Genomic DNA, 113,009 nt, shown 5'->3' with positions numbered 1-113,009 from the left:
GACCAGCTTGTCTTCTGGCGCCAGTTCGTCCATGCCCAGAATCGCGATGATGTCACGCAGTTCCTTGTAGCGCTGCAGGGTGTTCTGCACGGCGCGCGCGGTGGCGTAGTGCTCTTCGCCGACGACCAGCGGATCCAGCTGGCGCGAGGTCGAATCGAGTGGGTCGACCGCAGGGTAGATACCCAGCGATGCGATGTCACGCGACAGAACGACGGTCGAGTCCAGGTGGGCGAAGGTGGTAGCAGGCGACGGGTCGGTCAAGTCATCCGCAGGGACGTAGACGGCCTGGATCGAGGTGATCGAACCGGTCTTGGTCGAGGTGATGCGCTCTTGCAGGCGGCCCATCTCTTCGGCCAGGGTAGGCTGGTAGCCCACTGCCGACGGCATACGGCCCAGCAGTGCCGAGACTTCGGTACCGGCCAGGGTGTAGCGGTAGATGTTGTCGACGAAGAACAGAACGTCCTTGCCTTCGTCACGGAACGCTTCAGCCATGGTCAGGCCGGTCAGCGCGACGCGCAGACGGTTGCCTGGTGGTTCGTTCATCTGACCGTAGACCATTGCCACTTTCGAGTTGGCAGGGTTTTCCAGGTCGACGACTTTCGCATCGGCCATCTCGTGGTAGAAGTCGTTACCTTCACGGGTACGCTCACCCACGCCGGCGAACACGGACAGACCCGAGTGTGCCTTGGCGATGTTGTTGATCAGTTCCATCATGTTGACGGTCTTGCCGACGCCGGCGCCGCCGAACAGGCCGACCTTACCGCCTTTGGCGAACGGGCAGACCAGGTCGATGACCTTGATGCCGGTTTCCAGCAGGTCGGTCGATGGCGACAGTTCGTCGTAGGCCGGCGCGTCACGGTGGATCGACGCCATGCGCTCGTGGCTGACCGGACCGCATTCGTCGATCGGGTTGCCCAGCACGTCCATGATGCGGCCCAGGGTCGGGGTGCCGACCGGGACCATGATTGGATTGCCGGTGTTCTGGATGATCATGCCGCGACGCATGCCGTCCGAGCTGCCCAGCGCAATGGTACGGACAATGCCGTCGCCCAGTTGCTGTTGCACTTCCAGGGTCAGGTCGGAGCCTTCCATTTTCAGTGCGTCGTACACTTTCGGCATGGCGTTACGTGGGAATTCCACGTCAACCACTGCGCCGATACACTGAACGATTTTGCCATCAGCCATGTTCGTTCCTTCAGATATATAGTTAAATTCTTTTAGCTTGATCGAGGGGTGCAGCCGTCAGACGGCAGCGGCCCCAGAGACGATCTCGGAGAGTTCTTTGGTAATCGCAGCCTGGCGGGTCTTGTTGTAGACCAGTTTCAGGTCGCTGATGACACTGCCGGCGTTATCGCTCGCGGCCTTCATCGCGACCATGCGCGCCGATTGCTCGGACGCCAGGTTTTCTGCCACCGCCTGGTACACCAGCGCTTCCACGTAACGCACCAGCAGCTCGTCGATGACGACCTGTGCTTCCGGTTCGTAGATGTAGTCCCAGCCGTGGGCGCCTGCATCGGCTTCCAGCGCTTTCGCTGGGAGCGGGAGCAACTGCTCGACCATTGCTTCCTGCTTCATCGTGTTGATGAACTTGGTGTAGCACAGGTAGACAGCATCGAGCTTGCCTTCCTGGTACGCGTCCAGCATCACTTTGACCGGTCCGATCAGCTTGTCCAGTTGCGGGGCATCGCCCAGCTGGGTCGCTTGCGACACCAGCTTCATGCCGACGCGGTTCAGGAAGCCCAGGCCCTTGTTGCCGATGGCGACTGCCTCGACACGGTTGCCCGCTTGTTCCTGCTCACGCGCCTTCTGCGTTACCTGGCGCAGGATGTTGGTGTTCATGCCGCCGCACAGACCCTTGTCGGTCGTGATGACGATGAAACCCACTGCCTTTGCCGACACACCCTTGGCTTGCGCCATGAATGCGTGCGTGTACTCCGGGTTTGCGCCCGCCAGGTTGGCGGTGATATTACGAACCTTGTCACTGTAGGGACGGGCGGCGCGCATGCGATCCTGCGCCTTGCGCATTTTCGATGCGGCGACCATTTCCATCGCCTTGGTGATCTTCTTCGTATTCTCTACGCTCTTGATCTTGCCACGAATCTCTTTGCCTGCTGCCATGAGTCCTTACTCCTTCCGGGCACCGGCGCCGCCCGCGGGCGGCGCCGGTCCATCAATTAATATGCGCCGGATTTCTTGAAATCAGCAACAGCGGCGGCCAGCAGTGCTTCGCTGTCCTTGTCCAGTTGCTTGGTTTCGTCGATCTTCGACAGCAGGGCAGCGTGACCCGACTTCAGGAAGGCGTGCAGGCCGTGTTCGAATGGCAGCACTTTCTTGACTTCGATATCGTCCAGGTAGCCCTTGTTGACGGCGAACAGCGATGCGGCCATCAGCGAGGTCGACAGTGGCGAGAACTGCGGCTGCTTCAGCAGTTCGGTCACGCGCGCGCCGCGGTCCAGCTGCTTGCGGGTCGATTCGTCCAGGTCCGATGCGAACTGCGCGAACGCAGCCAGTTCACGGTACTGCGCCAGGTCGGTACGGATACCGCCCGACAGGCCTTTGATGACCTTGGTCTGGGCAGCGCCACCGACGCGCGACACCGAGATACCGGCGTTGATCGCAGGACGGATACCGGCGTTGAACAGCGAGGTCTCCAGGAAGATCTGGCCGTCGGTAATCGAAATCACGTTGGTCGGCACGAAGGCCGAGACGTCGCCAGCTTGGGTTTCGATGATCGGCAGTGCGGTCAGCGAACCGGTCTTGCCGGTGACGGCGCCGTTGGTGAACTTCTCGACGTAGTCGGCGTTCACGCGGGCTGCGCGCTCGAGCAGACGGCTGTGCAGGTAGAACACGTCGCCTGGGTATGCTTCGCGGCCTGGTGGGCGGCGCAGCAGCAGGGAAATCTGGCGGTAGGCAACTGCTTGCTTCGACAGGTCATCGTACACGATCAGTGCGTCTTCGCCGCGGTCGCGGAAGTATTCGCCCATCGCGCAGCCCGAGTAGGCCGAGATGTACTGCATGGCGGCCGATTCCGACGCCGACGCTGCCACGACGATGGTGTATTCCATCGCGCCGTGGGTTTCCAGCGAGCGCACGATGTTCTTGATGGTCGATGCTTTTTGACCGATCGCGACGTACACGCAGGTGACGCCTTGACCTTTCTGGTTGATGATCGCGTCGACAGCGACAGCCGATTTACCGGTCTGGCGGTCGCCAATGATCAGCTCACGCTGGCCACGGCCGATCGGCACCATCGCGTCGATCGACTTGATGCCGGTCTGCATAGGCTGCGACACCGATTCGCGGGCGATGACGCCTGGCGCGATCTTTTCGATCGGGGCGGTCAGCTTGGCGTCGATCGGACCTTTGCCGTCGATCGGCTGGCCCAGGGCGTTGACCACGCGGCCACGCAGTTCAGGACCGATCGGCACTTCCAGGATGCGGCCGGTGGTCTTGACGATGTCGCCTTCCGAGATGTGCTCGTAAGCACCCAGGATGACCGAACCGACCGAGTCGCGCTCGAGGTTCATCGCCAGGCCAAAGGTGTTGCCTGGGAATTCCAGCATCTCGCCCTGCATCACGTCCGACAGACCGTGGATGCGGCAGATACCGTCGGCGACCGAGATGACGGTGCCCTGGTTGCGGACGTCGGCAGTGGCTTCGAGGCCCTGGATCCGGCTCTTGATCAGCTCGCTGATTTCAGATGGGTTAAGTTGCATGCTAGCTAACTCCAATTATAGTTTCTTGATGCGTAGGGCAAGGGTGAGTCGTCGGAGGTGCGATTGACTCAGGACGCGAGCGCAACGTGCATCCGTTGCAGCTTGGCGCGTACCGAGGTATCGAGCACTTCGTCACCGACGACCACGCGCACACCACCGATCAGCGAGGGATCCACTGTTACCGTTGGGTTCAGCTTGCGGCCAAATTTCTTTTCCAGCGTGGCGGCCAGCTGCGACAGCTGGTCGGCCGAAAGCTCGAACGCGCTGAAGATCGTCGCGTCGGCTGCGCCTTCGCTGGCGTTCTTCAGGAGCGCGAACTGGGCGCTGATTTCCGGCAGCAGGTTGATGCGGCCGTTTTCTGCCAGCATTGCGATGAAATTCTTCGCTTCTGCAGTCAGCGGAGCCTTGACCAGCGACGCAATCGTGTCCGCCAGTTGTGCATGCGTGACGTGCGGGTTGCTGGCGAAGGCCTGCACATCGGAATTGGCGCCGATCTGGCCCAGTTCCGACGCGATGGCCGACCACGCGTTCAGGTCGCCGGTTTGGGCGACACGGAACAACGCTTCGGCGTAAGGGCGGGCGACGGTTGCGAGTTCTGCCATGATCAGAGCTCGGTCGACAGTTGCGACAGCAGGTCGGCGTGGGCCGCTGCGTTCACTTCACGCTTGAGGATCTGCTCGGCACCGGCAACCGCAAGGGCTGCAACCTGGCCACGCAGTTCTTCGCGCGCGCGCGTCACTTGCTGCTCGGCGTCGGCCTTGGCGGCAGCGACGATGCGTGCGCCTTCTTCGACGGCGGTTTTCTTCGCTTCTTCGATGATCGCAGCAGCGCGCTTTTCAGCGTCGTTGATGCGCTTCTGGACTTCGTCACGGGCGCCGGCCAGTTCGGTCTGGACGCGCTTTTCGGCGGCAGCCAGGTCAGCCTTGCCGCGGTCGGCAGCGGCCAGGCCACTCGCGATCTTCGCAGCGCGCTCGTCGAGCGCTTTCATCAGCGGCGGCCACACGAATTTCATCGTGAACAGCGCCAGGATGAAGAACACCACGAGCTGTGCAAGCAGGGTTGCATTAAGGTTCACGGTTTTATCCTTCTTACAGAAACACGGATGCCGAACCAGAAACTGGTTCGGCCCTTCAAGACCTCGAGACGCGAGTCTTAGACTGGAACGAACGGGTTAGCGAACGCGAACAGCATTGCGATACCAACGCCGATCAGGAACGCCGCGTCGATCAGACCAGCCAGCAGGAACATCTTGGTCTGCAGGGTGTTCATCAGTTCTGGCTGACGTGCAGAAGCTTCCAGGTATTTACCGCCCATCAGAGCGATACCGATACAAGCGCCGATTGCGCCCAGACCGATGATCAAACCGCAAGCCAGTGCAACAAAAGAAAGGTCAGTCATGTAAAACTCCAAAAGTTAAATTAAAAACTAAATTAAAAACTACAACTTCTTTACAACCACATTCACTCGATGCTTGCGGCTTCGATCAGTGGCCTTCGTGAGCCTGACCGAGGTAAACCAGCGTCAGCATCATGAAGATGAATGCCTGCAGGAGAACGATCAGGATGTGGAAGATCGCCCAGATGGAACCGGCAATCACGTGGCCGATGAAACCGAACATCGTCGCGGTTCCGCCCAGCAGTGCGATCAAGAGGAACAGCAGTTCGCCGGCAAACATGTTACCGAACAGTCGCATACCGAGCGACACCATTTTTGCTGCGTATTCGATGACGTTCAGGAGCAGGTTGAACGGCGCCATCCAGATGCCGAACGGTGCCGAGAACAGCTCGTGGAGCCAGCCGCCGAAGCCCTTGATCTTGATGCCGTAGTAGATCATCAGCAGCAGTACGCCCAGCGACATGCCGATCGGACCGTTCAGGTCGGCGGTCGGAACCACACGGTGATACGGGAAGATGTGCTCGACGCCGAAGGCGGCGAACAGCCATGCCCACATGTCGACCGGCAGCAAATCCAGCGCGTTCATCAGGACGATCCAGACGAACACGGTCAGTGCCAGCGGAGCGATGAAGCTGCGGTCGCCGTGCACGATGGTCTTGGCCTGGTCGTCGACCATTTCAAACATCATTTCGACGAATGCCTGGAAACGGCCAGGAACGCCGGCAGTCGCGTTGCGCGCGGCGGCCCACATCAACAGGCAGGCGGTCAGGCCCATCGCGATCGACCAGAACATGGTGTCGTAGTGGATGACCGAGAAATCGACCGGTCCCACCTGGTACTGGTTCTTCAGGTGGCCCAGGTGGTGAATGATATATTCTGATGCGGTGGGCGCGTGCGCTGCGCCGTCTACTGGAGTCGCCATGTCGTCATTGCCTAAATAATAAGATGATGTAACTTTTCAGTGCCACGATGATTCCGGCGACCAGTGCCAGCCAGTTTAGATCGTGATACAGCCACGCAGTTGCGCCTAAAAGCGCCAGCGTTAATGCAATCTTTACAAATTCCCAGATGAAAAATGTCGCGGGACTCGCCGTACCCGAAGCGGACGCGGCGAACAAGCGCACTGCCATGATCCCGTTGGGCACGACACAACACAAACCGCCCAGTACCGCCGAAAACATCGCAGCCCGTCCCCCCAGTAGTGCGGCGATGAGACCGACGACTACCGTTGCTATCAGCTGCAGGGAAACGATGCGTAGCATATTCTTTTAGCTCTTGCGCTAGCGCATTTTGGACGTACTACGAGGTGATAATTACAAGAATCGCCGGAATTATAAGTGGTTATACGGACGTGAGTCAAACGATTCCACACTTATAACTGGGACGAATATATGGCGAAAATGTGACACGATGCCGGCGGATAGCGCAATATTTTCAGCTACTTAGCTTCAGATCGTGTATATGGCGTGATGTGACAATTGCGCTGCGGTAGGTGACTACAGGCCAGGGCCGGCCGGCGCGAAAGTTGGTAGCGCTAACGCGTCGGAGGTGGCTGGCAAGATAGCCAGCCCCCCCCTGCGACGCCACCCCATGCGACCGGGTAGCGTCCCTGTTTTTTACGCGCGCAGACGCGCAAGCACGCCTTCGAGGATGTCCAGGTCGGCGAAGTCGATGATCATCTGGCCCTTGCCCTTCGCGCCCATCTTGAACAGCACCGGGGTCGCCAGCTTGTCGGACAGTTCTTCTTCAAGCCGCACGATGTCGCCCGGCTTGTCCTTGGCGCGCGCCGACTGGGCCGGGGCGCTTTGCTCTTCGAGCGCGCGCGCGACCAGCTTCTCGGTCTCGCGCACCGACAGGCGACGGGCGACGACGTGATTGGCCAGCGCGATCTGGTTCGCACTGTCGACCGCCAGCAAGGCGCGGGCATGGCCCATGTCGATATCTCCTGCCATCAGCATGGTCTGCACCGGCTGCGCCAGGTTGATCAGGCGCAGCAGGTTCGACACCGCGCTGCGCGAGCGGCCGACCGCGCCGGCCGCCTGCTCGTGCGTGAAATTGAAGTCCGAGATCAGGCGCTGGATGCCCTGCGCCTCCTCCAGCGGATTCAGGTCTTCGCGCTGCATGTTCTCGATCAGGGCCATGGCGGCCGCGGCCTGGTCGTCGACGTCGCGCACCAGCACCGGGATCTCGTCCAGGCCCGCCATCTGCGCTGCGCGAAAGCGCCGCTCGCCGGCGATGATTTCGTACGGCGTGCCCGATCCCGCCGGCAGCGGACGCACCAGCACCGGCTGCATGATGCCCTGGGTCTTGATCGAGGCGGCCAGCTCGGACAGGCTCACTTCGTCCATGCGGGTACGCGGTTGATACTTGCCGGCCTGGATCTGGGTGACGGCCAGGACCGAAGGGAGATTGCTTGCAGCGGGCGCGGCGTCCATGTCGCCGCCGAGCAGGGCGTCGAGCCCGCGGCCCAGTCCCTTGAGTTTTTTGGTTGCCATTCTTTGTCAGCTCTCTTGGTGATTACATGGTCTTGATGCGCTGGACCATTTCCGCGCCAAAGGCGATGTACGCCTGCGCGCCTTTCGACGAGGGATCGAAGGTCACGCCCGGGATGCCGTAGGACGGCGCTTCGGCCAGGCGGACATTGCGCGGGATGATGGTCTTGAACACCTTGTCGCCGAAGTGCTGCTCGAGCTGGTTCGAGACCTGCTGCGACAAGGTCATGCGCGGGTCGAACATCACGCGCAACAGGCCGATGATCTTGAGGTCGGTGTTCAGGTTGGCGTGCACCTTCTTGATCGTGTTGACCAGGTCGGACAAACCTTCCAGCGCGTAGTACTCGCACTGCATCGGGATGATCACGCCATGCGCGGCGCACAGGCCGTTGAGCGTGAGCAGCGACAGCGACGGTGGGCAGTCGACCAGGATGAAGTCGTAGTCGGCGTCGACCGCAGCCAATGCATCCTTCAGGCGGCGCTCGCGGTTCTCGAGCGACACCATCTCGACTTCGGCGCCGGCCAGCTCGCGGTTGGCGGGCAGCACGTCGAAGCGCCCTGCCTCGGAGCGCACACGCGCGCCAAGCACATCCGACTCGCCCAGCAGCACCTGGTAGATCGACGACTCGAGCTCGGCCTTGTTGATGCCGGCGCCCATGGTCGCATTGCCCTGCGGGTCGAGGTCGACCAGCAGCACGCGCTGGTCCAGTTTAGCCAGGCCCGCCGCCAGATTGACGGAGGTGGTGGTCTTGCCTACCCCACCCTTCTGGTTCGCTACGCAAAATATCTTCGCCATCTATTCTCTTTCTCGAAAGCGGCTACAAGACGCCATACCGTTCATATCGTACAAACCATTTGAATGATTCATACTGTATAAACGATATAAACGGTTTATACGGTTTATACTATTAATATTGTTTAGGTGGTTCTCTGGATGAAGACCAGGTGACGCTCTGCGCCCAGTCTTGGCACCTGCAATGGCTGCAAACCGCTCACTTTCCACTCTTGCGGCAGGCGTTCGCGTTCCTCGCTTGGCGCCACTCCTTTCAGGGCGATGAATTTACCGCCCTCTTGCAGCAGGTGTCCCGACCAGTTGACGAAATCGGACAGGTCCGCAAAAGCGCGTGAGGTGATGACGTCGAATTTGTCGCTCACCGCCAGGTCTTGCACCTTCATCGTGTACACGGTGACGTTCGTGAGTGCCAATTCCGCCTTCACTTGCGTGAGGAAGGCGGTTTTCTTGTGCACGGTGTCGATCATCGCCACTTTCATGTCAGGCCGGGTAATCGCCAGCACCGTGCCTGGCAATCCGCCCCCTGCCCCCACGTCCAGCACATTGCGGGCATCCTTGAATGCCGGCACCGCGGCCAGCGAGTCGAGCAGGTGGTGGGTCACCATCTGCATCGGGTCGCGCAGCGAAGTCAGGTTGTACACCGCATTCCACTTGTGCATCAGCTGCAGGAAGGCCATCAGCTTGCCCTGCTGTTCTGGCGTGACATCCAAGCCCATTTCGGCAATACCGTCGGCCAGCACCTTGGCCAGCGCATCGCGGTCGAACGCATATTTCATTGCGCCGCCTCCGAAGTAGTCGGGGCAAAGCCCGGGACGCCACGCTTTTTCAGGTGCACCAGCAGCAGCGAGATCGCCGCCGGGGTCACGCCCGAAATGCGCGAAGCCTGGCCCAGGGTTTCGGGACGCTGTTTATCCAGCTTCTGGCGCACCTCGAACGACAAGGCCGCGATCTCCAGGTAGTTCAGGTTCTCTGGCAGCTTCAGGTTTTCATAGTGGTCGTGACGCTCGACTTCGCGCGCCTGGCGATCGATATAGCCGGAATACTTGAGCTGGATTTCCACCTGCTCCTTCACGGCCGGATCTTCGACGCCGGGGCCGGCCAGCGGCTGGCCTTCATTACCTTGCATCGTCATCAGGGTGTCGTACTCGACGCCTGGTCTTCTCAGGAGGTCGGCCAGGTTGTACTCGCGCTCGAGCGCCTGCCCCACCACCCGCTCCGATTCGGCGGCAGCCAGGATGCGTGGGTTGACCCAGGTCGCTTTTAGTCGTTCCAGTTCGCGGGCGACGGATTCGCGCTTGGTCTCGAAGGCCTGCCAGCGCGCGTCGTCGACGATGCCCAGCTGGCGGCCGATCTCGGTCAGGCGCATGTCGGCGTTATCTTCGCGCAGCGACAGGCGGTATTCGGCGCGGCTGGTGAACATGCGGTAAGGCTCGGCCACACCTTGCGTAGTGAGGTCGTCGACCAGCACGCCGAGGTAGGCTTCGGAACGGCCCGGCGTCCAGGTGTCCTTGTCTTGGGTTTGCAGTGCGGCGTTCAGGCCGGCCAGCAGGCCCTGGGCCGCGGCTTCTTCGTAGCCGGTGGTGCCGTTGATCTGGCCGGCGAAGAACAGGCCCTTGATCGCCTTCGTTTCGAGCGAAGCCTTCAGGCCGCGCGGGTCGAAGTAATCGTATTCGATCGCATAGCCGGGACGCAGGATGAAGGCGTTCTCCATGCCACGCATCGAGCGCACCAGCTCCAGCTGGACGTCGAAAGGCAGGCTGGTCGAGATCCCGTTGGGGTAGAACTCGTTGGTGGTCAGGCCTTCCGGTTCCAGGAAGATCTGGTGCGATTCCTTCGAGGCGAAGCGGTGGATCTTGTCTTCGATCGATGGGCAGTAGCGCGGGCCGACGCCTTCGATCACGCCGGTGTACATCGGGCTGCGATCCAGGCCGGCGCGGATGATGTCGTGGGTACGCTCATTGGTATGCGTCACCCAGCACGGCACCTGACGCGGATGCATCGCCACATTACCCATGTACGAGAAGACCGGCACCGGATCGAGGTCGCCCGGCTGTTCGGCCAGCACCGAAAAGTCGATGCTGCGGCCATCGATGCGCGGCGGCGTGCCGGTCTTGAGGCGGCCCTGCGGCAGCTTGAGTTCCTTCAGGCGCGCGGACAGCGAGGTCGCCGGCGGATCGCCCGCGCGTCCACCCGAATAGTTCTGCAGACCGACGTGGATTTTACCGTCCAGGAAAGTACCGGCGGTGAGCACCACGGCGCGGGCACGGAACTTCAGGCCGACCTGGGTGACGGCGCCAACCACGCGGTCGCCCTCCACCATCAGGTCGTCGACCGCCTGCTGGAACAGCCACAGGTTCGGCTGGTTTTCCAGGCGCGCGCGGATCGCCGCCTTGTACAGGACGCGGTCGGCCTGGGCGCGGGTGGCGCGCACGGCCGGGCCCTTGGACGAATTCAGGATGCGGAACTGGATGCCCGCCTCGTCGGTGGCAATGGCCATGGCGCCACCGAGGGCGTCGACTTCCTTGACCAGGTGACCCTTGCCGATGCCGCCAATCGACGGATTGCAAGACATGGCGCCGAGGGTTTCGATATTGTGGGTTAGCAGCAGGGTCTTTTGACCGGTGCGTGCAGACGCGAGTGCGGCTTCGGTTCCGGCATGGCCGCCGCCGACGACGATGACGTCGAATTCAGTAGGAAATAGCATGATGGGGTGTGGAGCGAGGGGACTAATGCGCGATTATAGATTCTTTTTTCCTGCTGGACTCTCCATCGGTCCGAAAACGACAGATTTTGTTTCACGTGAAACCTTACTCTTCTGTTCTTACCTAGGTGTTTCACGTGGAACAGTGGACAAGAAAAAAGCCGGGTGAGAACCCGGCTTTGATGTTTCACGTGGAACAGCCTTACCAGCCCAGCTTTGTGAATGAATCGTAGGCTGTCTTTACAATCAGCGCCGAAACGACAAACAGGAATAATTTGCGCACGAAACCACTACCATGCTTCAACGCCAGCCTGGTGCCGATCACCGCACCGACGATCTGGCATCCCGCCATCAGCAAGCCCAGCTGCCACAGCAAATGACCGCTATAGCCGAACCACATCAGCGCCGACAGATTGCAGGCGACGTTGACGATCTTCGCCGCAGCCGAGGCGCTCAGGAAGTCGAAACCGAAGAAGCGCACGAACAGGAACAGCAGGAAACTGCCGGTGCCCGGTCCGAAGAAACCATCATAAAAACCGATCGCGGCGCCGATGCCGATTGCCCAGTAGCGCTCGGCCATCCCGCTGTGCAGTGGCGCGTGCACCGCGCCGAGATCTTTCTTCATGAAGGTATAGACGGCGACCGCGACCAGGACGAACGGCAGCAGCGCGCGCACGAAATCGGCCGGCACCTGGGTCACGGTCCAGGCGCCGACGAAAGACAGGGTAAACGCGGCGATGGCTGCGGGCGCCGCGGTGCTCCAAGCGACCCGCACGCGGCGCGCGTAACTTGCGGCGGCCGAACCGGTGCCGAAGATCGCTGCGAGTTTATTGGTGCCGAGGATGGTTGCCGGCGCTTCTTTCGGCAACAGGGAGAACATCGCGGGAAGCTGGATCAGGCCGCCGCCGCCGACAACGGCGTCGACCAGGCCGGCGGCAAAAGCGGCGCCGCCGAGCCACACTACATCGATCATGGGAGACTTTCAGGGGAAGTGCAGAGCCGATATTTTACGGCAAGCAAGCCGTACTGACACGGCGCCGCCCTTCCCGTGGCACTTATTCCGGCGTGACGGCCGCCGGCGATCGTGCGAAATCGATGAGCAAGCCATTCAGCCGCTCGGCGCCCGATAACTGCAGCCAATGGCCTACGCCGTCGATGCGCGCATACTCGAAGCCGGCGCGGCATTGTTCGCGCGAGTCCAGCATTTGCTGTTCGCGCAGCGCGGGATCGCGCTCGCTCCAGACACCCAGCACCGGCACATCGACCGGCTTCCAGCGCTTGCCGCGTGAACCCTTGAGATTGGCGCGGTAGTAATTCAGGGCGGCGGTCAGTCGGCCCTGCGGCGCCAGCGCATCGATCCAGAGTTGCTGCTGTTCGCGGCTGCGATTCATCGCACGCAGAGCCGCCCAATTACCTGCCTTCAACAGCGTTTCGGCCAGGACCGGCGTCATGAATACGGCCATGTACCAGAAGCGCAATTTTTGCGTGAGACCTGACTTGGCCAGCGCCTTTGGGTGGCCCACCGACAGCGCCGCGTAACGGCTGACGCGTTGAGGCGCATGCATGGCCAGATTCCAACCGACCTGCGCACCCCAATCGTGGCCGACCACCGTCGCCTCGGCGATGCCCAGTGCATCCATGAGCTGCAGCACGTCATCGGCCACGAAGTCGATTGCGTATGCGCTGACCTCGGACGGCATATCGGTCTTGCCGTAGCCGCGCAGATCGGGAGCGATAACCTGGAAACCAGCCGCAGCCAGGGCCGGGATTTGCCGCCGCCAGATCGCATGGGTATCCGGAAAGCCATGCAAGAGCACGACTGGCGGGCCCTCACCGGCAGTCACGTAGTGCATGTTCAAACCATTGACCCTGGCGTACTGCGACACGACGTCCATGCGTTTCCCTGTACCTCAGTTCGATGGGAAACAGCTTACCAGAACGTAAACGCCTGTCCAGACCCCCTCTGTGGATAAGCTACTTGATATCCACAGGTATCGTTTGTGCAGAACTCGGCTTTTTTGCACAGGCAAAAATCTTGTCCAGATTTGCCACCAAGCAGTCTGCTTAGCAGTGCACGGACTTATCCGTCACATAAATGCCTGATTTCGCGCTCTTTAATCGGGTTGTCCACAGAAACCAGCTACCGTTAACCACTATTATCAATGTTGTATACAGATCTTGGTTGTAAACCTGACGACCTCGCGAAAAAAAAAATTTCTTCCACGTGTGGCAAATCGGGGAAGGCAAATCGCGCAAGCCGATGCTGTCGGCCATCTCGACTGCTTGCTCGCACATCGTGTTCACCAAGGCCAGCCAAGCTGGGAAAGGAACGGCGTCTGTGGATAAGCGAATGAATATTCACAGGACGGAATGTGCAGAAACCACCGACTTGTCCAGTTAAGAAATTTCTATTCAACTTTCCTACAGCGCAGGAACAGGCGTTTTCCAGCGGGTTAACGCGGCCGTAAACCATTGATGTTGTGGAGAAAACCGTCTTTATCCACAAAGAAGCTCGCGTTTACTATTACTATCATTTTGTATACAAGCCTTTAACTAAAACAAATACGAGAAACGCCGCTGCCGCTGACTCCGGACCAGCCCGAGGTTGCAAACGAGGAAAGGCGTGCAGAAAAGATCAGTCACACGCACGAGTTCCTGGTCATGGCGATCGCGCTAGACCTCTCGAACTGCACGCCTGGTAGCAATAACACGCGAGCGCCTGTGGAAAAGCCGCTGCATATCCACAGCGCCGGATGTGCAGAACAGGCCATTTTTCTGTGAGCCGATTTGTTGTCCAAGAACGGTGCAAGCCGAACGCAAGCTTTTTCCCGCGCGTAAACGACGTCGTAAACCGTTGATACTGTGGAGTAAACTCGCCTTATCCACAGAGAACATCGCGTTTACCTACTACTATCAACCTTGTATACATATCTCTTAATTAAATAAGCAAACACAGCGCAAGCAAAAAAAGCGTCTTCCAGAACAGGTCATTCACTTCCTCCAACCAGAACCAGGATCATTGCAATTCAAGGACTGAATGCGATGGAAGCTGTGTACAATCCGTCCCTTATGCACAGTTGCCGATCTGAATCGCCAATAAGGTGCAAAACGTCTCTACACACTCACCCAGCAAGAAAACATGCGTCTAGGGATCATCAGCGCTTTGCACGAAGAACAGGCAGGGCTCGTGGAAGCCATGGGAGGGGCCGCCAAGCTCATCCACGGCAAACGGGAGTACTGGGTCGGACAGCTATGGGAAATCGACGCTGTGTGCGTTTTATCGCGTATTGGCAAGGTTGCCGCTGCGATGACTGCGACAACGCTTGTGGAAAAGTTCGGAGTTACGCACATCCTCTTCACGGGCGTTGCCGGCGCCGGGGATAAAACGATTCGTGTGGGCGACATCGTGGTGGCCGAATCGCTGGTCCAGCACGATATGGATGCCAGCCCTTTGTTCCCGCGTTTCGAAGTGCCGCTCACGGGCCAGACGCATTTCCAGCCAGACCAGCAGCTGTCGCTAAGACTGTCCAGCGCCGCCCACGCCTTCCTGGAATGCGACTTCCTGGAGACGATCTCCGAGACCGAGAGACAGGCATTCGGCCTCGCACAGCCGCGCGTACATCGTGGCCTGATCGCCAGCGGCGACCAGTTCGTCAATGACCGCCAGCGCATCGATGCGCTCAATGGCGCCCTGCCCGGGCTGGTGGCGGTGGAGATGGAAGGCGCCGCAGTGGCGCAGGTGTGTCAGGAACTGGACGTGCCGTTCGCCGTCATCCGCGCGGTATCGGACAATGCCAATGAAGACGCGGCCCACGACTTCATGCGCTTCGTGAAGTCGGTGGCCGCGCAATATGCTTTCCACATCACCCGGCGCCTGTGCCGGCATCTGGTGGAAGCGCCGCTTCAGCCCAGGAGCGAATCCGCTGGGATGTAGTCGTAGCCCAAGGCCTGGGCTACGGCTTCGAAGGTCACCTTGCCCTGGCAGACGTTCAGCCCATGACGCAAGTGGACGTCGTCCGCCAGCGCGCGCCGCCAGCCTTTATTCGCCAGCGCCAAAGCATGGCCGATGGTGGCGTTATTCAGGGCGAAGGTCGAGGTGCGCGCCACCGCGCCCGGCATGTTCGCAACGCAGTAGTGGACCACGCCATCGACCAGGAAGGTCGGATCGGCGTGCGTCGTTGGGTGTGAAGTCTCGAAACAGCCGCCCTGGTCGATCGCCACGTCGACGACCACAGCGCCCTTCTTCATGCGCGAGACCATGTCGCGCGTGACGAGTTTCGGCGCCGCCGCGCCAGGCACCAGCACGCCGCCAATTACCAGGTCGGCGCTCACGACCGCTTCCTCGAGCGCGTGAGCATTGGAATACAGGGTCGAGATGCGGTTGCCGAACACCAGGTCGAGCTGGCGTAGCCGGTCGACGTTCTTGTCGAGCACCGTGACGCGGGCGCCGGTGCCCACCGCCATCTGCAGCGCATTGGCGCCGACCACGCCGGCGCCGATGATGACGACGTGGCCGGCCGCCACGCCAGGCACGCCGCCCAGCAGCAGCCCCATGCCGCCCCGGGATTTCTCCAGATGGGCGGCGCCGGCCTGGATAGCCATGCGGCCCGCGACTTCGCTCATCGGCGCAAGCAGGGGCAAGCCGCCGCCCGGACCGGTGATCGTTTCATAGGCAATGCAGATGGCGCCCGATTTGACCAGCGCCGCGGTTTGCTCCGGATCGGGAGCCAGGTGGAGGTAGGTGTAGAGGATTTGGCCTTCGCGCAGCATCGCGCATTCGGCCGGTAACGGCTCCTTGACCTTGACGATCATGTCGGCGCGCGAGAAGACTTCGTGGGCGCTGTCGACGATGGTGGCGCCGGCCGCGGTGTAGTGGGCGTCGTCGAGGCCGATTTCATGGCCTGCGCCCTGCTGGATGATGACCTGGTGGCCGCGCGCCACCAGTTCGCGTACCGATGGCGGCGTGAGGCCGACGCGGTATTCGTGGTTCTTGATTTCCTTTGGAACGCCTACAAGCATGTCGGTCTCCTGTTGTGTTGTGTGCTGCTGCTTCTCCTACTGATTCTCTTCTGGTTGGACGCGTGGACGGCAAAGCCGTCCACCCTACGTCGGCGTCGACGAAATAGTCGACGCCGTGTTTCGACGATTCTTACAGGCCCAAGGTCATCAGGCTTGCGTTGCCGCCAGCGGCGGTCGTGTTGACGCAGACCGCGCGCTCGGCGACCAGGCGCCACAGGTCCACCGGCTCCAGGGCGTCGGTGTCGACGATGCCGACGATCGCACCCGGGCGCGCCGCCAGCTGCGTGCGCAGCAGGCCGGCCAGGCCGGTTTCGACCAGCGCGATCGCGACGTCGGCCGCATCGATTTCTTCCTTGCCCACGAAGCGCACGCGTTCCTTCACCGCCGCCGGCAGGTTGGCCGGAATCGATTCAGGCGTCGGCGCCAGCACCAGCGCGCGGTTGCCGGTGGCGAGGGCCGCTGCCAGCTGATTAAGCAGGCCGGCCGAGGTGGCGGGCGCGCACAGCACGGCGCCGCGCGGCGTGAACGACAGGCGGTTGCTTTCGCCGGTCGGGCCGGGAAGGTCCATCGACACGCCATTGAGCGAAGTGCGCGCGTAACCCTCGGCCAGCGCGGCCACCGGCTGCTGGCCGGCCGTGCGCAGCCAGCCGATCAGGGCTTCCAGCGCCGCTTCTGGCTGGCGCACGTGTTCCATCAGGGGCGCCGCGCCACGCTGCAGGCGTTTCAGGTACAGCGGGCCGCCGGCCTTGGGACCGGTGCCCGACTTGCCTTCGCCGCCGAACGGCTGCACGCCGACCACTGCGCCGACGATGTTGCGGTTGACGTAGATGTTGCCGACATGGGCGCGGTTGACGATGTGGTCGATGGTTTCATCGATGCGCGAATGCACGCCCAGGGTCAGGCCATAGCCGGTGGCGTTGATCGCATCGATCACCGAGGGCAGCTCGGCGCGGCGGTAGCGCACGATGTGCAGCACCGGGCCGAAGACTTCCTGCTTGAGTTCCGCCAGCGAGGCGATTTCGAGCACGGTCGGCGGCACGAAGGTGCCGGCAGCGAGGACCGACGCCGGCAGCTCGAGCGCGAAGTGGCTGCGCGCGGTGGCCTTGGTGCGCTCGATGTGGGCCAGCAGGTTGCGCTGGGCTTCGGCATCGATCACCGGGCCGATGTCGGTCGCCAGGCGGTCCGGGCAGCCCACGCGCAGTTCCTGCATCGCGCCCTTGAGCATCTTGATGGTCTTGTCGGCGATGTCCTCTTGCAGGAACAGCACGCGCAGCGCCGAGCAGCGCTGGCCGGCCGAGTCGAAGGCCGAACTCAGAACGTCCTGCACCACCTGCTCCGGCAGCGCCGAGGAGTCGACGATCAGCGCGTTCTGGCCGCCGGTTTCGGCCACCAGCGGGATGTCGATGCCTTCCTGTTGCGCGCGCTTGGCCAAGGTGCGGTTGATCAGCTGGGCGACTTCGGTCGAACCGGTGAAGATCACGCCTTTGATGCGGCTGTCCGCCGTCAGGGCGGCGCCCACCACTTCACCACGGCCCGGCAGCAGCTGCAGCGCGGCGCGCGGGGTGCCCGCCTCGAGGAACAGTTCCACCGCGCGATAGGCGATCAATGGGGTCTGCTCGGCCGGCTTGGCCAGCACCACGTTGCCGGCCGCGAGGGCGGCCGCTACCTGGCCGGTGAAGATCGCCAGCGGGAAGTTCCAGGGGCTGATGCAGCTGACAGGGCCCAGTGCGTCGGCCTTGCTCGAGCCGCGGATCTGCACCGCGTAGTAGCGCAGGAAGTCGACCGCTTCGCGCAGTTCGGCGATCGCGTTCGGCAGCGATTTGCCGGCTTCACGCACGGCCAGGGCCATCAGCTCGACGCCGTTCTGTTCGAACAGGTCGGCGGTGCGCTCCAGGATCGCGGCGCGTTCATGGGTGGCGGTGGCGGCCCATTCGCCGGCGAAGGCGCTGGCAGCGGCCAGGGCGGTTTCGACGTCGGTGCGCGAGGCCTCGCTCACCTGGCCGACGATATCGCTCGACATCGCGGGATTGACCACGTTGGCGGGCACGCCGGCGTCGACCGAGCCAGCGATCAGCGGGCCGGCGACGTGCTGGCGCTGCTGCGCCAGACCGTCCGCGACCTTGGCCAGGACGTCTTCGTTGACCAGGTCCATGCCCGCCGAATTCTTGCGCTCATCGCCGAACATGTCGACCGGCAGCGCGATCGCCGGATGCGGCTTGCCGCCGCTGGCGCGCGCGACGTCGAAGGGATCGGTGAGCAGTGTGTCGATCGCGACGTTCTCATCGACGATCTGGTTCACGAACGAGGAGTTGGCGCCGTTTTCCAGCAGGCGGCGCACCAGGTAGGCCAGCAGGGTTTCGTGCGAACCGACCGGCGCGTAGATGCGGCAAGCCTTGTCCAGGTTCTTGCTGCCCACGACCTGGTCGTACAGGGTCTCGCCCATGCCGTGCAGGCACTGGAATTCGTAGTTGCTGACCTTGTCCTCTTTGGCCCAGGTGTAGATCACCGACAGCGTGTGGGCATTGTGGGTGGCGAACTGAGGATACAGCACGTCGGCCGCCGCCAGCAGCTTGCGCGCGCAAGTCAGGTAGGAGACGTCGGTGTACACCTTGCGCGTATAGACCGGATAGCCTGGCATGCCGTCGACCTGGGCGCGCTTGATCTCGGCGTCCCAGTAGGCGCCCTTCACCAGGCGCACCATGAATTTGCGGCCGCTGCGCTTGGCCAGGTCGACCAGGTAGTCGATCACGAACGGGCAGCGTTTCTGATAGGCCTGCACCACCAGGCCGATGCCTTCGAAGCCGGCCAGGTCTGGGTCGAACGCCAGCGCTTCGAGCATGTCGAGCGAGATCTCGAGGCGGTCGGCTTCTTCGGCGTCGATATTGATGCCGATGTTATAGGTCTTGGCCAGCAGGACCAGGCTGCGCACGCGCGGCAGCAGTTCTCCCATCACGCGCGCATATTGCGCACGGCTGTAGCGCGGATGCAGCGCCGACAGCTTGATCGAGATGCCCGGACCGTCCTTGATGCCGCGGCCATTGGAGGCCTTGCCGATCGCGTGGATGGCGGCTTCGTACGAGGCGTAGTAGTTCTTCGCATCGCTTTCGGTCAGCGCCGCCTCGCCCAGCATGTCGTAGGAGTAGCGATAGCCGCGCGTTTCGTTGTCGCGGCTGTTCTTCAGCGCTTCGTCGATGGTCTGGCCGGTGACGAACTGGTTGCCCAGCATGCGCATCGCCATGTCGACGCCCTTGCGGATCAGCGGTTCGCCGCCCTTCGCGATCAGGCGCGTGAGCGCCGAACCGAGACCCTGCTCGCTATTGGTCGAGACCAGCTTGCCGGTGATGAGCAGGCCCCAGGTCGCGGCATTGACGAACAGCGATGGCGATTCGCCCAGGTGCTTGCGCCAGTCGCCGCGGCTGATCTTGTCGGCGATGAGGCGGTCGGCGGTTTCGCTGTCCGGGATGCGCAGCAGCGCTTCGGCCAGGCACATCAGCGCGACGCCTTCTTCCGACGACAGCGAGAATTCGTGCATCAGCGCGTCCACGCCGGAAGCGCGGGTACGCTTTTCGCGCACTGCGGAGACCAGGCGATGCGCCAGCGGCTGGGCGTCGGCGCTCGGTGTGGCGCCCTGGGCCAGCAGCCATTGCACTGCCTCGGATTCATCGCGGCGGTAGGCGGCGGTGATGGCGGCGCGCAGGAGAGTCTGCTCGCGCCTGGTTTCAGCGTGGAGGGCGTCGAAGGGAACGAAGGTGGAGGCCGGGGAAGCAGCGATCTGCATGGCTATCTAGTCAAAAGAAAAATACACAACGAGGGCCACCGCACAGCAAAAGCGCCGTACCACATCACGTGGCCGGCGCAGTCTGGAACTCGGTGGAAATGATTCGATTGTAGAAGGATTTCTTCTGGATTAATTCTGCTTTTAATCGTTACTAGCAATAGATAGTTTTTGATGCGACAATCTGACCGAATAAAATTAACGGGAGACACCCGATGTTGGACAAGATCAGCAAGAAGATCCTCGCCGAGCTGCAGAATGACGGCCGCATCAGCAATGTGGAACTGGCGGCGCGCGTCAACCTGTCGCCGGCGGCCTGCCTCGAGCGCGTGCGCAAACTGCATGAATCGGGCTATATCATGGGCTATACGGCCCAGCTCAATCCGCAGCTGCTCGACGTGTCGCTGCTGGTCTTTATCGAAGTCGTGCTCGATCGCACCACGCCCGAGGTGTTCGATGCGTTCAAGCAGAGCGTGCAAATGATTCCCGAGGTGCTGGAATGCCATATGGTGGCCGGCGGCTTCGACTACCTCGTCAAGGCGCGCGTGAAGGATATGGCGGCCTACCGCGAGTTCCTGGGCAAGACCTTGCTGCAAAAGGGCGTGCGCGAAACCCACACCTATGCGGTGATGGAAGAAGTCAAGAATACGACCAAGCTGCCGATCCGCTGATCGTCAGACCGTGCTTTAAAAGTGAAACGGCCAGGCATTTGCCTGGCCGTTTTGTTTCACGTGAAACATTTTGCTGGTCGACACCAGCGCTGGCGCTGTCAGACGATCTTGCGCACGCCGCTTTTTGAGGCGCTTTCGGCCATCGATTCCAGGTTCTTGCGCAGCCAGCGGTGAGCCGGACTGCGGCCATCGCGTTCGTGCCACAGCATGTCCAGGTGGACCGCCGGCAGCTGCAAGGGCAGCTCCTTCCAGATCAGCACGTCGGTCATGCCGGTCGAGACCATCAAGTGCTTCGGCAACACGGTGATCAGATCGGAGTTCGCCACCACCCTGCCCGCCGTGAAGAACTGGTTCACCGTTAAGAGGATGCGGCGTTCGCGGCCGAGCTGGGCCAGCGCCTCGTCGACCAGGCCGTGGGCACGGCCCGAGAAGCTCACCAGCAAGTGGTTGGCCTTGCAATAGGTGTCGAGATCGAGCTTTTCCTTGGCCAGCGGGTGATCCTTGCGCATCACGCACACATAGACGCCGGAGTACAGGCGCTCGTGGCGGATCGGCGAACCGGTCTCGTACGAGAGCTGGGCGGCGACGCCGGGGAAGAAGCCGACCGCCAGGTCGATATCGCCGCGCAACAGCATCGGACGCGGCTCGCGCGTCGTCAGCGGCACCATGCGGATGTTCACGCCCGGCGCCTCGCTTTCGATCGAGCGCATCAGGGAAGGCAGCCACAGCGCGGCGGTGGCGTCGGCCATCGCCATGCGGAAGGTCGCTTGCGCCTTGGAGACGTCGAAGGTCTCCGGCATCACCGCCGCTTCCAGCGCCGCCAGGGCCTGGCGCACGGCCGGCCACAGGGCTTCGGCGCGCGGGGTCGGCTTGACGCCGTAGGCGGTGCGGATCAGGAGTTCGTCGCCCAGGCTCTCCCGTAGTCGCTTGATTGCATTCGACACTGCGGGCTGGGTCATGGCCAGGTGGCCGGCGGCACGGGTCAGGTTTTGCTCGGTCATCACCGCGTCGAATACGCGCAGCAGATTCAGGTCAAGCGTCAGAAAGCTCATGGGATCAGGAGAAAACTGTTGTGAATACAGGAGTACGGGTAGTGTACTCCAAATCATTCACAAACTGTATAAGGGCCATCAGGGAACAAAATTAGATTTATATGTTGCGACGCACTATAGTTCTCAACAATAACAGAACGAGCCTATCATGTCTTCCACCGCCTCCCTAGTCCAAGCTGCCGCTGCCGTGCCCTACGGCCAGGTGTTCAGCACCACCGTGTATCTTGCCTTGCTGGCTGGCTTTGTCTTGTTCTTCCGCCCACTGCTGGTCGGCATCGGCCGGGCCCTGTACCTGACCGTGCGTCCACGCCGCAGCAAGGCCGAGCTGGCCGCGCGCCGCGCCCTGGACGAAGCGCTGGCGCTCAAGCGCAAGCTGGCCAGCCTGGATCCGGTGGACGCCGCTGAAGTGCGTGCGATGGGCATCCGCCACTGATTATTACCGAATTCTCCCCTAACGCGGTCTCCGGCAACGGACACCGCGTTTTTTTTCGTCCCTGCCTTCTGTAGCACGCCGCCACGGCTGCAATCTCTTTTCCCCCTGAAAAACGCCGGGATGTCGCTTTACGCCTGGTGACTTCACGTTACCGGGATTTTCTCGCCTTTTTTATTTAACAAAGTTCACAAAGAGTCAAAAATATGATTTATCGGAAAAGTGTTCACGCGTTACTTGTCATATAGATGAGTATATTTAGCGAGTAGTTGCAGCAATTTTAGGCGAATATGGATGAGCTATGTCGTTGCCTTGATTTAGCCTGAAATTATCGACGATGGTGACAACTTGATGGCACGTTCTGAGGCGTTTGTTAGTAAATGAAAGAGGTTCAACAAAGTTCACATTCTAGATTGCGTAAAAATATACTTACGGTAACCGAGCGAACAAGCGAAAACAGCAGACCAATAAGCGCCAAAAAGCGCCCATTAACGTTAACCGGGAGTAGCAGGCCAGGAATGGATGAATCGAGCAGGCTGAAAGATGGCGTTCAGGGACGTGCGGACGCCGCATGCCGGGCAAGCCGGTACGCGGTCAGGAAAGCTGGGAGCGGAAACAAAAAAGCCGGCAGAGTTGCCGGCTTGGGGAGCAGATCAGGCTGGGGCCTTGTCGGCCGTTAGCCGCTCGTACTTGATGAGGAGTTCCTCGCGCGATTCGCGCCATTCCGGATTGAGCGGAATGCAGGCAACCGGGCACAGTTGCACGCATTGCGGCTCATCGAAATGGCCGACACACTCGGTGCACTTGTGCGGATCGATCTGGTAATACTCTTCGCCCATCGAAATGGCATCGTTGGGGCATTCGGGTTCGCAGACGTCGCAGTTGATGCAGTCGTCAGTAATCAATAAGGCCATGATACGTCCTGGAGAATCAGGCCTTCGGCGCTTGCGCCATGCTGGCGATTTTCTGCTGCAGCCAGCGGTCGACCGAAGGGAATACGAATTTGGAGACGTCGCCGCCCAGCATGGCGATCTCGCGCACGATGGTGCCCGAAATGAACTGGTACTGGTCGGACGGGGTCAGGAACATGGTTTCGACGTCGGGCAGCAGGTAGCGGTTCATGCCCGCCATCTGGAACTCGTATTCGAAATCGGACACCGCGCGCAGGCCGCGCACGATCACACGGGCGTCGTGCTTGCGCACGAAGTCCTTGAGCAGGCCCGAGAAGCTCTCGACCTGCACATTGGGGTAATGGCCAAGCACTTCGTTGGCGATATCCAGGCGTTCTTCGAGCGTGAAGAATGGACGTTTGTTGCGGCTGTCGGCGACGCCGACCACCAGTCGGTCGAACAGCCCGGATGCGCGGCGTACCAAATCCTCGTGGCCGCGGGTCAGCGGATCGAACGTACCTGGATAAACGGCTACAACCATTGCGGCTCCCTGAAAATTAACACCCTATTGGAACGCGCATTATGCCTGAAAACACGGCATCCGCCCCAGGCCGGGGCATGGTTTGCCCAATGGTTGTGCAGTTTCCCGGCCCTTGGCGGACTCAGGCCGCCTTTTCTTGCAGCTTCAGCAAATGGTAGTAGACCATGCCCGCCTTGTCGGCGCGCACCACTTCCCATCCATTCAACCAGTCGGGGACGTCGTCGCCCTCGGTGGGCAACGGCGCCTCGGCTTCGGCATACACCATGCCGCCATCAAGCAGCAGCGCCGCGCACAGCGGCAGCGTCTTGGCCAGCAGATCCTGTTGATAAGGCGGGTCGAGGAAGATCACGTCGAAGCGCTGGCCGCGGGTGGCCAGGTCTTGCGCCAGGGTCAGGGCGTCGGCGCGCAGCACGGTGATGTTGTCGGCCTTGAGCTTGTCGCGGTTGGCTTCGAGCTGGCGCACGGCCGGGGCGTGGTTGTCGACCATCGTCACCTTCGCCGCGCCGCGGCTGGCAGCCTCGAAGCCGAGCACGCCGGAACCGGCGTACAGGTCGAGAAAAGTGGCTTGCTCCCAGTCGCTGCCGAGCTGGTGGTTGATCCAGTTGAAGACGGTTTCGCGCACGCGGTCTGGCGTGGGACGCAGGCCGAGGGCATCGACCACCGGCAGCAGGGTGCGTTTCCAGGCGCCGCCGATGATGCGGACCTGGTGCTGGGCCATGCGCGGCGCGCCATGGGGTTTGGCGGCCTGGGGCCGTGATTTCATGGACTTTCTTTGCATGGGCGGCACTATAGCATGCAGGTTTACACGCCTGTCGGGGCCGCGATATCGCCGTTGAACGCGTGGGCGGGAGACCCGCCCACCCTACTTACCTGCTGCCAGTGCCCCGAAATCATTGATCCAGCCCTGCATGCGCTGCTGCGCATGGGCCTTCTGCTCCGGCGTCGCCAGTTTGATCGCGGTCAGGATGTATTTCGTCGTGTGGTCGATGCTGGCGTCATAGAAGGCCTTGCGCTCGGGCGACTCCATGCGTGTGAACAACTCGCGCATCAGGCCTTGCACCTTGGCGGCGGTCTGCTCGCGGTTGAGCTTTTTCTGTTGCACTTCTTGCAGCAGCGCCAGGATGCGGCGCTGGCGGTACTGGCGCTCCTCTAACCACTGCTGGTTGTCGAGCGGACGCAGGTCGGAGGCGCGGCGCAGGGCGGCTTCCTGCTCGCTGCTGAAGCGGCCGAACCACAGTTCCATCTGCTCCATCGATTTCTTGAAGCGCGCGCGCTGGCGTTTTTCGACGCTGCCGCTCATGAACTTGCGGCGGTATTCTTCGTTCTTGTCCTTGAACTTCTTGTCGATATTGGCGATTTGCGCAGGGGTGATCGACATGGCCAGCGTCGTCAGTTCCGGCACCGCGCGCTGAGACAGGCGTTCGCCGCGCACGCGGATCTCGCGGTAGGCCTGCAACAGGTCGGCCTGGCTCGGGTTGCCAGCCATTTTTTGCTGGAAAGTGCCTAATAAGGCGGCATAGTCGCGCAACTGGGTCTGGCGATGCCATTGGAACAGTCCATTGATGTCGCGCTTGGCGATGTCGGCCTGTTGTCCTTCGAAATCGACATAGGAATTCATCCACCAGTACAGTAAGGTGTCGCCCTGGTTGTACGAGAAGCGAATCGTGCTGCAACCGGCCGCCAATGCCATCAGGGCAATCGCCAATAGCGCTAGGGTGCGCCGGAAAAAAGTATCTCGCATGCTAGAATTTTTCATATTTTCAACTTTTTGAGAACGGCTTATGAACGTTGTGATCCTCGCCGCCGGCATGGGAAAGCGCATGCAATCCGCCCTGCCGAAAGTCCTGCATCCATTGGCTGGTAAGCCGCTGTTGCGCCACGTTATCGATACGGCACGTAGCCTGAGTCCGCAGAAATTATGTGTGATTTACGGGCACGGCGGCGCAGCGGTGCCCGAGATGGTGTCCGCGCTGGCGCAAGAGACCGGCATTACGATCGATACCGCCCTGCAGCAGCCGCAGCTGGGCACCGGCCATGCGGTGATGCAGGCCGTGCCGCAACTGGACGATGGCAGCGCCACCCTGGTGCTGTACGGCGACGTGCCGCTGACCACGGTGGACTCGCTGCGCCGCCTCGTAGAAGCCGCCGGCGACGACAAGCTGGGCATCCTGACGGTCGAACAGGCCAACCCCTTCGGCCTGGGCCGCATCGTGCGCGAGAACGGCAAGATCGTGCGCATCGTCGAAGAAAAGGATGCCAGCGAGGCCGAGCGCGCCATCCGCGAAATCAATAGCGGCATCATGGCCATCCCCACCCGCCACCTGAAGAAGTGGCTGGCGGCGCTGTCCAACAACAATGCCCAGGGCGAGTACTACCTCACCGATATCGTGGCCCAGGCCGTGGCGGACGGCGTGCCGGTCGTGTCGGCGCACCCGTCGGGCGAATGGGAAGTGGCTGGCGTGAACAGCAAGGTGCAGTTGGCTGAGCTCGAGCGTCGTCATCAATTGAACATCGCCCATGCCCTGCTGGAAAAAGGCGTGACCTTGATGGATCCGGCGCGCATCGATGTGCGCGGCGAACTGATTTGCGGCCGCGATGTCACTATCGACGTCGGCTGCGTGTTCGAAGGCCGTGTCGAGCTGGCTGACGGCGTAAAGGTCGGCGCCAACTGCGTGCTGGTCGGCGCCACGGTCGGCGCTGGCGCCAACATCAAGCCGTTCTGCCATATCGAAGGCGCCAGCATTGGCGCCGCTTCGCAGATCGGACCGTATGCGCGCCTGCGTCCGGGTACCGAGCTGGGCGAGGACGTCCATGTGGGTAACTTTGTCGAGATCAAGAACAGCACCGTCGCGGCGCACAGCAAGGCCAACCACCTGGCCTATATCGGCGATGCCACGGTGGGCTCGCGCGTGAACATCGGCGCCGGCGTCATCACCTGCAACTACGACGGCGCCAACAAGTTCCGCACCGTGATCGAGGACGAGGTGTTCGTGGGCAGCGACAGCCAGCTGGTGGCGCCGGTGACGATCGGCAAGGGCGCGACCCTGGGCGCCGGCACCACGCTCACCAAGGATGCGCCGGCCGGCAAGCTGACCATCTCGCGGCCCAAGCAAATCACGATCGAAGGATGGAAGCGCCCGGTGAAAGTGAAGAAGTAATCCACCGGCTGTCGACAGGGTAATCACAGGAAATAAACAAGATAAACACAGGGTTTTACCGTGCTTACCCCCTGTCCATCCACCTAGTCTTCCACAATATTATCCACAGGCTGCGGCCTGTAATCTAGACGGCGATCCGGGTGTCGAATTTGCTGCGGTGGGTCGAAAAATAGGCTTTGACGTTGCGCACGTTCGCGTGCGACGTGAACAGCCGGTGCGCCAGCGCATGATAGGCCGGCATGTCGGCGACCTGCACGACCAGCACGAAATCGGGTCCTGGCGACACCCGGTAGCACTGCAGCACGGCCGCCTCCCTGGCGGCCAGCTTCTCGAATTCTTCCATGCGCTCGGCGGCCTGCACGTCGAGCGTGATCTCGACGATGGCGGACAGGCGGCTACCGACCTTGTCGGGCGCCACGATCGCCACCTGGCGCTCGATGACGCCACTTTCCGTCAGCTGCTTTACGCGGCGCAGACAAGTCGGTGGCGACACGTGCACAAGGGCCGCCAGTTCGGCGTTCGTATGCGATGCGTCAGTTTGCAAAATATTCAGAATGCGACGATCGAGGTCGTCGAAGGCAGGTGGTTCTATCATTGTGATGAAATATTCGATAAATTTTCTGATTTATATGAAACAAGATTTCTTATTCATACTATCATGAAATAATCTAACAAAATCTGGCGCGCACTGTAAGCTTATTTCATTCGGATTGCTCTACGATAAGACTCAACAGTTTATTCATTCGAGAGGTTAGCCATGTGCGGTATCGTCGGAGCAGTCGCCAAACGTAATATCACCCCCGTCCTGATCGAGGGCCTGAAACGCCTCGAATACCGGGGTTACGACTCCTGTGGCGTGGCCATCCACCTCGATGGCCGCCTGACCCGCTCGCGCTCCACCTCGCGCGTGGCCGACCTCGAATCGCAAGTCAAGGAAGCACGCCTCGACGGCTTCACCGGCATCGCCCACACGCGCTGGGCCACCCACGGCGCCCCGGCATCGCACAATGCCCACCCGCACTTTTCGCCGACCGAAGACAATGCGCGCATCGCACTTGTCCACAACGGCATCATCGAAAACCACGACGAGCTGCGCGACGAACTCACCAAGCTGGGCTACAAGTTCACGAGCCAGACCGACACCGAGGTCATCGCCCACCTGGTCGACCACCTGTACACCGGCGACCTGTTCGAGACCGTGCAGCAGGCCGTCAAGCGCCTGCAGGGCGCCTATGCCATCGCCGTGTTCTGCCGCGAAGAACCGCACCGCGTGATCGCCGCGCGCCAGGGCTCGCCGCTGATCGTGGGCGTGGGCAAGGACGAGAACTTCGTCGCTTCCGACGCGATGGCGCTGGCCGGCACCACCGACCAGATTATCTATCTGGAAGAAGGCGACGTGGTCGACCTGCAACTGGCGCGCTACTGGATCGTCGATGTCGATGGCCGTCCGGTCGAGCGCGAAGTGAAAACCGTGCACGCCCACACCGGCGCGGCCGAGCTCGGCCCGTACCGCCACTATATGCAGAAAGAGATCTTCGAGCAGCCGCGCGTCATCGGCGACACCCTCGAAGGCGTGACCGGCGTGATGCCGGAACTGTTCGGCGACGGCGCCTATGCCGTCTTCAAGAAGATCGACCGCGTGCTGATCCTGGCCTGCGGCACCAGCTACTACGCCGGTCTCACCGCCAAATACTGGATCGAATCGGTGGCCAAGGTGCCGGTGAACGTCGAGATCGCCAGCGAATACCGCTACCGCGACAGCGTGCCGCACCCCGACACCCTGGTGGTGACCATCTCGCAGAGCGGCGAGACGGCCGACACCCTGGCCGCGCTCAAGCACGCGCGCAGCCTCGGCATGACCCACACGCTGACCATCTGCAACGTCTCGACCAGCGCCATGGTGCGCGAGTGCCAGCTGGCCTACATCACCCGCGCCGGCGTCGAAGTCGGCGTGGCCTCGACCAAGGCCTTCACCACGCAGCTGGCGGCGCTGTTCCTGTTGACCCTGACCCTGGCGCAAGTCAACGGCCGCCTGACCGATGCGGAGGAAGCCGAACACCTCAAGATGATGCGCCACCTGCCGGTCGCGCTGTCGTCGGTGCTGGCGCTCGAGCCGCAGATCATCGCCTGGGCCGAGGAATTCGCGCGCAAGGAGAACGCCCTGTTCCTGGGCCGCGGCATCCACTACCCGATCGCCCTGGAAGGCGCGCTGAAGCTCAAGGAAATCTCGTACATCCACGCCGAGGCCTACCCGGCCGGCGAACTGAAGCACGGCCCGCTGGCGCTGGTGACCGAAGAAATGCCAGTGGTAACGATCGCGCCGAACGATGCGCTGCTGGAAAAGCTGAAGTCGAATATGCAGGAAGTGCGCGCGCGCGGCGGCCAGCTATACGTGTTCGCCGACGTCGATTCGCGCATCACCTCGGGCGATGGGCTGCACGTGATCCGCTTGCCGGAACACTACGGCCTGCTGTCGCCGATCCTGCACGTGGCGGCGCTGCAGTTGCTGGCGTATCACACGGCGCTGGCGCGTGGTACCGACGTCGACAAGCCGCGTAACCTGGCGAAGTCGGTGACGGTCGAGTAAAGACCAACGGCGCAAGTCCTGCCAAACCAAAAGCCCATGACCTTCCGGTCCATGGGCTTTTTGCTGTCGAGTTCATGCGTTGCCTGGTCAGCTGTCGTCAACTTGTGCGCCGCGCTTGCCCCAGAAGCTGCTCGTCGCGTGCATCGACCGCCCAGTCTCCCAAGCCCGTCCCGTTCGCCGCCAGCATGGAGGCGCCAAGCGTGTCGCCGTTCAGCTTCAGGATACCGATCCCCCACGGACTGGTCACCAGGATTTCATCGCGGCCGTCCCCATCATAATCCGCCGCCAGACCAAACCGGTTGCAGGAACTGTCGAGCAGCCAAGCCCCGAACTGGGTGCCGTTGGGCGCCAGCATGGACGACGTCATCGTATTGCCCGCCTGTTTCAGGATGCCGATACCCCAGGCACTGGTGACGAGCAGTTCGACCTTGCCATCCCCGTCGTAATCCGCCGCCGGCCCGAAACGATTGGCGCCACCATCAACGAGCCAGCCACCGAAGCGCGTGCCGGAAGGCTGCATCATCGGCGCATCCAGCGTTCCTCCCGTCAGCTTCAACAGAGCGAGGCCCCAGGCGCTGGTGACCAGGGTTTCGGCACGGCCGTCCCCATCGTAGTCGCCCGCTGGCCCGAACCGGTTGAGCGAGGTATCGAGCACCCAGCCACCGAAGCGCGTTCCGTTGGGCGCCATCATGCACGTTTGGAGCGTTCCACCTGCCAGCTTCAGAATGCCGACGCCCCAGGCACTGGAAACCAGGATCTCGTCGCTGCCGTCCCCGTCATAATCCGCGATCGGGCCAAACTGGTCGTTCACGGTGTCGAGGCTCCAGTCGCCGACTCGGGCGACATTGTCCGCGACCATCAGCGGTGTCAGCGTGGCGCCCGTCAGTTTCAGGATGGCGATGCCGGAAGGACTGGTTGCCACGATCTCCTGCTGGCCATCGCCATCGAGGTCGCCCACTGCCAGGAGCCTGGTGACCGCGGTATCGAGCGCCCAGTCTCCGAACCTGGTCGTGTTGGGCGCCATCACGCGCGATGCGAGCGTGCCGCCAGCGAGCTTGAGGATCCCGATTCCCCAGGGACTGGTCATGAGAATCTCGGCGTTCCCGTCGCCGTCATAGTCGGCGACAGGCCCCACCGTATTGTCGCCGGTGTTGAGTAGCCAATCGCCAAACCGGGTACCGTTGGGCGCCATGATGGGCGACGCCATGGTGGCGCCGGTCTGCTTCAGCATGCCCAAGCCCCAGGCGCTCGTCACGAAGAGTTCGGCTTTGCCGTCTCCATCCACGTCGCCCGAGCGCTGGCTGGCGCCAGGCCTGGCGCGCGGTACGACGTCCGGCTGCCCCTCGCCCACCTTGCGGACCGACCAGTTCACGTAATAGTGAGAATTGCTGCCGCAACCCGTTGGCGAATCTGTTCCCGGCGTGTCGTCCCGGGCGGAGTGTGGCTTGTCGCTGTCCGTCGACTGGCGTAGCTGCGCGCTCGTGAATGGGTGAGCTGCCCCTGCAACCGGGCCGTCGCAGTTCGCGAAGATCAGATCGATACCGAACGCCGCGCCCTTGCTGACGAGCCAACCCGTCAGCGCTCCGATCGCCGTTCCCACGATCGGAAATATGCCGGTCCCGAGCGCTGCCCCGATGGCGGCGCCGGCGGCGCCTACCGCGGCAGTGCTCGCTGCCTGTGCGGCCTTGCTGCCAAGCTCCCGGGCGGCCTTTTCCAGATCCTGCTCGATTTTGCTGCGGTGTTCGGCGGTGTGGCCCTTGTTCACGATCAGGTACGACACCACGACGGTTTCCCCGTCGCCGACGACGACGCCTCTGAAAACAAGGCCGGGTTTGTAGGTCCCGTTATTCAGGTCTCCCATGTACTTCACTGCCGTGAGCGGCACCTTGCTGCCGACCGTCACGCTGAAGGTGACGAAGTCGGTATCCGTGTGTCTTGACCGCGTGTTCGTAATCTGGAAGGAGTCGAAAGAGAAGTCGTATATGGCTGAACTCATGATTTTGCCCCATAGCGTTGATAGACGAACCAGCCGGATAAACAGCGTCGTGGTAATTGTTCGACCAGCGTTGGCGAGGGAGGTTTTCAGGCTGGACCGGCACAGAATCGTTTTTGTCGCCAGCGCCAGCGCCATCGCCATCGCCATCCCAGACCGACGATGCCGATTTCCATCAGCGCATGCCCCCCGAACCCAGGATGATCTCGCCCGTCACCCAGCCGGCATCGCTTGATGCGAGAAAGGCAACGATCGGCGCGATGTCCTGCACCTGGCCGACGCGGCCGAGCGGTGTGCGTTCCTCGTTCCAGGCCTGGAAGTCGGATCCGATTGCCCCTGCGGTGTGGGTGCCCTCGGTGTCGACCAGGCCGGGATTGACGGCATTGACGCGGATGCCGCGCGGGCCGAGTTCGCGCGCCAGCACACCGGTGATGGTGTCGATCGCGCCCTTCGTGCCGCTATAGATGGCGCTCTCGGCCGGAAGAACGCTCGTGACGTTGGAACTGATGTTGATGATGCTGGCGCCCTCGCCCAGATGCGGCGCTGCGGCGGCGGTGACCAGCAGCGGGCCGAGGACGTTGATGTCGAACTGCTTGCGATAGAGTTCTTCGGTGGTCTCTTCGATCCTGGCGAACTGGTAGATGCCGGAGTTGTTCACCACGATGTCCAGGCGCCCGAAATGCTCGATCGCCGCACTGACCAGCGCCTCGACCTCCGCCTTCCTGGTGACGTCCGCGCCCACCGCGATGGCTATCCCGCCGGCCGCTTCGATGTCGGCGACCACCTTGTCCGCTCCACTCCTGCTCGAGGCGTAATTGACGACGACCTTCGCGCCATCGGCCGCGAGCCGGCGGGCGATGCCCGCGCCAATTCCTTTTGAAGCGCCCGTCACGATGGCGACCTTGTCTTTCAACTTGTTCATGTCTTGATATCCCAATAAGGCCGGCCTGGGCCAGCAAGGTTGAGACGCCATGGTGGCCCCTACAATATTGTTTGAGAACTGCCATCCATGTATATTCCAAGTACATTTTTGAACGGGTAGCGACGAGATGGAATGGAACGACGTCCGCATCTTCCTGGCAGTAGTACGCAACGGCTCGTTCGGTGAAGCCGCCCGCACGCTGGGCGTGAGCCATCCGACCGTCGGTCGTCGGATCAAGGCGCTCGAGGACGAGGCCGAGCAGGCGCTGTTTCGCCGCACCAGGGATGGACTGGTGCTCACGGATGCCGGGGACGGCGTGCTGGCGCTGGCGGAATCCATGGAAAATTCCGCGCTGGCTATGGAAAGACGTTTGGCGGGCAATCACGAACGCCTCGAAGGCATGTTGCGGATATCTTCGGCAGAGTGGTTTGCAGGCCATGTTCTGGCGCCCGTCCTGGCCGAACTGACGCACCGCCATCCGGCCGTCGTGCCCGAAGTCATCGCCAGCTACCGCTTGCTCGATCTGTCGCGGCGCGAGGCCGATGTGGCGTTTCGCCTCGTTCCTTTCAGCGAACCGGACATCGTCCAGCGCCGCCTGATGAGCATCCCATACGGTCTGTATGGCTCGGCCGACACCGCATCTGCACTGCAGGCCGATCCGGCGTCGGTGGGGCTGATCCTGATGAATACGGCGCAGTCGCACTTTCCGGATGTCGCCTGGCTGCTCGACAGGTTTCCTTCGTCGCGGCGCGTCTTCACCAGTACGAGCCGGGCCTTGCAGGCACAGATGTGCCTGCAAGGCATGGGGATTGCAGTGCTGCCAAGGCCACTTGGCGATGCGCTATCTGGATTGCAGCGCATCGACATGCCGGATCACCCGCCGAGCCGGGATATCTGGGTGGGCTACCACCATGACCTGCGGCATATGGACCGCCTGCGCGCGATGCTCGATATTGCCGATACGATGCTGTCGAATGCCGCGACCGCGACGCCATGATCGGATCGTGCTGCAAACAGCAAGAATGATCAGTGACCATGCTGGACCGTATAGGTAACCTTCTTTCATTCAATGTACTTTCAATCCATCGAACGGGGAGCAGCAGTGACATGATCGAATTTCCCGAAGACCTGGATCTGCGGCGGCTCATCCGCTTCTCACCAGACGACGGCTCGATCTGGCTGTCTGAAAGCCGCATGCTGTTGCTCCATGCGGCTTCGTTAGGCGGCTTGCGCGAAGAAATGATGAATTCGCTCGGTAAGGAGTTCACACGGCGCATGTTCACCCGCATGGGATTTGCGTCGGGCACGCGCGATGCTGAATTGGCGCGCAAGATTCGTGGAAACCTGACGATCGAGGAAGCGTTTGCAACAGGGCCGCAGATGCACATGCTCGAGGGCGGCGTACAGGTCATTCCCGTACTCGGCCATATGGACGTCGACAAAGGCGAGTTCCATGGAGAGTTTATCTGGCGTAACTCCTGGGAAGCAGCCGCCCACGTCAATTCCTTCGGTCCACAGCAGGACGCCGTATGCTGGAGCCTGATCGGTTACGCCTCCGGCTATACGTCTGCCTTCATGGGACGCTTTATCCTGTTCAAGGAAACGAAGTGCATCGGCTGTTCGGACGAAGAATGCAGGATCGTCGGCAAGCCTGTCGAGGAATGGCCTGACGCGCAAGACTTTACGCCTTACTTCGAGCCGGAGTCCATCGTGTCTCAGCTGCTGGAGCTTTCATCCCAGGTCGACATGCTGCGCACTAGCTTGAAGACATATCGCAGCCTCGAGGACATGGTCGGCGAATCGCCAAGCTTCAGGCAGGCCTATCGTCTGGTCGAGAAAGCTGCTGAAACCAACGTCACGGTACTGTTGTCAGGTGAAACCGGCGTCGGCAAGGAACGCTTCGCGCGTGCCATCCACCACCGGAGCCGGCGTGCAGACAAGGCTTTCGTGACGATCAATTGCGCCGCGCTTCCGCACGACCTGATCGAGGCGGAGCTGTTCGGCGTAGAGAGAGGCGCTTTTACAGGCGCCACCAGTTCACGCGCGGGCAAGTTCGAACGTGCCGACGGCGGGACGCTCTTCCTCGACGAGCTCGGCGAGCTGCCACTCGCCTCGCAGGCGAAACTGCTGCGCGCGCTGCAGGAAGGTGAAATCGAGCGGCTCGGCGACGAGCGTCCGCGCAAGGTCGATGTGCGTATTGTCGCGGCAACCAACGTTGACCTGCCGGAGGCCGTCAAGGCTGGACGCTTCCGCGCCGACTTGTACTATCGCTTGAGCGTCTACCCCATCCTCATCCCTCCATTGCGAGAGCGCCGCAGCGATATCCCGTCGATGGTTTCGATGATGGTGGACAAGTTCTGCGCGCTGCACGAAAAGCGCGTTGCAGGCGTGACCGACCAGGCAATGCAGGCGCTGGTGGCATACAGCTGGCCTGGCAATGTTCGGGAACTTGGGAACATGATCGAACGCGGGGTCATTCTGGCGGCACAGGGCGATTGGATCGAGAGCCGGGACTTGTTTCCGAACTTCGTGCTCCCGGAGATGGAGCGCGTTGCAGTCGATAAAGCCGGGGCACTTGAAAACCCTGAGCAAGAACGTAAAAGCACTTTGTGTGACCAGATCCTCCAGAGTCAAATGTCGCTTGAAGACATAGAGAATATGGTGTTGCGCGAAGCGGTCGTACGCTGCAAGGGCAACCTGTCCGGCGCCGCGCGGATGCTGGGCATCACCAGGCCGCAACTCAGTTACCGGCTGAAACGTTCCAGCATCGACAGCGCTGAAGATTCCGTAAAATTCTGAGTTCACCGGAAAGGCATGCATCTCAAACGGATGGCGTTTTGTCGAAGTATTCGGTGAGGAGGTCGGTCAGGACGCGGACCTTCCGGGTCGTGCGCTGGCCAGGCGGGCGCACTACATAGGCGCCGGCTGGCGACAATGGGTGCTTACGCAGGACTGGTACCAGCGCACCTGCATCCAGGTGAGAGCGCACCAGGCCTGTGGGAAGGCAGGCGATGCCCAGTCCGGCCAGTGTGGCAGCAAGCAGGGCGGAGCAATTGTCGGCTTTGAAGCGTCCTTGCGGACGCACTGTGACATTGGTGTCTCCATCCGTGAGGTGCCAGGCTTCCGTTCCCTGCATGAGGGCCTGGTGGTGGTGAAGCTCTTCCAGTGTCTCGGGGGAGCCAAGCTTCTCGACGTAGGCTGGGCTGGCCACCAGCATCCTGTAGATCGGGCCGATGCGTCGCGCGACCAGGTTCGAGTCTTGCAGGTAGCCGAGCCGGATCGCGCAATCGTAGCCCTCCCCGATGAGATTGACGACCTGGTCGCTGTAACAGGTGTGGACGTTGAGCAGTGGGTGGCGCCGCGCCATCTCGGCGATCACGGGCGCGAAGTGCGTCGAGCCCAGGGACAGCGGCGCGGCAATACGCAAGCGTCCGCACAGCTCGCCCGCCGGATGGATCGCTTCCCGCGCCAGGTCGATTTCGGCACAGGCCCGGGACGCATAGTGCATGAAGGTCGCGCCGGCTTCCGTCAGCGCCGCGCCGCGGGTCGTGCGCGACAGCAGTTGTAGTCCCAGCTCGTCTTCAAGACGGGCGAGGCGGCGGCTCACAACCGACTTTGACAGGCTGAGCCGCGATGCCGCCGGCGAAATACCGCCTGCGCCGGCAACTTCGACGAAGGTCTGCAGTACGTCGATGTCCACTTTCATGCTCCCGTCTCGTGCACGCCGCCTTGCCCACCACTGAGGATCAGCATGCTGCTTACTTTCCCTTGCCAACTTCAAATGCCGGCGCGTCCGGATCGGTCTTGACGATCCAGCTGCCGCTTTGCCGGAACGACGCTGCGGATGCATAGGTGTCTTCCATGAACTGGAAATAATGGATTTGTCCGTTCCTGACTTTCGCGAGGATTGAGAACGGGGAACGGAACGATGTGCCGACCGCCACCGAACGGTAGGTGAACGTCCCGAACACGGCGACGCTCTCGCCGCTACCAAACATATCGGTGACCTTGAAGTCCTCGATTTTCCAGTATTTGGCCACGCGGCTGAAGGTGTCGCTGAATCCTTCCGGCCCCTTCGACGTTCCCGCCCAGGGCTCGATCTTCTTCAGCTCCGGGTTGTCGAAGTTCAGCGACACATAGGTTGCGTCGGGGGCAACCAGGCGCTTGGCTGCGGCGCCGACCTTGTCCGGCGCCGTATTTTCAAGGAACTCCTTGACGACATCGAGTGGCGCGCGCTGTTGCTGGGCAAACGCAGCGAATGGGACGAGCAGGACACCGGCGGTCATCAGGCTGGCGCCGATCGAACCCACAGTGGCCGGGAATGCACTCCGCGCAGGGCCTGTGCTGGCAGTCACGAGTAATGTGTTCATGTTGGTTCTTTCGTTGCGGATTAAAGTTGGGTGTCGGCTGATCCCGATACCGTTTCTATTGCAAGCGTCATGCCAGCATTGTTTTTGTGCGATGCAATATGCGACGTTTGCGAATGAAAAATTTTCTCGGAAGGTAGGGGTATGCTGCGACGCAGCGCTGCATTTTCCTAAACTGCGATTTACCATTTGATGAATTTCCCTGACTGGCGCAGGCGAGAATTTTCGAGATCATCAAATGGGCAAAGCTGGCGAGGATCAGTTGTCCTGGGCGGCCGTGAACGTGAGAGGGTTGCGCGTCAGGCTACGGACCTTCGCGTAGGCAGGTGCTACCGCAACCTGCCGAGCAACAGCACAATGGCCATTCACGCAATGCCGTGTTCGTGCGGCCTGCCCCGGAGATCCAACCCCGCTACCACAAGGAGCGCAGAAGACCATGACCACCGAAAAAATCCGCAACCCACATACCGATCACCTCCTGACGCCCCAGAATGCGGCGCTGATCATCATCGACTACCAGCCGGTTCAGGTGTCGTCGATCCGCTCGATGCCGCGCGACGAGCTGGTGTTCAATATCGTGAGCACCGCCAAGGCGGCGTTGAACTACGAGCTGCCCATCATCCACTCGACCGTCAATGTCGCAACCGGCCGCAACAAGCCGCCGATCGCCGAGCTGCAGGAAGTGCTTGGCCACCTGCCGACCTATGACCGTACCTCCATCAACAGCTGGGAAGATATCGAGTTCAAGGAGGCGGTCAAGGCGCTCGGCCGCAAGAAGCTGATCATGACCGCGCTGTGGACCGAGGCCTGCCTGACCTTCCCGGCGCTCGACGCGATCCAGGAAGGGTACGAAGTCTACGTGCCAGTCGATGCGGTGGGCGGCACCTCGCTCGGTGCGCACGAGGCAGCCCTGCGCCGCATGGAACAGGCCGGCGTAAAGCTCATTAGCCGGGTCCAGATGTACTGCGAGCTCCAGCGCGACTGGTCGCGCGCTGCGACGGTGCCGGGCTTCATGGGCGTGTTCGAGAACCACGACGGCTTCAACGCCGAAAAGGCGATGCACGACGCGGCCAAAAAGTAAGCGCCAAGTCCGGTGGCGGCCGTACGCGAGGCCGCCCCATGATCGAACATCAAGGAATGAAGCGAATGAGCGAATTATTCATCGTCGTCGGACTCAAGGCGAAAGAAGGCAAGGAAGACGAGCTGCGCCGCGACCTGGCCAGCCTGGTCGAACCCTCGCGCAAGGAGGATGGCAACATCCGTTACGACCTGTTCGAAGACAAGGACACGCCGGGGCACTTCGTGTTCGTGGAAGAATGGGCATCCACCGAGGCGCGCGACCGGCATCATGAGCATGGCCCGCACATCGTGCGTTTCCACGAGAACGGCGTGGACAACGTCGAGAAGACGGAATTCGCACGCTTGCTCAGGCGCGTCGCCTGAGCTCCCGCACGCAAGAGCAGAATCGTGCTATCTCCAGCAGGAACGATCAGTGACTGTGCTGGACCGTATAGGTAACCTCTTCCCCATCAATACACCCCGCTGCCGAGTCCGGTTCGTCGACCGTGACCCGTGTGGCGCGGTGGTTTTATAAATCCATAACCGGGGAATGACAGTGAAACGAATAGTCCTGATCGGAGTCATGCTGGTGAGCGGCCTGACGAACGCCTACGCGCAAGCGAGTCAAGAAACGCCAGGCGCCGACCTGATCGTCCATAATGCCAAGATCCACACCGGCAATCCGGCCCAACCCTCGGCCTCCGCCGTCGCAGTCAAGAACGGCCGCATCTACTCGGTCGGCACCGATGCCGAAGTGCTGGGCCTCAAAAACGCCAACACGAAGATCATCGATTCCCGCGGCCGCCGCCTCATCCCGGGCATCATCGACGCCCACACCCACGTGCTCAACGAACTCGGCTACAACTACACCCTGCGCTGGGATGGCGTGCCGACGCTGCGCCGGGCCCTGCAAATGCTGAGCGAGCAAGCCAAGCGCACGCCGAAGGGCCAGTGGGTCAAGGTGGTCGGCGGCTGGTCGCCGTACCAGTTCGAAGAGAACCGCTTCCCCACCATCGACGAACTGCGCAAGGCCGTCCCCAACCACCCCTTGATCGTGCAGTACGCCTACAACCGTGGCTTCATGAACCAGCTGGCGATGGACGCCTTCGGCGTGGGCACCGACAAGTTCCCCAACCTGCCCGGCACCGAGCTGGAAAAGGATGCGCAAGGCCGCTACACCGGTGTGGTCCACGGCTACACCTTCACCTTCATCGCCATGGAAACCATGGTCCCCCAGCTCACCCCGGACGAGGAAGTGAGTTCGCTGGTCCAGATTGTCCATAGTCTCAACCGCGTCGGGGTCACGTCCATCGTCGATGCGGGCACGGGCTTCCGCGGCTATCCGAAGGCCGTGCGCACCGTGGATGCCCTGGCGCGCGACAACCGCCTCAATATCCGCATGCCCTTCATGGACATCCAGTTCGGCGACGGCGCCGACTTCAACGTGGTCGATGCGCAGATCACGGCGATCACCAAGACGGCGCCGATCGCTCCCGGCCACAACCTGCACCCGCACCTGGCCCATGGTCACTCCTACCAGGGCGCCGGCGAGCTGCTGTCGGTGGAGGTGCACGACCACGAGAACTTCGACCGTCCGACGCTCGTCATCGAGCCGGCCCTGATGCATCAACTGGTCGAGCGCGACATCTCCAAGCTGGTCCAGCGGCGCATTCCCTTCCGCGAGCACATCACCTACGACGAGAACATCACGCCCTTCCTCGATGCGCTCGAGAAGCTCAACCAGAAGATGCCGCTCGACGGCCTGCGCTGGAGCCTCGAACACGCCGAGACCATCAGCCCGGCCAATATCGCACGGGTGAAGGCGCTGGGCGGCGGCATCGCCCTGGACACCAAGATGGCGCTGCACGGCGACAGCTTCGTCAAGACCCACGGCCGCGACAAGGCATTGCAGACCCCGCGCCTGCGCCATCTCGTCGACAGCGGGATCCCGCTGGCCATGACCACTGACGCCTTCCGGGCCGCCTCGTTCAATCCGTGGATCGGCATCAGCTGGATGGTGTCCGGCAAGTCGATCTCCGGCGCCGAGATCCTGGCCAAGGACAACCGCCTCACACGTGAAGAAGCCTTGCGGCTGTTCACGCGCAATGCGGCGTGGTTCATCAGCACAGAATCCGAAATGGGCATGATCGCCCCCGGCCACCTCGCCGACTTCGCGCTGCTGGACCGCGATTACTTTGCGGTGCCGGAAGCCCAGATCAAATCCATTTCCTCGGTCCTGACCGTGATGGATGGCCGGGTGGTCTACGGCGCACAGGATTACGGCTCGCTGACGCCGGTATTGCCCGATATCCTGCCCGCCTGGTCGCCGATCAAGCATTTTGGCGGCTATTACCAGGCAAGGTAAGGTGAATGTGCGCGCGGCCAGGCTCGCCATTCCCTTGCTGCTGGCGGCCGACGCCGCGCTGGCGCAGTTCCAGCCCTTGCGCTTCGACGACGACGTCAAGGCCCAGCGCCAGGGATGCGCCGATGGCGGCAGCCGCGCCGCATGCTGGAAGGACCGTCCACTTGCGGAGCACGTGCGCCTGACCATTGGCGGCAACCTGCGCCTGCGCTACGAGCACACCGGCAATCCGCGCTATGGGCTGGAGCCCCAGGACCGATGGGGCGTGCTGCAGCATCGCAGTTCCATCTTCGCCGACCTGCGCCTGGGCGAACACTGGCGCGGCTTCGCCCAGCTGTCCAGCTCGACCACCAACGGCCGCGCCGCCGGCCCGTCTCCGGTGGACGAGAACCGCCTTGACCCGACCAATCTGTTCGCCGAATGGCAATCGGGAGGCGATGGCGCAGGCCGCGTCGGCATCCGGGCCGGTATCCAGGAGCTGCAGTTCGGGAGGGGGCGCGTCATCGATGCGCGCGAGGGGCCCAATGTGCGGCGCAGCTTCGAGGCCGTCCGCGCCTATGCGGTGGGCGGCGCCTGGCGCATGGATGCCTTCGCCGCGGCGCCGCGCCAGAACCTTCCGGGCAGCTTCGACGACACGCGTTTGCCGACGCAGAAGCTGCGCGGCGTCTATGCGACCCGTACCGGCGGTTTCACTTCCTGGGACCTCTACGCCCTGCATTACGAAGACACCGTTGCCCGCTACGTCCAGGGCGAGGCGCACGAACGCCGCTGGACGGTCGGCGCCCGCCTGTTCGGCGAACGCGAAGCCTGGGACTGGAACTGGGAGCTCGCCGTGCAGGGCGGACGCTTCGGCGACGCCGGTATCCGCGCCTGGTCGCTCGCGACGGAAACCGGCCATACCTTCGATGGCGTGGCCGGCAGGCCGCGGGCGGCGCTGCTCCTCGCCGTTGCCAGCGGCGACAAGGATCCCGGCGACGACCGCCTCGGCACCCTCAATCCCATCTACCCGCGCGGGAATTATTTTGGCGACGAAGCGACGCTCGGCCCACGCAACTTCTTCAACATCCATCCGGCGCTGACGATGCAACTGGCGCCACGGGTCCAGATGAACGCCAGCCTCGACTTCTTCTGGCGCCACAGCACCCGCGACGGCGTGTATGCGCCCAACGGCAGGCTGATGGGGCCCATCGGCGATAGTCGTGCGCGTTACGTGGCGACCATCGCATCGCTCGGCGCCACCTGGACGCCGGCCCCGGGCTGGTCCTCGACGGCGGTGCTCGCCTACGGAAAGCCAGGCAGCTTCCTGCGCGAGACCGGCGCCGACGATGCGCTGAGCTTCGTCAGCATCGGCGTGCAATACCGGTTTTGACTTAATGACCCTGAACTACAAGGAGGATTGACCAATGTTCGAACGAACGATCGACCGTGTCACCCGCATTCCCCCACTCGGCCCCGGCTTCGACGGCGAGCGGCACAAGGCCGCCCTGGTGGTGGCGCCCGGCGACCTGCCCGCCACCGATCCATTCTTCCTGATGGCCGATGACAACATCACGCAGGGCGGAGCGTTCGGCGAGGCGCACCCGCATGCCGGCCTCGAGACCGTCACCTTCATGTTGAACGGCACGATGGAAGATGCCGGCGGGCGGCTGGAGGAAGGCGACGTCGAATGGATGACGTCCGGCAGCGGCATTGTCCATGCGGAGAACACGGTGGTGTCCACCGGCATGCGCCTGTTCCAGCTGTGGCTGATCCTGCCCGAGGCCCAGCGCAATATGGCGCCGCGGGTGCAGGTCCTGCGGCGCGCCGCGATGCCGGTGCACACCGAGCCTGGCGTCGTGGCGACGGTCTACAGCGGCAAGTCGGGCGACGCGGCGGCGCCGACATTGAATGCGGTTCCCGTGACCCTGATCGACATCCGGCTGGCGCCGGGGGCGGTCTTCGCGGCGCATGTTCCCGCCTCGTATAACGCCTTCGTGGTGGCGCTCGAGGGAGAGTTCACAGCCGGCGCGACGTCCGAAAAACTCGCCGCGGGCACGGTCGGCTGGACGGGCCCGATGGGCGACGGCGACAGTGCGCTCCACTTGCGCGCCGGGGACGATGGCGCGCGCCTGCTGCTGTATGCGGGCCAGCCGCAGAACATCGCGGTGGTGGCGAAAGGCCCGTTCATCGCCGGCTCCAGCGAAGAACTGGCCGGCTATTATGCCGCTTACCGCCATGGCAAGTTCCCTCATGCGGGGTCGATGCGGCCGACTGCCCCTCAGGCATAGTTGCGCTTGATGCACAAAACCTGGGCTTTTGCATTGCCCGTGCACCATGCATAGTTCTAGAAAGAACTAAATCCTGTATAGTCGGGTTCCTGACCGACCGCTTTCGTGCGTCCACGTCACCAGGGGCGCCACGCCGCGCCTGCCGGTGTCTGGATTGCCATTGTCACGCCATGAACATCCAGAACCCCGACCTGATGTACCGCCTGCTTGTCCAGGGGGTGGTCGACTACGCCATCTACATGCTCACGCCCGCCGGCATCGTCTCCAGCTGGAACGCCGGCGCCCAGCGCGCCAAGGGCTATACCGCGGGCGAGATCGTCGGCCGCCACTACGCCTGCTTCTACGGCGCCGAGGACCGGGATGCCGGCCTGCCCGACACCAACCTCGAGATCGCCACCCGCACCGGCCGCTTCGAAGATCAAGGCTGGCGCGTGCGCAAGGATGGCAGCGCGTTCTGGGCCCACGTCGTGATCGACGCCATCCGCGGCGACGACGGCGTCCTGGTCGGCTTTGCCAAGATCACGCGCGACATTACCGAACGCTACCAGCAGCAGCGCAAGCTGGTCGAGGCCAAGGAGCTGGCCGAGGCCTATAGCCGCCAGATGGCCTCGCTGTCGGACTTCCTCGATTCGGTGATCGCCAACATCCCGGCCAGCGTGCTGGTGCTGGACGTAGCATCGCGCACCATCCTGCTGGCCAACCAGCAGGCGCAGCGCCTGTTCGCCCAGGCCTATGTCGACATCAAGGGCCTGGCCGTCGGCGATTGCCTGAGCCCGAGCGTGGCCGAATATATCGAGCGCCAGACGGCGCACGCGGCGCCCACCAGGGCCGGGCTGGACGACGCCGTGCTGGTGGAGACCTCGGTCGGCCCGCGCAGCCTGCGCAGCCGCACGGTGCCGGGCAAGCAGCCCAATGGCGAGGGCGAGTACGTGCTGATCATCACCGAAGACGTGACCGACGAGCTGGCCGCCTATGCGCAGATCCACCACATGGCGCAGCACGACGGCCTGACCAATCTGCCCAACCGCAACCTGTTCAACGAACGCCTCAACAACGCGCTCGCGTCCAGCGCGGAAGATGGCTCGGGCGTGGGCATCCTCTGTCTCGACCTGGACAATTTCAAGAACATCAACGACGCCTACGGCCATGGCTTCGGCGACAAGATCCTGCTGATGCTGGCCAGCCGCCTGCGTAAATGCCTGCGCGACCAGGACACGCTGGCGCGCCTGGGCGGCGACGAGTTCGCCGTGGTCCTGCCGCGCGTCAAGCGCCTGGAAGAAGCGCAGCAGGCCGCGCAGCGCCTGATCGAGGCGGTGGCGCCGGCATTCTCGATCGACGGCCACAGCTTCGCGGTCGGCATCAGCGTCGGCATCGCCTTGTCCACACCCGCCGGCAGCACGGCCGAGCAGTTGCTGCAGCACTCGGACATGGCCTTGTATGAAGCCAAGCGCAACGGCCGCAACCGCCATGAGGTGTTCCGGCCCGAGATGGAGGCGGCGGCGCGGGTGCGGCGCCAGATCGAGATCGACCTGCGCCGCGCGCTGCACCGCGGCGAGCTGCAGATGCACTATCAACCGATCGTCGAGAAGGCCGGCAACCGCATCTCGGGCTACGAGGCCCTGATCCGCTGGAGGCATCCGGAACGCGGTTCGATACCGCCGATCGACTTCATTCCGATTGCCGAAGAAACCGGCCTGATCCACGAACTGGGCTCCCGCGCGCTCAACCTCGCTTGCCAGGAAGCGGCGACCTGGACCAATGGCGAAACGATCGCCGTCAACCTGTCGCCGATCCAGTTCAAGAGCAGCGAACTGGTCAGCATGGTGGCGCTGGCGCTGGCCGATTCCGGCCTCGCGGCCGAGCGGCTGGAACTGGAGATCACCGAGTCGGTGTTGCTCGACAATAGCGACGGCAATATCCGCACCCTGAAAGCCCTCAAGAAGCTGGGCGTGCGCATTTCGCTGGACGACTTCGGCACCGGTTATTCCTCGCTGAGCTATCTGCGCTCCTTCCCCTTCGACAAGATCAAGATCGACAAGTCCTTCGTGCAAGAGATCGGGCAGAGCCGGGAAGCGATGGCGATCATCCGCGCCATCACCGGCCTGTCCAGCAGCCTGCTGATCGAGACGACGGCCGAGGGCGTGGAAACCGAGGAGCAGCTGCGACGCCTGATGGAAGAAGGCTGCTCGCACTTCCAGGGCTATCTGTTCGGGCGGCCGGAAGCGGCCGAGAACCGGATGCAGCAGCTCGACTGGCCGGTGGTCTGACTGCGATGGATCAGAACGCTATCGATGTCGCCGAGCGCGCCATTCTTTCTTACCTGGAGCAACACCCGGCAGGCGCCGACACCACCGAGGGCGTGTATCAATGGTGGATGTCGGGGGAGCAGCGTCCCGAGCACATCGGCGTCACCGAATGCGCCCTCGCGCGCCTGCGCGATGCCGGCAGGGTGGAGGCGGTCCGTCTCGGTGACCGCATCATATGGCGCCTGGGCCGGCAGGTGCAACGATAGGTCGCCACGATGATCGATGACCAGTGGCATGCCTCGCCATTTTTCGCACAGACAAAGGATCTCCCATGATCGACCAACACCTTATCCAGCGCGCCGAGCAGGCCTTTTCCAACGCCTGCGGCGTGCCATTCGAAAAGTTGCTGGCGCCGATCGAGGGTAAGCCCGGCGCCGGGCAGGCCGCCGCCAACGGCAGCTTCGCCAACGCGATCCGCCAGTCGCGTGCCGCCGAGGACGCCAGCCTGCCGATGGGCGCGTTCCAGCGCGAACTGCGGCGCGCGGACTGGGACAAGGTCATGCACATCTCGTGCGATGCTTTGGTCCACCACGGCAAGGACCTGCAGGTGGCCGCCTGGCTGCTCGAGGCCCAGATTCACCGACATGGGTTTGCGGCGATCGCCGGCGGCCTGTACCTCATGACGCGCCTGTGCGAGCAGTATTGGGACGACATCCATCCCCAGAGCACCGATGGCACCTACGAGCGCCGCGCCAGCATCTTCAACTGGATCGACCGCAAGCTGACCCCGATCCTGCGCCAGGTGCCGCTGGCCTTCGATCGCCAGGGCCAGTCCTTCATCCTCGCCGACTGGGAACGCGCGCGCCGTCATGAACGCCTGCGCCAGACCGATCCCGACGGCACCGTCGAAGGCGCCTCCAGCGCCGAGCTGTCCGCGGCGCTCTCGGCGGTGGCGGACGACAGCTGCGCCGACGTGGAGCGCGACCTGGCCGACGCCCTGGCAATGCTGAAGCACCTGTCCGACGTGCTCGAGCCGAGATTGGACGAAGGCGCCCCATCCTTCAGCATGTTCGCCGGAGTGATGGAGCAGGCGCGAGCGCTGATCGAGGCCGAACTCGAGCGGCGCGGTGTACCGCGTCATGCGCAGCCGAGTGCAATTCCGGTGGAGTCGGCCGTGCCCGCGGCACCCGAGGAAGCGACCGCAACGCCGGTAGACGTCATCCTGCCGCAGACCGCCATGGCAGAGCCGGCCGGCATACGCGATCGCGCCGAGGCGTACGCGCTGCTCGAGCAGGCGGCCAATTTCCTGCAGCGTGATGACCCGCACAGCCCGGTGCCCTACCTGGTGCGTCGCGCCGTCCAATGGGGGAAGCTGAGCACCACAGAACTGTATCAGGAGCTGTTCCTGCATAGGGGCGCACAGATCAATATCTTCGACCTCATGGGTATGGACGCTTCCGGGCAAACCCCAGGTAAAGACTGAAGGACACGCAATGGCGATCATTTATCAGGCCAGCAATCCCGGTGACGCCGACCTGCGCGTCGCCCTCGTCGAACGCGGCATGGCAGATCTGCTGGTGCACAGGGTGGCGGCGCGCGGCCTGGCGCATGGCGACGCGCTGTGGTACAGCACGCGGCACCGCGAGGACGCCAGTGTGCGCGTCTTCTTCGTCTCGCCGGGAATGGCCCAGCTGAAAATCTTTTTTGTCCCGAACCAGGTCGAGGCCGGCTGGCAGCGTCCGCGGCCGCCCGAAATCCACCTGCGCTAGCGTGCGTGACGCCGGCCGGGCCGGTGTGATGACGTTTCGCCAAGCGGACTCGGTACTACTACTGAGTTCGCCACAGGTCGAATACTGAGACGGCCACGTTTACCGACAGTGGCCCGCGCAAGCCTGATTTGTTTGGGCTATACTCCGCTCAGTCCTCTATAGGACTTCCCGCTCAATGGACGCCAGGGATATCGACTGGCCTGCCTGACAACCCATGTCAGCGCGTCATATCCGTGTTGCCTGCAAGGCCGGTCTGACTGTCATCCAGTTCACCGTTGCCTCGCCTTCGCACTGCGTCGGTTGCCGAGTTTTGTTGCTGTTCTCATGGATCGCGACAGGTCCCGACAACCCGTTCCTTATCGGTGCTTCGATACCGCCAGCAGGCGGTGTGCAGACGTTCCTTTACCGAGCCGTTGAACTTTTTAAATCTGATTGCATGCCAGGCCATCGCAAACATTTTTCAGGTGATACTCGTATGCGTACCTCGCTTCTAGTTGTCCTTTCTTGCTTTATCGTCGCATCTTGCAGCAAAGCACCCGCTCCTTCCAATGACAAGCCGGTCGACGTCGTCCTGATCGGCGCTGGCGTCATGAGCGCCACCCTCGGCACCATGCTCAAGGAACTCGATCCGGAACTGACGATCGAGATGTTCGAGCGCATGGATTCGGTCTCGGCCGAAAGCTCCGACGCGATGAACAATGCCGGCACCGGTCACTCCGGTTTCGCCGAGCTGAACTACACGCCCGAAATGCCGGACGGCACCATCGAGACCAAGAAGGCCGTCGACATCAACGAGCAATTCGAGATCTCGAAGCAGTTCTGGGCCTACCAGGTCAAGAAGGAATACCTGGGCGCGCCAAACACCTTCATCAACAATGTGCCGCACATGGCCTTTGTCTGGGGTGACGACAACATCAACTACCTGCGCAAGCGCTACGCCGCGCTGCAAAAGGAAAACCTGTTCAAGGGCATGCTGTACACCGAAGACCACGAGACGATCCGCAAGTGGGCGCCGCTGGTCATGAACGGCCGTGACGCGAACCAGAAAGTGGCCGCGACCCGCATGGACATCGGTACCGACGTCAACTACGGCACCCTGACCCGCAGCATGGTCAAGCACCTGACCGGCACCCACGGCATGACGCTGAACCTGCGCAGCCAGGTCGAAGACATCAAGCGCGGCAAGGATGGCCTGTGGAACGTGACCGTCAAGAACCTGGCGGACAACAAGCTCAAGACCGTGAGCGCGAAGTTCGTGTTCATCGGCGCCGGCGGCGGCGCGCTGCCGCTGCTGGAAAAGACCGGCATTCCTGAAGCCAAGGGCTACGGCGGCGTCCCGGTCGGCGGCCAATGGCTGGTGACCACCAACCAGGCGCTGATCGAAGCGCACCACGCCAAGGTGTACGGCAAGGCCTCGGTCGGTTCGCCGCCGATGTCGGTGCCTCACCTCGACACCCGCATCATCGACGGCAAGAAAGCCCTGCTGTTCGGACCGTTCGCGACCTTCTCGACCAAGTTCCTCAAGAACGGTTCGTGGGTCGACCTGCCGGCCTCGATCGGCACTGGCAACGTGCGTCCGATGGTGCAGGCTGGCATCGACAACATCCCGCTGACCAAGTACCTGGTCGAGCAGGTGATGAACTCGCAGGAAGACCGCGTGGCCACCCTGCGTGAATACCTGCCGGAAGCCAAGCTGGAAGACTGGGAACTGGTCAACGCCGGCCAGCGCGTCCAGATCGTCAAGGACGACCCGAAGAAGGGTGGCCTGCTGCAGTTCGGTACCGAAGTCGTTGCCTCGGCTGACGGCTCCGTGACCGCCCTGCTGGGTGCCTCGCCAGGCGCCTCGACCGCCGCGCCGATCATGCTCAAGGTGCTCAAGGCATCGGCCTTCCGCGACAAGCTGGAAACGCCTGCATGGCAAGCGAAGATGCACGAAATGATTCCTTCGTACGGCCGTCACCTGAACGACGATCCGGCCTTCGCCAACCAGATCCGCCAGCAGAGCAGCGCTGCGCTGGGCCTGAAGGCGATTACGCTGGATGTGCCGGCGGCAACGCAGGAGTAATCGTGTAGGCAGCGACTGAGTTTTCGCTGCACTAAACACGTCGTCCCCGCGAAGGCGGGGACCCAAGTTCTGCAAGCGTTTCGACAGCTCTTGCAAACTTGGGTCCCCGCCTCCGCGGGGACGACGTTTTTATGCCAACTAGTTTTTCTTATTTACGCGCGCGCTTTTCTTACTTGCGCGCGCGCAGGGCCTCGAGTTCGGCGCGCAGATTGCTGCGTTCGCTGCGCGAATTGTCGAGCGTGGTGCGCAGTTCCTTGATCTCGGCCGCCAGGTTGTCGCGCTCGGTCGTGACGCCGACCAGCTCCATCTGGGCGCGCAGGCGCGCGTCCGACTCGGCCGCGGTGGCCGCGACATTGCGCTCGAGCTGCTGGCGCAGGTCGGCCAGCTGGGCATCCTTGCCGTCGATCGCCAGTTGATCCTTGGCCTTGCCGACCAGCGCGTCCGCCGCGATCTGGCGCGCATTGCGCAGCTCGGCCGTCAGGCGCTCGATCTCTTCGTTGCGCTCGTCCGCGATCAGCTGGGCCTGTTCGCGCGCGACCCGCGCATCGCCCAGTTCGGCGTTCAGGCCATCGCGTTCGGCTTCGAGTTCGTTACCCGCCGCGAGCAGCGCATCCATATCGCTCTCGGCGCGCGCCAGCGCATCGCGCATGCCGGCGCCGGCATCCTGCGCATACTGCTGGGCCCAGCGGCCCAGTTCGGCCAGCAGCTCGGGCGGCATCTCGGCCTTCGGCGCCTCGACCGGTTTCGCATGGCTGGCGCGCCAGGTGGCCAGGTGCTGGTGGATGGTCTTGGTCGAGCCGGCGCCGATCAGGCCGCGTACCGCCTCGATCGTGACCTGCTGCTTGTCGTTCTGGAGCGTGTCGGCCGCCTCGATGACGTCGCCGAGCGTTACGTCCAGGTGTGCCATATCCGTTTTCATACCGCGTCAGGATGTTCGTTGTAGGGCTGTCCATCATACGCTAGACGATGGTTTAGTTGCTCAAAAGCATCGCTGGATGCGGTCGAGTGTCGCGGATTTGCCGCTATCTCAGGCCGAGGCAGGTGTGGCTGATGCCATGTTGGCAAAATTCTCGTCCAGCCAGGCGCCCAGCGTCTCGTTTCCCGGCCCGTCGAGATGCGGCAGCATCGCGGCGTACCAGGCGCGTCCCTCCTCCTGGCCCAGCACGGCGCACACGATGGGCAGGCTGTTCTGCAGGAAGGTGCCGAACAGCGGCACCCGGCGCGCGAACAGCGTAGTTGCATCGTTACAGCCCAGGCCCGTATAGAGCGCGCGCATCTGCTCCAGATACGGCATCGCCCGCGCCGCCTGGCCGGACTGGGTCAGGGCCGAGATGAAGCTGGTCACGATCTGCGGGTCCGGCATCTCGCGCGAGGTGGCATTGCGTTCGCGCGCCCAGGCGATCCACTCTTCGCCGCGCGCCGTGTCGCCCGTCATGGCGCAGCAGCATCCGGTTTGCAGGGCATTGAAAGCGCCCGGCTCTTCGTGGCACAAGGCATGCCAGTAGCGCTGCGATTCGGCCCAGCGCCCCAGGCGCGCGCTGGCCATCGCGCACAGGCGGATCGCATGGATGCGCAAGCCGTCCTGCGTGGCCGCGGCATGGGGCATGGCGCCGGCCAGTGCTTCTTCCAGGCGGCCGGCGCCGAGGTGGTCGATGGCGTCGACCAGTTCCGGCGGGTCGGCCTGCGCCTGTCCGGTTTCCATCGCGGTCGGTGCGCTGCATTCATCGATGATTCTTTCGGCATCCATGCCCGGCAGGCGCAGATAGGCGATGACCGGTCGCGTGGTCTTCTTTTCCTTTTTTGCGTCGCGCTCGACCTGCACGTTGTCGATCGAGACGAACGGATCGCCTTCGGTGCGGAACAGCGTCACCGCGCTATAGCGTGCGGCGTCCGCCTCGACGCCGGCGCCGAGGATCGAGAATAGCTCTCCGGGCGCGGTTTCGAGCCGGTGCACGGCGACGTGCGGTTCCTCGATCCACGCGAACCTGCGCGGCAGCTCGAACGGCGTCGCCCAGTCGCCACTCAGCTCGCAGAAAGGTTCTTCGGCCGCGCCGCGCGCCAGCGAGCGGGGCAAGGTGGTCAACAGGATGAATTCGACGATCCAGCCGGCGACGAGCGCGCTGCCCTCGATCCGCATCCCCGCGACGTGGCGCACTTCGTTCTCGGCCAGCAGCATCCCGAAGCGCCACATGTCGTGGGGAGCCGCGAGCAGCGAAGCGAAGCTGCCCGCGTCGGCGATGGCAAGCCAGGCGGCCCAGTGGGCGTACCAGCCCGCGACGCCGATCGCCAGGCCCAATCTGCCCACCCACACAGGGTTGCGTGCCTTGGCCTGGCGCGCCACCTGGCGCGCGGCAACGCCCATGACGACCGCGAACACGCACATGGCGAACCAGTCGAGCAGGACGAGCGGCGAGTGGATCGTCAGCCAGGCATACAGCCAGGCCGGGATCATGACCAACAGCGCGCAGGCCGCCGTCGAGACGATCGCCCGCGCCGGCAGGCGGCCTGACGGCACGTAATAGGGTGAGCTCATGGCGTGTCCTGTAGCTTGGGAGCGGGGCGGACCAGGGCCAGCGCCCGCAAGTCCGGCGCGTCGTTGCCCACGCAGAGCAGCGGCGCATCGTGTTCGAGTGCGGCGTGCGCGGCCAGCGCCAGCGCGGCGACAAAGGGCACGGCGCCGCATGTGCCGCAAGCCGGGCCGAGGCGGACGATGTCGCTGGCGTTGTCGAGGTGTGGCGTAGTGGCGCCGCCGAACTCCATCAGTTCGAGCGCGTAACGCGTGTCGGCGCCGGTGTCGGCGACAACCATCGCGATAGCGGCCGGCGCGATCGCCGCACCCTGCAGCAGGCGCCCGGCGAGCGTGTTCAGGCGCTGCGGCGACAGGCGTTTGAGGCTGGCGGATGTCGGGTCGCAGGCCTCGGCTTCCAGGCTGAGGTGGGCAATGCCGGCGCCGTCCGCGGCCGGCGCCAGCAGCAGGCCGGCCGCGCCTTCACCGGGGATGCGGCCGCGTGGGTGAAAGGATGTGAACAATGTGCCGTTGGCCGACCAGCGGTCGATCGTCTCCTGGCCGATGTGGGAGCAGAAGGCGAGCAGGATCGTCGCTCTTTTTTCTGCTTGCTGCGCCATCCGGGCAATGAGCGGCGCCGGGGCTGCTGTTTCGGTCACATCGATGCGGGCTGCAGGCCAGCCGGATTGCGCCAGCACCTGCCTGCACCACATCGATGCCGCCTGGCGCTGATCCACTTGCCAGTCATCCGGCAGCACCAAGGCCAGTTGCAGCCTGAAAGGCGCGCCTTCATCCGCGACCAGCAGCCCTGCCGCGCGGTCGGCCAGCTCGTGCAGGACCGTCGTGCCAAGGACGAGTGCGCGCCAACCCTCGTCGCCGAAACGCGGCGCCGGTGAGGCAAAGGTGTCGAGCCAGCCGGCGATCTCTTCGCGCACCGCTGCGTCGCCAGCCTGTTCGCAGCGTGCGCTCATGACCGGCAAACCGTCGTCGTCGACCAGATCGCGGTCAAGGTCGGCATCGACCTTGTTGGCGGCAAGCGCGGCGCCCAGTTCTTCGGCGGAGGCGCCGCGCGGTGTGCGCAGCGCGCCGGCGAGGATGGACAAGGTCGGGCAAGGTCGTACCAAGACGGCGTCCTGCTGCACTGCCGGCGCGGCGGCGGCTTGCGCCACTGGTTGGCGTGCGAGCAGCCTGCCGCCGATGCGGTTGAGCCAGCCCGGGGCCGGCGGCGTTGCCGTGGTCGTGGTGGTGGACATGGGATCAGACCTGGTCGATGGTGGTTTGCTGGCCGGCGATCAGCGTCGCGCCGCAGGCGGTCTTGTCGCCATGCCGCGCCGCCGCCTTGCCGTCGACGATCAGGGTCGCATCGCCTTCGATGATCGGCCCGGGGCCGTGCTTGGGACAGCTCGTCCTGTCGCCCATGCGGGCGATGCCGACGCCGTCAATGTCGCTGTGGGGCGAGGCTTCCAGCACGACGCCGCCGTGCGAGGTCTTGTCGCCTAGTCTGATCAGTGCTCCTGCCATGGTTGCTTTCCTCCTTTTTCAGGACATCACCGCCAACAGCTCGAGCCTGAGCTCCTTCATGCCGGCCGGGACGTAGATCGAGATCGACTGCGCCTTGAGCATGCGCTCGTACATCGGCCCTTTCGCCTCGAGGATGAAGTAGCAGGTGTCGGGCCGCACGGGGATCGCCGCCGGCGGTTGTGGGGTGTACTGCAGGCGCACGCCGGGCAGGGCCGAGAGCACGAACTTCTCGACGTCGTCCGGGGCGCCGACCTTGAAGCGCAGCGGCGCCACGTCGACCAGTTCCACCGCCGGGATGTCGGCCGAGACGGCGATATAGAAGGTGGTGTCGTCGTCGATCTTGCCCGAGTCGAGCATGCCGATGTGGTAGCAGGGCCGCACCTCGTTGAGGGCGATGCCGAAGTACTTGGCCGAGATGACCGTGTCGAGCAGCTCGCGGACGATCTGGTGCAGCTTGGCGAAGGCGGGGCCTGGGTCGTGGTGCTGGTAGGAAGGCAGGTCGGACAGGGTCCAGCTCTTGGAAAAGGTCATCAGGCCGCCGGCCACGTCCAGCAGCGCCTCGAACAGGCGCTCGGGGTGCAGCGCCGGCTGGTTGAAGTGGTGCGACAGCGCCGCATAGGCCGAACTGGCCGTGTGCAGCAGCCAGAACGACGACATGTCGCCCGAGCGGAATTCGATCACGTTGCGGGTCGGCTCGCGGTGGTGGCCGTACAGCGCGCCGACCTTGGCCTGCAGCGCGTCGAGCAGGCGGCGCAGCTGCTGGAACAGGGCCGGGGCGGCGCCTAGCGACATCGACGGCGGCACCAGCGCCGGATCGAGCTCGAAGCCGCCGGTGGCGCACCTGCGCACGCGTAGCAGGGGAAAGTGGACGTAGGCGTCGCGCGGCTCGAATTCGGACACCAGGCGCAGCGCGCGCTTCAGGTAGGCCAGCTGCACCGGCGCCGCCTGCGTGTAGAGGTCGGGCGTCTCCTCGTTGGCCTGCATGAAGCGGGTCGTGTTTGCGGCTTGCCCTGGCTGCACGAAGTTGGCGTTGAAGGGCTTCAGTCCCGGCAGCGCCGCGTAATACGTCACGGCCTGTACCGACTGCTGCAGGCCGCTCAGGTCGACGGTGCCGGGCAGCTCGTCGAGCCCCGGCGCCTCGTACAGCTCGCCGTCCTGGAAGCGCAGCGACAGTCCCTGCACGCGCAGCATGCCGCTGGCGAGGGCTTCGCGGTCGATCTCCAGCGACTCGACCCCCCATGCATACGGATGCGCCGCCTTGACGCCCTTGTACAGGCAATGCTCGTGATAAGCGTCCTGGCGCTGGAAATGCTGCGGCCGCAGCAGCAGGCCTTCTCCCCAGAGAACTTTGCTGGTCATGGCTGTTGTTCCTTCACCTTGTTCTTTGCGAAAGGAAACGATAACGACGAGATGCTGTTGCGCATGTGAACTTGATCAAAGTTTGGCGCTGAATGCCATGGCAACATGCGATTGATTTTCAGTACGCAACACCAGCCTGTGCCAACGAGGGGGGATCGATGAAAGGATTCACGCCGGACCTGTTCGACCGCCTGCTCGGCCAGCCGCTGCGCAATGGCGTGGTGGTCGCGCGCCTGAATGTCGAGGAACTGAAGGATGCGGTGGCGCGCGACCTCGAAGCGCTGCTCAACACGCGCTCGACCATCCAGGACGGCGCGCTGGTCGGTTTTCCCGAATGCGGCCAGTCGATGGTCGGTTATGGGCTGTGCGACTTCGCCGACCGTTCGCTGTCCAGTCCCACCGACCGCGCCCACATCTGCACCTGCATCGAAGAGACCATCGCGCGCCATGAGCCGCGGCTGCAGAACGTGAAGGCGCTGCTCGAGGTGCAGGGCGATGGCGGCGCGCCCTCGGTCAACCGCCTGGGTTTCTCGATCACGGGGGTGCTGGTGGGGAGCATGTCGCAGGAGCCGGTCAACTTCGACGCCGTGCTGCAGCCGTCCACGCTCCAGTACAGCATCCGCAAGGCCGGCCGCGCGGGCGCGGCCAATGCCGCCGGCGCCGCATCGTCGGCATCGACAGCGGCGGGAGCCTGAGTTGGACCGGCTGCTGCCCTATTACGAAAGCGAACTGGCCTACCTGCGGCGCAACCTGCGCGAATTCGCCGAACGCTATCCGCGCATCGCCGGGCGCCTGGCGATCAGCGGCGAAGTATGCGAAGACCCGCATACCGAACGCATGATCGAATCGTTCGCCTTCCTCAATGCGCGCATCGCCAAGCGCCTGGACGACGACTATCCCGAGTTCACCGAGGCGCTGTTCGACGTGCTGTATCCGCATTACCTGCGGCCTTTTCCATCGTGCTCGATCGCGCGCCTGGACGTCGCCGCCGCGGCCAAACAGCAGACCACGGTGAGCACCATCCCGCGCGGCACCAGGATGACCACGCGCCCGGTGCGCGGCGTGGCTTGTATCTTCCGCACCGTGTACCCGGTCGCGATGGCGCCGCTGGTCCTCTACCGCGCGGTGTTCTCGCCGATCATCCACGCGCCGGATGCGGTGCGCCTGCCGCCCGGCGCCAGCGCCAGCATCAGCCTGTCCCTGAACGTGACCTGCGACGGGGGCGGCATCGAGGCGATCGCGCTGCCGGCGCTGCGCCTGTTCCTCGATGGCGAACCCTCGTTCTGCGCGGCCCTGCGCGACGCGCTGCTGGCGCGCACGGTCGCCGCCTATGCCCAGCCCGAAGGCGGCCACTGGATTGCCCTGCCGGCGCTGCCGGTGCACGCCGCCGGCTTCGTCGAGGAGGACGCGCTGATCGACTTCCCGGCGCGTTCCCACACCGCCTACCGCCTGCTGACCGAATACTTCTGCTTTCCCGAGAAGTTCAACTTCGTCGACCTCGACCTGGCGCTGCTGGCGCGCAGCCTGCCCGCGGGCACGCGTCGCATTACCGTGCACCTGGCCCTGAACGGGATCCGCAGCGACTCGAACCTGGCGCGCATGCTGTCCACCCTGTCGACCAACAACCTGGTGGCGGGCTGCACGCCGGTGATCAACCTGTTCGCCCAGCGCGGCGAACCGATCCGCCTGACCCATGCCACGGCCAGCTATCCGGTGCTGGCCGATGCGCGCCGCGCCTATGCCTACGAGGTCAATGCGATCGACGAGGTCAACCTGGTGCGCCAGACGCCGCAGGGCGAGACGGTGGTGCGGTTCCAGCCCTTCTATTCGCTCAAGCATGCGCAGACGCCCGAGCAGAACGGGCATTACTGGGCCATGCGCCGCGACGACACGATGGCCGAGCAGAGCCCGGGCTTTGAAACCCAGATCTCGATCGTCGACATCGACTTCGACCCGGCCGACGTCGAAACCACGACCCTGAACCTGGAGCTGACCTGCACCAACCGCGACCTGCCGCAGCTGCTCAGCTACGGCCAGCCGGGCGGCGACCTGTTCCTCGAAGGCGGATCCGGCGTGCGCGAGATTTCCTTCCTGCGCAAACCCAGCCCCACCTGGCGCTTCTCGCGCGGGCGCAGCGCGCACTGGCGCCTGATCTCGCTGCTCTCGCTCAACCACCTGTCGCTGGCCGACGGCGGCGTCGACGCCTTCCGCGAGATGCTGGCCCTGCACGACCTGCCGCGCTCGGCGGCGTCGACGCGCCAGGTCGGCGGCATCATGGAGATCGCCTATGTGCCCACCAGCGCCTGGCTGTCCGGGAATCCCTTCAACTGCCTGGTGCGCGGGGTCGAAGTGCGCATCGCGATCGACGAGGAAGCATTCGTGGGGAGCGGCATCCATGCCTTCGCCCACATCGTCGAGCGCTTCCTGGCGCTGTACGTGCACGCCAACAGCTTCACCCAGCTGGTGATCGTGTCCCACCGATCCGGAGAGGAGTTGCTGCGATGCGGGCCGAGAAGCGGCGAACTGAGTCTCCTGTAATCGAACGCCTGCTGCGCGAGCCGTGGCGCTTCGAGTTCTTCCAGGCGGTGCGCGTGCTCGAGCTGTGGCTCAAGCGCCGCGGCCGGGCGCCGCATGGCCTGGTGGCCGACATGCTGCGGTTCCGGAATACCCTCTCCCTGGGTTTCCCGGCCAGCCAGCTCGAAGCCATCGAACCCGAGCTGCGCGACCTCGAGGTCGGCATGCCCTTCGACTTGCCAGTCGATGCCGCCGCGCTGGGCGAGGCGGTGCGCGAAGGGACCTTGCGCCGTGTGCACCTGACCCCCGCCTTCATGGGCCTGCTGGGCGCGCATGGCGTGCTGCCGGCCCACTACACCGAACGCATCGCCGAACATGGTGCACGCCACAAGAACGAGGAAGAGGACGACGGCCCGCGCGCCTTCCTGGACGCATTCTCGAACCGCTCGCTGGCGCTGTTCTACGAAGCCTGGCGCAAGTACCGCTTGTCGTTCAAGTACCAGCTGGACGGCCAGGACGCCTTCCTGCCCCTGCTGCTGTCCCTGGCCGGCCTGGGCGACGCCGCGCTGCGCCAGCGCCTGGCGGACGAAGCCGACGGCGCCGTGCTGGACGAATCGATCGGGTATTTCGCGGCCGCGATCCGGCACCGGCCGGTGTCCGCCGTGCAGCTGGCGCGGGTGCTGTCGGAATACTTCGGCGAGCAGGTCGAGGCCGAGCAGTTCATCGGTTCCTGGTACGACGTGCCGCCGGCGCAGCAGACCACGCTGGGCCAGGACAGCGCCGTCCTCGGCGCGCGCGCGATCGCCGGCGCGCGCGTCTGGCAGCGCAGCCTGCGCCTGCGCCTGGTGGTGGGGCCGCTGGGACATGCCGGCTTCCAGGGCTTCCTGCCGGGCGGCCTGGCGGCGCGGGCCCTCGGCAGCGTGCTGGCGCTGTTCACCGGCGTCGCCTTCGAATACGAGGTCGAGGTGGTCTTGCGGGCCGCCGACGTCCACAACACCACGCTCGACGACCTGCATCCCGGCCGCCTCGGCTGGGACGCCTTCCTGGTGCTGGACGCCCCGCCGGGCGACCGCCACGACGTGCGCTATGCGCTGAACGCGGCCTGATCCGCTTACGCGTCTGTCGAACGCACCCACCGGCGCCCGATGGCGTATCCTGACGATGTCAGGCTTTGCGCCTCAATGAACGGGAATGGTGATGAGCGAACGTATCATCTCGGCGATCAAGCTGGGCGGCCAGCAGCTGGCCGCCGTGGTCACGCTGCCGGGGCCGGAGCGCTACGAGTACTTCATCAAGCGCGTCGCCGACGCGCGCGAGGTGTGGGGGCTGTACCAGGATGGCTGGGCCCTGGCCAAGACCGACGACGGCACCCTGGTGTTTCCGATGTGGCCGGCGAGCGACTACGCCAGCCTGTGCGCCGAATACGAATGGGACGGCTATGACGCCCAGGCGTTCTCGCTCGAAGAGCTGATCGACGAACTGCTGCCGCAGCTGGAAGAAGACCGGGTCTTGCCGGGCGTGTTCTATACCCCGGGCGACAAGGGCATCACGCCCAGCGTGGTCCAGCTGATTGGCGACCTGGAAGATGAACTGAGGAGGACGTAGGGTTTACATCTGCCCCAGCAACTCCTCCACCACCTCCAGCTGCACCGGCTTGGTCAGATGGTGGTCGAAGCCGGCCTCGCTCGAGCGCTGGCGGTCGCTCTCGGCGCCCCAGCCGGTCAGGGCCACCAGCACGATCCCATCCAGTTCTTCCATGGCGCGCATCGCGCGCGCCGTGTCGTAGCCGCTCATGCCCGGCATGCCGATGTCGAGGAAGGCGATCCGCGGGCGAAACTCGCGCGCCGCCTCCAGCGCCGCATGGCCGTCGTGCGCCACCCGGGTGACGTAGCCCGACGCCTCCAGGATCATCGACAGCGTCAGCGCGGCATCGACGTTGTCGTCCACCACCAGCACTTTCAGGCCGGCGCCGCCGTCGCGCGCCGGCGCTCCCTCGCCCTGTGGATGCGCGGCCCGGCCGTCGGTCACCTCCGCCAGCGGCAGGCGCACCGTGAACACGCTGCCGGCATTGGCGCCGCCGCTCTCGGCCACCACGCTGCCGCCATGCATCTCCACCAGGCGCCGCACCAGCGACAGGCCGATACCGAGCCCGCCCTGCGAGCGGTCGACGGTGCGGCCGATCTGGCTGAACATGTCGAACACGCCGGCCAGCGCGTCGCCCGCGATCCCGACCCCGGTGTCGCTGACGGCGATCACCGCGTCCACTCCCTCGCGCCGCACCGATAGCCGGATGCGCCCGCGCGCCGGCGTGTACTTGGCGGCGTTGTTGAGCAGGTTGGCCACCACCTGGGCGATCCGGGTGGCGTCGGCGTCGACCAGCAGCGGCAGGTCGGGCACGTCCACCTCGAGCGCGTGCTGGCCGGCCTCGATCAGCGGCAGGCTGGTCTCGACCGCGCTGGCCAGGATCGCGCGCAGGTCGGCGCGCTGGCGCTTGAGTTCGAGCTTGCCGCCGCTGATGCGGGCCACGTCGAGCAGGTCGTCGATCAGGTGCACCATGTGGCCGACCTGGCGTTCCATCATTTCCCTGACCTTGCCGACCGCCGCCGGATTGTCGCCGCCCAGGCGCATCACCGACAGGCCGTTGCGGATCGGCGCCAGCGGGTTGCGCAGTTCGTGCGCCAAGGTGGCCAGGAACTCGGTCTTGCGGCGGTCGGCCTCGGCCAGGTCGTCGGCCAGTCGGCGCAGCTCTTCCTCGGAGCGCTTGCGCGCCGTGATCTCGGAAAACAGCAAGGCCACCTTGCGGCTGTCCGGGCCGCCGATGCGGTTGGCGTACACGTCGAACCAGCGGCCCATGGCCGGCGCCTCGTTCTCGAAGCGCGCGGGAATGCCGGTCAGCGCCACCCGTCCATAGGTCTCGAACCAGAAGTCGTCCAGGGCGGGCAGCATCTCGCGCGCCGTGCGGCCGATCGCATCCACCAGGCCGGTATGGCGCTCGAACATCGGGTTCATCTCCAAAAAGCGGTAGTCGACCGCCTTGCCGGCGTCGTCGAAGATCATCTCGAAGATGCAGAAGCCCTGGTCGACCGACTCGAACAGGGTGCGGTAGCGTTCCTCGCTGGCGCGCAGCCGCTCTTGTACCTGCTTGCTCTCGGTGGTGTCGAGCACGATGGCGACCAGGCCCTCGAATTCGCCGTCGGGGCCGCGCAGGGCATTGACGCTGCTGGTGGCCGAAACCAGCGAACCGTCCCTGTGCAGGTAGTACTTGTCGAGCGCCACGCCGGCGGCGCCGGCCTTCAGGCGCTCGAGCGCATCGTGGGTCTGGGCGCGCGACTGCGGCGCGGTGACCTCGGCCACGCTCAGGCCGAGCAGCTCGGCCTCGCTGCGGCCCACCATCGCGCAATACTTCTGGTTCGCCAGTACGATGCGGCCAGCGGTATCCATCTGGACCACCCCGGTGGCGGCCTGGCTGACGATCTTCTCGAAGCGCTCGCGGCTGGCGTGCAGCGCGCGCTCGGCTTCCTTGCGCTCGGCATCGAGCCGCACCTGCTCGGTGATGTCGCGCGAGATGACCAGCAAGCGCGTCTCCTGGCCGTCGCTCGCGGCGGTGCGGGTGACCATCACGTCCCACCATTTGGGCCTGCCCTTGACCGTCGCGCAGGCGGCGCTGAAATGCCCGGTGCCGCCGGCGCGCGCCGCGTCCAGCGCCGCGTCGACGACAGCGTGCGATGGCTGCGGCCAATAGGCCGTCCATGGCTTGCCGCGCACCGTCTCGATGTCATCGATCTCCATCGAGAGCAGGCCGTTGCGATTGATCGCCAACACCAGGCCGTCCATGCCGAGCAGTTTCACGCAATCGGGAATCGCTTCGAACAGCGTCCATCCCAGGGTGATCGTGTCCTGCTGCGTCGTGGTGGCGCGGTTTTCCTGCATCTGTATGTTTCCCGATAAAAACGTCATCTATACCACAGCGGCCGCGCCATCGGCGTCGGCGTCCAGTGAATGACACGGAAATCGTGAAGATGCCGCTGAGAAAAGCACAAGCGTGCCGCGCTCCTGTCATCAAACTGTGATCAAACCGTCACAAAGTAGTCATGTTGCCTTACTACTATTCAGTGGCTTTCCTCTCCCACACTAGAAAACAGGATCCACTTCCGTGAACAAGCCGACCGATTTCGCCCGCATCCCTGCCGAACATGATGATGTCGATTCGAACAACTCGTCGAATGAACACTTCAGCGACGTTCTCCAGAAACGCCTGAGCCGCCGCAGCATGCTGCGCGGCGGCGCTGCAACGGCTGCGACCGCGCTGCTCGGCAGCTTCGGCCTGACCGCCTGCGGCGGTTCGGACGACGATCCTGTCACCCCGCCGACCAACCCGCCAACCGGCACCACCCCGCCGCCGGCGCCGGTCGAAAAGCTGCTCGGCTTTACCGCCGTCGGCAAGAGCCTCGCCGATAAAGTGGTCGTCCCGGCCGGCTATACCGCCACCGTCCTGTACGCGCTGGGCGATCCGCTCACCAGCAGCACCCCGGCCTTCAAGAACGACGGCACCGACACCGATTTCGAGAACCGCGCGGGCGACCACCACGACGGCATGGAATTCTTCTCGCTGTCCGACACCGGCGGCGTCTCGACCAGCGGCGCCACCCGCGGCCTGCTGGCGATGAACCACGAAGCTACCACCAACGAAGGCCTGCCGTCGTACTTCGTGCACGCCAACGGCGGCACCAATGCACTGCCACGCCCGGCCGCCGAAGTGGACAAGGAAATGGCCCTGCACGGCCTGTCGGTCCTCGAAGTGCGCAGCAACAGCGGCAAATGGGAATACCTGTCGGGTTCGACCTTCAACCGCCGCGTGCACCAGCAGACCGAAGTCCAGATCTCGGGCCCGGTGCGCGGCAATGCCCTGGTCAAGACCAAGTACTCGCCGGACGGCACCAAGTTCCGCGGCACGATCAACAACTGCGGCACCGGCCGCACTCCATGGAACACCTATCTGTCGGGCGAAGAGAACTGGGCCGGCTACTTCACCCGCTCGGCGACCGACAACGCCGCGCGCGGCGACAAGAGCGTCGCTTCGCTCAACCGCTACGGCATGTCGCAGGGCGCGGCCTCGCGCCACGGCTGGGAAACCGGCGGCGCGGACGACAAGTACCAGCGCTGGGACTTGAGCAAGAAGGGCACGTCGACCGACGGCAGCGACGATTATCGCAACGAACTCAATGGCGAAGGCTATATCGTCGAGATGGACGCCTACGACAAGACCCGCGCGATCAAGAAGCGCACCGCGCTGGGCCGCTTCGCCCACGAAAGCGCCTCGTTCGGCCGCCTGACCGCCGGGCAGCCGCTGGCCGTCTATATGGGCGACGATTCGCGCGGCGAATACATCTATAAGTTCGTGTCGACCGCACCGTGGAACCCGGCCGACGCCGTCGCCGCCGACCGCATCGCCACCGGCGACAAATACCTCGACAGCGGCAAGCTGTACGTCGCCAGGTTCAATGCCGACGGCAAGGGCCAGTGGATCGAGCTGACCATCGCCAACGCCGCCATCGCCGCTTATGCGACCTACAAGTTCGCCGACCAGGCCGACGTGCTAGTCAACGCCCGCCTGGCCGCCGACGCCGTCGGCGCGACCAAGATGGACCGTCCGGAATGGTGCGCGGTGAACCCGGCCAACGGCGAGATCTACTACACGCTGACCAACAACAGCAACCGCCGCGTCGAGCCGAGCAGCTCGAGCCAGGTCGCCCCGGATGCCGCCAACCCGCGTTCATACACCGACATGAAGGGCACCACCGCCCAGCTGGGCAACTCGAACGGCCACATCATCCGCGTGCGTGAAGACGCCGCCGGTTCGACCGCCACCAGCTTCGCCTGGGACGTCTACCTGTTCGGCGCCGAAGCCGCCGCCGATGCGTCGCGCATCAACCTGTCGGGCCTGACCAACGACCAGGACTTCTCGAGCCCGGACGGCCTGGCCTTCAGCACCTCGACCGGCATCTGCTGGTTCCAGACCGACGATGGCGCTTACACCGACGTCACCAACTGCATGATGGTGGCCGGTCTGCCGGGCAAGGTCGGCGACGGCAAGAAGGTCTCCCTGAGCTATCCGAAGACCGACGGCTCGACCCTGAACGTCGACACCTTCGTGGGCAAGGCCGCCAGCGCCGATACGCTCAAGCGCTTCCTGGTCGGCCCGGTCGGCTGCGAACTGACCGGCATCACCGAGACCCCGGATGGCAAGGCGCTGTTTGTCAACATCCAGCACCCGGGCGAGACCACCGCCGCCGCGAATATCGGCGATGCCAGCAAGTACACCAGCCAGTGGCCGGCGAACGCGGGCTACGGCGCCGGCAAGCGTCCACGCTCGGCGACCCTGGTCATCACCAAGAACGACGGTGGCCGTATCGGTTCGTAATGTAAGGTCGTAAGGTAGAACGGGCCGGTTGCGCAAGCAGCCGGCCCGTTTCTTTTATGGCGCGCAAGACGGGATCGGCCGCGCCGTGTCAGCATCGAGCGGACCGACCAACGAGGAGCCGCCATGCCTGCCCTGCCGCTATCGACCTACCTGCGCCTCGCGCGCGCCAGCGCCGCCTACGACGTCATCCAGATCCTGCCCTTCGCCACGCCCTGGACCTTCGCCCTGCTGATCGACCGGCTGTCGGCGCTGAACGTATGGCTGGGCGGCGCGCCGCTGCCGCCGTTCGCGCCGCTGCACCTGTTGCTATCGTCTCTCCTTGGCACCCTGGTGCTGCTGTGGTGCGCCGTGCGCCTGAAGGAACCCAGTCTGCGCCTGGGCCGCTTCGACGGCCTCGGACGGCTGCTGTTCGCGTTCTGGATAGGCTGGGCGATGCTGGAGGCGGATCTGCCGGTGCTGTGGCTGTTCCTGGTCCCCGAACTGTTCTGGGGCGTGGCGCAGTGGTGGCCGGTCGCTCAGGCGAGCGGCAGCAACACGCCGCGCGCCGCCTTCACCAGCGACATTCCCATGCGCTCCAGCCGCGGCGGCTGAATGCGCCAGGCGTGCCAGTACAGCGGCACGTCGTGGTACAGCTCAGGAGCCAGGTCGACCAGTTCACCCGTGTCGAGGAAGGCGCCGCATTGCTCCTCCGGCAGCATGCCGTAACCCATGCCGTGGCGTACCGCGTGCACGAAGGGATCGCTGGCCGGCACGTAGTGAAACGGATAGGCGCCGTCCGGCAGGCCGAAGTGGGTGAGCAAGAAAGAAGACTGCATCGCATCCTTGCGGTCGAACACCATCAGCGGCGCGCGCTGGGCCGTCGCGCGCGTCATCCCGTCCGGGAACCAGCGCCGCGCGAAGCCGGGAGAGGCCACCATCCGGTAGCGCATCACGCCGAGCGGGCTGGCGCTGCAGCCGCGCATCGGTTCGGTCTCGCCCGAAATGCAGGCCACCGCATGGCCGCCCTCCAGCAGCGCGAAAGTATGGCCCTGGTTGTCGAGGACGAATTCGACCAGCAAGCCTTCCGCATCCAGGATGGGCGCCAGTACCGGCAGCAGCCAGGTCGCCAGCGTGTCGTTATTGACGGCCAGCGTGACCCGCGCCGGGCCGGGGTCATCTTTCATCCCGGCCAGGAATTCCGATTCGAGCAGCGTCGAGCGGCGCAGGTATTGCAGCAGCCGCGTGCCGGGCGCGGTCGGGCGGCAGGGACGGCTGCGCACCAGCAGCGGTGTGCCCAGCTCTTGCTCGAGCGCCGCGATGCGTTGCGAGATCGCCGACGGCGTCACCTTGAGCTGGGCCGCGGCGCCTTCGAGGCTGCCGCAATCGATGGCAGCCAGGAAGGCGGCGCTGCGGCGGGGATCGATTGTCATGGATTAGATTTTCTTAAGTAGCCTGAATAATCATGAATATAATTGAAGTAGCCCGGCGGGGCTGGGATAGTGGCGCCTTTACAAAGGAGGCGGCCATGTTCTCGCATCAGGTTTATCTACAAGGTTTGGTCCTGGGCGCCGGCCTCATCATGGGCATCGGCGCCCAGAACGCCCACGTGCTGCGCACGGCGGTGCGCGGCCGGCACGTGCTGCCGACCGTCGTCACCTGCATCGTGGTCGACGTGATCCTGATCGCCGCTGGCACCGCTGGCCTGGGCGCCCTGATCGAGGCGTCGCCGCCCCTGATGGCGCTGGCGCGCTACGGCGGCGCCGCCTTCCTGATCTGGTATGGCCTGCGCTGCTGGCGCAGCAGCCTGCGTGGCGGCGCTTCGCTGGCGGCCGACCCGTCGGCCCAGGCCCAGACCCTCGGCGCGGCGCTGGCCACCGTGCTGGCGCTGTCGCTGCTCAACCCGCACGTCTACCTCGACACCGTGGTGCTGCTGGGCGCCGTCGGCAGCAGCCTCGCGGCCGAGCAGCGCAGCTCCTTCGCGCTGGGCGCCATCACGGCCTCGATCCTGTGGTTCACGGCGATCGGCGTCGGCGCGCAGAGATTCGCCCCGGTGCTGGCGCGACCGGCGGTGTGGCGTGTGTTCGAGGCGCTCACTGGCGCCATGATGCTGGTGCTGGCGACGTTGCTGCTGATAGACAGCTGAGCAAAAAAATGGATGGGTTAGATGTTGTCCGGTGTAAAGTTGCTATTTACCCATCCATCGCCCGGAGGCTGCTTGAACCGCTTGACCCTGAAAGTCCTGACCCTTTGCCTGGCCACCGCCGGCCTGTCTTCCGTCCACGCGGCCGATGTGATCATCACCGCCGACCGCCTGCTCGACGTCAAGAGCGGCCGCATGATCCAGAACCCCGAGATCCTGGTGCGCGACGGGAAGGTCGTCAGCCTCAAGCCGGATGCCGCCACGCCTGCCGCCGCCGACGCGACCCGCATCGCCCTGCCCGGCATGACCCTGCTGCCCGGCCTGATCGACATGCACGTGCACCTCGATTCCGACCCGACTTACGGCGGCTACAAGGGCCTCGAATACAACGACCGCTTCTGGTCGGCGCTGGCCGTGGCCCATGCGGGCAAGACGCTGGATGCGGGCTTCACCACGGTGCGCAATCTTGGCGCCTCGGACTGGAACGACGTCGGCCTGGGCCAGGCGATCGCCGCCGGCAAGGTGCGCGGTCCGCGCATCGTGCCCGCCGCCTGGTCGTTCGGCGCGACCGGCGGCCATTGCGACAGCACCTACTTCCCGCCGTCGATGGAAGAGAAGAACAAGTACAACGCCGACAGCCCGGACGAAGTGCGCAAGTCGGTGCGCGAGCTGCGCAAGTATGGCGCCCAGGTGATCAAGGTTTGCGCCACCGGCGGCGTCTTCTCGCGCAATACCGAACCGGGCCAGCAGCAGATGACCCTTGCCGAGCTGCGCGCCGCGGCGGAAGAAGCGCACCAGTGGGGCCTGCAGGTGGCGGCCCACGCCCACGGCGCTGCCGGCATCAAGGATGCGATCCGCGCCGGCATCAACACGATCGAGCATGCGAGCCTGATCGACGACGAAGGCATCGCCCTGGCCAAGAAGCACGGCGCCTGGCTGGCCATGGACATTTATAACGGCAGCTATACGGCGGCCGAGGGCAAGAAGAACGGCGTGCTGGAAGATAATCTGCGCAAGGACCGCGAAGTGACGGAACTGCAGCGCCAGAACTTCAAGAAGGCGCATGCGGCCGGGGTCAAGATGGTGTTCAGCACCGACGCCGGCGTGCACCCGCACGGCGGCAACGCCAAGCAGTTCGCCGTCATGGTCCAGTACGGGATGACGCCGCTGCAGGCGATCCAGACCGCCACCGTCAATGCCGCAGAAGCGCTGGCGCGCAAGGACGTCGGCGTGGTCGAGCCGGGCCGCTATGCCGACATCGTGGCGGTGAAGGGCGATCCGACGGTCGACGTCACCCTGCTCGAAGCGCCGGCGGTGGTGATCCAGGGCGGCGCCATCGTCAAGGGAGGAGCGATCTAAAGCGCATCCAGGCGCTCCAGGGATTTCAACAGCGGAGCGCAGCGCTCCTTCACGAGCGCATGCAGCAGCTTCACCGCGGGCGAGAACTGTTTGCGGTGCGGGCACACCAGGTTCAAGGGGGTGGCTTCGCCGGGGACTTCCGGCAAGACCACCTCGAGCCTTCCCGCCGTCACGTCTTCGCAGACGTCGAGCCAGGATTTATAGGCGATGCCTTCGCCCGCCACGGCCCAGCGCCGCACCACGTCGGCGTCGTCGCTGACCAGCGATCCCTTGACCTGCACCACCTGGTCTCCTTCAGGTAGTGGGAAGCACCAGCGGTCATAGATGCGCCCGCGCAGGCGGTAGGCCAGGCAGGCGTGCGAGGCCAGCTCGGCCAGCGTTTGCGGGCGGCCGTACCGTTCCAGGTAAGCGGGAGACGCGATCAGCACGCGCCGGTTCTGCGGCGCCACCGGCAGCGCGATGAAGCTGGCGTCGTCGATCTGGCCGTAACGCAGCGCGATGTCAACCGGATCGCGGAACACGTCCGCCACCTGGTCCGACACCAGCAGCTGGATGTCCAGGCCCGGATGCGCGCGCCGGAATTCCGCGATCCACGGCAGCAGCACGTTGCGGCCGAAGTCGGACGGCGCCGCCACCTGCAAGGTGCCGGACAGGGACGCATTCTCGCCGCGCATGCCCTCATGGCCGTCACGTAGCGCCTGCAGCGCATCCTGGGCAAACGGCAGGTAGCGCTTGCCCTCGTCGGTCAGGCGCAGGCTGCGGGTCGAGCGCGCGAACAGACGCACGTCGAGTTCGCGTTCCAGCCGTCCGATCGCTGCGCTGACCTGGCCGGGCAGCAGGTTCACTTCGCGCGCGGCCTGCGAAAAGCTGCCCAGGGCCGCGGCGCGCACGAATAGCGACAGGTCGTCGAGCCGGATCATTTTCTCTCCCACAGTGAAAGTGAAACCCTCCCGTGGCGCTGTTTCGCGGCTGGCGCCTTCTCTAGAATCGTCGTCACTGTATTGGCCCCACTTTATCCCTGGAGAAGAAAATGAAAGCGATAGTCTATACCCAACACGGCCTGCCCATTGACGACCCGCAGGCCCTGGTCGACACCGAGCTGCCGATGCCGCTGGCCGGCCCGCACGACCTGCTGGTCGAAGTGCGCGCCGTCTCGGTCAACCCGGTCGACACCAAGATCCGCCTGGGTTCCGCGGTGAACGAGCCGCGCGTGCTGGGCTGGGACGCCAGCGGCATCGTGCGCGCCGTCGGCGCCAACGTGACCCTGTTCGCGCCGGGCGACGAAGTATTCTATGCCGGCTCGATCGTCCGCCCCGGCTCCAACAGCCAGTTCCAGACGGTCGACGAGCGCATCGTTGGCAAGAAGCCCGCGAATCTGGGCTTTGCCGAAGCGGCCGCCCTGCCCCTGACCTCGATCACGGCCTGGGAATTGCTGTTCGATCGCTTGCGCGTGCCGGAAGGCGGCGGCGAGGGCAAGTCGCTCCTGATCGTCGGCGCCGGCGGCGGCGTCGGTTCGATCCTGACCCAGCTCGCGCGCCGGCTCACCAAACTCACCGTGATCGGCAGCGCTTCGCGCGACGCCACCCGCGAATGGGTGACCAAACTCGGCGCGCATCACACGGTCGACCATACCCGCCCGATGCAGCCGCAACTCGAAGAACTGGGCTTCGCCAACGTCGACATCGTGATCAGCCTGACCCACACCGACCGCCACTACCAGGACATCATCGACGCGCTGGCGCCGCAGGGCCAGCTGGCGCTGATCGACGATCCGGCCACGCTCGACGCGGTGCCGCTCAAGCGCAAGTCGATCTCGCTGCACTGGGAACTGATGTTCACCCGCTCGATGTTCGAGACGGCCGACATGGTGCGCCAGCACGAGCTGCTGAACCGGGTGGCCGCGATGATCGAGGACAGTACCTTGATCACCACGCTGGGCGAGCACTTCGGCACCATCAACGTCGCCAACCTGCGCCGCGCCCACTCCCTCATCGAGAGCAACCGCGCGATCGGAAAAATCGTGCTTGAAAACTTTTAAGTCTCAGATCGCTTAAGATCGCCGGATTGACCATCAGAAGGAGCACCATGAATATCCTGTCGGCCGCACAAAAACGCCATACCGCCAAAGCCTACGATGCAGAGCGCCGCATCCCCGAAGAAGTGATGCAGCAAGTGTACGACCTGCTGCGCAGCAGCCCGTCGTCGGTCAACTCGCAGCCATGGCACTTCGTCGTCGCCAATACGCCGGAAGGCCGTGCACGCATCGCCAAGGCGGCGCAGGGCGGCTATTCCTATAACGCGGCCAAGATCACCGATGCGTCGCACGTGATCGTGCTGTGCTCGCGCATCGACATGGACGAGGCGCACCTGGAAGCGCTGCTGGACCAGGAACAAGGCGATGGCCGCTTCCGCGACGCCGCCGCGCGTGCCGGCCAGGACGGCGCCCGCCGCGGCTACGTCAACCAGCACCGCTTCGGCGGCAAGGACGTGGCGCAGTGGCTCGAGAAGCAGGTCTACCTGGCGCTGGGCACCGCGCTGCTGGGCGCGGCTACGCTCGAGATCAACGCGACCCCGATGGAAGGCTTCGACCAGAAGATCCTGGACGAGGAGTTCGGCCTGAACGCGAAAGGCCTGACCAGCCTGGTGCTGGTGAGCTTCGGCTATTCGTCGGAAAGCGACTTCAATGCCGGCCTGCCGAAATCGCGCCTGACCCAGGAAGCGACCTTCACCTTCATCTGATCGTGTGACTTTCGCCACCTGCGGGTGGTGTTCGTGAAAACGGCGTGCAGCGATGCACGCCGTTTTTCTTTTTTCCCCGGATTTGGCCACACGCATAATGGCCTAAATCGAGGTATATACGGCCAACGGGCCATGCCTCGTCTCCGTAGACTGTTTCCATCGACAACGAAACACCAACAAGGAGAACGACATGACCACGACCGCACAAACCACCACCGCCCTGATCACCGGCGCCTCGACCGGCATCGGCGCCCGCTACGCCCAACGCCTGGCCGAACGCGGCTACGACCTGGTGCTGGTGGCGCGCAACCAGCAGCGCCTCGAGCAGGTCGCCGCCCGGCTGCGCGCCGAGACCGGCCGCAAGGTCGACATCCTGGTCGCCGACCTCACGCAAGGCGCCGACCTGCGCCGCGTGGAAGAGCGCCTGGCAAGCGATGCGTCGATCACCCTGTTGCTGAACAACGCCGGCCTGGGCGCCACCGCCAGCATGCTCGATTCGAGCGTCGACGATCTCGACCGCATGATCGCGCTGAACGTGACGGCGCTGACCCGCCTGACGCGCGCCGTCGTGCCGCGCCTGGTGGCACGCGGCCAGGGCACCATCATCAATATCTCGTCGATCGCCGCCGTCGCTCCCGAGGTGCTCAACGGCACCTACGGCGGCAGCAAGGCCTTCGTGCTGGCGCTCACCCAGTCGCTGCAGCACGAAGTCGGCGCCAAGGGCATCCGGGTCCAGGCCGTGCTGCCGGGCGCCACCGCCACCGAATTCTGGGACCACGCCGGGGTGCCGGTCGCGCACCTGCCGCAAGAGATCGTGATGCCCGTGAACGACATGGTCGATGCCGCCCTCGCCGGCCTGGATCAGGGAGAAGTGATCACCATCCCGGCCCTGCCGGACAGCGCCGACTGGGATTCGTTCGAGAACGCCCGCCGTGCGCTGGGGCCGAACCTGTCGCATACCAGGCCGGCGCCGCGCTACAGCGTTGCCCTGACCGAAGCCGCCTGACTATCGGCGCGACCGGTCGCGAATCCGATCCCTCGCATCAGGGATCGAGCGGATCCCACGGATCGACGCGCAGCGAGCGCACCGACGGTGTGAACTCCACCTCGTACGGCGAGTGGCGCTTGCCGACGGTGCCTGGATCGTAGCCGAGTTCCGCCGGATTGCGTGCCGCGAACTCGGGGCTCGAGATGTAGCGGCTCTGGCTTGAATTGGCGACGATCAGCGTCGGCTTGTCCAGCGGCGCGCCCATCGCGTGCAGGCGCCGGGTGGCGTTGCGCAGATTGGTCGTGGTGTGGCGCGCATAGGGCTCGATCACGATGCGCTCGGCGGGAATCCCGAAGCGCTCGACCAGCGTCTTGCGCATCTCCACCGCCTCGACATAAGTCGATCCTTTCGGGTGCACGGCGGCGCCGCTGGTGATGATGAAGGCCACATCGCCCTGCGCGAAGCGGCGCGCCGCCAGTTGCAGGTGCAGCTTGCTGCGCGCGCTGATCGAGAGCGCCGGGTTCTCGGGGCCGACGCCGGGGATGATGATCGCCGAGTAGCGGTAGCGCTGCCAGTCGGTCTTCTTGGCCAGCGCGAACGGCGCCGCGTTGTGGGCCTGGTCGAGCGGCTCGAACAGCACGGCGTCGCGCCGCTCGTTGGCGTCGATCAGGGCGATGGCCAGCGCGATGCTGGGGTCCAGCCGCACCGCCGGGTCGTGCTTGCCGGCGTCGGCCAGCCAGATCGCATCGGCCACCGAGGCCTTGAAGCCGGCGCCGTCGACCTTCTCGACGGGGCCGTCGATCATCGGATAGCGCGATTGCGTGCCGAAGCCATAGGTCTGCAGCACGGCGTTCAGGCCCCGCAGCTCGCGCACCACCTGGGCCCTGGCGCCATCGTCGGCCAAGCCGGGCTGCTTGCCGGATGCCGGCACGGCAGCCGCCACCGCATCCATGTCGGCATCGGTCCAGGTGGCCGCCAGCAGCAGGCACTTGGGCGCCAGCTCGCAGGCGTCGATCCGCTTCCTGCGTTGTTCCAGCACGGCGGCCAGCGCGGCCGGCGCGCGCTCGGGCTGGATCGAGGTCACCAGCGGGAACATGCGGCCTGCCATCAGCGACCAGTGGCGGTCGACCGCCGGTGCGGCGTGCAGGGGAAGTGCGGCAGCCAGCGCTGCCGTGAGCATCAAATGTTTGATCATCGTGTTACCAAGCCTTGCTGATGGAGAAGCGCGCGCTGCGTCCGAACACCGGGCGGCCGTAGATCGCCACGCTGCTGCCCTGGCCCGCCAGCGCGTCGGTGCGGGTGTTGCCCTCGGTGAGGCCTTTTTCGTTCGTCAGGTTGTCGCCGGTGAGCTGGAACTGCCAATCGCCGCGGGTGACGGTCACGCCGGCGCCGATCGTGTGGAACGAAGACAGCTCGGTCGCGTTGAAGAAGTCGACGTAGCGCTTGCCCATATAGGCCACGCTGCCGTAGACGTCGACCGCATTGCCGCCAAGCTTGAAGCTGTAGCTCGGACGGATGTTGCCGAATACCTTGGGCTGGCGGATCAGCTGGTTGCCGATGATCTGCGACGGGTCGGCGCCGGTGGCGCTGGCGAAGTCGCGGTACTCCGGTTCCTGCACCGTCAGCGAGGCATTCACCACGAAGCGGTCGGTCAGGTACCAGGCGCCGTCGGCCTCCGCGCCCTGCACCACGGCCTTGCCGTAGAACGGCACGGTCTGGTCGTTGCGGCCGGTGACCGGGTTGAAGGCCACGAACGAGGCGTTGAGCGGATCGAAGTTGGTGCGGAAAGCGGTCACGTACAGGTAGGAGCGTCCGAAGTTGGCCTTGACGCCCACCTCGTACTGGTCGGCCTTGGTGGTCAGCACCAGCGGGTCGACCGACGAGGCCACGTTCATCGTCGGCGGCACTTCCAGGTGCGACACGCGCGCATAGCCGCCCAGGTTCGCGCTGAAGTCGTAGTTGGCGCCCAGGGTCCAGTTGGTGGTGCGCGGCTTGTAGACGTGCGACTGGCGCGCACCGGTGAAGCGGCGCGTGGTGTCGTCGGCCAGGGTCGCGCCGTCGCCCAGGTTGGCCTGCGCGGTGAGCAAGGCGTAGCCGTCGTAGCGGTAACGCTCGGTGCGCACGCCGGCGTCCAGGCGCAGCTGGTCGTTCACGGTCCAGGTGTCGTTCAGGTACAGCGCCCCCATGCGCGCCTCGACGTCGCCCTGGTTCAGGGTCGTGGTGTAGCGCAGCACGCCGTTGTCGGTGACCGAACCGAGCACCGCGCCGGAATCCGAATACGCCACCAGGTCGAGGGTGCGCGGGCGGCCCTTCACTTCGATCAGCATATCGTTGTAGACCGACTTGCTGGTGGTGCCGTAGGCGCTGGCATAGAAGCCGGCCTTCACGTCATGGCTGCCGATGCCGGTGTCGAAGGTGCGGGTCAGGTTGACGTCGGCCTGGTGCGAATAGAAGGTGGCGCCCAGCGCCCGGTACTGGCCCTGCATCACCAGGCCGGAGTCCTGCGCCGGGTCGTAGGCTTGCGCGCCGTTGCTGCCGGCGACCGCATAGCCCAGGCGCGCGACCGGCCCGAAGGCGGCTTTGGCGGAGTTCAGGAAGCCGTTGGCGAAGGTGGTCGCGTCGGCCGGGTTCGAGGTCGAATAGAATGCGTCGAAATTGAGTTTGCCGCGGGTGGCGCCGGCCTTGGCCGACAATTGCCAGGCACCGAGGTCGCCCTCGTATTGCAGGCCCAGGTTGCCGAATTCGAGGTGCCGGCCGTCGGCCAGGTCGCGCGTTTCGGTGTGCAGGGCGCCGGTGCCGTCCAGGTATTTCTGCGGCACGCTGCGCAGGGCGGGCGAATTCATCGTGCCGTCGAAATAATCGATGTAGCGGTCGAGCGAGACCGCCGGGTTGCGCGGATCCGAGACCGGGATCGGCAGGTAGAAGGTGTTGTGGTCGTTCAGGTAGTTGGCGCTCAGCTTCCAGGTGCCGCTGTCGGTCACGCGCTTGATGTTGGCGCGGATCTGGCCGCCGCGGTCGTTCGGGAAGCCGTTGTCGCGATGGCCGTCGTCCTCGCGAATGAAACCGCCGACGGCGTAATAAGTCTTGTCGTCGATCTTGCCCGACTGGTAGGCGTCCAGGCGCTTCAGGCCCGTGGTGCCGACCGTGACCCGGGCCTTGCCCATGGTTTTTTCGGAGCCGGTGACGGTGGTGTTGTTGACGATGGCGGCGGCCTGGCTGGCATAGATCGGCGCCGGGCCACCGCGCACGATCTCGACGTTTCGCGTCATCAGGTCGTAGCGGTTCATGCTGTCGCCGCGGAAGAAGAAGCCGTTAATTTCGGTCATCAGGGGCAGCCCGTCCTGCTGGAACAGGGCGTAGCCATCGTCGGTCGGGATGCCGCGCACCCGGGTCACGTTCTGCACTTCGCCGCCGGTCGCTTCCACCTGGATGCCGGGCATCTTGCCCAGCAGGTCGGCCATGTTCAGCGGCGCCAGCTTCTGGATGTCGCCCTGCGACAGGGAGTTCACCGCATACGACACGTCGAAGCGGCGCTGCGGGCGCGCCGAACCGGTGACTACCACCACCTGGGCGCCGGTGGCGGCATCGGCATCCTGGCTCGCGGCCGGCGCCGGAGTTGCCGCCGCAGGGGCTTCCTGGGCTGCGGCGCAGGGGCCGAGCACCGCGAGGGCGCCGAGTGCGCAATGCAGCGCGAGAGTCATTCTTGTCTTGATCATGGAATCGTCCTGGATGGAATAAAGTCAACATGAGCAGAATACGGAGCGTTTTTGACCGGATTATTTATTACTCGTAAAATAAATAAAATCCATAAAGACGAAGACCGGACGATGAAAGCTGCGCGCCTGCATTTGCCCTCGGAAGAGAAACGCCTGCTCTGGCACCTGCGCATGAAAGGCCCGATGCCGCGCACGGAACTGGCGCTGTCCCTGCAGGTCAGCAACTCCGCACTGACCAAGCTGTCGCACAACCTGATCAGCCTGGGCCTGGTGGAAGAACGGGAAGCGACCGAGGCACCAACGCGCGGCCGGCCGACCATCCCGCTCGGCATCTCGTCCCAGGGTGGTTTCGCCGCGGGCGCGACGGTGCACAAGGGCGTGCTGGAGATCGCCCTGGTGGACTTCTCGGGCGAGATCATCGCGCTCGTCAGCGAACAGATCGGCACGCCGAGCCCGGCCGAATTTTCCGCCATCGTGCAACGACACCTGGACGTACTCGGCGTGCGTCATCGCCTGCTGGGCCAGCGCTTCTTCGGCATCGGCGTGGGCTTGCCCGGTTCGCCGCGCTCACGCACGGGCGACTCGTGGCATACGGTGAAGGAGCTGCCCGGATGGAACGACGTCCCGCTGGGGCAGATGCTGGGCGAGGCGCTCGGCACGACGGTCTTGCTGGAAAACGACGCCAACGCCGCGGCCATGGCCGAGTACTACCTGAGCAGCGCCGGGCGCAAGGCATCCACCGTGGTCGTGATCCTGCTCGGCTACGGCATCGGCGCCGGCGTGATCGAGGATGGACGGCTGGTCAAGGGCGGATTCGGCGCCGCCGGTGAAATCGGGATGCTCTATCCCGGCCACCTGCCGCGTCCGAGCACGCTGGACTTGCTGGCGGTGCTGCGCGAAGCCGGCTGCGGCATCGAGTCGGTGGCCCGTTTCGACGAGCTCACGGCAGGTTTCGAGACGGTCGTCGAGGGCTGGCTCGACCGCGCCGCCAGCCAGCTGGAAGTGCTGGTCAACAGTGCGATCGCCTGGTTCGATCCGGAAGACGTCGTGTTCTCGAGTCCCTTGCCGGCCTCGGTAGTGGCGCGCCTGGCCGAGCGCCTGAATGCGATGCCGCTGTGCTGGTCGGCCGAACGGCCGGGGCAGATCCGCATCTCGGCGCTGGGCGGCAGCGCCATCGCGCTGGGCGCCGCGCTGCTGCCGATCCATGCGGCGACGACGCTGGTAGCGGGTTAGCCGCGCTGACATCAGGCTGTCATCCACGACGGCTATCCTCGCAGGATGCCAGACCTTCGCGCATGCGCCGCCCAGCTGAACCGCGACCGCCACGTCGTCGGCTACGCATCGGGTAACTTCGGCAAGGCGATTTTCCTCGGCAGCATCGATGTCACGCTGCTGTTCCTGCTGACCGACATCATCGGCATGCCGGCGGCTGAGGTCAGCCTGCTCATGCTGATCGTCTTCCTGGGCGACCTGGCGTTCGATATCGGCGCCGGCATGCTGGCATCTCACGCCGACCGGCATGGAATCGGCTATCCGCGCCTGATCGCCTTGTGCGTCCTGCCCTGCGCCTGTGCCTTCGGCGCGCTGTACGCCTTGCCGTTTTTGCAGGCGCAAGGCTTCTTCCTCATCGCCACCCTATTGCTGCTGCTGCGCGGCAGCTACGCCGTGATCGACGTGCCGCACAACGCCCTGCTGGCGCGGGTGACCGTGGACAGCCACGCGCGCGGCCGCGCTTCCGGCTACCGCACCCTGTTCAGCGCCGCCGCCAGCGTGGTGGTTGCCACCGTGATCGCGCCGTCGATGAATGCCGCGGCGGGACCGGCGGCCCCGGTGCGCATGGCGTGGCTGGGCCTGTTGGCGGGCATGCTGTTTTGCGCGACGCTGCTGCTGGCGGCATGGTCGTCGCGCGCCGCCGGCCAGCCGCGCGGTGCGCTTCCCCGGCAGGCCTTGGCCAGCGGCTGGTGGCCGAGGCACGACCGCCTGTTCGGTGCGATCGCGGTAGTGGCCGTGGTGACCGGTTTCGCGATCCCGATGTTCGGCAAGACCCTGCTCTACCTGTGCACCTATGTGCTGCACGATGCCGGCTTCGCCAGCCGGGTGCTCCTGACGCTGGCCCTGAGCGGCATCGCCGGCGCCACCTTTTGGATTTCGCTGGTGCCGCGCCACGACAAGACCACGCTGCTGGCGTTGAGCCATGGCGTGGCCGCCACCGGCATCATCCTGTTCGCCTGCGCCGGCGAACACCAAGCGCTGCTGCTGGCATGCGCGGCAGTGGCCGGCGTCGGCGTGGCCGGTGTGGCGATGCTGCCCTGGGGGATCCTGGCGGACATCGTCGACTTTTCGGAGTTCCGTTACCGCGAGCGCAGCGAGACCGCGGCGTTCGCCGCCATTCTCGTTCTGCTCAAGGCCGGCGGCATGGCCGCGCTGGCGACGATCGGCTGGACGCTCGGGCAACTGGGCTACGTGCCAGGCGCCGTCCAGACGCCGGCTGTCGTGCTGGGACTCAAGGCACTGGCGTTCGGCGTGCCCGTGCTGGGTTCATGCATCGCCATCCTGGTGCTGCTGCGGCTGGACATCGGCCACGCGATGCACGCGCGGGTGCGCCGCGTCAACGGCCTGCGCCGCATGGCGCGCCAAGGCCAGCCGATGTAGTTGGCTGGCCTTGGCGCAGCAGCTTTTCCATGAACACCGACTTGAGGTCGACCCCGCAACGGTGCGGATACAACTCTTCGCGCAGCGACAGGAAGCCGGCGCGTTTGTAGAACGGCACCGCATTGAGCGAGGCCGACAGGAACATGCGGGGCAGGCCCCGCTGGCACGCCATCGATTCCAGCTGCTGCAGCAGTTGCAGGGCGATGCCGCGGCCCTGGTGGCTCGGCTCGACGAAGGCGGCATTGAGTTCGCCGGTATCCAGGTTCAGCACGGCGTAGCCAACGATGCGCCCGTCTTCCTCTGCCACGACGGTGCCGCCGGCCTGGACCAGCAGCGGCAGCGAGGCGGGCGCCGGGGCGGCGCACCAGAGGTCGATCACCGCGGCCGGGTAATGGGCGGAACAACCGGCGCGCACCGCCCGGGTGCGCAACTCCCACAATGACGACAGGTCGGCCTGGGTAGCCGGGCGGCGCGATGGCATGGCGTCTCCTTGAATAAAGGCAATAAATGCATACTACACCGGCCGTCCGGGATCCATTCCCGTAGAGCAGCCGTGCGCGCGTCATTCCATGTTCAAGGATATGCTTGCCGCATGCATCATGGAATTCTTCACCCCGGAGGATCACAATGAAACGCGCACTCCTGGCCACCGTATTGTCGATTGTGGCCGCCACCGCTTCCGCCCACCACGGCTGGAGCGAATACGATGCCAAGCAACCCCAGCAGCTGACCGGCACGATCGAGGAATCCGGTTACCAGCAGCCCCACGGCTTCGTGCGCCTGAAGACGGCGGACAAGACCTGGCTCGTGGTGCTGGCCCCGCCCGGACGCATGGAAAACCGCGGCCTGGCCAAGGACATGCTGGCGGTCGGCAATAAGGTCACCGTCTACGGCTATCCCAACCGCAGCAAGGCCAATGAGTTGCGCGCCGAGCGCATCACCGTCGGCGACAAGGTTACGGAGCTGCGCTGAGCTTCCCGCAGGATGCGGCCGCCTGGGCCGCCTCGACGCCGCTGGCCCAGGCCCTGCGCGACGATGCTTGGCTGTATCCGATCGTCGAGATCGTCCACATCGTCGGCTTCACCGTGCTGGTGGGGGCGGCGGCGATGTTCGATCTGCGCCTGCTCGGCTTCGGCCGCAGCCTGCCGGTGCAGGCGCTGGCGCGCCATCTGCTGCCATGGTCCTGGTTCGGCCTGCTGCTGATCGTGCCGAGCGGACTATTGATGTTCTCGACCCAGCCCGAGTTGCTGGATAACGAGGTCTTCCTGCTCAAGCTGGCGCTGATCGTGGCGGCCGGCGTGAATGCCCTCGTCTTTCATGCCGGCCCCTGGCGCGGGGCAGCAGGCTGGCCGGCTGGCGCGCCGGCCTGGGCCAGGCTGCATGCGGCGCTGTCGCTGCTGCTCTGGATCGCCGTGATCGCCTGCGGACGCCTGCTGGCCTATGTCTGATGCGCATTCGACCGCGAACCGGCGGCCTTCGTGCTACAGTCTGTTGCCGCTTTTTCAGCCAACCACGATGCTCAAACAGTTATCCACCTTCGCCGTCGCCTGCTCCATCGCCTGCGTGAGCGCCGGCGCCGCCCAGGCCGCGCTGCCGGTCTATGGTTTCGTCGTCAAGAATACCTATCCCCACGATCCCCAGGCCTTCACCCAAGGCCTGTTCTACCGCGACGGCCACCTGTACGAAAGCACCGGCCAGTATGGCCGCTCGACGATCCGCAGGGTGGAACTCAAGACCGGCAAGGTGGTGCAGAAGGCCGACTTGCCGAAGGAGGTATTTGGCGAAGGTTCGACCGCGGTGGGCAACAACCTGGTCGGCCTGACCTGGACCTCGCAGGTCGGCTATGTGTTCGACCTCAAGACCTTCAAGCTCAAGCAGAGCTTCAAGTACGAGGGAGAAGGCTGGGGCCTGGCCAGCGATGCGAAGCAGCTGTACATGAGCGACGGCAGTTCCTTCATCCGCATCCTCGATCCGCAGACGATGAAGGAGCTGCGCCGGGTGCAGGTGACGGCCGAGGGCCGCCCGGTCGACCGCCTGAACGAACTGGAAATGGTCGACGGCGAGCTGTACTCGAACATCTGGGGCAGCGAGCTGATCGCCCGCATCGATCCCGACAGCGGCAAGGTGCTCGGGGTGATCGACCTGACCGGCCTGCTGCCGCCAGACCAGCGCGGCACCAAGGAGGTCGACGCCGTCCTCAACGGCATCGCCTGGGACAGCAAGGGCAAGCGCCTGTTCGTCACCGGCAAGCTGTGGCCCAAGCTGTTCGAGATCGAGCTGGTGCCGAAGCTGCGAAAATAGATCTAGCTACGGTCGGTAACGTCGATCACGACCTTGCCGAAGTGCGCGCCGGACGCCATGTGGCGATACGCCTCCCGCGCCTGGCCGAACGGGAATACGCGGTCGATCACCGGCTTGACGCCGCCCACGTCCGCGAAGCGCATCACGTCTTCCAGCATGGCGCGGCTGCCGACATAGATACCGACCAGGCGCTTGGCGCTGGCCAGCAGCGAGGCCGGATTGACTTCGCCGCCGAAGCCGCTGACGCCGCCGATGACGGCAACGGTCCCGCCCATCGCGGCGCTCGACACCGATTTGTTTACCGTCCCCTTGCCGCCCACTTCCAGCACCACCTGGGCGCCGACGCCATGGGTGAGGTGCAGCACCTCGTCATGCCACTCGGGAATCGCCTGGTAATTGATCGTGTGGTGGGCGCCCAGCGCGCGTGCCCGCGCCAGCTTGTCGTCGCTGGACGAAGTGACGATGGTGCGCAGGCCCGCCGCACGCGCCAGTTGCAGGCCGAGGATCGAGACGCCGCCGGTGCCCAGCAGCAGCACGGTATCGCCCGGCTTGACGTGGTTGCTGGAGACGAAGATCGCGTTCCAGGCGGTGACCGCGGCGCACGGCATGGTGGACGCCTCGATGAAGGACAGGCCGGCCGGGACGATGGCCAGCGCGTCCTCGTGCAGGATGACTTCTTCGGCCAGCATGCCGTCGATGTCGCCGCCCAGGCCGTGACGCACTTTGTCAGGCGTCGGTCCGCCTTCCAGCCAGTGCGGGAAGAAGGAACCGGCCACGCGGTCGCCCACCTGCACCCGGGTCACGCCGGGACCGACCGCCAGCACTTCGCCGGCGCCGTCCGAGCACGGGATGATGGGATCCTCGACCGACACCAGATAGTTGCCGCTGGCGACCATCAGGTCGCGGTAGTTGAGCGAGACGGCATGCACGCGAATGCGCACTTCGCCGAGGCCAAGGTCGCGTTCCGGGTAGTCGATGCACTGGAGGCCGTCGATGTTTGCGCCGTGAAGAATCTGGTAAGCCCGCATGCGTAAATCCCCTTCTGGTTGATCGGTACGCGGGCCATTGTACGCGGCTGTCCGAGCGCGGGACGCCCGCTTAGTCGCCTGTTTGCCCAAGGAGATTAAAGCCGCTGTAGCCGCTGTATTGCCGCTTGGTACCGAATGCGATGTTCGTGATGTCGCTCTTCGGGACGGTGAGCTGTATGCATATGAGGTCTTTGCGGTAATGCGCCAGCGCGTCCTTGCCGGCATCAGCTGGCGAATGCGCGCGTTGAAGAATGCGTGCATCGCAGGCACTGCATGCCGCCGCACTATTCGCTGCCGCCGATGGGCAATATGGACGCCGGCCCTTTTCATCGATGTGCAATATTCCAGCCCTGCTGGACGATGCAACGGCATTGTCGATGGCCTCTGATTGCTCGACCAGCAGTTCGAGCAGGACAGTCGCCCCGACCCGTGACAGCACGTTGACATTCTCCAGTTCGATGGTTCCCTCCTTGCCAAGTGCCGGTGCGCACGGCACGCCAAACCGCGCCAGGCTGTGACAGCTCGCTCCTGTTACGGTGAGCGTTGCTGCATTCCTGTGACCCAGCGCCAGCGATTGCATGACCGATTGAGGAAATGCGATCGCCAGCCCCAGCCCCAGCGAAAGAATCACTACCGCGATGATGGCGTCGATGCCAATCGACTCTCGTATTTCCTTGAGAGGAGCGATATAGACAACGCCATTGAATATGGTGAGCAAGGCCACCGCGCCGATGGCCAGAGGAATCTCATGGCTATCGTCGCCAGCCGTTGCGAATTTCAGCGCTGCTTGAATGGGGAAGACAAACAGCATTATCCAGAGTGAGAAAGCGACGATATGGCGGCTCACCAGTCGATGTCGCCAATGCTTCAGCGAAAATCCGGCTGCCGTACGCCGCGATGCCGCCATCGCGATCATGGCGGAAACCAATGCGGTGCCGAAGAGTGACAGGTATGGTTTAATCGTGGCCGGAACGCGGGACAACAATTCCGGCCCATACAACACATATACTGCCCAGATGGCGACCGAGGATATCCACAGGACGACCATCTCGGTGAAATCGAAATATCGCCGGTAGGGAACCAGCGGCCATTGGTGTTCGAACCAGCGCAGCGTCAGTCCAGGCAAAAAGCAGGAAAACAGGAAGAACACGACCAGCATCAGGCCGATCAGCGTGACGCTTGCCATCAATCCTGCAAGATCGACCAGGCTGAAATCGGGCAGATACGCCAGATCGGCGTGATAGGAAAGAAGGACCGAGCCGCCGCAAAACAGCATCAGGCTCCAAAGCGCCAGTAGCGGATTCGCCCTGGCGTATTTCCTTAACCATGCAAGATGGGTAGATTGTGGGGCCGTCATCTGAACTCTAAAAATTCAGATTCTATCCCTCTACATCGGCTTGGCCACCATCAACCAGAAAATCACGATGAACGCCGCAAATGCCGGCACGCCCAGCGTCACCCAGATCCTGAAATAACGCCAGTACAGCGCCGGCAACGGCGTATCGCGCCGCGCCGCCTCCGCCGCCATGTCGCGCATGCGGATCTGCAGCCACACCACCGGCAGCCAGCAGGCGCCGGCGATCACGTACAGGATGATCGACCACATGAGCCATTTGCTGTGCAGCGGATAGCCGGCCAGATAAACCATATAGAAACCGGTCAGCGGCTGCAGGATGGCGGTGGTGGCCGTGAACAGCCAGTCGGCGATGACGACGTATTTCGCCACCACCGCGATCGCCCGCACGTCGCGGCTGACGTTCGCGAACAGCATGTACCAGGCCGATCCGATCCCGGTGCCGAACAGCAGCGTCGACGAAACGATGTGCAGCCATTTCAGCACCACGTAATCCATTATTTTTCCTCGAGTTGGTACAGCAGCCAGATCGCGGCCAGCATCGGCAGGTTCTTGGTCAGCGGCCCGTAGGGGTGAAGCAGGAATTCAGGCAGCTTGACTGCGATCACGATCGTATAGAAGCCGATCAGGCCCAGTTGCGCCAGCCACAGCCAGCGCCGCCGCGCCAGCAACAGGATGCCCAGTCCCAGCAGCAGGTCGAAGGTGGCGGCGCCATACAGCATCACTGGTTGCAGGTCGGGAGGGATGCCGGTGCGCGCCAGCAGCGCATAGCTGGCCTCGACCGGATACAGGCCGAAGGACACGATCGCGGTCAGGATCCATACTAGCGCGATGCTGTAACGGAGCATCGGCAACAGCCAGCCGAGCTTGGCGCGCGCGCGTTCGCCGTCCGGGTCGCCGATGAACTCGGATGGCGCGCGCGGCAGATGCCCGAGCAGCACCGCCGTCTGCACGACGTCGGCCGTGTTGTCGCGGTCCAGCATGCCCAGTGCATCGCGACTGATCAGCGAACCGGGCAGGATGGCGGCCGCCAGCCGCGCCACCGGTCCCGGCAGGGGCAACACGCGCTGGCGCCCCATGCCCATGCGCGAACGCAGCAGGCCCAGGTAGTCGGTGAACGGCATCGCCTGCGGCCCCACCAGCGGCACCCGCATCGAGGTGCCGGCGCCCGGCATCATCGGCAGGCGGTGCTTGAGCAGGCCGACGATGGCCAGCACCAGGTCGTCGATGTGGATCGGCTGCACCAATTGCGGCTTGCTGCCGAAGCGCAGGGTGAACGGCATGCTGGCCAGGCTACGGAAGGTGCGTGCGCTGGCGCCGTCGCGGCCGTACACGAGCGATGGCTGGACGATGTAGGAGCGCAGCGGCAGGCTGGCCAGGTAGTCGTCGGCATCGCGCTTGGACAGGTGATAGGGCGACTGCGCATCGCGGTCGGCGCCCAGGGCGGACAGCTGGATCACCATCTGCACGTCGTGCGATTCGGTGCAGGCCGCGAACAGCGCGCGCGGCGTGTCGCGGTGCAGGCGGGCGAAATCCTGGCGCCCGCTTTCGCGGAAAATCCCCACCGTATTGATCACCGCGTCGACGTGCGACAGGCGCGCCAGCCAGGTGGATTTATCGGTATCTTTGGAAAAATCGGCGTGGATATAGCTTAGGCGTGGGTCGTCGCTGTTCGGAAGCTTCGCTTCAGGTGCTCTCAGCGCACACACGACGTGGTGCCCTTCGGTGAGCAAGGCCTGCAGCAGATGTTGCCCGATGAAACCGCTTGCCCCCGTCAGCAAAATCCGCATCCGTGCTTCCCTTCACATCGAGTAAAAGAGGATTGTATGGAAAATACGGCATTACAGCGCGCACTCATCTCTGGTGCGACCTCGAGCGTGCTCTCCACGGTGGCAATGGCCCTGGTCGGCAAGATCCAGTCAGGCAGCGCCTTCGCACCGACCAATGCCGTCAGCCATTATGTTCATGGGAATAAAGCAGGCTACCGCGACCGCTTCTCGCTGCGCTACACGGTACCCGGCTACCTGATCCACCATGCCAGTGCGACCTTCTGGTCCTTCGTGTTCGAACGCGCCCTTGGTGGAGTAATGGACGGCAAGAATCCGATGGCCATCGCCGCTTCCTCGGCGGCAACGTCGGCATTCGCCGCCTTCACCGACTACAAGCTGACGCCCAGGGCCTTGCAGCCGGGGTATGAAAAGCGCCTGTCGCGCAATGCGCTGGGCGTGGTGTATGTGGGGTTTGCGATTGGCCTGGCGATCGGGGCGATCCTGACGCGCAAGGACCAGCCTTTGACACCGGGATGAGCGGCGCGGGCAGGACGCCCGCGCCGACGGGAACATCAGTGTGCGGCCGCCTTCTTGCCGCGCATGCGCTGCACCAGGGTCACCACGGCGAGCACCGCAGCGCCCACCAGCACGCCGACCACGGCATCGAAAAGGATCGGCGCCAGGAAGGCCAGCACCCCGCCAACCGCCGGCACATCGGCTACCGCCGCGGCCAGGCCCTGCGAGAAGTGGTGCAGCGCCGGCACCCCGTGCGAGATGATGCCGCCGCCGACCAGGAACATGGCGGCGGTGCCGACCACCGCCAGCGTCTTCATCAGGCGTGGCGCGGCGGCCAGCAGGCCCCTGCCCACACCGCGGACGGCCTGGCTCTGGCTCTTGCTCAGGTGCAGGCCGGCATCATCCATCTTGACGATGGCGGCCACCAGGCCATAGACGCCGACCGTCATCGCCACGGCGATGACGACCAGCACTGCCGCTTGCTGGCCGAGCGCCATGCCGGCCACCACGCCGAGCGAGATCACGATGATCTCGGCCGACAGGATGAAGTCGGTGCGCACCGCACCCTTGATCTTGTCCTTTTCCATCTGCACGATGTCGACCGCCTGGTTGGCCACGGCCGCCTCGTGCTGCGCCTTGTGCTGGGCGTCGTCTTGCGCGCTGTGCAGGTATTTGTGCGCGATCTTCTCGAAGCCCTCGAAGCACAGGAAGGCGCCGCCGATCATCAAGAGCGGCGTGATCAGCCAGGGCAGGAAGACCGAGATCGCCAGCGCGGCCGGCACCAGGATCGCCTTGTTGACCATCGATCCCTTGGCGACCGCCCACACCACCGGCAGCTCGCGGTCGGCCTTTACGCCCGAGACCTGCTGCGCATTGAGCGCCAGGTCGTCGCCCAGCACGCCCGCGGTCTTCTTGGCCGCCACCTTGCTCATCGCGGCGACGTCGTCGAGGATGGTGGCGATATCGTCCAGGAGTGCAAGTAATCCGACTCCAGCCATGGTTCTGCTCCTTCATGTCAAGTTGATACGATATTAACCGAGCCGCCAAATGCTGGCTACACGGTACGCAACGCCGTTCGGCGCGGCTTTTTGCGTTTCATGCCTGGAAATCTGCATCTCGTCGCTTTTGCCGCGTAACCGGCGGTCTGCATACGTATAGTGCAACGCTGAAGGTTGCGGCACTGCAGCCTCGTCCCCCCAAACGAAGGAGATCATTCCATGAACACCGATTCGATCCAGTCTGCCGCTCCCGTCGCCACTCCCGTCCGCCGCGCCCGCCCGCCGAAACGCAAGACCCGCATCACGATCTATCTCGACGACGAGGTGCTGAAGGAATTCCGCAACCTGTCCGAGCGTTGCGGCACCGGTTACCAGACCCTGATCAACGCCGCGCTGCGCAACCGTTTGGGCGGTCCGGTCATCGAATCTGGCGTCGCATAAGGCTTCCTTTCAAATTTCCCTCGGGGAGCGGCATTACACATAGCAATATTTATGCTAATCTTCCCGCTCTTTTAACCCCGGAGGGATTTATGAAAAAAGGCGAACTGATCGCAGAATTCGCGAAGCGTACCGAGATGTCGGGCGCTGCCGCTGGCGACGCCGTGAACACCATCATCGAGATCATCACCGAGCGCCTGAAAAAAGGCGACACGGTGGGCATCACCGGCTTCGGCACCTTCTCGGTGACCAAGCGCGCCGCACGCAAGGGCCGTAACCCTGCCACCGGCGAAGTGATCAAGATCGCGGCATCGAAGAGCCCGCGTTTCTCGGCTGGCGCGACCCTGAAGGCAGCGGTCAACCCGACCAAGAAGAAGTAATCAGTACCCGGCCTCGCGTCGCGGCCCGTTCACGGGTCGCACGCGCTGGCTGAATTTGCCGTTTTTTCTCCCCGGCAGTAGCTTTCCCCTCCTCCGCAGCACCATCCATTTTTTCACCACCATGAGCTTCGCTACCTGGATCGCCTTCGTCATTGCCGGTTCGCTGATCGCCATTTCGCCCGGTTCCGGCGCGGTCCTGTCGATGTCGCATGGCCTGGCCTACGGCCTCAGGAAGGCCAGCGCAACCGTCCTCGGCCTGCAACTGGGCCTGGTCCTGGTGCTGGTCATCGCCGGCGCCGGCGTCGGTTCGCTGCTGCTGGCGTCCTCGGTCGCCTTCACGGCGGTCAAGGTGATCGGCGCGCTCTACCTGATCTACCTCGGCGTCAGCCAGTGGCGCGCCGCCCCGGCGCCCGGCCCGACGGCGTCGACCGCCGGCCTGGAAGCGCATCCGTCGTTCGGCAGGCGCGTGCTGACCGGTTTTCTTACCAATACGACGAACCCGAAGGGCATCATCTTCATGGTCGCCGTGCTGCCGCAGTTCATTTCCAAGGATGCGCCGCTGCTCACCCAGCTGGCGATCCTGGGCGTGACCATGGTAGCGATCGATTCGATCGTGATGCACGGCTACGCCGCCCTGGCCGCTTCGATGCAGCGCTTCATGCGCGATCCACGCCATATGCGCCTGCAGAACCGCGTGTTCGGCGCGGTGCTGGTGCTGATCGGCTCGATGTTATTCTTCGTCAAGCGCCAGCCGGCCTGATACCTCTATTTCTGCTGGGCCGGCAGATGCAACTTTGTGTAACCCGCGTTGTCCATGCGGGAGCTCGAGCGTTGTAATGAGGCTGAGCCACCCCGTCCGCGTTCCATCCTGGAGCATGTCATGACCCATCGCCGCTTTCATACCGCCGCCCTGCTAACCGTGGCAACCCTGGCTGCGTTTTCCACAGGCGCGTCCGCGCAGACCGTGCTGCAGACCGACCCGCCAGGGCAGGTCGAGGTCGCTGGCAACGGCGTCATCGAGACCGAGCCGCCGGGCCGGGTGGGCCGCGTTTCCCTGGTCCAGGGCAAGGTCGAGATCGGCGGCGATATTGGCACCGAGAGCAACGCCGCCGTGGTCAACTGGCCGGTCACCACCCGTAATCTCGTCACGACCGCGCCCGGCGCCCGCACCGAGATCCGCATCGGCTCCACCTCGATCCGCCTGGACGGCGACAGCTCGCTCGAGCTCACCGAACTGGACGACGACAGCCTGCGCCTGCGCCTGCATTTCGGCAGCGCCAGCATCCGCGTCATGAACAGCGAAGTGGTGCCCGAGTTCGAGCTGCGCACGGCGCAGGCGACCGTGCGCCTGACCCAGCCGGGCCGCCTGCGCGTGGACGCCGACCGCGTGCCCGACACCAGCGTGGTGAGCGTGCTCGATGGCGAGGCCCAGGTCGACGGCGCCGGCGCCAGCCTCACCGTCCGCACCGGCCGCAGCGCCGAGGTACGCGACGAGGACGTGAATACGCGCCAGGCGCGGCGCGACGAATTCGACGACTGGGCCCTCACGCGCGACCAGACCCTGGTGGCCGAGCAATCCTCGCGCTACATCGGCACCGAAATGACCGGCTACGAAGAGCTCGACCGCCACGGCAGCTGGAGCACCCATTCCGACTACGGCAGCCTGTGGACGCCGACCGTGGTGGCATCCGACTGGACGCCCTACCGCGACGGCCAGTGGAGCTATATTGCCCCCTGGGGCTGGACCTGGGTCGACAACGCGCCATGGGGCTATGCGCCCTTCCACTACGGCCGCTGGGTGCAGGTGCACAACCGCTGGGCCTGGGCCCCGGGCCGTCTCGAACGGCGGCCGGTATGGTCGCCGGCGCTGGTCGGCTGGGTCGGCGGCGGCAACTGGAGCGTCGGCTTCGCCTCGCACAACCTGCACGCACATGGCTGGTATCCGCTCAGCCCCTACGACCGCTACGTGCCCGGCTACCGCCTCTCCAACGAGCGCCTGCGGCGCCTGAATGACTGGCGCCACGCCACCCGTCGCGCGGCCCAGCAGCGGCCGGGACACCACGGCCTGACCGTGGTGCCGCGCGAGCACTTCGGCGGCCGTGGACCGGTGGTCGTGCCGCGCGCGCCACGCCCCGACCGCCCGAACTTCGCGCTGCCGCGCGGACAGGGCAGCGCCCCGCCGCCGCCGCTGGTGACGCGCGCCGACTGGAACCGCGGTAGCAACGCGCAGCGCGACCTGATCGAGCGGCGCGAGGTGCGCCAGCGCCTGGAGACCGATGGGGTGACGCGCGACCGTTTTGTGCAGGATCGCGGCCGTCCCGAGCCGGATCCGATGGCGCGCCAGCGCGAGAGCAACGAGCGCCTGTCGCGCGAGCGCATGCAGCAGCAGGAGCGCGTCGTGCGCCAGCAGGAAGAGCGCGACCGCATGCAGCGCGACCTGGACAACCGCATGCAGGCCGACCGCATGGGCTTCGGGCGCCACGCCGAACGCGAACGCGAGCAGCGCGACCGCATGCGCGAGCGGGCCGAACGCAGCCAGCAATTGCAGCAACTGCAACAGCAGCAGCGGCCGCCGGCCATGGCGACCAATCCGGCGCCATCCTTCTCGCGTCCCGAGCCGCGTCCGATGCCGCGGCCCGACGTGCGTCCGCCGCCACAGATGGTGGCCGCCCCGCCGCCACGGCCCGCTCCGCCGCCGCAGATGGTCGCCCCGCCCACGCCGCGCCCGCAACCTTCAGCCCCGGCCTTCACGCCGCGTGGCGGCGGCGAACAGCGCGCCCATACCGATGCGCGCGGCCGGCAAATCCAGGAACGCTGAGGAAAACGCCGGCATTGGCTACAATGCGCATTTACACAGGATTAAGTCATGGACCCGAAAGAATCCCTCATCGAATACCCGAGCGAATTCCCGATCAAGGTGATGGGCGCGACCCATATCGATTTCGCTCCCACCATCCTCGCGCTGGTGACCCAGCTCGATCCGACTTTCCATGAAGGCAAGCTGGAAACCCGTCCTTCGGCCAAGGGCAACTACACCGGTCTGACCGTCACCATCACCGCCACCAGCCGCGAGATGCTGGACGAGGTGTACCGCACGCTGTCGACCCACCCGATGGTCAAGATGGTCCTGTAAGGGCGCATTGCCATATCCGCATTGCCATATCGACAGGCGGCGGGGCGGGCTGCCTGTTCAGCAGGCACGCCCCATCGTGCTGGCTTATAATGACGGGGCTGTCCATACTATGGCCCAATGCCTCGTCCCGATTCCATGTCCTCGATTCACCCAGCAACGCCGCTCGTCCGTGAACTCGGCCGGGCCGATTACGAACCCACCTTCGCCGCCATGCGCGCCTTCACCGATGCGCGCACGCCCGAGACCCGGGACGAATTGTGGATCGTCGAGCACCCGCCCGTGTTCACGCTGGGCCTGGGCGCCGATCCGGGCCACGTGCTGGCGCCGCAGGGCGTGCCGGTGGTCCAGACCGACCGCGGCGGCGAGGTCACTTACCATGGCCCGGGCCAGGTCGTGATCTACCTGTTGATGGACTTGCGCCGCAACAAGCCAGGCGGCAAGCTGTACGCGCGCCAGTTTGTGGAAAAAATCGAACAGGCAGTGATCGATGTCTTAGGGGCGTATAATCTGGCCGGTGAGCGCATCGCCGGCGCGCCCGGCATCTATATCGCCGAAGGCCCGCGCAAGGGCGCCAAGATCGCCGCGCTCGGCCTCAAGGTGCGCGGCAACGGCTGCACCTATCACGGCGTATCGCTGAACGTGGGCATGGACCTGGCCCCGTTCACCTGGATCAACCCGTGCGGCTATTCCGGACTGGCCACGGTCGATATGCGCACCATGGGCGTCGAGGCGCCGCTGGCGGACGTCCAGCAGGCGCTGGCCCAGGCCCTGACCCTGCATCTCGGGCAGCAAATCGAACCCAGCCAAGTCCGAACCGAACAAACCAACTGACGCCCTTCTGGGGCAACGAGCCAAATGACTTCCGAAATCGACACCGGCATCGCCTCCGCATCCGCCTACAACGCCAGCGAAAAGCAGAAAGGCGCCAGCAAGACGTCGCGCATCCCGATCAAGATCGTGCCGATCGCGGACGTCGAGCGCCTGAAAAAGCCGGACTGGATCCGCGTCAAGGCCGCCACTGCCTCGTCGCGCTTCTACGAGATCAAGGACATCCTGCGCGCCAATAACCTGGTGACGGTGTGCGAGGAAGCCAGCTGCCCGAACATCGGCGAATGCTTCGGCAAGGGCACCGCGACCTTCATGATCATGGGCGACAAGTGCACCCGCCGCTGCCCGTTCTGTGACGTCGGCCACGGCCGCCCGGATCCGCTGGATGTGAACGAGCCGGGCAACCTGGCCAAGACCATCGCCGACCTGCGCCTGTCCTATGTCGTGATCACCTCGGTCGACCGCGACGACCTGCGCGACGGCGGCGCCGGCCACTTCGTCGAGTGCATCCAGAAGACCCGCGCGCTGTCGCCCAACACCAAGATCGAAGTGCTGGTGCCGGACTTCCGCGGCCGCCTCGAAAAAGCATTGAACATCTTCGCCGACGGCCTGCCTGACGTGATGAACCACAACCTGGAAACCGTGCCGCGCCTGTACAAGGAAGCCCGTCCAGGCGCCGACTACACGCACTCGCTGGTGCTGCTGCGCGACTTCAAGAAGATGTATCCGAACGCGGTCACCAAGTCGGGCCTGATGGTCGGCCTGGGCGAGACCGACGAAGAGATCCTGCAAGTGATGCGCGATATGCGCGAGCACGACATCGACATGCTCACCATCGGCCAGTACCTGGCGCCGACCAACTCGCACCTGCCGGTGCGTCGCTACGTGCACCCGGACGTCTTCAAGATGTTCGAAGAGAAGGCCTACGAGATGGGCTTCGTGCATGCGGCCGTGGGCGCAATGGTGCGCTCGTCGTACCATGCCGACCAGCAGGCGCATAACGCGGGCGTGGCTGCATAACTCCAGCGTCATCCGCTTGATCGAAGGGACGGCTCTGCCGTCCCTTTTTCTTTCAGGCACCCGCGCGAGGCCTGTGTCGCCAGCGCGATATAGTAACGACAACCAGACATCCAGCATCGATCCATGAGCGACCACCGAGATTTACCTCCTTCCGACGACCTCGAACCCGACGACGCCTTCCTCGAACGCGAACTCGGCCTGGCCGCGCGCGGCATCGAACTGGTCAAGCTGGAAGGCCGGGTCTTCCTGCGCTTCTCGGGCGAGGTGAGGTACGAAGGCTTGCGCGTGCCCTATCGCCTGGTGCCGGGACGCGGCGTACTGGCCAAGCCGAGCAAGTGGCGCAAGATGGACTTGCTGGCGCGGCGCGAGCTGATCGAAGAGCGCACGGACGAAGCGGACCTGCAGCGCCTGCACGCCGAGACCGAGGAATTCGTGCGCGACATCGCCGAAGACGCGGACGAATTCGGCTGGGACCCGATGACTTTCCTCGACGTGCTGGATGAACTCGAAACCTCCGAGCCGGCCGAGTACGTGTTCCAGCGCATCTCGCAGCGCCTGACCCACGCGGCCGAGCGCGAAGAGGAAGAGCGCCACGCGGCGCGCACCAAGGAAAGCATCAACCTGGCCGAGTATCCGCGCTCGTTCGAGGTGGCCAGCCGCATGCAGCGCAAATTCATCGCGCTGCTCGGGCCCACCAACTCGGGCAAGACCCATCGCGCGATGGAAGCGCTGGCCAAGGCCGGCAGCGGCGTGTATCTCGCGCCGCTGCGCCTCTTGGCGCTGGAGAACTACGAGCGCCTGCAGGCTGCACGGCCGCATGGCGAAGAAATCAAGGTCAGTCTGATCACCGGCGAGGAACGGCGCCTGGTGGAGGGCTCGACCCACGTCGCCAGCACGGTGGAGATGCTCGACACGAAGACGCCAGTGGAAGTGGCCGTGATCGACGAGATCCAGATGCTGGCCGACCGCGACCGCGGCGCCGCCTGGACCACCGCCGTGTGCGGCGCGCCGGCGAACGTCGTCTACCTGGTCGGCGCGGTGGAGGCACGGCGCGCGATCGAGGCGCTGGCCGAGCGCCTGGAGGTGCCGCTCGAAGTCCATGTGCTCAAGCGCATGGGACCACTGTCGATGGAGCCGACCAGCGTGCGCAAGCTGTCGAACCTGCGTCGTGGCGATGCCGTGATCTGCTTCTCGCGGCGCGAGGTCTTGATGTGGCGCGACATGATCACCGAGAAGGGGCTATCGGTGGCGACCGTCTACGGCAACCTGTCGCCCGAGGTGCGCCGGGCCCAGGCCGAGCGCTTCCGCGAGGGGCAGGCCGATATCGTGGTCGGCACCGACGCACTGGCGATGGGCCTGAACATGCCGATCGCGCGCATCGTGATGACCACCACGGTCAAGTACAACGGCGTCGAGGAAGAAGAGATCCCGGCGGCGCTGGCCAAGCAGATCGCGGGCCGGGCAGGGCGCTATGGCGTGCACGAGGAAGGTTTCGTCGCCGGCTACGACGACGACACCCACCAGGTGATGCGCGCGCTGATGAAGGAAAAGATCCCGTCAGTGGCCGCCACCGGCTTTGCGGTCGCGCCGTCGCTCGAGCAGCTGCACCGCATCGCGGCTGTGACCGGCGAGACCTCGCTGGTCAAGCTCCTGAAACGCTTCGTGCACAATATCGACGTGCCGGACGGTTTCTTCTACCCGCGCATCACCGAGGAGCAGAACGAGCGCGCCGAATGGCTGGACACGCTGCCGCTGTCGGTGGCGGAAAAATTCATGCTGTCGCTGGTGCCGATCTCGAGCCGCGTGCCGGTGCTGCAAAGCGCCTGGGAACACTGGGCGCTGTCGCTGGCCAAGAAAAAGGTGGTCAAGCTGCAGCCGCATCCGAATCCGCAGCACCTGTTCTACATGAACCTGCAAGAGGTCGAGGATACCTGCCGCGTGTATTCGGCCTATGCCTGGCTGGGCTACCGCGAGCCGGAATACTTCCCGAGCATCGAGCTGGCCCAGGAGCTGGCGCGCGAGGCGGCGGAGCGGGTCGATGCGGTGCTGCAGCAGCAGAATTCGGCGGCGCGCAGGCGGCAGGGGAGTCGCCAAGGCGGAAAATCAAGCGGCGGCAAGAAGAACTCTCACAGATATGGCCGATAATCTACCCTAGCAACACTGAACCAGAATTGTTTTTTGCCAATTTTATTTGAGGCCATCCTGATGCCTTTAAAAGCGGCTAACTATTCACCGGGCCCGGAGAAGTTCTCTAAGCGTTTTTGTAGGGTAATTCGTATTAGCTTTGTATCGACACCGAAATGCGCCTGGCGATGGTCGTTCGGGCATAAAGCAACAACGTTCTGCTCGTTGTCCGGCCCAAATTCACTTAAAGGAATAACATGATGGGTTTCGAGGTAGATTGAGCCCGTTGGTGTTAAGAATCCTGGCAGTCCACAAAGTTCACATAAACCCTGAGCACGTGCTAGTACGGCATCTCTGACTGACTTTTTTCGCACGAACGAGGTGCCAACGGTTTCACGCTTGAGCACTGGCTCAGAGAACTGGTCAACATATTCTGGAAAATTCGAAATTGATTTTGTTGCCGTTTTTCTAATTAAGAAGACATCGCCGTTCACCTCATCATAGCGATGGATGTTCCACTCAACTGTATCCAACTTTCGGCGTTTAACGACTGATGATTCTTTACCTAGTGACTCATCGGACCTTCTTTCGCCTTCAACAATAATTACACGCAGCACCCCGTTCTTGAGCCAAACAGAGTGAATGAGTTGGTCAAGCTGCTCGGCTCGCTTCGCCTGACTTCTTGATCGCGATCGGATACTTGGATCCTCGGAAGGGTCTCCCGCAATTTTAAGTAGATTAGACGAGTGCTTACGAAAATTGCTTTGAACTGTTGCAGTGTCAAAATATGGGTCAAGATCCGAATGCCAGATACAAATGACGGCAGGTTGATCACCACCACCAAATGCCCAGTTATAGCAGAATGCAGGATTGCTACGTGGGGTCTGTGCACGAGAGCCATCTTTCTTCCAATACCATCTTGATACATCTACACCTGCGCGATTAACGAGATCTATCACATCTTGATGGCTTTGGGGAAGCAGACTCGATATTACTAATCGAGCCGCCGCACTTTGTTTATCCTTCAGGGATTTTTCCGACGCTTTCACGGCGAGCGAAGCGAGCAGTGATTTATCGAAGAAACCAATGCGCAGACTACGGCAACGTTTGAGAAACTCTAAAGACTCATCAAATTTCATTCCAATGATGGGCCAATCGCTGCCATGTTTATGAATATTGCAGTCATTCGGAAAATCTGATTTTTCCTTGTCAAGCCAAGCCTGAACAGTAGTTAGATTGTAGTGCTCGGTAAGTCGACTGTCGCACAGTGCAATCTCGATATCATTGCCGATGGTGTTATCGCTCCAGTACACGGCAGCGATTTGCATTTTCTCGCGATTAATTCTAAATCCATTTACTAATTTATCGGAGGCTCCGCCAAATGCGAGGACTGCAGCTGTTTCGATAATGTCTTTTTGTTTAGGGGAAAGAATATTCTTCATTATTTCAGCTAAAGAAAATAGGTGTGCTGTCGTGGTGGTGAGTTGAGGGAAGCAGGATATTACATAGGGTTCGAGTAATTATTCCACCATGACGAATCAGGTCGGTGTACGATGCCGTTTTTTACAACAACATCGAGACACACGTGAATACCAAGTACACCCCGGAAGCCTTCAACGAATTCGGCGCCAAGTTCCTTCCTGGCCACCTGGGCATCCGAATCACTGAAGTCAGCCCCGGCAAGCTGTCGGCCGAGATGAAGGTCGAGCCGCAGCTGCTGGCGCCCAATGGCTACCTGCACGCCGGCAGCGTGGTCACGCTGGCCGACACCTGCGCCGGCTATGGCTGCGTCAGCAACCTGCCGGAAGGCGCGCAGAACTTCACCACCATCGAACTGAAATCGAACCACCTGGGCACCGCACGCGAAGGCACCCTGGCCTGCACCGCCACCGCGATCCACCTGGGCCGCACCACGCAGGTGTGGGATGCGACCGTCACGGACCAGGCCAGCGGCAAGACCATCGCCCTGTTCCGCTGCACCCAGATGATCCTCTACCCTAAAGCTTAAAGAATCAGCCCGCCAGTTCCTTCTCGATCAGCTTGTGCACTGCCGCAAAATCCGGCTCGCCCACATAGGTCTTGAGGATGCGGCCCTGCTTGTCGATCAGGAAGGTGGTCGGGGTCAGGGTGACGTCGCCGAACTGGCGCGCGATGTCGCCCGCCGAATCCAGCGCCACCTTGAACGGCAGCTTGCGCTGCTCGGCGAAGTTCAGCACATAGTCGGGGCGGTCGTACTGCATCGCGACGGCGACGAACTCCAGGCCCTGGTCCTTGTACTTGTTGTAGGTCGCGACCATGTCCGGCATCTCCTTGACGCAGGTGACGCAGGAAGTGGCCCAGAAGTTGACCATCACGACCTTGCCGCGCAAGGATTCGGTGCTGATCTTTTCACCGGCGATGCTGATGAAGGTGACATCCGGCGCCTGCGTGGTGCTGCTGAGCGAGGCGTAGCCGATGCCGGCCAGGGCGAGCACCACGGCGCCGATGGCGGCGGGCTTGAACCAGGAACGGGTAGCGGATGAATGCGTGGGAGCGGTCATGGTCGATCGATATAAAAAAACGGCAGGACCATTATAGTCCTGCCGCTTATCGTGGGCTGATGAAGGCCTTTTTTAGTCCAGCGAAGCCTGCGCGGGGCTGTTCTGCCGCACGCGCGCATCTTCTTCGCTGATGTATTCGAAGATCTTCACCACGCGGGTCACGCCCGAGACACCCTTGGCGACATCGGCGGCGATATTGCCTTCGCGCGGGGTGACGAGGCCCATCAGGTAGACCACGCCGCGTTCGGTCGTGACCTTGAACGAGATCGCCGACACGGTCTTCATGTCGACCAGGCTGGTCTTGACCTTGGTGGTGATCAGGGCGTCGTTGGAGCGCGAGGTGTAGCTCGACGAGCCGGAGACCTGCAGTTCGTTGATGACCGATACCACGTTGGCGATCGCGCGCACTTCGCGCTCGGCCGCCTGCTTCATCGCTTCGTCGCGCACTTCGCCGGTCAGCAGCACACGGCGGTTGAAGCTGGTGACGTTGATGTTGCCGGCGCCGTTGGTGACCTTGCGCATTTCAAGCTCGGCCTTGACCGTGATCGACTTGTCTTCGGTCTGGGCGCCCAGGGTGCGGCGGTCGACCGTGGACACGGCGCCGGCCACGCCCGCGCCGACGATCAGGCCGAAGCAGCCCGACAGCGATGTCGCCAGGGCGGCGCCCATGACAACCTTGGTCAACAGCACGGCCATGGGCCGGCGGGTGTTACGCATTCTCGTCTCCTCCGAACAGCGCGACGTCGATGCCGTCGCAGATGCAGTGAATGGCGCACAAATGGACTTCCTGGATGCGCGCGGTGCGTGCATGCTGGACGTTGATGTGCACGTCGGCGTCGGTCAGCAGCTTGCCCAACTGGCCGCCGTCCTTGCCGGTAAAGGCCACGATGCGCATCTCGCGCTCCAGGGCCGCCTCGACCGCGGCCAGCACATTGGCCGAGTTGCCCGAGGTCGAAATCGCCAGCAGGATGTCGCCTGCCTGGCCAAATGCCTGCACCTGCTTCGAGAAGATCTCCTTGAAGCTGTAGTCGTTGCCGACCGCGGTCAGGATCGAGGTGTCGGTGGTCAGGGCGATCGCCGGCAGCGGGAAGCGCTCCCGCTCGAAACGGCCGACCAGTTCGGCCGCGAAGTGCTGGCAGTCGGCGGCCGAGCCGCCATTGCCGCAGGCCAGAATCTTGTTGCCGTTGGAGAGGGCGCTGAACATGAGTTCTACCGCCGCCGAAATGGAAGGAGCCAGGGTGGCGGCCGACTTCATCTTCAGGTCGGCGCTCTCCTGGAAGTGAGCGAGGATGCGTTGAGTATTCATAGCCGAGGATTATAGTGCAGTGGCAACCCGACCTGAGCAAGCGCAGTAAAAATTGCTTACACTTCAATGATGTTCCGCAACCATTCAATTTGCTCGCCATCGATGGCGACCAGGTCGAAACGGCAGGGAGGAGTGATGGGAAAACGCAACAGATAGACTTGCGCCGCACAGACCAGGCGACGCATCTTGGCAGGGGTAATGCTGGCGGCGGCGCCGCCGTGGTCGCGGTCGGCGCGCTGGCGCACCTCGACGAACACCAGGGTTGCGCCATCGCGCATGATCAGGTCGATCTCGCCGCCTTTGCAGCGAAAATTCTCTTCGACCCGGGACAGTTTATGGCGTTTCAGGTAGTCGAGTGCGGCGCGTTCCCATTGCTGGCCCTGGGCCTGCCTTCTGGACAGGCGTAAGGGCCACATGTCATAAACCGGTCGCGACCGGTTCGAACACGCGGCGTGGTGGCGGGACGCTGTCGCCGCCGGCATCGTCGGTGAGGATTTGTTCGGTCGGGCCGTTGTCGCGCACCACGACGCCGGTCTCGACGCGGCGGAAGGCCCTTTCTCCTTGGCCCATGTTGACCGCCAGGCGGCCGGTGGCGCCATCGAGCTCGAACGAGCCGGAGGGGCGCTGCGCCAGTTCGCGCGCGATGCGGAAGGCGTCGATGCCGAGCGCGTACAGGCGCTGCGGGTCGAGACCCTGGCTGCCGGCGCTCCAGCGTGGATAGCCGGCGACGGCTGGATGGTCGGGCTGCACGGTCCATGGCAGATCGAGGAAGCGCACGCCGACCAGTTCGGCCGGCACGCTGGACATGTCGAGGCCCGGGTTGACCGAGGCGGTGCCATAGGTCGGCAGCGAGGTGCCGATTGCCATGCGCACCTGGCGCAGGCCGTTGGCGTCGAGCGCGGCGTAGACCAGCTGCGGCGGTTCGGCCGACAGGCGGGCGCGCAGCTCGGCCAGCGCATTGCCGTCGACATAGCCGCCTTCGGCCGGCAGTTCGACCGTGGCGTGCGTGCGGCCCAGTTCTGCCCAGCGCTGGCTGAAGGCGCCCGACAGGCGTTGCTGCCAGGCGGCGCGGCCGGTGAGCACCAGGGCCTGGCCGCCTGCCTGTTCGCTGGCGGCCCAGTCGGCGACCTGGCGTGCCTCGTCTTCGAGCGACAGGCCGATGACCAGCATCTGGCGCGGCAGCGGGGAATTGACTTGCGGGTGGTTCAGGGCGATGGTCGGCTTGCTGACCGCGCCGCTGGTGGCCAGCGACGCCACGGCGGAACGCGCCAGCGGGCCGACCACGATATCGTTTTGTTCGGCCGCGCTGCGGTAGGCCTCGAGCGCCGCCTGCGCCGAGTCGCCGGTGGGGACCAGGTTGACGGTGACGCCCTCGGGCTGCTGTTCATGGGCGGCCATGAAGCCGGCGCGCACCGCCTCGGCCGGCTGGGCCAGCGCCTGCGAGTCGAGCGGCAGCAGCAGCGCCACGCGCACGGCCGGGCCGCTGTAGGGCGCCGACGATGGCGCCGCGGCGCGCGGGCTGCCGCCGGCGCTCGGCGGCAGTTCGACCGGATTGGTCTGTACGCCACTTTCGTCACGCGGCGGCGGCGTGTAAGCTGGCGCCGGCGGCGGCGCATTTGTCACCGGCACACCGGCACTGCACACGCCACCGGGCATGCCGCAACCGGTATCGGGAGGCAATGGCGTGCTGCCGCAACCGGCTAATAGTGTAAGTACGGCGGCCGCGAGCAAGCCCGGTAGATTTTTTTTCTTCAGCATCGGAACCCTTTATGACAGATCAGCAGACCATCGACATCGCCCGACTTCCCGTCATGGGCGAGGCGGCCCAGCAGTCCTATCCTACCGCAACGCTGTACGTCGTGGCTACTCCGATCGGCAACGTTACTGACATCACCCTGCGTGCTTTACACCTGCTGGCGCTGGCCGACGTGGTCGCCTGCGAGGACACGCGCAAGACCGGCGCGCTGCTGCAGCGCTTCGGCCTCTCCCAGCCGACCATCGCCGCGCACCAGCACAACGAGCGCGAAGTGGCCGATAAAATCGTCGAGCGCCTGCGCGCCGGACAGCGCGTGGCGCTGGTGTCCGACGCCGGCACGCCGGGCGTGTCCGATCCCGGCGCGCGCATCGTCGACGCGGTGCGCACCGCCGGCCTGAACGTGGTGCCGCTGCCCGGCCCCTCGGCCGCGATCACGGCGCTGTCGGCCAGCGGCCTGGTGAACGACCGTTTTCACTTCGTCGGCTTTTTGCCGGCCAAGGCCAAGGGCCGCGAGGCGGCGCTGGCGCCATTGGCGCGCGAGACGTCGACCCTGGTGTTCTATGAGGCGCCGCACCGCATCGTCGATTGCGTCGAGGCGCTGGCGGCGGCCTTCGAGCCGACCCGGCAGGTGGTGTTCGCCCGCGAGCTGAGCAAGATGTTCGAGGAAGTGCACCGCTGCGAACTGAAGGATGCGCTGGCCTGGGTCAAGGCTGACCAGCACCGGGAGCGCGGGGAGTTCGTGGTGCTGGTGGCGGGGGCGGTCGAGGCCAGCGATGCAGAGGATGCCGAGGCCGAGCGCGTGCTGCAGATTCTCTTGAGCGAGTGCAGCGTGAAGCAGGCGGCGAACCTGGCGGCGCAGATCACCGGCCGCAAGAAGAATGCGCTCTACGAGCGCGCGCTGCAGATCAAGGGCGAATGACGCGTCACCACTTGCACCCCGAATCCTTTCTCTCCATCAATAAATAAATCGGCGCCAGCAGCCCGCCCGGAAGGCCGTCCTTGCAATCGGGCCGCTTGGCTTGGCGGATGCCGCGCGCCAGCTTCGATTCGGTCTGCAGCGCCGGCTCGGGGAATTGCGCCAGTGCCGTGCCTTCCTTCGACGGGTCGCGCAGATGGGCGTTCGCGCGCGCCGTCTCGCGCGCGGCGTTCATGTCGAACCTCGGCGCTGGATCAACGGTTTCTTCCTGTTGCACGACGAATGGATCGGGGGCGGCGCTTGCGCTTTCCGGGACTGCGATCACGGCTTGCGGTGGCGCCGGGCGGGTCGTACGCGGTGCGGACGGGGCGCTCGGGGCTGGTGGTGTGGTACGAACGATTTCCGGCTCGGGTGGTGGCGGCGGCGCGGGAGGGGCGATCATGACAGAGAGCACCGTCGGCTCGGCTGGGCCGATCTCCATGGTCCTGAACGTCGTATTCCGGTAAGCCAGCAGGAATAATGCGTGCACCGCGATCGATACCGCAACGCCGATGACGATGCGCCGGTTGCCTCGTTGCAGGCTGACCGGGTCGCCAAAGTTTAGAGCCATATGCATGACATACATACCTCAACTTAACTTTAGAAAACTACCAGATCACTATTTTGCAACGGAAACTTGACGAGGTCACGCGAAAACGATATTATCTCGCTTCTTCGGAGTGTAGCGCAGCCCGGTAGCGCACCTGGTTTGGGACCAGGGGGTCCAAGGTTCGAATCCTTGTACTCCGACCAGCATTAAGAGAAAAGCCGACAACGTGAGTTGTCGGCTTTTTTCGTTGTGGTTTCGTTTTCGGTTGCGGTGGGGTGATGATAACGATCACCGCGTGGACGGCGAAGCCGTCCACCCTACGACCTTATCCCATCCGCTTGGCGGCGATTGCGTTCCCGGCGCGGCTGATGCTCTTGCGGCCCAGCTGCTGCGAGATGAACAGGCCGGCATCGACTACTTGGTCGAGATCGACGCCGGTCTCGATACCGAGCCCCTGCATCAGGTACAGCACGTCCTCGGTCGCCACGTTGCCGGTCGCGCCCTTGGCATACGGGCAGCCGCCCAGGCCGGCCACCGAGGAGTGGAAGATCGCCACGCCCACCTCCATCGCCGCATAGATGTTGGCCAGCGCCTGGCCGTAGGTGTCGTGGAAATGGCCGGCCAGTTGCGTGATCGGAAATTCCCGCGCCGCACGCAGCATCACGGCCTGCGTCTTGCGCGCGGTCGAGACGCCGATGGTGTCGGCGATGTCGATCTCGTCGCAACCCAGGTCGCGCATGCGCGCCACCACGTCGCCCACCGCATCCAGCGGCACCTCGCCCTGGTAGGGGCAGCCGAAGGCCGTGCTGATCGAGCCGCGCAGGCGCAGGCCCTGTTCTTTCGCCGCGCGCGCCACCGGCTCGAAGCGGGCGATCGACTGGGCGATCGAGCAGTTGATATTCTTTTGCGAGAAGGCTTCGGAGGCCGCGCCGAACACGACCACCTCGTCGGCCCCGCCGGCCAGTGCGGCCTCGAAGCCCTGCATATTCGGCACCAGCGCCGAATAGATGGTGCCGGGGCGGCGCTCGATGCGCGCCAGTACCTCGGCGCTGGTCGCCATCTGCGGCACCCATTTCGGCGAGACGAAGGCGGCCGCTTCCACGTTGACGAAGCCGGCGCGCGCCAGGCGCTCGACCAGGTCGACCTTCACGTCGGCGCTCAGCGCTTCCTTCTCGTTCTGCAGGCCGTCGCGTGGGCCGACTTCGACGATTTTTACTTTCGCAGGCAAGGCGCTCTGGTGGGTCATATCAATATCCAAGTTCGCGGTCGACCAGGTCGTCGACCCGTTGGCCGTCTTCCAGGGCGCCGATCTTGTCGGCGATCTGGCGCACGGCGTCGAGGCGCATGGTGAGCGCCGAGATGTGCGGGGTGAGGGCGATGCGCGGCTCGTTCCAGAACGGATGCGGGGCCGGCAGCGGCTCGTGGCGGAACACGTCGAGCGTGGCGCCGGCGATGTGCCCCGAGCGGATCAGGGTCATCAGGTCGGGCTCGGCCAGGATGGCGCCGCGCGAGACGTTGATCAGGTAGGCGCCGGGCGCCAGCTTGCCCAGTCGGTGGCGGTCGAGCAGGTTGGTGGTATCCGCGGTCAGCGGCAGCAGGCAGACCAGCACCCGCGTGCCATGCAAGAAGTCGTCGAGCTGCTCCATGCCGGCATAGGTCGGCAGGCCGGGGATGTCCTTCGGGCTGCGGCTCCAGCCGCGCACCGGGAAGCCGAAATGGCGCATCGCCTCGACCACCGGCATGCCGAGCCGGCCCAGGCCCATGACGCCGATCGTGAACGTCTCTTTCGGATACTGGGGCAGCGGGTTCCAGGCGCCATGGCGCGCCTGCTGTTCGTATTCGTCGAAGCGCCTGAAGTAGCGCAGCACGGCGTGCGCCACGTACTCGGCCATCTGCACGCCCATGCCGGCGTCGCCCAGGCGCACCAGCGGCACGCGCGGCAGCGCATCGCCGAACTTGAGCACGGCGTCGACGCCGGCGCCCATCAGGAAGATCGCCTTGACCTCGCCGAGCTGCGCCAGCAGGCCGGGCGCCGGGTTCCACAATACCGCGTAATCGCAGGGGGCCAGCAACTGGCCCTCCTTCCAGCTGACCGTTTCGACGCCTGGCATCACGGCCGAGAACTCGCGTTCCCACGGCTCGATGACGCCATCGCCCCGGTACAGGACAATGCGCATGTCTCCCCCTCGTTTTTTGTCAGGGTGGTTCTTGTAGGTGTCTGTCTATGCTGCCTTGAAAGCCAGCAGCGGTGCGCCATCGGCGACCTGGTCGCCGACCTCGTACAGCACTTCTTCCACCAGGCCGTCGCTCGGCGCGGAAATCGTGTGTTCCATCTTCATCGCTTCCATGATCACCAGCGGCTCGCCCTTTTTCACGTCCTTGCCGGACTGGGCCAGCACCGCGACCACCTTGCCCGGCATGGGCGCCGTCAGGCGACCGCCCGCCGCTTCAATCTCGCCGGCATGTGCCATCGGGTCATTGTACGTCAGGGTGTGATGGCGGCCACCGGTAAACACGTGGAATGCGTCGCCGTCGCGGCGCACACAGCCGTGCAGGGCGGTCTCGCCCAGGCGCAGGGCCAACTCGGCACCGTTCTGGGATACTAATTCGATGCGTTGGCGCTGCTTATCAAGGTCAATTTCCCACCCACTATTGCGGTAAGTCAGACCGATGCGATAGTCGCCGAACTCATCGGTGAAGGACAGGGTGCGGCGGTAGTCGCCATTCATGCGCCAGCCGCGTGCCTGGCTCCATGGGTCGGCGTCGTTGGCGGCGCCGTGCACGGTTTCGTGGTTGGTAAGGGCGAGCGCGGCCAGGGCCAGCGCACCGAGCGGGGCCGGGGCCGCGGGAGGGAAAAGTGAGGATTGATTGCGTTCGATCAAACCCGTATCGAGGTCGGCGCTCGAGAATGCCTCGCCTTCGACCAGGCGTTTCAGGAAAGCGATATTGGTAGCGAGGCCGACGATGCGGAACTCGCTCAGCGCCTGCGACATGCGCGCCAGTGCCTGCGTGCGGTCGGCGCCCCAGACGATCAGCTTGGCGATCATCGGATCGTAGAACGGCGAGATCGCATCGCCCTCGCGCACGCCGGAGTCGACGCGCACTGCTGCCGGGTTCACACTGTCTGCGCCAAGTTCGAACGCCACCGCCAGCGGCACGTCCATATGGCGCAAGGTGCCGATCGACGGCAAGAAGCCCTTTTCGGGATTCTCGGCATACACGCGCGCCTCGATCGCGTGGCCGTGGATGGCCAGCTCATGCTGTTTCTTCGGCAGCGGCTCGCCAAAGGCGACGCGCAGCTGCCATTCGACCAGGTCGGTCCCGGTGATCATCTCGGTCACCGGATGCTCGACCTGCAGGCGGGTGTTCATCTCCATGAAGTAGAACGAACCGTCCTGGTTGGCGATGAATTCCACCGTGCCGGCGCCGACGTAGCCGACGGCACGCGCGGCGTTCACCGCGGCTTCGCCCATCGCCGCGCGGCGATCCGCCGGCATGCCCGGGGCCGGCGCTTCTTCCAGCACTTTCTGGTGGCGGCGCTGCACCGAGCAGTCGCGCTCGTGCAGGTAGACGCAACCGCCCAGGCTGTCGGCGAAGACCTGGATCTCGATATGGCGCGGGCGGATCAGGTATTTCTCGACCAGCACCTTGTCGTCGCCGAAGCTGGAGATCGCCTCACGCTTGCAAGAGGCCAGCGCGGCCTCGAAATCCTCCGAACGCTCGACCACGCGCATGCCCTTGCCGCCGCCGCCGGCGCTGGCCTTGAGCAGCACCGGGTAACCGATGCGGTCGGCCTGCTGGCGCAAGAATGATGGATCCTGTTCGTCGCCGTGGTAGCCAGGGACCAGCGGCACGTTGGCGCTCTCCATCAGCTGCTTGGCGGCCGATTTCGATCCCATCGCGCGCATCGAGGAGGCCGGCGGGCCGATGAACACCAGGCCGGCGGCCTGCACCGCATCCGCGAACTCGGCGTTCTCGGACAGGAAGCCGTAGCCGGGGTGGATCGCCTGGGCGCCGGTGGCCTTGGCCACCTCGATGATCTTGCTGCCACGCAGATAGCTGTCCTTGGCGGCCGCGGGGCCGATCAGGACTGCCTCATCGCACACCGCGACGTGCTTGGCGCCGGCGTCGGCCTCGGAATACACGGCGACGGTACGAATACCCATGCGGCGCGCGGTAGCGGCGACACGGCAGGCGATTTCGCCACGGTTGGCGATGAGGATCTTGGTGAACATGCGCTTTATCTTTCGCTTATGGTTGTTCGGGGATTGGTGCGGCTGTGTCTCCCCAGCCGCTACGTCGTTCCCGCGTAGGCGGGAACCTAAGTCGTTTGCGTTGCCACTTTTGTCGAACGTATTGGCTGTACTAGCAAACTTGGGTTCCCGCCTTCGCGGGAACGACGTGGTGGTGTGCTAGCAGCCGCAAGCTTCCTTCTGCACCGACTCCAGCGTGGCGGCGCGCGTCTTGAGGCCCAGCTTTTCGAGCAGCACGCGGTCGTCGTCGGCTTCCGGATTGTCGGTGGTGAGCAGCTTGTCGCCGTAGAAGATCGAGTTGGCGCCGGCCATGAAGCACATCGCCTGCACCGCTTCGCCCAGCTCGCGGCGGCCCGCCGACAGGCGCACGCGCGCTTGCGGCATGGTGATGCGCGCGACCGCGATGGTGCGCACGAATTCGATCGGGTCCAGCTTTTCCATGCCGTGCAGCGGGGTGCCTGCCACCTGCACCAGGTGGTTGACCGGCACCGATTCCGGATACGGATTCAGGTTGGCCAGCTGGGCGATCAGGCCGGCGCGCTGCTCGCGCGTCTCGCCCATGCCGACGATGCCGCCGCAGCAGACCTTCAGGCCCGCTTCGCGCACGCGGCCCAGCGTGTCCAGGCGGTCCTGGTATTCGCGGGTCGAAATGACGTTGTTGTAGAAGTCAGGCGCGGTATCGATATTGTGGTTGTAGTAGTCCAGGCCCGCCTTCTTGAGCTGCTCGGCCTGGCCGGCCTCCAGCATGCCCAGCGTGGCGCAGGTTTCCATGCCCAGCGCCTTCACTTCGCGCACCATGGTCTCGACCTTTTCCATGTCGCGCTCTTTCGGGCTGCGCCAGGCCGCGCCCATGCAGAAGCGGGTCGCGCCGCTGGCTTTCGCCGCGCGCGCCGCATCCAGCACGGTGTCGATGTCGAGGATCTTCTTGGCTTCGACGCCGGTGTCGTAGCGCGCCGCCTGCGGGCAGTAGCCGCAGTCTTCCTCGCAGCCGCCGGTCTTGATCGACAGCAGGGTCGCCAGTTCGACGTCGCCGTCCGGGAAGTATTCGCGGTGCAGGGTCGAGGCGCGGTGCATCAGCTCAGGGAACGGCAGCTCGAACAGCGCCAGCACGTCGGCCAGCGGCCAGGTGGCGTTTTCCGCAGGCTTGATGGCGGCCGTCGGGCGGTGCAGGGCGATGGTATTCATATCGGACATAGTGGTTCCTTCAGGACTTGCCTCGCGTGGACGGCCATCCCGGCAGTCCAGCGAGATCGATGAATTCGGCCGCCGCGGCGGCCGTCGGTGTGTGCAGGCGTGGCACGCGGCCCAGCAGCGGCGCCGGGATGCGCTGTGCCAGCGCTTCGATGTTCTCTTGCTCGAAACTCATATCGGGGTCGGCCGTGTTGGCAACCCAGCCGGCCAGCACCAGGCCGCGCGCCACGATCGCTTCGACCGTGAGCAGGGCGTGGCTGATGCAGCCCAGGCGCATGCCGACCACCAGGATCACCGGCAGGTTCAGTTGTGCGGCCAGGTCGGCGCTGTCGAAGTTGTCGTTGAACGGCACCCGGAAGCCACCCACGCCCTCGACCACGACCGCGTCGGACGCGGCCTGGATCTCGGCGAAGGCGGCAATGATCGGCGCCGATTCGATGGTGACGTTTTCCAGCGCGGCGGCGATGTGCGGCGCCGCCGGTTCGCGCAGCATGTACGGCGTGGTGATCGACGAAGGCAGGTGCACGTTACCCGCTTTGAACAGCATGTCGGCGTCGTCGTTATGCAGTTCGCCATCGCGCAGTTCGGCGCCGGCCGCCACCGGCTTCATGCCGCAGGCGCGCACGCCGCTGGCAACGAGCTTGTGCAGGATGGCGCTCGAGACCAGGGTCTTGCCGATCTCGGTGTCGGTGCCGGTGACGAAGCAGGCGAAGCGCATCGGCGCACCGTCATTGGTGCGTGCCTCGAGCTCCGGCTCCAGCGTCGGTTCGTCGAGCTCGACCTCCGGCAGCACCGGCGGCGGTGCGGCGATCGGGTCGTCCGTCTCGTTCAGGTTTTTCATGAGGCCTTTTCCAGTCTGTTGAGCGCCTGCGCCAGTTGCGCGACGTCGTCGATGCCGTGGGCAGCCGACAGGGTCACGCGCAGGCGCGCCGTGCCCGGCGCCACGGTCGGCGGGCGGATCGCCGGCACCCACAGGCCCCGTTCATGCAGGGCGGCGGAGGCGCGCAGCGCGTCGTCGTTGCTGCCGATGATGACGGGCTGGATCGCGGTGTGCGACTCGACCAGTTTCCAACGTTGGAAATCCAGCGATTCGCGCAACTGCTTGACCAGCCCCGCCAGGTGGGCGCGTCGCTGCGCACCCTCGGCGCCGCCAATGATATCAAGGCTGGCGAGCAGGGCGTGCGCGAGTGCCGGCGGACAGGCCGTGGTGTAGATGTAGGGACGGGCGCGCTGCACCAGCAATTCGATCACGCTGGCGTGGGCCGCCACGAAGGCGCCGCCCACGCCGGCCGCCTTGCCGAGCGTTCCCATATACACCAGGTTGGGCGAGCAGAGGCCAAAGTGTTTGAGCGCGCCGCGGCCGTTCGCCCCCAGCACGCCGAAGCCATGGGCGTCGTCGACCACCAGCCAGGCGCCGTGGCGTTCACAGGCGGCCAGCAAGCCAGGCAGCGGGGCCAGGTTGCCGTCCATGGAAAAGACGCTGTCGGTGACGACGATTTTTGTACGGGCACTGCTGGCCTCGAGCTGCGCGGCGAGTGCCTCGACGTCGCCATGCGGATAGACCGTGACGCCGGCCTTCGCCAGGCGGGCGCCGTCGATCAGCGAGGCATGGTTCAGCTCCTCGGAAAAGATCATGGCGTCGGAATCCAGGCCCAGCGCGGTCAGGATCGCCAGGTTGGCCATATAGCCGGTGCACAGCGTGAGCGCGCGCGCCTGTTCCAGGTGCGGCGCCATCCACTCGGCCAGTCGCTCTTCCAGCACGTGATGCGCGCGGCCGTGGCCCGACACCAGGTGCGAGGCGCCGCTGCCGGCGCCATGCAGCGCCGCGCCCTCTTGCAGGGCCGCGATCACTTGCGGATGCGCGGCCAGGCCGAGATAGTCGTTGCTGCAGAAGGCCAGCAGTTCGCGTCCATCGACGATTTGCCGCGGCGCGCAGGCGCCGTCGGTCACGCGGCGCTTGCGCACCAGGCTGTGGGCGGCGAGCGCGTCGAGCTTGCGGTCGATGTCGGCGATCAGGTTCATGGCCGAATCACCGACTCGAAAGTCTTGAGCGTGCGCGCGGCCAGGCCGGCGACGTCCTCGTCGTCCAGCACGTAGGGCGGCATCAGGTAGACGGTGCGGCCGATCGGGCGCAGCAGCAGTTCGTTCTCGACCGCGGTGGAGAAGAAGCGGCGCGAGAAGGTCGTGGCGCGATCCTTGTCCGGTTCGATGGCGTCGAACGCGAAGATCATGCCGCGCTGGCGGAAGTGGCGCGCGCGTTCATGTTCTGCCAGCGGCGCCAGCGCGATGGTCATCTTCGTCGCCAGCTCGCGATTGCGGTTGAGCACATCGTCTTCCTCGAAGATGTCGAGCGTGGCCAGCGCGGCGCGGCAGGCCAGCGGATTGCCGGTGTACGAGTGCGAGTGCAGGAAGCCGCGTGTGATGTCTTCGCTGTAGAAGGCCTGGTAGATGTCGTCGCGCGTGAGTACCAGCGACAGCGGCAGGTAGCCGCCGCTGATGCCTTTCGACAGGCACATGAAGTCGGGCCAGATCGACGCCTGTTCGCAGGCGAAGAAGGTGCCGGTGCGGCCGCAGCCGACCGCGATCTCGTCGGCGATCAGGTGCACATGGTGCTGGTCGCACAGGTCGCGCAGCAATTTGAGGTAGAGCGGATCGTACATCGCCATGCCGGTCGCGCACTGCACCAGCGGTTCGACGATGATGGCCGCGATCTTGTCGCCGCGCTGTTCGAACAACTCCTTCACTTCCAGGATCGCGCGGCGCGCCACGTCCTGGGCGGTTTCGCCTTCCGCCGCATTGCGCGCATCCGGTGCGCTCACCACGTGCGAGGCGCGCAGCAGCGGGCCGTAGGCGTCCTTGAACAGCGGGACGTCGGTGACCGACAGCGCGCCGATGGTCTCGCCGTGGTAGCTGCCCTGCAGGCAGACGAATTCCTGCTTGGCCGACTTGCCGGCGTTGCGCCAGGCGTGGAAGCTCATCTTCATCGCGATCTCGACCGCGGAAGCGCCATCCGAGGCGAAGGTGGCGTGGCCCAGCGCATGGCCAGTCAGCTTCGACAGGCGTTCGGCCAGCTCGACGACCGGCGCATGCGTGAAGCCGGCCAGCATTGCGTGTTCGAGCTTGTCCAGCTGGTCTTTCAGCGCGGCGTTGATGCGCGGGTTCGCATGGCCGAACATATTGACCCACCACGAGCTGATGCCGTCCATATAGCGCTTGCCATCATAGTCATACAGCCACGGACCCTTGCCATGGCTGACCGCGATCAGCGGCACCTCCTCGTGGTGCTGCATTTGCGTGCAGGGATGCCATACGCTGCGCAGGCTGCGCGCGATCCACTCGGAGGAGGTCGATTGAGTCACTTCAGGTTTCCAATTTCTATGTTTGTAGCCATGTGGGCTTGCGTTTTTCAAGGAAGGAAGCCACGCCTTCCCGTCCTTCCAAGGAGGCGCGGATGGCGGCGATGCGGCCGGCGGTGTCCGCCAGCAGCGCATCGTCGACGGGTTTGCCGACGATGTCGCGCACCAGCGTCTTGGCTTGCCTCACGGCGTTCGGGCTGTTGTTGACCAGGGCCTTGACGATGCCGGCGACGGTCGCATCCAGCGCGTCGGCGGCCACCGCTTCATGCGCGAAACCGATGCGGCGCGCTTCCGCCGCGTCGAAACGCTCGGCGGTCAGGAAGTAGCGGCGCGCGGCCTGTTCGCCCATGGCCTTGATCACATAAGGCGAGATGGTAGCCGGAATCAGGCCGAGCTTCACTTCGGACAGGCAAAAACCGGCGGTGTCGACGGCGACGACGATGTCGCAAGCGGCCACCAGGCCCATGCCGCCGGCGTAGCAGTCGCCCTGCACCTTGGCCACGGTGGGCTTCGGACACAGGTAGATCGTACGCAGCATATCGGCCAGGCGCAGCGCGTCTTCCTGGTTTTCTTCATGCGAGTAGGCGGCCATCTTCTTCATCCAGTTCAGGTCCGCGCCGGCGCAGAAGGATAGGCCGTTCGCGGCCAGGACGATGGCGCGCACCGTGTCGCTGCGGCCCAGTTCATCGAAGGCCAGCGCCAGTTCGGCGATCGCGTGTTCGTTGAAGGCGTTGCGCAGCTCGGGGCGGTTCAGGGTGACGGTGGCGACCTTGTCGGCGATCGCGATGGTGAGGGTTTGATAGTCCATATTCATCTCTCCCTTACATGCGGAACACGCCGAACTTCGTGTCCTCGATCGGCTTGTTCATTGCTGCCGACAGTCCTAGGCCCAGCACCATGCGCGTGTCGCGCGGGTCGATCACGCCATCGTCCCACAGGCGCGCGCTGGCGTAATACGGGTGGCCCTGGTGCTCGTACTGGTCCTTGATCGGCTGCTTGAACGCGGCTTCTTCTTCAGGCGACCATTGGCCGCCCTTGCCTTCGATGCCGTCGCGCTTGACGGTGGCCAGCACCGACGCCGCTTGATCTCCTCCCATGACCGAGATGCGCGCGTTCGGCCACATCCACAGGAAGCGCGGCGAGAAGGCGCGGCCGCACATGCCGTAGTTGCCGGCGCCGAAGGAGCCGCCGATGATGACGGTGAACTTCGGCACCGAGGCGGTGGCGACGGCGGTGACCATCTTGGCGCCGTTGCGGGCGATGCCTTCGTTCTCGTACTTGCGGCCGACCATGAAGCCGGTGATGTTCTGCAGGAAGACGAGCGGGATCTTGCGCTGGCAGCACAGCTCGATGAAGTGGGCGCCTTTCAGGGCGGACTCGGAGAACAGGATGCCGTTGTTGGCGATGATGCCGACCTTCATGCCGTAGATGTGCGCGAAGCCGCACACCAGCGTGGTGCCATAGCGGGCCTTGAACTCGTCGAACTCGCTGTTATCCACCACGCGCGCGATCACTTCGCGCACATCGAACGGCTTGCGGGTATCGACCGGAATCACGCCATACAGCTCCTCGGGCGCATATTTCGGCTCGATGCTCTCGCGCAGCGCGCCCTGCACCGGTTTGACCCGGTTCAGGTTCGAGACAATGGTACGCGCCAGTGCCAGCGCGTGCGGATCGTTCTGGGCCAGGTGGTCGGCCACCCCCGACAGGCGGGTGTGGACGTCGCCGCCGCCCAGGTCTTCGGCGCTGACTACTTCGCCGGTCGCGGCTTTTACCAGCGGCGGGCCGCCGAGGAAGATCGTGCCCTGTTCCTTGACGATGATCGATTCGTCGCTCATCGCCGGCACGTAGGCGCCGCCGGCGGTGCACGAACCCATCACCACGGCGATCTGCGGAATGCCCTTGGCCGACAGGTTCGCCTGATTGTAGAAGATGCGGCCGAAGTGGTCGCGGTCGGGGAACACGTCGTCCTGGTTCGGCAGGTTGGCGCCGCCCGAGTCGACCAGGTAGATGCAGGGCAGGTTGTTCTGCTCCGCGATCTCCTGCGCGCGCAGGTGCTTTTTCACCGTCATCGGGTAATAGGTGCCGCCCTTGACGGTGGCATCGTTACAGACGATCACGCACTCCTGGCCCGATACGCGGCCGATGCCGGTGATGATGCCGGCGCTGGGCGCGGCGCCGTCATACATCTCGTAGGCGGCCAGCTGGGAGAATTCGAGGAAGGGCGTGCCCGGATCGAGCAGGTGTTCGACGCGTTCGCGCGGCAGCAGCTTGCCCCGCGCAATATGCTTGGCGCAGGCGGCGTCGCCACCGCCCTGGGCCAGTTGCGCAACGCGCGCGCGCAGGTCGTCCACCACCGCCTGCATCGCTGCGGCATTGGTCTTGAAGTCCTCGCCGCGCGGGTTCAGTTTGCTCTCGATCTGGGGCATGTGCCGTCCTCTTGTTCGTCCGCCTCTCCCGGCGGTCACTTCTTGTCAGGGAAACTGCCGTCCAGGTAGAACCAGCGAAGCGCGCCATCCGGGCCGGGCTCGCGCACGAAGCGGCTGACTTCGTGCAGGCGGTGCGCACGGCCGCCGACCTTGAAGCGGGCGACGAATTCGACGGTGTCACGGTTCGGGTCTTGCTCTGGATCGTCCGGTAATTCTGCTTTACGTTGACGTAAACGTAAAGCAGTTTTTATCTCGAGGCCGAGCCAGCGCATGGGCTCTGACTCGTCGATGATCGCTTCCTGCGGGCGGGTACTGGGATGCCAGGTGGCAACCAGATACGGCTCGTCCTTGAGCGTAAACGCGGTATACCGCGAGCGCATCAGGGTTTCGGCGGTCGGCGGCAGGGCCGCGCCGGCCAGGTAAGGGCCGCAGCATTGCTCGAACGCAGGGCCGCCGCAGGGGCAGGGAGAGGTGGGACGGGTGGACATGGCGGCAATTATCCGCGATTTCGCGCGGCTCCGAGGTTGGCGATCGCTAACAGGAATGCCGAATCGATCACCGCAGACACTAGATTGGCTTGCTGTTTATCGATAAGCGATATAAAATTGACTTGGGTAGTCGCCCCTATGTTCCTATCATGATTCGATCTTTTGCCTGCGTAGAGACCAAGGCGCTGTTTGAAGGACAGCGAGTTCCACGTTTTGTAAACTTCTTTGCCGTTGCTGAACGCAAACTGACTATGCTGAATGCTGCGACGGAGCTGCGTGATTTAAGATCTCCACCCGGCAATATGCTCGAAGCACTGAGTGGTGATCGTGTTGGACAACACAGTATAAGAATCAACAAGCAGTGGCGGATATGTTTTATCTGGACCGATGACGGCCCAACAAATGTAGAAATTGTTGACTACCATTGATAGTGCGAAGCAGCTCGCTGGAGGAACTATGTTTATCAACGGAATGCGTCCGATTCATCCCGGAGAAATTTTGCGCGAAGAGTATCTGGAGCCATTGGGCATGTCAGCTAACGCTCTCGCTGGCGCCTTGCGCTTGACCGCTGCGCGCGTCAACGAGATCGTACGCGAGAAGCGCGGGATTACGCCAGATACGGCACTGCGTCTCTCTCGCTATTTCGGAACGACTCCGGAGTTCTGGTTGAATCTTCAGATGACCTACGAATTGCGCAAAACGATCGAAACCGAGGGAAAGCTGATCATGGAGACAATCCAACCACTGGAGATGGAGCCCGCGTGATTGGCTGTTACCCGGACCAACAGTTCTAACTACGCAGCGTCAACCCATCCAACCCAAACGGCGGCGCCTTCCCCTGCACCAGGTCGGCAAGCACCGCCGCCGTCCCGCAGGCAAAGGTAAACCCCAGCGGCCCGTGCCCGACGTTCAGCCACAGATTGTCGTAGCGCGTGGCCCCGATGATCGGCGCGCTGCTCGGCGTCGCCGGCCGCAATCCCGCCCACACCGACACCTGCGAATAATCCGCCGCGCGCGGCATGGTCTCGCGCACCTGGCGCGTCAGGCCTTCGACCCGCTTCGGATCGTGGCGCAGGTCTTCGCCCACCATGTCGACCATCGCCGCCACCCGCAGCCGGTCGCCGATGCGCGCATACAGCACCTTGCGTTCGAAGTCGGTGACGCTGATCTCGGGCGCCACGTCGTCCTGGCGGATCGGGGCGGACAGGCTGTAGCCCTTGAGCGGATACAGCGGCAGGTGGATGCCGATCGATTCGGCCAGGTCGCGGCTCTGGATCCCGGCCGCCAGCACGTAGGCGTCGGCCGTGAGCAGGCCGCCGTCCGTCTCGACGCCCCGGATGCGCGCACGCTCGGCGTACAGTCCGGTCGCCTCGCCATGGACGAAGCCGCGAAAGCGCGGATGTTCGCGCAGGCGCTCGGCCAGGGCCAGGCAGAAGGCGTGGCAGTCGGCCACCGCCTCGCCGGCGTTGTAGATGCCGCCGGCCAGCAGGTGCTGGCTGGCCGCCAGCGCCGGTTCGCGCGCGCCGCATTCCTCGGGTGTCCAGACCTGGCCGGCGCCGGGTTTCGACGCGGCCGCCTCGAACACCTCGCGCGAGCGGTAGACCACCAGCTTGCCGGCGTCGCGCCAGTGGAAGGACTCGGGCGGCACCGCCAGTTCGAGTTGCTGCATCGCCCTGCGCGAGCATTCTCCCAGCTCGAGCAGCTTGGCCGTGGTGCGGCGGTTGACGTCGGCGCGGCAGTGGGCCAGGAAGCTGGCCAGCCAGCGGTACTGGCGCAGGTCGGCTTCCGGCCTGAAGCGCAGCGGGCCGTCGGCCTGGAACAGCCATTTGACGGCCTTGAGCGGTATGCCCTCGTCGGCCAGCGGCGAGACGTAGCGGTAGCTGAGCTGGCCGCCATTGCCGTAGCTGGCGCCGCTGCCGACTTCCGGCGCGCGCTCGAGCAGGGTGACGCCGTAGCCGGCTTCCACCAGCCACCAGGCCGATGCCAGGCCGACGACGCCGCCGCCGATCACGATGATGTGCTGCATGCCAGACTCGTTTGTTCAAATAGGGGAAAGGAGCTTAGAGGCTGTACGGACAGGCCGCCAATGAATCGTGGGGGCGAAGTCATAACCGGCATATATGTACGCATTT

Annotated in this window: 106 protein-coding genes and 1 tRNA gene (1 of these 107 cut by a window edge); 47 read left to right on the top strand and 60 right to left on the bottom strand. The window is 64.3% G+C overall.

Annotation, left to right across the window (positions count from 1 at the left end; all coding sequences use genetic code 11):
* The 14 genes from atpD to SOM28_RS14250 all read right to left on the bottom strand — a co-directional run.
* A protein-coding gene (gene atpD / locus SOM28_RS14315) for a F0F1 ATP synthase subunit beta (protein ID WP_123068513.1) crosses the window boundary here: on the bottom strand, window positions 1-1,185 show its 5' portion. The gene continues 219 nt to the left of window position 1, outside the view; 1,185 of the gene's 1,404 nt are visible here — the first part of the coding sequence; it begins with the start codon at window positions 1,183-1,185; its stop codon lies beyond the left edge, outside the window.
* A gap of 57 nt (window positions 1,186-1,242) precedes the next feature.
* The gene (gene atpG, locus SOM28_RS14310) at window positions 1,243-2,118 is read right to left on the bottom strand and encodes a F0F1 ATP synthase subunit gamma (protein ID WP_320468512.1); all 876 of its coding nucleotides are present in this window, start codon (window positions 2,116-2,118) and stop codon (window positions 1,243-1,245) included.
* Window positions 2,119-2,174: 56 nt separating this feature from the next.
* Window positions 2,175-3,716 carry a F0F1 ATP synthase subunit alpha gene (atpA, locus tag SOM28_RS14305; protein WP_320468511.1) on the bottom strand — a complete coding sequence of 514 codons (1,542 nt, stop codon included), beginning with the start codon at window positions 3,714-3,716 and terminating at the stop codon, window positions 2,175-2,177.
* A gap of 68 nt (window positions 3,717-3,784) precedes the next feature.
* Window positions 3,785-4,318, bottom strand: coding sequence for a F0F1 ATP synthase subunit delta (locus SOM28_RS14300; RefSeq protein ID WP_123068510.1), 534 nt, complete (start codon window positions 4,316-4,318; stop codon window positions 3,785-3,787).
* Between the two features lie 2 nt (window positions 4,319-4,320).
* Complete coding sequence (locus tag SOM28_RS14295; RefSeq protein ID WP_123068509.1) at window positions 4,321-4,791, bottom strand: F0F1 ATP synthase subunit B; 471 nt, start codon at window positions 4,789-4,791, stop codon at window positions 4,321-4,323.
* Between the two features lie 77 nt (window positions 4,792-4,868).
* The gene (gene atpE, locus SOM28_RS14290; protein WP_005664041.1) at window positions 4,869-5,114 is read right to left on the bottom strand and encodes a F0F1 ATP synthase subunit C; all 246 of its coding nucleotides are present in this window, start codon (window positions 5,112-5,114) and stop codon (window positions 4,869-4,871) included.
* A gap of 85 nt (window positions 5,115-5,199) precedes the next feature.
* Entirely contained in the window at window positions 5,200-6,033 is an 834-nt protein-coding gene (gene atpB, locus SOM28_RS14285) for a F0F1 ATP synthase subunit A (RefSeq protein ID WP_123068508.1), read from the bottom strand.
* A 4-nt stretch (window positions 6,034-6,037) separates the two neighbouring features.
* Window positions 6,038-6,373, bottom strand: coding sequence for an ATP synthase subunit I (locus tag SOM28_RS14280; RefSeq protein WP_320468510.1), 336 nt, complete (start codon window positions 6,371-6,373; stop codon window positions 6,038-6,040).
* A gap of 354 nt (window positions 6,374-6,727) precedes the next feature.
* Window positions 6,728-7,606, bottom strand: coding sequence for a ParB/RepB/Spo0J family partition protein (locus SOM28_RS14275; RefSeq protein WP_123068506.1), 879 nt, complete (start codon window positions 7,604-7,606; stop codon window positions 6,728-6,730).
* A gap of 22 nt (window positions 7,607-7,628) precedes the next feature.
* Window positions 7,629-8,399 carry a ParA family protein gene (locus SOM28_RS14270; protein ID WP_320468509.1) on the bottom strand — a complete coding sequence of 257 codons (771 nt, stop codon included), beginning with the start codon at window positions 8,397-8,399 and terminating at the stop codon, window positions 7,629-7,631.
* Window positions 8,400-8,521: 122 nt separating this feature from the next.
* Window positions 8,522-9,172: a 16S rRNA (guanine(527)-N(7))-methyltransferase RsmG gene (rsmG, locus tag SOM28_RS14265; RefSeq protein ID WP_320468508.1), complete on the bottom strand. Its 651-nt coding sequence runs from the start codon at window positions 9,170-9,172 to the stop codon at window positions 8,522-8,524.
* Complete coding sequence (gene mnmG, locus SOM28_RS14260) at window positions 9,169-11,100, bottom strand: tRNA uridine-5-carboxymethylaminomethyl(34) synthesis enzyme MnmG (RefSeq protein WP_320468507.1); 1,932 nt, start codon at window positions 11,098-11,100, stop codon at window positions 9,169-9,171. Before mnmG ends, rsmG begins: the two co-directional genes overlap by 4 nt.
* Window positions 11,101-11,299: 199 nt before the next feature.
* Entirely contained in the window at window positions 11,300-12,070 is a 771-nt protein-coding gene (locus tag SOM28_RS14255; RefSeq protein WP_320468506.1) for a sulfite exporter TauE/SafE family protein, read from the bottom strand.
* 82 nt (window positions 12,071-12,152) lie between these two features.
* Window positions 12,153-12,992, bottom strand: coding sequence for an alpha/beta fold hydrolase (locus tag SOM28_RS14250; protein ID WP_320468505.1), 840 nt, complete (start codon window positions 12,990-12,992; stop codon window positions 12,153-12,155).
* 1,244 nt (window positions 12,993-14,236) lie between these two features.
* Here SOM28_RS14250 and SOM28_RS14245 point away from each other — a divergent pair.
* Complete coding sequence (locus SOM28_RS14245) at window positions 14,237-15,031, top strand: 5'-methylthioadenosine/adenosylhomocysteine nucleosidase (protein ID WP_320468504.1); 795 nt, start codon at window positions 14,237-14,239, stop codon at window positions 15,029-15,031.
* On the opposite strand, the gene ald is transcribed toward SOM28_RS14245, so the two are convergent.
* Window positions 15,001-16,116, bottom strand: a complete 1,116-nt coding sequence (ald, locus tag SOM28_RS14240) for an alanine dehydrogenase (protein WP_320468503.1) — start codon at window positions 16,114-16,116, stop codon at window positions 15,001-15,003. The genes SOM28_RS14245 and ald overlap by 31 nt on opposite strands.
* A 130-nt stretch (window positions 16,117-16,246) precedes the next feature.
* Entirely contained in the window at window positions 16,247-19,894 is a 3,648-nt protein-coding gene (gene putA / locus SOM28_RS14235; RefSeq protein WP_320468502.1) for a trifunctional transcriptional regulator/proline dehydrogenase/L-glutamate gamma-semialdehyde dehydrogenase, read from the bottom strand.
* A 212-nt stretch (window positions 19,895-20,106) separates the two neighbouring features.
* Between putA and SOM28_RS14230 the strand changes: the two genes are divergently transcribed.
* Complete coding sequence (locus SOM28_RS14230; RefSeq protein WP_005664065.1) at window positions 20,107-20,562, top strand: Lrp/AsnC ligand binding domain-containing protein; 456 nt, start codon at window positions 20,107-20,109, stop codon at window positions 20,560-20,562.
* Between the two features lie 98 nt (window positions 20,563-20,660).
* Here SOM28_RS14230 and SOM28_RS14225 read toward each other — a convergent pair whose 3' ends face one another.
* Window positions 20,661-21,614 carry a LysR family transcriptional regulator gene (locus tag SOM28_RS14225; protein WP_123067680.1) on the bottom strand — a complete coding sequence of 318 codons (954 nt, stop codon included), beginning with the start codon at window positions 21,612-21,614 and terminating at the stop codon, window positions 20,661-20,663.
* A gap of 148 nt (window positions 21,615-21,762) precedes the next feature.
* On the opposite strand from SOM28_RS14225, the gene SOM28_RS14220 reads away from it, so the two are divergent.
* Window positions 21,763-22,047: a hypothetical protein gene (locus SOM28_RS14220; protein WP_123067681.1), complete on the top strand. Its 285-nt coding sequence runs from the start codon at window positions 21,763-21,765 to the stop codon at window positions 22,045-22,047.
* A gap of 650 nt (window positions 22,048-22,697) precedes the next feature.
* Here the strand turns inward: SOM28_RS14220 and SOM28_RS14215 are convergent.
* The 4 genes from SOM28_RS14215 to SOM28_RS14200 all read right to left on the bottom strand — a co-directional run bounded on the left by SOM28_RS14215 (window position 22,698) and on the right by SOM28_RS14200 (window position 25,216).
* Complete coding sequence (locus tag SOM28_RS14215; protein ID WP_123067682.1) at window positions 22,698-22,958, bottom strand: YfhL family 4Fe-4S dicluster ferredoxin; 261 nt, start codon at window positions 22,956-22,958, stop codon at window positions 22,698-22,700.
* A gap of 16 nt (window positions 22,959-22,974) precedes the next feature.
* Complete coding sequence (gene coaD, locus SOM28_RS14210; RefSeq protein ID WP_005664073.1) at window positions 22,975-23,475, bottom strand: pantetheine-phosphate adenylyltransferase; 501 nt, start codon at window positions 23,473-23,475, stop codon at window positions 22,975-22,977.
* A 121-nt stretch (window positions 23,476-23,596) separates the two neighbouring features.
* Window positions 23,597-24,238 (bottom strand): 16S rRNA (guanine(966)-N(2))-methyltransferase RsmD, encoded by a 642-nt coding sequence (gene rsmD / locus SOM28_RS14205; protein WP_229414799.1) that lies wholly within the window; start codon window positions 24,236-24,238, stop codon window positions 23,597-23,599.
* Between the two features lie 99 nt (window positions 24,239-24,337).
* A complete protein-coding gene (locus SOM28_RS14200; protein WP_320468501.1) occupies window positions 24,338-25,216 on the bottom strand; it encodes a DUF6279 family lipoprotein in 879 nt (292 codons plus the stop codon).
* A gap of 40 nt (window positions 25,217-25,256) precedes the next feature.
* On the opposite strand from SOM28_RS14200, the gene glmU reads away from it, so the two are divergent.
* Entirely contained in the window at window positions 25,257-26,633 is a 1,377-nt protein-coding gene (gene glmU, locus SOM28_RS14195; protein WP_123067684.1) for a bifunctional UDP-N-acetylglucosamine diphosphorylase/glucosamine-1-phosphate N-acetyltransferase GlmU, read from the top strand.
* Between the two features lie 124 nt (window positions 26,634-26,757).
* On the opposite strand, the gene SOM28_RS14190 is transcribed toward glmU, so the two are convergent.
* Window positions 26,758-27,228 (bottom strand): Lrp/AsnC family transcriptional regulator, encoded by a 471-nt coding sequence (locus SOM28_RS14190; protein WP_320468500.1) that lies wholly within the window; start codon window positions 27,226-27,228, stop codon window positions 26,758-26,760.
* Window positions 27,229-27,390: 162 nt separating this feature from the next.
* Between SOM28_RS14190 and glmS the strand changes: the two genes are divergently transcribed.
* Window positions 27,391-29,220: a glutamine--fructose-6-phosphate transaminase (isomerizing) gene (gene glmS / locus SOM28_RS14185; protein WP_320468499.1), complete on the top strand. Its 1,830-nt coding sequence runs from the start codon at window positions 27,391-27,393 to the stop codon at window positions 29,218-29,220.
* A gap of 97 nt (window positions 29,221-29,317) precedes the next feature.
* On the opposite strand, the gene SOM28_RS14180 is transcribed toward glmS, so the two are convergent.
* Both SOM28_RS14180 and SOM28_RS14175 read right to left on the bottom strand, forming a co-directional pair.
* Complete coding sequence (locus SOM28_RS14180) at window positions 29,318-31,351, bottom strand: FG-GAP repeat domain-containing protein (protein ID WP_320468498.1); 2,034 nt, start codon at window positions 31,349-31,351, stop codon at window positions 29,318-29,320.
* Window positions 31,352-31,388: 37 nt separating this feature from the next.
* On the bottom strand, window positions 31,389-32,135 hold the full coding sequence (locus tag SOM28_RS14175; protein ID WP_320468497.1) for a glucose 1-dehydrogenase: 747 nt from the start codon (window positions 32,133-32,135) through the stop codon (window positions 31,389-31,391).
* A gap of 127 nt (window positions 32,136-32,262) precedes the next feature.
* Between SOM28_RS14175 and SOM28_RS14170 the strand changes: the two genes are divergently transcribed.
* Entirely contained in the window at window positions 32,263-33,132 is an 870-nt protein-coding gene (locus SOM28_RS14170) for a LysR family transcriptional regulator (RefSeq protein WP_320468496.1), read from the top strand.
* A gap of 110 nt (window positions 33,133-33,242) precedes the next feature.
* Window positions 33,243-34,934, top strand: coding sequence for a sigma-54-dependent Fis family transcriptional regulator (locus SOM28_RS14165; RefSeq protein WP_320468495.1), 1,692 nt, complete (start codon window positions 33,243-33,245; stop codon window positions 34,932-34,934).
* A gap of 22 nt (window positions 34,935-34,956) precedes the next feature.
* Here the strand turns inward: SOM28_RS14165 and SOM28_RS14160 are convergent, their stop codons facing one another.
* Together SOM28_RS14160 and SOM28_RS14155 are read right to left on the bottom strand one after the other, a co-directional pair.
* Window positions 34,957-35,841, bottom strand: a complete 885-nt coding sequence (locus tag SOM28_RS14160) for a LysR family transcriptional regulator (protein WP_320468494.1) — start codon at window positions 35,839-35,841, stop codon at window positions 34,957-34,959.
* A 52-nt stretch (window positions 35,842-35,893) separates the two neighbouring features.
* Window positions 35,894-36,505: a nuclear transport factor 2 family protein gene (locus SOM28_RS14155; RefSeq protein WP_320468493.1), complete on the bottom strand. Its 612-nt coding sequence runs from the start codon at window positions 36,503-36,505 to the stop codon at window positions 35,894-35,896.
* A gap of 433 nt (window positions 36,506-36,938) precedes the next feature.
* Here SOM28_RS14155 and SOM28_RS14150 point away from each other — a divergent pair, with 433 nt between their 5' ends.
* The 10 genes from SOM28_RS14150 (at window position 36,939) to mqo (ending at window position 48,270) form a co-directional block, all read left to right on the top strand.
* Window positions 36,939-37,583, top strand: a complete 645-nt coding sequence (locus tag SOM28_RS14150; protein WP_320468492.1) for a hydrolase — start codon at window positions 36,939-36,941, stop codon at window positions 37,581-37,583.
* A 65-nt stretch (window positions 37,584-37,648) separates the two neighbouring features.
* Window positions 37,649-37,945 carry a putative quinol monooxygenase gene (locus SOM28_RS14145; RefSeq protein WP_320468491.1) on the top strand — a complete coding sequence of 99 codons (297 nt, stop codon included), beginning with the start codon at window positions 37,649-37,651 and terminating at the stop codon, window positions 37,943-37,945.
* A 172-nt stretch (window positions 37,946-38,117) separates the two neighbouring features.
* Window positions 38,118-39,926 (top strand): amidohydrolase, encoded by a 1,809-nt coding sequence (locus tag SOM28_RS14140; RefSeq protein WP_320468490.1) that lies wholly within the window; start codon window positions 38,118-38,120, stop codon window positions 39,924-39,926.
* A gap of 1 nt (window position 39,927) precedes the next feature.
* Window positions 39,928-41,292: an alginate export family protein gene (locus tag SOM28_RS14135; protein ID WP_320468489.1), complete on the top strand. Its 1,365-nt coding sequence runs from the start codon at window positions 39,928-39,930 to the stop codon at window positions 41,290-41,292.
* A 34-nt stretch (window positions 41,293-41,326) separates the two neighbouring features.
* Window positions 41,327-42,190: a pirin family protein gene (locus tag SOM28_RS14130; protein ID WP_320468488.1), complete on the top strand. Its 864-nt coding sequence runs from the start codon at window positions 41,327-41,329 to the stop codon at window positions 42,188-42,190.
* Window positions 42,191-42,360: 170 nt separating this feature from the next.
* Window positions 42,361-44,457, top strand: a complete 2,097-nt coding sequence (locus SOM28_RS14125; protein ID WP_320468487.1) for a sensor domain-containing protein — start codon at window positions 42,361-42,363, stop codon at window positions 44,455-44,457.
* Window positions 44,458-44,462: 5 nt separating this feature from the next.
* Window positions 44,463-44,702 (top strand): hypothetical protein, encoded by a 240-nt coding sequence (locus SOM28_RS14120; RefSeq protein ID WP_320468486.1) that lies wholly within the window; start codon window positions 44,463-44,465, stop codon window positions 44,700-44,702.
* 65 nt (window positions 44,703-44,767) lie between these two features.
* On the top strand, window positions 44,768-45,919 hold the full coding sequence (gene tssA / locus SOM28_RS14115) for a type VI secretion system protein TssA (RefSeq protein WP_320468485.1): 1,152 nt from the start codon (window positions 44,768-44,770) through the stop codon (window positions 45,917-45,919).
* A 10-nt stretch (window positions 45,920-45,929) separates the two neighbouring features.
* Window positions 45,930-46,205: a 7(1) septoil knot domain-containing protein gene (locus tag SOM28_RS14110; RefSeq protein ID WP_320468484.1), complete on the top strand. Its 276-nt coding sequence runs from the start codon at window positions 45,930-45,932 to the stop codon at window positions 46,203-46,205.
* Between the two features lie 436 nt (window positions 46,206-46,641).
* Window positions 46,642-48,270, top strand: a complete 1,629-nt coding sequence (gene mqo, locus SOM28_RS14105; RefSeq protein ID WP_320468483.1) for a malate dehydrogenase (quinone) — start codon at window positions 46,642-46,644, stop codon at window positions 48,268-48,270.
* Between the two features lie 169 nt (window positions 48,271-48,439).
* On the opposite strand, the gene SOM28_RS14100 is transcribed toward mqo, so the two are convergent.
* The 5 genes from SOM28_RS14100 to tssK form a co-directional block, all read right to left on the bottom strand.
* Window positions 48,440-49,177, bottom strand: a complete 738-nt coding sequence (locus SOM28_RS14100; RefSeq protein ID WP_229415031.1) for a DNA-binding protein — start codon at window positions 49,175-49,177, stop codon at window positions 48,440-48,442.
* A 120-nt stretch (window positions 49,178-49,297) separates the two neighbouring features.
* The gene (locus SOM28_RS14095) at window positions 49,298-50,803 is read right to left on the bottom strand and encodes a hypothetical protein (RefSeq protein ID WP_320468482.1); all 1,506 of its coding nucleotides are present in this window, start codon (window positions 50,801-50,803) and stop codon (window positions 49,298-49,300) included.
* Complete coding sequence (locus SOM28_RS14090) at window positions 50,800-52,029, bottom strand: hypothetical protein (protein ID WP_320468481.1); 1,230 nt, start codon at window positions 52,027-52,029, stop codon at window positions 50,800-50,802. The genes SOM28_RS14095 and SOM28_RS14090 overlap by 4 nt, the downstream gene beginning before the upstream one ends.
* A gap of 4 nt (window positions 52,030-52,033) precedes the next feature.
* A complete protein-coding gene (locus SOM28_RS14085; protein WP_123070953.1) occupies window positions 52,034-52,297 on the bottom strand; it encodes a PAAR domain-containing protein in 264 nt (87 codons plus the stop codon).
* Window positions 52,298-52,315: 18 nt separating this feature from the next.
* The gene (gene tssK, locus SOM28_RS14080; RefSeq protein WP_123070952.1) at window positions 52,316-53,656 is read right to left on the bottom strand and encodes a type VI secretion system baseplate subunit TssK; all 1,341 of its coding nucleotides are present in this window, start codon (window positions 53,654-53,656) and stop codon (window positions 52,316-52,318) included.
* A 158-nt stretch (window positions 53,657-53,814) separates the two neighbouring features.
* Between tssK and tssE the strand changes: the two genes are divergently transcribed.
* The 4 genes from tssE (at window position 53,815) to SOM28_RS14060 (ending at window position 57,775) form a co-directional block, all read left to right on the top strand.
* Window positions 53,815-54,351: a type VI secretion system baseplate subunit TssE gene (gene tssE / locus SOM28_RS14075; protein WP_147934976.1), complete on the top strand. Its 537-nt coding sequence runs from the start codon at window positions 53,815-53,817 to the stop codon at window positions 54,349-54,351.
* Between the two features lies 1 nt (window position 54,352).
* A complete protein-coding gene (tssF, locus tag SOM28_RS14070) occupies window positions 54,353-56,194 on the top strand; it encodes a type VI secretion system baseplate subunit TssF (protein WP_320468480.1) in 1,842 nt (613 codons plus the stop codon).
* Window positions 56,158-57,276, top strand: coding sequence for a type VI secretion system baseplate subunit TssG (gene tssG / locus SOM28_RS14065; protein ID WP_320468479.1), 1,119 nt, complete (start codon window positions 56,158-56,160; stop codon window positions 57,274-57,276). The genes tssF and tssG overlap by 37 nt, the downstream gene beginning before the upstream one ends.
* Before the next feature lie 91 nt (window positions 57,277-57,367).
* Window positions 57,368-57,775: a DUF2750 domain-containing protein gene (locus SOM28_RS14060; protein WP_005664212.1), complete on the top strand. Its 408-nt coding sequence runs from the start codon at window positions 57,368-57,370 to the stop codon at window positions 57,773-57,775.
* Between the two features lie 3 nt (window positions 57,776-57,778).
* On the opposite strand, the gene SOM28_RS14055 is transcribed toward SOM28_RS14060, so the two are convergent.
* Window positions 57,779-60,100 (bottom strand): hybrid sensor histidine kinase/response regulator, encoded by a 2,322-nt coding sequence (locus SOM28_RS14055; RefSeq protein WP_320468478.1) that lies wholly within the window; start codon window positions 60,098-60,100, stop codon window positions 57,779-57,781.
* A 223-nt stretch (window positions 60,101-60,323) separates the two neighbouring features.
* On the opposite strand from SOM28_RS14055, the gene SOM28_RS14050 reads away from it, so the two are divergent.
* The gene (locus tag SOM28_RS14050; protein WP_123068382.1) at window positions 60,324-62,591 is read left to right on the top strand and encodes a PhoX family protein; all 2,268 of its coding nucleotides are present in this window, start codon (window positions 60,324-60,326) and stop codon (window positions 62,589-62,591) included.
* A 123-nt stretch (window positions 62,592-62,714) separates the two neighbouring features.
* Entirely contained in the window at window positions 62,715-63,182 is a 468-nt protein-coding gene (locus SOM28_RS14045; RefSeq protein WP_123068383.1) for a hypothetical protein, read from the top strand.
* Here SOM28_RS14045 and SOM28_RS14040 read toward each other — a convergent pair.
* On the bottom strand, window positions 63,107-64,000 hold the full coding sequence (locus SOM28_RS14040) for a LysR family transcriptional regulator ArgP (RefSeq protein WP_320468477.1): 894 nt from the start codon (window positions 63,998-64,000) through the stop codon (window positions 63,107-63,109). The two genes, SOM28_RS14045 and SOM28_RS14040, sit on opposite strands and share 76 nt — an antisense overlap.
* Window positions 64,001-64,095: 95 nt before the next feature.
* Between SOM28_RS14040 and SOM28_RS14035 the strand changes: the two genes are divergently transcribed.
* Window positions 64,096-64,713, top strand: coding sequence for a LysE/ArgO family amino acid transporter (locus SOM28_RS14035; RefSeq protein ID WP_123068385.1), 618 nt, complete (start codon window positions 64,096-64,098; stop codon window positions 64,711-64,713).
* 72 nt (window positions 64,714-64,785) lie between these two features.
* The gene (locus SOM28_RS14030) at window positions 64,786-66,069 is read left to right on the top strand and encodes a Xaa-Pro dipeptidase (RefSeq protein ID WP_123068386.1); all 1,284 of its coding nucleotides are present in this window, start codon (window positions 64,786-64,788) and stop codon (window positions 66,067-66,069) included.
* Here SOM28_RS14030 and SOM28_RS14025 read toward each other — a convergent pair.
* Window positions 66,066-66,989, bottom strand: a complete 924-nt coding sequence (locus SOM28_RS14025; RefSeq protein ID WP_123068387.1) for a LysR family transcriptional regulator — start codon at window positions 66,987-66,989, stop codon at window positions 66,066-66,068. The two genes, SOM28_RS14030 and SOM28_RS14025, sit on opposite strands and share 4 nt — an antisense overlap.
* A gap of 110 nt (window positions 66,990-67,099) precedes the next feature.
* On the opposite strand from SOM28_RS14025, the gene SOM28_RS14020 reads away from it, so the two are divergent.
* From SOM28_RS14020 to SOM28_RS14010, 3 genes are all read left to right on the top strand, one after another.
* Entirely contained in the window at window positions 67,100-68,107 is a 1,008-nt protein-coding gene (locus tag SOM28_RS14020; protein ID WP_320468476.1) for a zinc-binding alcohol dehydrogenase family protein, read from the top strand.
* A gap of 47 nt (window positions 68,108-68,154) precedes the next feature.
* Window positions 68,155-68,808, top strand: a complete 654-nt coding sequence (gene nfsB, locus SOM28_RS14015) for an oxygen-insensitive NAD(P)H nitroreductase (protein WP_320468475.1) — start codon at window positions 68,155-68,157, stop codon at window positions 68,806-68,808.
* Between the two features lie 190 nt (window positions 68,809-68,998).
* Window positions 68,999-69,814 (top strand): SDR family NAD(P)-dependent oxidoreductase, encoded by an 816-nt coding sequence (locus SOM28_RS14010; RefSeq protein ID WP_320468474.1) that lies wholly within the window; start codon window positions 68,999-69,001, stop codon window positions 69,812-69,814.
* A gap of 37 nt (window positions 69,815-69,851) precedes the next feature.
* Here SOM28_RS14010 and SOM28_RS14005 read toward each other — a convergent pair whose 3' ends face one another.
* Together SOM28_RS14005 and SOM28_RS14000 are read right to left on the bottom strand one after the other, a co-directional pair.
* Window positions 69,852-70,991 (bottom strand): YdcF family protein, encoded by a 1,140-nt coding sequence (locus SOM28_RS14005; RefSeq protein ID WP_320468473.1) that lies wholly within the window; start codon window positions 70,989-70,991, stop codon window positions 69,852-69,854.
* A gap of 4 nt (window positions 70,992-70,995) precedes the next feature.
* Window positions 70,996-73,512 (bottom strand): TonB-dependent receptor, encoded by a 2,517-nt coding sequence (locus tag SOM28_RS14000; protein WP_320468472.1) that lies wholly within the window; start codon window positions 73,510-73,512, stop codon window positions 70,996-70,998.
* 111 nt (window positions 73,513-73,623) lie between these two features.
* On the opposite strand from SOM28_RS14000, the gene SOM28_RS13995 reads away from it, so the two are divergent.
* Window positions 73,624-74,745, top strand: coding sequence for an ROK family transcriptional regulator (locus tag SOM28_RS13995; RefSeq protein WP_123068392.1), 1,122 nt, complete (start codon window positions 73,624-73,626; stop codon window positions 74,743-74,745).
* Between the two features lie 45 nt (window positions 74,746-74,790).
* Window positions 74,791-76,164 (top strand): MFS transporter, encoded by a 1,374-nt coding sequence (locus tag SOM28_RS13990; RefSeq protein ID WP_320468471.1) that lies wholly within the window; start codon window positions 74,791-74,793, stop codon window positions 76,162-76,164.
* Here SOM28_RS13990 and SOM28_RS13985 read toward each other — a convergent pair.
* Window positions 76,121-76,645 carry a GNAT family N-acetyltransferase gene (locus SOM28_RS13985; protein ID WP_123068394.1) on the bottom strand — a complete coding sequence of 175 codons (525 nt, stop codon included), beginning with the start codon at window positions 76,643-76,645 and terminating at the stop codon, window positions 76,121-76,123. The two genes, SOM28_RS13990 and SOM28_RS13985, sit on opposite strands and share 44 nt — an antisense overlap.
* A 146-nt stretch (window positions 76,646-76,791) precedes the next feature.
* On the opposite strand from SOM28_RS13985, the gene SOM28_RS13980 reads away from it, so the two are divergent.
* The 3 genes from SOM28_RS13980 (at window position 76,792) to SOM28_RS13970 (ending at window position 78,465) form a co-directional block, all read left to right on the top strand.
* Window positions 76,792-77,136, top strand: coding sequence for a DUF6152 family protein (locus SOM28_RS13980; protein ID WP_123068395.1), 345 nt, complete (start codon window positions 76,792-76,794; stop codon window positions 77,134-77,136).
* A gap of 134 nt (window positions 77,137-77,270) precedes the next feature.
* A complete protein-coding gene (locus SOM28_RS13975) occupies window positions 77,271-77,612 on the top strand; it encodes a hypothetical protein (protein ID WP_229414850.1) in 342 nt (113 codons plus the stop codon).
* Window positions 77,613-77,679: 67 nt separating this feature from the next.
* Complete coding sequence (locus tag SOM28_RS13970; RefSeq protein WP_123068397.1) at window positions 77,680-78,465, top strand: glutaminyl-peptide cyclotransferase; 786 nt, start codon at window positions 77,680-77,682, stop codon at window positions 78,463-78,465.
* Between the two features lie 2 nt (window positions 78,466-78,467).
* Here the strand turns inward: SOM28_RS13970 and SOM28_RS13965 are convergent, their stop codons facing one another.
* From SOM28_RS13965 to SOM28_RS13950, 4 genes are all read right to left on the bottom strand, one after another.
* On the bottom strand, window positions 78,468-79,493 hold the full coding sequence (locus SOM28_RS13965; protein WP_320468470.1) for a zinc-dependent alcohol dehydrogenase family protein: 1,026 nt from the start codon (window positions 79,491-79,493) through the stop codon (window positions 78,468-78,470).
* A 70-nt stretch (window positions 79,494-79,563) separates the two neighbouring features.
* On the bottom strand, window positions 79,564-80,850 hold the full coding sequence (locus tag SOM28_RS13960) for a hypothetical protein (RefSeq protein ID WP_320468469.1): 1,287 nt from the start codon (window positions 80,848-80,850) through the stop codon (window positions 79,564-79,566).
* Between the two features lie 30 nt (window positions 80,851-80,880).
* Window positions 80,881-81,345 (bottom strand): DUF2269 family protein, encoded by a 465-nt coding sequence (locus SOM28_RS13955; protein WP_320468468.1) that lies wholly within the window; start codon window positions 81,343-81,345, stop codon window positions 80,881-80,883.
* Complete coding sequence (locus SOM28_RS13950) at window positions 81,345-82,637, bottom strand: SDR family oxidoreductase (protein WP_320468467.1); 1,293 nt, start codon at window positions 82,635-82,637, stop codon at window positions 81,345-81,347. Before SOM28_RS13950 ends, SOM28_RS13955 begins: the two co-directional genes overlap by 1 nt.
* Before the next feature lie 36 nt (window positions 82,638-82,673).
* On the opposite strand from SOM28_RS13950, the gene SOM28_RS13945 reads away from it, so the two are divergent.
* A complete protein-coding gene (locus tag SOM28_RS13945; RefSeq protein WP_123068402.1) occupies window positions 82,674-83,153 on the top strand; it encodes a hypothetical protein in 480 nt (159 codons plus the stop codon).
* Between the two features lie 35 nt (window positions 83,154-83,188).
* Here the strand turns inward: SOM28_RS13945 and SOM28_RS13940 are convergent, their stop codons facing one another.
* The gene (locus tag SOM28_RS13940) at window positions 83,189-84,130 is read right to left on the bottom strand and encodes a DUF808 domain-containing protein (RefSeq protein ID WP_123068403.1); all 942 of its coding nucleotides are present in this window, start codon (window positions 84,128-84,130) and stop codon (window positions 83,189-83,191) included.
* A 219-nt stretch (window positions 84,131-84,349) separates the two neighbouring features.
* On the opposite strand from SOM28_RS13940, the gene SOM28_RS13935 reads away from it, so the two are divergent.
* The 8 genes from SOM28_RS13935 (at window position 84,350) to SOM28_RS13900 (ending at window position 92,074) form a co-directional block, all read left to right on the top strand.
* Entirely contained in the window at window positions 84,350-84,571 is a 222-nt protein-coding gene (locus SOM28_RS13935; RefSeq protein WP_123068404.1) for a BrnA antitoxin family protein, read from the top strand.
* Between the two features lie 89 nt (window positions 84,572-84,660).
* Window positions 84,661-84,948 (top strand): HU family DNA-binding protein, encoded by a 288-nt coding sequence (locus SOM28_RS13930; protein WP_005664253.1) that lies wholly within the window; start codon window positions 84,661-84,663, stop codon window positions 84,946-84,948.
* A 121-nt stretch (window positions 84,949-85,069) separates the two neighbouring features.
* Window positions 85,070-85,708 (top strand): LysE family transporter, encoded by a 639-nt coding sequence (locus SOM28_RS13925; RefSeq protein WP_123068405.1) that lies wholly within the window; start codon window positions 85,070-85,072, stop codon window positions 85,706-85,708.
* A 120-nt stretch (window positions 85,709-85,828) separates the two neighbouring features.
* Window positions 85,829-87,766: a DUF6600 domain-containing protein gene (locus SOM28_RS13920; RefSeq protein WP_320468466.1), complete on the top strand. Its 1,938-nt coding sequence runs from the start codon at window positions 85,829-85,831 to the stop codon at window positions 87,764-87,766.
* Between the two features lie 48 nt (window positions 87,767-87,814).
* Window positions 87,815-88,081: a DUF493 family protein gene (locus SOM28_RS13915; RefSeq protein WP_123068407.1), complete on the top strand. Its 267-nt coding sequence runs from the start codon at window positions 87,815-87,817 to the stop codon at window positions 88,079-88,081.
* A gap of 135 nt (window positions 88,082-88,216) precedes the next feature.
* Window positions 88,217-88,912 (top strand): lipoyl(octanoyl) transferase LipB, encoded by a 696-nt coding sequence (lipB, locus tag SOM28_RS13910; RefSeq protein WP_123068408.1) that lies wholly within the window; start codon window positions 88,217-88,219, stop codon window positions 88,910-88,912.
* 24 nt (window positions 88,913-88,936) lie between these two features.
* The gene (lipA, locus tag SOM28_RS13905) at window positions 88,937-89,929 is read left to right on the top strand and encodes a lipoyl synthase (RefSeq protein ID WP_123068409.1); all 993 of its coding nucleotides are present in this window, start codon (window positions 88,937-88,939) and stop codon (window positions 89,927-89,929) included.
* A 123-nt stretch (window positions 89,930-90,052) separates the two neighbouring features.
* Window positions 90,053-92,074: a helicase-related protein gene (locus tag SOM28_RS13900; RefSeq protein WP_320468465.1), complete on the top strand. Its 2,022-nt coding sequence runs from the start codon at window positions 90,053-90,055 to the stop codon at window positions 92,072-92,074.
* 80 nt (window positions 92,075-92,154) lie between these two features.
* Here SOM28_RS13900 and SOM28_RS13895 read toward each other — a convergent pair whose 3' ends face one another.
* Complete coding sequence (locus SOM28_RS13895; RefSeq protein WP_320468464.1) at window positions 92,155-93,495, bottom strand: HNH endonuclease; 1,341 nt, start codon at window positions 93,493-93,495, stop codon at window positions 92,155-92,157.
* A gap of 143 nt (window positions 93,496-93,638) precedes the next feature.
* Here SOM28_RS13895 and SOM28_RS13890 point away from each other — a divergent pair, with 143 nt between their 5' ends.
* Window positions 93,639-94,061 carry a PaaI family thioesterase gene (locus SOM28_RS13890; protein ID WP_320468463.1) on the top strand — a complete coding sequence of 141 codons (423 nt, stop codon included), beginning with the start codon at window positions 93,639-93,641 and terminating at the stop codon, window positions 94,059-94,061.
* A 4-nt stretch (window positions 94,062-94,065) separates the two neighbouring features.
* Here SOM28_RS13890 and SOM28_RS13885 read toward each other — a convergent pair whose 3' ends face one another.
* The 5 genes from SOM28_RS13885 to SOM28_RS13865 all read right to left on the bottom strand — a co-directional run bounded on the left by SOM28_RS13885 (window position 94,066) and on the right by SOM28_RS13865 (window position 97,528).
* On the bottom strand, window positions 94,066-94,593 hold the full coding sequence (locus SOM28_RS13885) for a TlpA disulfide reductase family protein (protein WP_320468462.1): 528 nt from the start codon (window positions 94,591-94,593) through the stop codon (window positions 94,066-94,068).
* 72 nt (window positions 94,594-94,665) lie between these two features.
* Window positions 94,666-95,310 carry a BON domain-containing protein gene (locus tag SOM28_RS13880; protein WP_123068421.1) on the bottom strand — a complete coding sequence of 215 codons (645 nt, stop codon included), beginning with the start codon at window positions 95,308-95,310 and terminating at the stop codon, window positions 94,666-94,668.
* On the bottom strand, window positions 95,303-95,899 hold the full coding sequence (locus SOM28_RS13875) for a phosphoheptose isomerase (RefSeq protein ID WP_005664272.1): 597 nt from the start codon (window positions 95,897-95,899) through the stop codon (window positions 95,303-95,305). Before SOM28_RS13875 ends, SOM28_RS13880 begins: the two co-directional genes overlap by 8 nt.
* Window positions 95,900-95,955: 56 nt before the next feature.
* Entirely contained in the window at window positions 95,956-96,315 is a 360-nt protein-coding gene (locus SOM28_RS13870; protein WP_320468461.1) for a YraN family protein, read from the bottom strand.
* 1 nt (window position 96,316) lies between these two features.
* Window positions 96,317-97,528, bottom strand: coding sequence for a penicillin-binding protein activator (locus tag SOM28_RS13865; RefSeq protein ID WP_320468460.1), 1,212 nt, complete (start codon window positions 97,526-97,528; stop codon window positions 96,317-96,319).
* A 140-nt stretch (window positions 97,529-97,668) separates the two neighbouring features.
* On the opposite strand from SOM28_RS13865, the gene rsmI reads away from it, so the two are divergent.
* On the top strand, window positions 97,669-98,574 hold the full coding sequence (gene rsmI / locus SOM28_RS13860; RefSeq protein WP_320468459.1) for a 16S rRNA (cytidine(1402)-2'-O)-methyltransferase: 906 nt from the start codon (window positions 97,669-97,671) through the stop codon (window positions 98,572-98,574).
* Between the two features lie 4 nt (window positions 98,575-98,578).
* Here the strand turns inward: rsmI and SOM28_RS13855 are convergent, their stop codons facing one another.
* Window positions 98,579-99,187 carry a hypothetical protein gene (locus SOM28_RS13855; protein ID WP_320468458.1) on the bottom strand — a complete coding sequence of 203 codons (609 nt, stop codon included), beginning with the start codon at window positions 99,185-99,187 and terminating at the stop codon, window positions 98,579-98,581.
* A gap of 99 nt (window positions 99,188-99,286) precedes the next feature.
* Here SOM28_RS13855 and SOM28_RS13850 point away from each other — a divergent pair.
* A tRNA-Pro gene (locus tag SOM28_RS13850) sits at window positions 99,287-99,363 on the top strand.
* Window positions 99,364-99,485: 122 nt separating this feature from the next.
* Here the strand turns inward: SOM28_RS13850 and SOM28_RS13845 are convergent.
* From SOM28_RS13845 to SOM28_RS13800, 10 genes are all read right to left on the bottom strand, one after another.
* Window positions 99,486-100,406 (bottom strand): hydroxymethylglutaryl-CoA lyase, encoded by a 921-nt coding sequence (locus tag SOM28_RS13845; protein WP_320468457.1) that lies wholly within the window; start codon window positions 100,404-100,406, stop codon window positions 99,486-99,488.
* Between the two features lies 1 nt (window position 100,407).
* A complete protein-coding gene (locus tag SOM28_RS13840) occupies window positions 100,408-101,337 on the bottom strand; it encodes a 2-hydroxyacid dehydrogenase (protein WP_320468456.1) in 930 nt (309 codons plus the stop codon).
* A gap of 45 nt (window positions 101,338-101,382) precedes the next feature.
* A complete protein-coding gene (locus SOM28_RS13835; RefSeq protein ID WP_320468455.1) occupies window positions 101,383-103,395 on the bottom strand; it encodes an acetyl/propionyl/methylcrotonyl-CoA carboxylase subunit alpha in 2,013 nt (670 codons plus the stop codon).
* A gap of 177 nt (window positions 103,396-103,572) precedes the next feature.
* Window positions 103,573-104,598, bottom strand: coding sequence for a biotin synthase BioB (gene bioB / locus SOM28_RS13830; protein ID WP_123069305.1), 1,026 nt, complete (start codon window positions 104,596-104,598; stop codon window positions 103,573-103,575).
* A gap of 19 nt (window positions 104,599-104,617) precedes the next feature.
* Window positions 104,618-105,445 (bottom strand): dethiobiotin synthase, encoded by an 828-nt coding sequence (gene bioD, locus SOM28_RS13825; RefSeq protein WP_414675176.1) that lies wholly within the window; start codon window positions 105,443-105,445, stop codon window positions 104,618-104,620.
* The gene (gene bioF, locus SOM28_RS13820) at window positions 105,442-106,626 is read right to left on the bottom strand and encodes an 8-amino-7-oxononanoate synthase (RefSeq protein WP_123069301.1); all 1,185 of its coding nucleotides are present in this window, start codon (window positions 106,624-106,626) and stop codon (window positions 105,442-105,444) included. Before bioF ends, bioD begins: the two co-directional genes overlap by 4 nt.
* Window positions 106,623-107,963, bottom strand: coding sequence for an adenosylmethionine--8-amino-7-oxononanoate transaminase (bioA, locus tag SOM28_RS13815; protein ID WP_320468454.1), 1,341 nt, complete (start codon window positions 107,961-107,963; stop codon window positions 106,623-106,625). Before bioA ends, bioF begins: the two co-directional genes overlap by 4 nt.
* 16 nt (window positions 107,964-107,979) lie before the next feature.
* Window positions 107,980-108,768, bottom strand: coding sequence for an enoyl-CoA hydratase/isomerase family protein (locus SOM28_RS13810; protein WP_320468453.1), 789 nt, complete (start codon window positions 108,766-108,768; stop codon window positions 107,980-107,982).
* A 13-nt stretch (window positions 108,769-108,781) separates the two neighbouring features.
* On the bottom strand, window positions 108,782-110,389 hold the full coding sequence (locus SOM28_RS13805; protein WP_320468452.1) for a carboxyl transferase domain-containing protein: 1,608 nt from the start codon (window positions 110,387-110,389) through the stop codon (window positions 108,782-108,784).
* A 35-nt stretch (window positions 110,390-110,424) separates the two neighbouring features.
* Window positions 110,425-110,877, bottom strand: coding sequence for a YchJ family protein (locus tag SOM28_RS13800; RefSeq protein ID WP_123069297.1), 453 nt, complete (start codon window positions 110,875-110,877; stop codon window positions 110,425-110,427).
* 149 nt (window positions 110,878-111,026) lie between these two features.
* On the opposite strand from SOM28_RS13800, the gene SOM28_RS13795 reads away from it, so the two are divergent.
* A complete protein-coding gene (locus tag SOM28_RS13795; protein ID WP_320468640.1) occupies window positions 111,027-111,305 on the top strand; it encodes a type II toxin-antitoxin system RelE/ParE family toxin in 279 nt (92 codons plus the stop codon).
* A 28-nt stretch (window positions 111,306-111,333) separates the two neighbouring features.
* Window positions 111,334-111,642 (top strand): HigA family addiction module antitoxin, encoded by a 309-nt coding sequence (locus SOM28_RS13790; protein WP_183407396.1) that lies wholly within the window; start codon window positions 111,334-111,336, stop codon window positions 111,640-111,642.
* A 25-nt stretch (window positions 111,643-111,667) separates the two neighbouring features.
* Here the strand turns inward: SOM28_RS13790 and SOM28_RS13785 are convergent, their stop codons facing one another.
* Entirely contained in the window at window positions 111,668-112,903 is a 1,236-nt protein-coding gene (locus SOM28_RS13785; RefSeq protein WP_320468451.1) for a D-amino acid dehydrogenase, read from the bottom strand.
* Window positions 112,904-113,009: the final 106 nt, after the last annotated feature.

The organism is Massilia sp. CFBP9026, from assembly GCF_034045165.1.
Taxonomy (GTDB): domain Bacteria; phylum Pseudomonadota; class Gammaproteobacteria; order Burkholderiales; family Burkholderiaceae_D; genus Telluria; species Telluria arenae.
This window is presented reverse-complemented; position numbering and strand designations above follow the sequence as displayed.

Bases quoted from the DNA above. Each gene is read 5' to 3' on its own strand.
- atpG (WP_320468512.1), bottom strand. From the start codon at position 2,118: ATGGCAGCAGGCAAAGAGATTCGTGGCAAGATCAAGAGCGTAGAGAAT.
- atpA (WP_320468511.1), bottom strand. From the start codon at position 3,716: ATGCAACTTAACCCATCTGAAATCAGCGAGCTGATCAAGAGCCGGATC.
- SOM28_RS14300 (WP_123068510.1), bottom strand. From the start codon at position 4,318: ATGGCAGAACTCGCAACCGTCGCCCGCCCTTACGCCGAAGCGTTGTTC.
- atpE (WP_005664041.1), bottom strand. From the start codon at position 5,114: ATGACTGACCTTTCTTTTGTTGCACTGGCTTGCGGTTTGATCATCGGT.
- atpB (WP_123068508.1), bottom strand. From the start codon at position 6,033: ATGGCGACTCCAGTAGACGGCGCAGCGCACGCGCCCACCGCATCAGAA.
- SOM28_RS14280 (WP_320468510.1), bottom strand. From the start codon at position 6,373: ATGCTACGCATCGTTTCCCTGCAGCTGATAGCAACGGTAGTCGTCGGT.
- SOM28_RS14275 (WP_123068506.1), bottom strand. From the start codon at position 7,606: ATGGCAACCAAAAAACTCAAGGGACTGGGCCGCGGGCTCGACGCCCTG.
- SOM28_RS14270 (WP_320468509.1), bottom strand. From the start codon at position 8,399: ATGGCGAAGATATTTTGCGTAGCGAACCAGAAGGGTGGGGTAGGCAAG.
- rsmG (WP_320468508.1), bottom strand. From the start codon at position 9,172: ATGAAATATGCGTTCGACCGCGATGCGCTGGCCAAGGTGCTGGCCGAC.
- mnmG (WP_320468507.1), bottom strand. From the start codon at position 11,100: ATGCTATTTCCTACTGAATTCGACGTCATCGTCGTCGGCGGCGGCCAT.
- SOM28_RS14255 (WP_320468506.1), bottom strand. From the start codon at position 12,070: ATGATCGATGTAGTGTGGCTCGGCGGCGCCGCTTTTGCCGCCGGCCTG.
- SOM28_RS14250 (WP_320468505.1), bottom strand. From the start codon at position 12,992: ATGGACGTCGTGTCGCAGTACGCCAGGGTCAATGGTTTGAACATGCAC.
- SOM28_RS14245 (WP_320468504.1), top strand. From the start codon at position 14,237: ATGCGTCTAGGGATCATCAGCGCTTTGCACGAAGAACAGGCAGGGCTC.
- ald (WP_320468503.1), bottom strand. From the start codon at position 16,116: ATGCTTGTAGGCGTTCCAAAGGAAATCAAGAACCACGAATACCGCGTC.
- putA (WP_320468502.1), bottom strand. From the start codon at position 19,894: ATGCAGATCGCTGCTTCCCCGGCCTCCACCTTCGTTCCCTTCGACGCC.
- SOM28_RS14230 (WP_005664065.1), top strand. From the start codon at position 20,107: ATGTTGGACAAGATCAGCAAGAAGATCCTCGCCGAGCTGCAGAATGAC.
- SOM28_RS14225 (WP_123067680.1), bottom strand. From the start codon at position 21,614: ATGAGCTTTCTGACGCTTGACCTGAATCTGCTGCGCGTATTCGACGCG.
- SOM28_RS14220 (WP_123067681.1), top strand. From the start codon at position 21,763: ATGTCTTCCACCGCCTCCCTAGTCCAAGCTGCCGCTGCCGTGCCCTAC.
- SOM28_RS14215 (WP_123067682.1), bottom strand. From the start codon at position 22,958: ATGGCCTTATTGATTACTGACGACTGCATCAACTGCGACGTCTGCGAA.
- coaD (WP_005664073.1), bottom strand. From the start codon at position 23,475: ATGGTTGTAGCCGTTTATCCAGGTACGTTCGATCCGCTGACCCGCGGC.
- rsmD (WP_229414799.1), bottom strand. From the start codon at position 24,238: ATGAAATCACGGCCCCAGGCCGCCAAACCCCATGGCGCGCCGCGCATG.
- SOM28_RS14200 (WP_320468501.1), bottom strand. From the start codon at position 25,216: ATGCGAGATACTTTTTTCCGGCGCACCCTAGCGCTATTGGCGATTGCC.
- glmU (WP_123067684.1), top strand. From the start codon at position 25,257: ATGAACGTTGTGATCCTCGCCGCCGGCATGGGAAAGCGCATGCAATCC.
- SOM28_RS14190 (WP_320468500.1), bottom strand. From the start codon at position 27,228: ATGATAGAACCACCTGCCTTCGACGACCTCGATCGTCGCATTCTGAAT.
- glmS (WP_320468499.1), top strand. From the start codon at position 27,391: ATGTGCGGTATCGTCGGAGCAGTCGCCAAACGTAATATCACCCCCGTC.
- SOM28_RS14180 (WP_320468498.1), bottom strand. From the start codon at position 31,351: ATGGCGCTGGCGCTGGCGACAAAAACGATTCTGTGCCGGTCCAGCCTG.
- SOM28_RS14175 (WP_320468497.1), bottom strand. From the start codon at position 32,135: ATGAACAAGTTGAAAGACAAGGTCGCCATCGTGACGGGCGCTTCAAAA.
- SOM28_RS14170 (WP_320468496.1), top strand. From the start codon at position 32,263: ATGGAATGGAACGACGTCCGCATCTTCCTGGCAGTAGTACGCAACGGC.
- SOM28_RS14165 (WP_320468495.1), top strand. From the start codon at position 33,243: ATGATCGAATTTCCCGAAGACCTGGATCTGCGGCGGCTCATCCGCTTC.
- SOM28_RS14160 (WP_320468494.1), bottom strand. From the start codon at position 35,841: ATGAAAGTGGACATCGACGTACTGCAGACCTTCGTCGAAGTTGCCGGC.
- SOM28_RS14155 (WP_320468493.1), bottom strand. From the start codon at position 36,505: ATGAACACATTACTCGTGACTGCCAGCACAGGCCCTGCGCGGAGTGCA.
- SOM28_RS14150 (WP_320468492.1), top strand. From the start codon at position 36,939: ATGACCACCGAAAAAATCCGCAACCCACATACCGATCACCTCCTGACG.
- SOM28_RS14145 (WP_320468491.1), top strand. From the start codon at position 37,649: ATGAGCGAATTATTCATCGTCGTCGGACTCAAGGCGAAAGAAGGCAAG.
- SOM28_RS14130 (WP_320468488.1), top strand. From the start codon at position 41,327: ATGTTCGAACGAACGATCGACCGTGTCACCCGCATTCCCCCACTCGGC.
- SOM28_RS14125 (WP_320468487.1), top strand. From the start codon at position 42,361: ATGAACATCCAGAACCCCGACCTGATGTACCGCCTGCTTGTCCAGGGG.
- SOM28_RS14120 (WP_320468486.1), top strand. From the start codon at position 44,463: ATGGATCAGAACGCTATCGATGTCGCCGAGCGCGCCATTCTTTCTTAC.
- tssA (WP_320468485.1), top strand. From the start codon at position 44,768: ATGATCGACCAACACCTTATCCAGCGCGCCGAGCAGGCCTTTTCCAAC.
- SOM28_RS14110 (WP_320468484.1), top strand. From the start codon at position 45,930: ATGGCGATCATTTATCAGGCCAGCAATCCCGGTGACGCCGACCTGCGC.
- mqo (WP_320468483.1), top strand. From the start codon at position 46,642: ATGCCAGGCCATCGCAAACATTTTTCAGGTGATACTCGTATGCGTACC.
- SOM28_RS14100 (WP_229415031.1), bottom strand. From the start codon at position 49,177: ATGGCACACCTGGACGTAACGCTCGGCGACGTCATCGAGGCGGCCGAC.
- SOM28_RS14095 (WP_320468482.1), bottom strand. From the start codon at position 50,803: ATGAGCTCACCCTATTACGTGCCGTCAGGCCGCCTGCCGGCGCGGGCG.
- SOM28_RS14090 (WP_320468481.1), bottom strand. From the start codon at position 52,029: ATGTCCACCACCACGACCACGGCAACGCCGCCGGCCCCGGGCTGGCTC.
- SOM28_RS14085 (WP_123070953.1), bottom strand. From the start codon at position 52,297: ATGGCAGGAGCACTGATCAGACTAGGCGACAAGACCTCGCACGGCGGC.
- tssK (WP_123070952.1), bottom strand. From the start codon at position 53,656: ATGACCAGCAAAGTTCTCTGGGGAGAAGGCCTGCTGCTGCGGCCGCAG.
- tssE (WP_147934976.1), top strand. From the start codon at position 53,815: ATGAAAGGATTCACGCCGGACCTGTTCGACCGCCTGCTCGGCCAGCCG.
- tssG (WP_320468479.1), top strand. From the start codon at position 56,158: ATGCGGGCCGAGAAGCGGCGAACTGAGTCTCCTGTAATCGAACGCCTG.
- SOM28_RS14060 (WP_005664212.1), top strand. From the start codon at position 57,368: ATGAGCGAACGTATCATCTCGGCGATCAAGCTGGGCGGCCAGCAGCTG.
- SOM28_RS14055 (WP_320468478.1), bottom strand. From the start codon at position 60,100: ATGCAGGAAAACCGCGCCACCACGACGCAGCAGGACACGATCACCCTG.
- SOM28_RS14045 (WP_123068383.1), top strand. From the start codon at position 62,715: ATGCCTGCCCTGCCGCTATCGACCTACCTGCGCCTCGCGCGCGCCAGC.
- SOM28_RS14040 (WP_320468477.1), bottom strand. From the start codon at position 64,000: ATGACAATCGATCCCCGCCGCAGCGCCGCCTTCCTGGCTGCCATCGAT.
- SOM28_RS14035 (WP_123068385.1), top strand. From the start codon at position 64,096: ATGTTCTCGCATCAGGTTTATCTACAAGGTTTGGTCCTGGGCGCCGGC.
- SOM28_RS14025 (WP_123068387.1), bottom strand. From the start codon at position 66,989: ATGATCCGGCTCGACGACCTGTCGCTATTCGTGCGCGCCGCGGCCCTG.
- SOM28_RS14020 (WP_320468476.1), top strand. From the start codon at position 67,100: ATGAAAGCGATAGTCTATACCCAACACGGCCTGCCCATTGACGACCCG.
- nfsB (WP_320468475.1), top strand. From the start codon at position 68,155: ATGAATATCCTGTCGGCCGCACAAAAACGCCATACCGCCAAAGCCTAC.
- SOM28_RS14010 (WP_320468474.1), top strand. From the start codon at position 68,999: ATGACCACGACCGCACAAACCACCACCGCCCTGATCACCGGCGCCTCG.
- SOM28_RS14005 (WP_320468473.1), bottom strand. From the start codon at position 70,991: ATGATCAAACATTTGATGCTCACGGCAGCGCTGGCTGCCGCACTTCCC.
- SOM28_RS14000 (WP_320468472.1), bottom strand. From the start codon at position 73,512: ATGATCAAGACAAGAATGACTCTCGCGCTGCATTGCGCACTCGGCGCC.
- SOM28_RS13995 (WP_123068392.1), top strand. From the start codon at position 73,624: ATGAAAGCTGCGCGCCTGCATTTGCCCTCGGAAGAGAAACGCCTGCTC.
- SOM28_RS13990 (WP_320468471.1), top strand. From the start codon at position 74,791: ATGCCAGACCTTCGCGCATGCGCCGCCCAGCTGAACCGCGACCGCCAC.
- SOM28_RS13985 (WP_123068394.1), bottom strand. From the start codon at position 76,645: ATGCCATCGCGCCGCCCGGCTACCCAGGCCGACCTGTCGTCATTGTGG.
- SOM28_RS13980 (WP_123068395.1), top strand. From the start codon at position 76,792: ATGAAACGCGCACTCCTGGCCACCGTATTGTCGATTGTGGCCGCCACC.
- SOM28_RS13975 (WP_229414850.1), top strand. From the start codon at position 77,271: ATGTTCGATCTGCGCCTGCTCGGCTTCGGCCGCAGCCTGCCGGTGCAG.
- SOM28_RS13970 (WP_123068397.1), top strand. From the start codon at position 77,680: ATGCTCAAACAGTTATCCACCTTCGCCGTCGCCTGCTCCATCGCCTGC.
- SOM28_RS13965 (WP_320468470.1), bottom strand. From the start codon at position 79,493: ATGCGGGCTTACCAGATTCTTCACGGCGCAAACATCGACGGCCTCCAG.
- SOM28_RS13960 (WP_320468469.1), bottom strand. From the start codon at position 80,850: ATGACGGCCCCACAATCTACCCATCTTGCATGGTTAAGGAAATACGCC.
- SOM28_RS13955 (WP_320468468.1), bottom strand. From the start codon at position 81,345: ATGGATTACGTGGTGCTGAAATGGCTGCACATCGTTTCGTCGACGCTG.
- SOM28_RS13950 (WP_320468467.1), bottom strand. From the start codon at position 82,637: ATGCGGATTTTGCTGACGGGGGCAAGCGGTTTCATCGGGCAACATCTG.
- SOM28_RS13945 (WP_123068402.1), top strand. From the start codon at position 82,674: ATGGAAAATACGGCATTACAGCGCGCACTCATCTCTGGTGCGACCTCG.
- SOM28_RS13940 (WP_123068403.1), bottom strand. From the start codon at position 84,130: ATGGCTGGAGTCGGATTACTTGCACTCCTGGACGATATCGCCACCATC.
- SOM28_RS13935 (WP_123068404.1), top strand. From the start codon at position 84,350: ATGAACACCGATTCGATCCAGTCTGCCGCTCCCGTCGCCACTCCCGTC.
- SOM28_RS13930 (WP_005664253.1), top strand. From the start codon at position 84,661: ATGAAAAAAGGCGAACTGATCGCAGAATTCGCGAAGCGTACCGAGATG.
- SOM28_RS13925 (WP_123068405.1), top strand. From the start codon at position 85,070: ATGAGCTTCGCTACCTGGATCGCCTTCGTCATTGCCGGTTCGCTGATC.
- SOM28_RS13920 (WP_320468466.1), top strand. From the start codon at position 85,829: ATGACCCATCGCCGCTTTCATACCGCCGCCCTGCTAACCGTGGCAACC.
- SOM28_RS13915 (WP_123068407.1), top strand. From the start codon at position 87,815: ATGGACCCGAAAGAATCCCTCATCGAATACCCGAGCGAATTCCCGATC.
- lipB (WP_123068408.1), top strand. From the start codon at position 88,217: ATGTCCTCGATTCACCCAGCAACGCCGCTCGTCCGTGAACTCGGCCGG.
- lipA (WP_123068409.1), top strand. From the start codon at position 88,937: ATGACTTCCGAAATCGACACCGGCATCGCCTCCGCATCCGCCTACAAC.
- SOM28_RS13900 (WP_320468465.1), top strand. From the start codon at position 90,053: ATGAGCGACCACCGAGATTTACCTCCTTCCGACGACCTCGAACCCGAC.
- SOM28_RS13895 (WP_320468464.1), bottom strand. From the start codon at position 93,495: ATGAAGAATATTCTTTCCCCTAAACAAAAAGACATTATCGAAACAGCT.
- SOM28_RS13885 (WP_320468462.1), bottom strand. From the start codon at position 94,593: ATGACCGCTCCCACGCATTCATCCGCTACCCGTTCCTGGTTCAAGCCC.
- SOM28_RS13880 (WP_123068421.1), bottom strand. From the start codon at position 95,310: ATGCGTAACACCCGCCGGCCCATGGCCGTGCTGTTGACCAAGGTTGTC.
- SOM28_RS13875 (WP_005664272.1), bottom strand. From the start codon at position 95,899: ATGAATACTCAACGCATCCTCGCTCACTTCCAGGAGAGCGCCGACCTG.
- SOM28_RS13870 (WP_320468461.1), bottom strand. From the start codon at position 96,315: ATGTGGCCCTTACGCCTGTCCAGAAGGCAGGCCCAGGGCCAGCAATGG.
- rsmI (WP_320468459.1), top strand. From the start codon at position 97,669: ATGACAGATCAGCAGACCATCGACATCGCCCGACTTCCCGTCATGGGC.
- SOM28_RS13855 (WP_320468458.1), bottom strand. From the start codon at position 99,187: ATGCATATGGCTCTAAACTTTGGCGACCCGGTCAGCCTGCAACGAGGC.
- SOM28_RS13845 (WP_320468457.1), bottom strand. From the start codon at position 100,406: ATGACCCACCAGAGCGCCTTGCCTGCGAAAGTAAAAATCGTCGAAGTC.
- SOM28_RS13840 (WP_320468456.1), bottom strand. From the start codon at position 101,337: ATGCGCATTGTCCTGTACCGGGGCGATGGCGTCATCGAGCCGTGGGAA.
- SOM28_RS13835 (WP_320468455.1), bottom strand. From the start codon at position 103,395: ATGTTCACCAAGATCCTCATCGCCAACCGTGGCGAAATCGCCTGCCGT.
- bioB (WP_123069305.1), bottom strand. From the start codon at position 104,598: ATGAATACCATCGCCCTGCACCGCCCGACGGCCGCCATCAAGCCTGCG.
- bioD (WP_414675176.1), bottom strand. From the start codon at position 105,445: ATGAAAAACCTGAACGAGACGGACGACCCGATCGCCGCACCGCCGCCG.
- bioF (WP_123069301.1), bottom strand. From the start codon at position 106,626: ATGAACCTGATCGCCGACATCGACCGCAAGCTCGACGCGCTCGCCGCC.
- SOM28_RS13810 (WP_320468453.1), bottom strand. From the start codon at position 108,768: ATGGACTATCAAACCCTCACCATCGCGATCGCCGACAAGGTCGCCACC.
- SOM28_RS13805 (WP_320468452.1), bottom strand. From the start codon at position 110,389: ATGCCCCAGATCGAGAGCAAACTGAACCCGCGCGGCGAGGACTTCAAG.
- SOM28_RS13800 (WP_123069297.1), bottom strand. From the start codon at position 110,877: ATGTCCACCCGTCCCACCTCTCCCTGCCCCTGCGGCGGCCCTGCGTTC.
- SOM28_RS13795 (WP_320468640.1), top strand. From the start codon at position 111,027: ATGATTCGATCTTTTGCCTGCGTAGAGACCAAGGCGCTGTTTGAAGGA.
- SOM28_RS13790 (WP_183407396.1), top strand. From the start codon at position 111,334: ATGTTTATCAACGGAATGCGTCCGATTCATCCCGGAGAAATTTTGCGC.
- SOM28_RS13785 (WP_320468451.1), bottom strand. From the start codon at position 112,903: ATGCAGCACATCATCGTGATCGGCGGCGGCGTCGTCGGCCTGGCATCG.